General features: G+C 71.8%; 111 protein-coding genes and 1 pseudogene (2 of these 112 only partly in view). 62 read left to right on the top strand and 50 right to left on the bottom strand.

Annotated elements, in window-relative coordinates:
* On the bottom strand, positions 1–336 hold the beginning of the coding sequence (locus ABD978_RS27165) for an SDR family oxidoreductase (RefSeq protein ID WP_345360456.1). It extends 447 nt beyond the left edge of the window; only the first 336 of its 783 coding nucleotides appear in the window; it begins with the start codon at positions 334–336; the stop codon falls past the left edge of the window.
* 82 nt (positions 337–418) lie between these two features.
* Between ABD978_RS27165 and ABD978_RS27160 the strand changes: the two genes are divergently transcribed.
* The 3 genes from ABD978_RS27160 (at position 419) to ABD978_RS27150 (ending at position 2,557) form a co-directional block, all read left to right on the top strand.
* On the top strand, positions 419–1,192 hold the full coding sequence (locus tag ABD978_RS27160; RefSeq protein ID WP_345360453.1) for an SDR family oxidoreductase: 774 nt from the start codon (positions 419–421) through the stop codon (positions 1,190–1,192).
* Between the two features lie 11 nt (positions 1,193–1,203).
* On the top strand, positions 1,204–2,148 hold the full coding sequence (locus tag ABD978_RS27155; protein ID WP_345360450.1) for an LLM class F420-dependent oxidoreductase: 945 nt from the start codon (positions 1,204–1,206) through the stop codon (positions 2,146–2,148).
* A 118-nt stretch (positions 2,149–2,266) separates the two neighbouring features.
* A complete protein-coding gene (locus ABD978_RS27150) occupies positions 2,267–2,557 on the top strand; it encodes an iron-sulfur cluster biosynthesis family protein (RefSeq protein WP_345360447.1) in 291 nt (96 codons plus the stop codon).
* A 243-nt stretch (positions 2,558–2,800) separates the two neighbouring features.
* Here ABD978_RS27150 and ABD978_RS27145 read toward each other — a convergent pair whose 3' ends face one another.
* The 3 genes from ABD978_RS27145 to ABD978_RS27135 form a co-directional block, all read right to left on the bottom strand.
* Positions 2,801–3,670: a YwqG family protein gene (locus ABD978_RS27145; RefSeq protein ID WP_345360444.1), complete on the bottom strand. Its 870-nt coding sequence runs from the start codon at positions 3,668–3,670 to the stop codon at positions 2,801–2,803.
* 81 nt (positions 3,671–3,751) lie between these two features.
* Positions 3,752–4,840, bottom strand: a complete 1,089-nt coding sequence (locus tag ABD978_RS27140; RefSeq protein ID WP_345360441.1) for an Rv3169 family protein — start codon at positions 4,838–4,840, stop codon at positions 3,752–3,754.
* A complete protein-coding gene (locus tag ABD978_RS27135; protein ID WP_345360438.1) occupies positions 4,837–5,934 on the bottom strand; it encodes a phosphotransferase family protein in 1,098 nt (365 codons plus the stop codon). Before ABD978_RS27135 ends, ABD978_RS27140 begins: the two co-directional genes overlap by 4 nt.
* A gap of 131 nt (positions 5,935–6,065) precedes the next feature.
* On the opposite strand from ABD978_RS27135, the gene ABD978_RS27130 reads away from it, so the two are divergent.
* Both ABD978_RS27130 and ABD978_RS27125 read left to right on the top strand, forming a co-directional pair.
* Entirely contained in the window at positions 6,066–6,704 is a 639-nt protein-coding gene (locus ABD978_RS27130; RefSeq protein WP_345360435.1) for an MBL fold metallo-hydrolase, read from the top strand.
* Between the two features lie 109 nt (positions 6,705–6,813).
* Positions 6,814–6,996, top strand: coding sequence for a PspC domain-containing protein (locus tag ABD978_RS27125; RefSeq protein WP_345360432.1), 183 nt, complete (start codon positions 6,814–6,816; stop codon positions 6,994–6,996).
* Between the two features lie 6 nt (positions 6,997–7,002).
* Here ABD978_RS27125 and ABD978_RS27120 read toward each other — a convergent pair whose 3' ends face one another.
* Positions 7,003–7,212, bottom strand: coding sequence for a hypothetical protein (locus tag ABD978_RS27120; protein ID WP_345360429.1), 210 nt, complete (start codon positions 7,210–7,212; stop codon positions 7,003–7,005).
* An 80-nt stretch (positions 7,213–7,292) separates the two neighbouring features.
* Here ABD978_RS27120 and ABD978_RS27115 point away from each other — a divergent pair, with 80 nt between their 5' ends.
* Positions 7,293–7,811, top strand: coding sequence for a hypothetical protein (locus ABD978_RS27115; protein WP_345360427.1), 519 nt, complete (start codon positions 7,293–7,295; stop codon positions 7,809–7,811).
* A gap of 178 nt (positions 7,812–7,989) precedes the next feature.
* Here the strand turns inward: ABD978_RS27115 and ABD978_RS27110 are convergent, their stop codons facing one another.
* Entirely contained in the window at positions 7,990–8,304 is a 315-nt protein-coding gene (locus ABD978_RS27110) for an L-rhamnose mutarotase (RefSeq protein WP_345360553.1), read from the bottom strand.
* 2 nt (positions 8,305–8,306) lie between these two features.
* Entirely contained in the window at positions 8,307–9,014 is a 708-nt protein-coding gene (locus ABD978_RS27105; RefSeq protein ID WP_345360424.1) for a FadR/GntR family transcriptional regulator, read from the bottom strand.
* Between the two features lie 189 nt (positions 9,015–9,203).
* On the opposite strand from ABD978_RS27105, the gene ABD978_RS27100 reads away from it, so the two are divergent.
* From ABD978_RS27100 to ABD978_RS27050, 11 genes are read left to right on the top strand one after another with little or no spacing between them, the layout of a single operon-like run.
* Positions 9,204–10,043, top strand: a complete 840-nt coding sequence (locus ABD978_RS27100) for a fumarylacetoacetate hydrolase family protein (RefSeq protein WP_345360550.1) — start codon at positions 9,204–9,206, stop codon at positions 10,041–10,043.
* A complete protein-coding gene (locus ABD978_RS27095) occupies positions 10,040–11,323 on the top strand; it encodes an enolase C-terminal domain-like protein (RefSeq protein ID WP_345360421.1) in 1,284 nt (427 codons plus the stop codon). The genes ABD978_RS27100 and ABD978_RS27095 overlap by 4 nt, the downstream gene beginning before the upstream one ends.
* 1 nt (position 11,324) lies before the next feature.
* Positions 11,325–12,068, top strand: coding sequence for an SDR family NAD(P)-dependent oxidoreductase (locus ABD978_RS27090; protein ID WP_345360418.1), 744 nt, complete (start codon positions 11,325–11,327; stop codon positions 12,066–12,068).
* A gap of 7 nt (positions 12,069–12,075) precedes the next feature.
* Positions 12,076–13,122 (top strand): sugar ABC transporter substrate-binding protein, encoded by a 1,047-nt coding sequence (locus ABD978_RS27085; RefSeq protein WP_345360415.1) that lies wholly within the window; start codon positions 12,076–12,078, stop codon positions 13,120–13,122.
* Positions 13,119–14,651 (top strand): sugar ABC transporter ATP-binding protein, encoded by a 1,533-nt coding sequence (locus ABD978_RS27080; RefSeq protein ID WP_345360412.1) that lies wholly within the window; start codon positions 13,119–13,121, stop codon positions 14,649–14,651. The genes ABD978_RS27085 and ABD978_RS27080 overlap by 4 nt, the downstream gene beginning before the upstream one ends.
* The gene (locus ABD978_RS27075; RefSeq protein WP_345360409.1) at positions 14,644–15,657 is read left to right on the top strand and encodes an ABC transporter permease; all 1,014 of its coding nucleotides are present in this window, start codon (positions 14,644–14,646) and stop codon (positions 15,655–15,657) included. Before ABD978_RS27080 ends, ABD978_RS27075 begins: the two co-directional genes overlap by 8 nt.
* Positions 15,658–15,659: 2 nt before the next feature.
* Positions 15,660–16,577, top strand: coding sequence for an aldo/keto reductase (locus ABD978_RS27070; protein ID WP_345360406.1), 918 nt, complete (start codon positions 15,660–15,662; stop codon positions 16,575–16,577).
* Entirely contained in the window at positions 16,574–17,443 is an 870-nt protein-coding gene (locus tag ABD978_RS27065; protein WP_345360403.1) for an amidohydrolase family protein, read from the top strand. Before ABD978_RS27070 ends, ABD978_RS27065 begins: the two co-directional genes overlap by 4 nt.
* 5 nt (positions 17,444–17,448) lie before the next feature.
* Positions 17,449–18,153 (top strand): (Fe-S)-binding protein, encoded by a 705-nt coding sequence (locus tag ABD978_RS27060; RefSeq protein WP_345360400.1) that lies wholly within the window; start codon positions 17,449–17,451, stop codon positions 18,151–18,153.
* A 55-nt stretch (positions 18,154–18,208) separates the two neighbouring features.
* Positions 18,209–19,630, top strand: a complete 1,422-nt coding sequence (locus ABD978_RS27055; RefSeq protein ID WP_345360397.1) for a lactate utilization protein B — start codon at positions 18,209–18,211, stop codon at positions 19,628–19,630.
* The gene (locus tag ABD978_RS27050; RefSeq protein WP_345360394.1) at positions 19,627–20,250 is read left to right on the top strand and encodes a LutC/YkgG family protein; all 624 of its coding nucleotides are present in this window, start codon (positions 19,627–19,629) and stop codon (positions 20,248–20,250) included. Before ABD978_RS27055 ends, ABD978_RS27050 begins: the two co-directional genes overlap by 4 nt.
* A gap of 78 nt (positions 20,251–20,328) precedes the next feature.
* Here the strand turns inward: ABD978_RS27050 and ABD978_RS27045 are convergent, their stop codons facing one another.
* Complete coding sequence (locus tag ABD978_RS27045; RefSeq protein ID WP_345360391.1) at positions 20,329–22,392, bottom strand: cellulose binding domain-containing protein; 2,064 nt, start codon at positions 22,390–22,392, stop codon at positions 20,329–20,331.
* A gap of 361 nt (positions 22,393–22,753) precedes the next feature.
* Here ABD978_RS27045 and ABD978_RS27040 point away from each other — a divergent pair, with 361 nt between their 5' ends.
* Positions 22,754–24,061, top strand: a complete 1,308-nt coding sequence (locus tag ABD978_RS27040) for an extracellular catalytic domain type 1 short-chain-length polyhydroxyalkanoate depolymerase (protein ID WP_345360388.1) — start codon at positions 22,754–22,756, stop codon at positions 24,059–24,061.
* Between the two features lie 180 nt (positions 24,062–24,241).
* Here ABD978_RS27040 and ABD978_RS27035 read toward each other — a convergent pair whose 3' ends face one another.
* Positions 24,242–25,036, bottom strand: coding sequence for a DUF4253 domain-containing protein (locus ABD978_RS27035; RefSeq protein WP_345360385.1), 795 nt, complete (start codon positions 25,034–25,036; stop codon positions 24,242–24,244).
* A 77-nt stretch (positions 25,037–25,113) separates the two neighbouring features.
* Entirely contained in the window at positions 25,114–25,473 is a 360-nt protein-coding gene (locus tag ABD978_RS27030; protein WP_345360382.1) for a nucleotide pyrophosphohydrolase, read from the bottom strand.
* A gap of 159 nt (positions 25,474–25,632) precedes the next feature.
* Here ABD978_RS27030 and ABD978_RS27025 point away from each other — a divergent pair, with 159 nt between their 5' ends.
* The gene (locus ABD978_RS27025) at positions 25,633–26,304 is read left to right on the top strand and encodes a GOLPH3/VPS74 family protein (RefSeq protein ID WP_345360379.1); all 672 of its coding nucleotides are present in this window, start codon (positions 25,633–25,635) and stop codon (positions 26,302–26,304) included.
* A 57-nt stretch (positions 26,305–26,361) separates the two neighbouring features.
* Complete coding sequence (locus ABD978_RS27020) at positions 26,362–27,558, top strand: TIGR02679 family protein (protein WP_345360376.1); 1,197 nt, start codon at positions 26,362–26,364, stop codon at positions 27,556–27,558.
* A gap of 140 nt (positions 27,559–27,698) precedes the next feature.
* On the opposite strand, the gene ABD978_RS27015 is transcribed toward ABD978_RS27020, so the two are convergent.
* Together ABD978_RS27015 and lysX are read right to left on the bottom strand one after the other, a co-directional pair.
* The gene (locus tag ABD978_RS27015) at positions 27,699–28,361 is read right to left on the bottom strand and encodes a hypothetical protein (protein ID WP_345360373.1); all 663 of its coding nucleotides are present in this window, start codon (positions 28,359–28,361) and stop codon (positions 27,699–27,701) included.
* A gap of 60 nt (positions 28,362–28,421) precedes the next feature.
* Positions 28,422–31,682: a bifunctional lysylphosphatidylglycerol synthetase/lysine--tRNA ligase LysX gene (gene lysX, locus ABD978_RS27010; RefSeq protein ID WP_345360370.1), complete on the bottom strand. Its 3,261-nt coding sequence runs from the start codon at positions 31,680–31,682 to the stop codon at positions 28,422–28,424.
* Between the two features lie 163 nt (positions 31,683–31,845).
* Between lysX and ABD978_RS27005 the strand changes: the two genes are divergently transcribed.
* From ABD978_RS27005 to ABD978_RS26995, 3 genes are all read left to right on the top strand, one after another.
* Positions 31,846–32,913, top strand: coding sequence for a serine/threonine-protein kinase (locus tag ABD978_RS27005; RefSeq protein ID WP_425550766.1), 1,068 nt, complete (start codon positions 31,846–31,848; stop codon positions 32,911–32,913).
* Positions 32,914–32,965: 52 nt separating this feature from the next.
* Positions 32,966–34,768 (top strand): serine/threonine-protein kinase, encoded by a 1,803-nt coding sequence (locus tag ABD978_RS27000; RefSeq protein ID WP_345360364.1) that lies wholly within the window; start codon positions 32,966–32,968, stop codon positions 34,766–34,768.
* A 126-nt stretch (positions 34,769–34,894) separates the two neighbouring features.
* Positions 34,895–35,326 carry an ATP-binding protein gene (locus ABD978_RS26995; protein ID WP_345360361.1) on the top strand — a complete coding sequence of 144 codons (432 nt, stop codon included), beginning with the start codon at positions 34,895–34,897 and terminating at the stop codon, positions 35,324–35,326.
* A 104-nt stretch (positions 35,327–35,430) separates the two neighbouring features.
* Here ABD978_RS26995 and ABD978_RS26990 read toward each other — a convergent pair whose 3' ends face one another.
* Both ABD978_RS26990 and ABD978_RS26985 read right to left on the bottom strand, forming a co-directional pair.
* Entirely contained in the window at positions 35,431–36,096 is a 666-nt protein-coding gene (locus ABD978_RS26990; protein WP_345360358.1) for a response regulator transcription factor, read from the bottom strand.
* Positions 36,093–37,340: a sensor histidine kinase gene (locus ABD978_RS26985; protein WP_345360355.1), complete on the bottom strand. Its 1,248-nt coding sequence runs from the start codon at positions 37,338–37,340 to the stop codon at positions 36,093–36,095. The genes ABD978_RS26990 and ABD978_RS26985 overlap by 4 nt, the downstream gene beginning before the upstream one ends.
* Positions 37,341–37,648: 308 nt before the next feature.
* Here ABD978_RS26985 and ABD978_RS26980 point away from each other — a divergent pair, with 308 nt between their 5' ends.
* Positions 37,649–38,797, top strand: coding sequence for an alpha/beta hydrolase (locus ABD978_RS26980; protein ID WP_345360352.1), 1,149 nt, complete (start codon positions 37,649–37,651; stop codon positions 38,795–38,797).
* Here the strand turns inward: ABD978_RS26980 and ABD978_RS26975 are convergent, their stop codons facing one another.
* Positions 38,798–40,186 (bottom strand): cytochrome P450, encoded by a 1,389-nt coding sequence (locus ABD978_RS26975; protein WP_345360349.1) that lies wholly within the window; start codon positions 40,184–40,186, stop codon positions 38,798–38,800. It abuts the gene before it with no gap.
* 148 nt (positions 40,187–40,334) lie between these two features.
* On the opposite strand from ABD978_RS26975, the gene ABD978_RS26970 reads away from it, so the two are divergent.
* Positions 40,335–41,135, top strand: coding sequence for a DUF427 domain-containing protein (locus tag ABD978_RS26970; protein ID WP_345360346.1), 801 nt, complete (start codon positions 40,335–40,337; stop codon positions 41,133–41,135).
* 72 nt (positions 41,136–41,207) lie between these two features.
* Here the strand turns inward: ABD978_RS26970 and ABD978_RS26965 are convergent, their stop codons facing one another.
* From ABD978_RS26965 to ABD978_RS26940, 6 genes are all read right to left on the bottom strand, one after another.
* Entirely contained in the window at positions 41,208–41,984 is a 777-nt protein-coding gene (locus ABD978_RS26965) for a DeoR/GlpR family DNA-binding transcription regulator (protein WP_345360343.1), read from the bottom strand.
* A 179-nt stretch (positions 41,985–42,163) separates the two neighbouring features.
* Positions 42,164–42,814 (bottom strand): response regulator, encoded by a 651-nt coding sequence (locus ABD978_RS26960; RefSeq protein WP_345360340.1) that lies wholly within the window; start codon positions 42,812–42,814, stop codon positions 42,164–42,166.
* Entirely contained in the window at positions 42,811–43,515 is a 705-nt protein-coding gene (locus ABD978_RS26955; RefSeq protein WP_345360337.1) for a sensor histidine kinase, read from the bottom strand. The genes ABD978_RS26960 and ABD978_RS26955 overlap by 4 nt, the downstream gene beginning before the upstream one ends.
* Before the next feature lie 165 nt (positions 43,516–43,680).
* Positions 43,681–44,352: a response regulator gene (locus tag ABD978_RS26950; protein WP_345360334.1), complete on the bottom strand. Its 672-nt coding sequence runs from the start codon at positions 44,350–44,352 to the stop codon at positions 43,681–43,683.
* Between the two features lie 308 nt (positions 44,353–44,660).
* Positions 44,661–45,812: a CaiB/BaiF CoA transferase family protein gene (locus ABD978_RS26945; protein ID WP_345360331.1), complete on the bottom strand. Its 1,152-nt coding sequence runs from the start codon at positions 45,810–45,812 to the stop codon at positions 44,661–44,663.
* A gap of 160 nt (positions 45,813–45,972) precedes the next feature.
* On the bottom strand, positions 45,973–46,122 hold the full coding sequence (locus ABD978_RS26940) for a hypothetical protein (RefSeq protein ID WP_345360328.1): 150 nt from the start codon (positions 46,120–46,122) through the stop codon (positions 45,973–45,975).
* Between the two features lie 544 nt (positions 46,123–46,666).
* Here ABD978_RS26940 and ABD978_RS26935 point away from each other — a divergent pair.
* The gene (locus ABD978_RS26935) at positions 46,667–48,007 is read left to right on the top strand and encodes a sensor histidine kinase (RefSeq protein WP_345360325.1); all 1,341 of its coding nucleotides are present in this window, start codon (positions 46,667–46,669) and stop codon (positions 48,005–48,007) included.
* Positions 48,004–48,666, top strand: coding sequence for an HAD family hydrolase (locus tag ABD978_RS26930; protein ID WP_345360322.1), 663 nt, complete (start codon positions 48,004–48,006; stop codon positions 48,664–48,666). Before ABD978_RS26935 ends, ABD978_RS26930 begins: the two co-directional genes overlap by 4 nt.
* 161 nt (positions 48,667–48,827) lie before the next feature.
* On the opposite strand, the gene ABD978_RS26925 is transcribed toward ABD978_RS26930, so the two are convergent.
* A complete protein-coding gene (locus tag ABD978_RS26925; RefSeq protein WP_345360319.1) occupies positions 48,828–50,018 on the bottom strand; it encodes an ROK family protein in 1,191 nt (396 codons plus the stop codon).
* Between the two features lie 64 nt (positions 50,019–50,082).
* Between ABD978_RS26925 and ABD978_RS26920 the strand changes: the two genes are divergently transcribed.
* Positions 50,083–51,309, top strand: coding sequence for an MFS transporter (locus tag ABD978_RS26920; RefSeq protein WP_345360316.1), 1,227 nt, complete (start codon positions 50,083–50,085; stop codon positions 51,307–51,309).
* A gap of 38 nt (positions 51,310–51,347) precedes the next feature.
* Complete coding sequence (locus tag ABD978_RS26915; protein WP_345360313.1) at positions 51,348–51,728, top strand: phage holin family protein; 381 nt, start codon at positions 51,348–51,350, stop codon at positions 51,726–51,728.
* 4 nt (positions 51,729–51,732) lie between these two features.
* On the opposite strand, the gene ABD978_RS26910 is transcribed toward ABD978_RS26915, so the two are convergent.
* Positions 51,733–52,428: a histidine phosphatase family protein gene (locus tag ABD978_RS26910; RefSeq protein WP_345360310.1), complete on the bottom strand. Its 696-nt coding sequence runs from the start codon at positions 52,426–52,428 to the stop codon at positions 51,733–51,735.
* 25 nt (positions 52,429–52,453) lie between these two features.
* Positions 52,454–54,139, bottom strand: a complete 1,686-nt coding sequence (locus ABD978_RS26905; protein ID WP_345360307.1) for a substrate-binding domain-containing protein — start codon at positions 54,137–54,139, stop codon at positions 52,454–52,456.
* A 247-nt stretch (positions 54,140–54,386) separates the two neighbouring features.
* Here ABD978_RS26905 and ABD978_RS26900 point away from each other — a divergent pair, with 247 nt between their 5' ends.
* On the top strand, positions 54,387–54,791 hold the full coding sequence (locus ABD978_RS26900) for a RodZ domain-containing protein (RefSeq protein WP_345360304.1): 405 nt from the start codon (positions 54,387–54,389) through the stop codon (positions 54,789–54,791).
* A 37-nt stretch (positions 54,792–54,828) separates the two neighbouring features.
* Here the strand turns inward: ABD978_RS26900 and ABD978_RS26895 are convergent, their stop codons facing one another.
* Positions 54,829–55,455 (bottom strand): copper resistance CopC family protein, encoded by a 627-nt coding sequence (locus tag ABD978_RS26895; RefSeq protein ID WP_345360301.1) that lies wholly within the window; start codon positions 55,453–55,455, stop codon positions 54,829–54,831.
* An 88-nt stretch (positions 55,456–55,543) separates the two neighbouring features.
* Entirely contained in the window at positions 55,544–56,110 is a 567-nt protein-coding gene (locus ABD978_RS26890; RefSeq protein ID WP_345360298.1) for a hypothetical protein, read from the bottom strand.
* 143 nt (positions 56,111–56,253) lie between these two features.
* Here ABD978_RS26890 and ABD978_RS26885 point away from each other — a divergent pair, with 143 nt between their 5' ends.
* From ABD978_RS26885 to ABD978_RS26875, 3 genes are all read left to right on the top strand, one after another.
* Positions 56,254–57,123, top strand: a complete 870-nt coding sequence (locus ABD978_RS26885; protein ID WP_345360295.1) for an endonuclease/exonuclease/phosphatase family protein — start codon at positions 56,254–56,256, stop codon at positions 57,121–57,123.
* Positions 57,123–58,394: an exo-beta-N-acetylmuramidase NamZ family protein gene (locus ABD978_RS26880; protein ID WP_345360292.1), complete on the top strand. Its 1,272-nt coding sequence runs from the start codon at positions 57,123–57,125 to the stop codon at positions 58,392–58,394. Before ABD978_RS26885 ends, ABD978_RS26880 begins: the two co-directional genes overlap by 1 nt.
* A 64-nt stretch (positions 58,395–58,458) precedes the next feature.
* Positions 58,459–60,237 (top strand): serine hydrolase domain-containing protein, encoded by a 1,779-nt coding sequence (locus ABD978_RS26875; protein WP_345360289.1) that lies wholly within the window; start codon positions 58,459–58,461, stop codon positions 60,235–60,237.
* Between the two features lie 90 nt (positions 60,238–60,327).
* On the opposite strand, the gene ABD978_RS26870 is transcribed toward ABD978_RS26875, so the two are convergent.
* Entirely contained in the window at positions 60,328–60,711 is a 384-nt protein-coding gene (locus tag ABD978_RS26870; protein ID WP_345360286.1) for an ATP-binding protein, read from the bottom strand.
* Between the two features lie 36 nt (positions 60,712–60,747).
* Between ABD978_RS26870 and ABD978_RS26865 the strand changes: the two genes are divergently transcribed.
* The 3 genes from ABD978_RS26865 to ABD978_RS26855 all read left to right on the top strand — a co-directional run bounded on the left by ABD978_RS26865 (position 60,748) and on the right by ABD978_RS26855 (position 62,465).
* Positions 60,748–61,686: a helix-turn-helix domain-containing protein gene (locus ABD978_RS26865; protein ID WP_345360283.1), complete on the top strand. Its 939-nt coding sequence runs from the start codon at positions 60,748–60,750 to the stop codon at positions 61,684–61,686.
* The gene (locus tag ABD978_RS26860; protein WP_345360280.1) at positions 61,641–61,796 is read left to right on the top strand and encodes a DUF397 domain-containing protein; all 156 of its coding nucleotides are present in this window, start codon (positions 61,641–61,643) and stop codon (positions 61,794–61,796) included. The genes ABD978_RS26865 and ABD978_RS26860 overlap by 46 nt, the downstream gene beginning before the upstream one ends.
* Before the next feature lie 282 nt (positions 61,797–62,078).
* A complete protein-coding gene (locus tag ABD978_RS26855) occupies positions 62,079–62,465 on the top strand; it encodes a hypothetical protein (RefSeq protein ID WP_345360277.1) in 387 nt (128 codons plus the stop codon).
* A gap of 119 nt (positions 62,466–62,584) precedes the next feature.
* On the opposite strand, the gene ABD978_RS26850 is transcribed toward ABD978_RS26855, so the two are convergent.
* Complete coding sequence (locus tag ABD978_RS26850; RefSeq protein WP_345360274.1) at positions 62,585–63,220, bottom strand: TetR/AcrR family transcriptional regulator; 636 nt, start codon at positions 63,218–63,220, stop codon at positions 62,585–62,587.
* Positions 63,221–63,302: 82 nt separating this feature from the next.
* On the opposite strand from ABD978_RS26850, the gene ABD978_RS26845 reads away from it, so the two are divergent.
* From ABD978_RS26845 to ABD978_RS26825, 5 genes are all read left to right on the top strand, one after another.
* Positions 63,303–63,599 carry a putative quinol monooxygenase gene (locus tag ABD978_RS26845; RefSeq protein WP_345360271.1) on the top strand — a complete coding sequence of 99 codons (297 nt, stop codon included), beginning with the start codon at positions 63,303–63,305 and terminating at the stop codon, positions 63,597–63,599.
* 98 nt (positions 63,600–63,697) lie between these two features.
* Positions 63,698–64,522, top strand: coding sequence for an alpha/beta fold hydrolase (locus tag ABD978_RS26840; RefSeq protein WP_345360268.1), 825 nt, complete (start codon positions 63,698–63,700; stop codon positions 64,520–64,522).
* A gap of 165 nt (positions 64,523–64,687) precedes the next feature.
* The gene (locus ABD978_RS26835; protein ID WP_345360265.1) at positions 64,688–65,668 is read left to right on the top strand and encodes a TerC/Alx family metal homeostasis membrane protein; all 981 of its coding nucleotides are present in this window, start codon (positions 64,688–64,690) and stop codon (positions 65,666–65,668) included.
* Between the two features lie 50 nt (positions 65,669–65,718).
* Positions 65,719–66,648 carry a diacylglycerol/lipid kinase family protein gene (locus ABD978_RS26830; RefSeq protein ID WP_345360260.1) on the top strand — a complete coding sequence of 310 codons (930 nt, stop codon included), beginning with the start codon at positions 65,719–65,721 and terminating at the stop codon, positions 66,646–66,648.
* 54 nt (positions 66,649–66,702) lie between these two features.
* Entirely contained in the window at positions 66,703–67,068 is a 366-nt protein-coding gene (locus ABD978_RS26825) for a hypothetical protein (RefSeq protein ID WP_345360257.1), read from the top strand.
* Between the two features lie 122 nt (positions 67,069–67,190).
* Here the strand turns inward: ABD978_RS26825 and ABD978_RS26820 are convergent, their stop codons facing one another.
* Positions 67,191–68,606, bottom strand: a complete 1,416-nt coding sequence (locus tag ABD978_RS26820; RefSeq protein ID WP_345360255.1) for an amidase — start codon at positions 68,604–68,606, stop codon at positions 67,191–67,193.
* 90 nt (positions 68,607–68,696) lie between these two features.
* On the opposite strand from ABD978_RS26820, the gene ABD978_RS26815 reads away from it, so the two are divergent.
* From ABD978_RS26815 to ABD978_RS26805, 3 genes are all read left to right on the top strand, one after another.
* Positions 68,697–69,323 (top strand): TetR/AcrR family transcriptional regulator, encoded by a 627-nt coding sequence (locus tag ABD978_RS26815; protein WP_345360252.1) that lies wholly within the window; start codon positions 68,697–68,699, stop codon positions 69,321–69,323.
* Between the two features lie 99 nt (positions 69,324–69,422).
* On the top strand, positions 69,423–70,016 hold the full coding sequence (locus ABD978_RS26810; RefSeq protein WP_345360249.1) for an ArsR/SmtB family transcription factor: 594 nt from the start codon (positions 69,423–69,425) through the stop codon (positions 70,014–70,016).
* 109 nt (positions 70,017–70,125) lie between these two features.
* Positions 70,126–71,616, top strand: a complete 1,491-nt coding sequence (locus tag ABD978_RS26805) for an alpha/beta hydrolase family protein (RefSeq protein ID WP_345360246.1) — start codon at positions 70,126–70,128, stop codon at positions 71,614–71,616.
* Positions 71,617–71,701: 85 nt separating this feature from the next.
* Here ABD978_RS26805 and ABD978_RS26800 read toward each other — a convergent pair whose 3' ends face one another.
* Positions 71,702–74,056 (bottom strand): Tex family protein, encoded by a 2,355-nt coding sequence (locus ABD978_RS26800; RefSeq protein WP_345360243.1) that lies wholly within the window; start codon positions 74,054–74,056, stop codon positions 71,702–71,704.
* Positions 74,057–74,264: 208 nt separating this feature from the next.
* On the opposite strand from ABD978_RS26800, the gene ABD978_RS26795 reads away from it, so the two are divergent.
* Entirely contained in the window at positions 74,265–74,897 is a 633-nt protein-coding gene (locus ABD978_RS26795; RefSeq protein WP_345360240.1) for a pyridoxamine 5'-phosphate oxidase family protein, read from the top strand.
* Positions 74,898–74,915: 18 nt separating this feature from the next.
* On the opposite strand, the gene ABD978_RS26790 is transcribed toward ABD978_RS26795, so the two are convergent.
* From ABD978_RS26790 to ABD978_RS26780, 3 genes are all read right to left on the bottom strand, one after another.
* Entirely contained in the window at positions 74,916–76,145 is a 1,230-nt protein-coding gene (locus ABD978_RS26790) for an MFS transporter (RefSeq protein ID WP_345360237.1), read from the bottom strand.
* A gap of 13 nt (positions 76,146–76,158) precedes the next feature.
* A complete protein-coding gene (locus tag ABD978_RS26785; protein ID WP_345360234.1) occupies positions 76,159–77,388 on the bottom strand; it encodes an ATP-grasp domain-containing protein in 1,230 nt (409 codons plus the stop codon).
* Positions 77,389–77,553: 165 nt separating this feature from the next.
* The gene (locus ABD978_RS26780) at positions 77,554–77,775 is read right to left on the bottom strand and encodes a DUF2277 domain-containing protein (RefSeq protein ID WP_345360231.1); all 222 of its coding nucleotides are present in this window, start codon (positions 77,773–77,775) and stop codon (positions 77,554–77,556) included.
* A 96-nt stretch (positions 77,776–77,871) separates the two neighbouring features.
* Between ABD978_RS26780 and ABD978_RS26775 the strand changes: the two genes are divergently transcribed.
* Positions 77,872–80,535, top strand: coding sequence for an AAA family ATPase (locus ABD978_RS26775; RefSeq protein ID WP_345360228.1), 2,664 nt, complete (start codon positions 77,872–77,874; stop codon positions 80,533–80,535).
* A 27-nt stretch (positions 80,536–80,562) separates the two neighbouring features.
* Here the strand turns inward: ABD978_RS26775 and ABD978_RS26770 are convergent, their stop codons facing one another.
* Positions 80,563–81,297, bottom strand: a complete 735-nt coding sequence (locus tag ABD978_RS26770; protein ID WP_345360225.1) for a dienelactone hydrolase family protein — start codon at positions 81,295–81,297, stop codon at positions 80,563–80,565.
* Positions 81,294–81,914 (bottom strand): ATP-dependent Clp protease proteolytic subunit, encoded by a 621-nt coding sequence (locus tag ABD978_RS26765; protein WP_345360222.1) that lies wholly within the window; start codon positions 81,912–81,914, stop codon positions 81,294–81,296. Before ABD978_RS26765 ends, ABD978_RS26770 begins: the two co-directional genes overlap by 4 nt.
* A gap of 89 nt (positions 81,915–82,003) precedes the next feature.
* Between ABD978_RS26765 and ABD978_RS26760 the strand changes: the two genes are divergently transcribed.
* Positions 82,004–82,945, top strand: a complete 942-nt coding sequence (locus ABD978_RS26760; RefSeq protein ID WP_345360219.1) for a LysR family transcriptional regulator — start codon at positions 82,004–82,006, stop codon at positions 82,943–82,945.
* A gap of 40 nt (positions 82,946–82,985) precedes the next feature.
* Here the strand turns inward: ABD978_RS26760 and ABD978_RS26755 are convergent, their stop codons facing one another.
* Positions 82,986–84,014: a DNA topoisomerase IB gene (locus ABD978_RS26755; protein ID WP_345360547.1), complete on the bottom strand. Its 1,029-nt coding sequence runs from the start codon at positions 84,012–84,014 to the stop codon at positions 82,986–82,988.
* 115 nt (positions 84,015–84,129) lie between these two features.
* Between ABD978_RS26755 and ABD978_RS26750 the strand changes: the two genes are divergently transcribed.
* Together ABD978_RS26750 and ABD978_RS26745 are read left to right on the top strand one after the other, a co-directional pair.
* Positions 84,130–84,582 carry a hypothetical protein gene (locus ABD978_RS26750; protein WP_345360216.1) on the top strand — a complete coding sequence of 151 codons (453 nt, stop codon included), beginning with the start codon at positions 84,130–84,132 and terminating at the stop codon, positions 84,580–84,582.
* A 22-nt stretch (positions 84,583–84,604) separates the two neighbouring features.
* Entirely contained in the window at positions 84,605–84,817 is a 213-nt protein-coding gene (locus ABD978_RS26745; protein WP_345360213.1) for a hypothetical protein, read from the top strand.
* A 28-nt stretch (positions 84,818–84,845) separates the two neighbouring features.
* Here the strand turns inward: ABD978_RS26745 and ABD978_RS26740 are convergent, their stop codons facing one another.
* A complete protein-coding gene (locus ABD978_RS26740) occupies positions 84,846–85,832 on the bottom strand; it encodes a GlxA family transcriptional regulator (protein ID WP_345360210.1) in 987 nt (328 codons plus the stop codon).
* Between the two features lie 104 nt (positions 85,833–85,936).
* Here ABD978_RS26740 and ABD978_RS26735 point away from each other — a divergent pair, with 104 nt between their 5' ends.
* Positions 85,937–87,103 (top strand): MFS transporter, encoded by a 1,167-nt coding sequence (locus ABD978_RS26735; protein WP_345360207.1) that lies wholly within the window; start codon positions 85,937–85,939, stop codon positions 87,101–87,103.
* Entirely contained in the window at positions 87,100–87,861 is a 762-nt protein-coding gene (locus ABD978_RS26730) for a methyltransferase domain-containing protein (RefSeq protein WP_345360204.1), read from the top strand. The genes ABD978_RS26735 and ABD978_RS26730 overlap by 4 nt, the downstream gene beginning before the upstream one ends.
* A gap of 244 nt (positions 87,862–88,105) precedes the next feature.
* On the opposite strand, the gene ABD978_RS26725 is transcribed toward ABD978_RS26730, so the two are convergent.
* Both ABD978_RS26725 and ABD978_RS26720 read right to left on the bottom strand, forming a co-directional pair.
* Positions 88,106–88,468, bottom strand: coding sequence for a hypothetical protein (locus tag ABD978_RS26725; RefSeq protein WP_345360201.1), 363 nt, complete (start codon positions 88,466–88,468; stop codon positions 88,106–88,108).
* A 2-nt stretch (positions 88,469–88,470) separates the two neighbouring features.
* Positions 88,471–88,776: a hypothetical protein gene (locus ABD978_RS26720; RefSeq protein WP_345360198.1), complete on the bottom strand. Its 306-nt coding sequence runs from the start codon at positions 88,774–88,776 to the stop codon at positions 88,471–88,473.
* A 118-nt stretch (positions 88,777–88,894) separates the two neighbouring features.
* Here ABD978_RS26720 and ABD978_RS26715 point away from each other — a divergent pair, with 118 nt between their 5' ends.
* Both ABD978_RS26715 and ABD978_RS43990 read left to right on the top strand, forming a co-directional pair.
* Positions 88,895–89,713 carry a helix-turn-helix domain-containing protein gene (locus tag ABD978_RS26715; RefSeq protein ID WP_345360195.1) on the top strand — a complete coding sequence of 273 codons (819 nt, stop codon included), beginning with the start codon at positions 88,895–88,897 and terminating at the stop codon, positions 89,711–89,713.
* Entirely contained in the window at positions 89,710–89,883 is a 174-nt protein-coding gene (locus tag ABD978_RS43990; RefSeq protein WP_425550765.1) for a DUF397 domain-containing protein, read from the top strand. The genes ABD978_RS26715 and ABD978_RS43990 overlap by 4 nt, the downstream gene beginning before the upstream one ends.
* A 77-nt stretch (positions 89,884–89,960) precedes the next feature.
* On the opposite strand, the gene ABD978_RS26710 is transcribed toward ABD978_RS43990, so the two are convergent.
* On the bottom strand, positions 89,961–90,149 hold the full coding sequence (locus tag ABD978_RS26710) for a DUF2795 domain-containing protein (protein WP_345360191.1): 189 nt from the start codon (positions 90,147–90,149) through the stop codon (positions 89,961–89,963).
* A gap of 54 nt (positions 90,150–90,203) precedes the next feature.
* A complete protein-coding gene (locus ABD978_RS26705; protein ID WP_345360188.1) occupies positions 90,204–90,617 on the bottom strand; it encodes a DUF6098 family protein in 414 nt (137 codons plus the stop codon).
* Between the two features lie 110 nt (positions 90,618–90,727).
* Here ABD978_RS26705 and ABD978_RS26700 point away from each other — a divergent pair, with 110 nt between their 5' ends.
* On the top strand, positions 90,728–91,600 hold the full coding sequence (locus ABD978_RS26700) for an MBL fold metallo-hydrolase (protein WP_345360185.1): 873 nt from the start codon (positions 90,728–90,730) through the stop codon (positions 91,598–91,600).
* 12 nt (positions 91,601–91,612) lie between these two features.
* Here ABD978_RS26700 and ABD978_RS26695 read toward each other — a convergent pair.
* The 3 genes and pseudogenes from ABD978_RS26695 to ABD978_RS26685 all read right to left on the bottom strand — a co-directional run.
* Positions 91,613–91,825 (bottom strand): annotated as a pseudogene (locus tag ABD978_RS26695) (SDR family NAD(P)-dependent oxidoreductase); the annotation flags it as partial.
* A gap of 21 nt (positions 91,826–91,846) precedes the next feature.
* On the bottom strand, positions 91,847–93,439 hold the full coding sequence (locus ABD978_RS26690) for a RecQ family ATP-dependent DNA helicase (RefSeq protein WP_345360182.1): 1,593 nt from the start codon (positions 93,437–93,439) through the stop codon (positions 91,847–91,849).
* Positions 93,440–93,492: 53 nt separating this feature from the next.
* Complete coding sequence (locus ABD978_RS26685) at positions 93,493–94,554, bottom strand: sodium:calcium antiporter (RefSeq protein ID WP_345360179.1); 1,062 nt, start codon at positions 94,552–94,554, stop codon at positions 93,493–93,495.
* Positions 94,555–94,724: 170 nt separating this feature from the next.
* Between ABD978_RS26685 and ABD978_RS26680 the strand changes: the two genes are divergently transcribed.
* Positions 94,725–95,114: an RNA-binding S4 domain-containing protein gene (locus ABD978_RS26680; RefSeq protein WP_345360176.1), complete on the top strand. Its 390-nt coding sequence runs from the start codon at positions 94,725–94,727 to the stop codon at positions 95,112–95,114.
* A gap of 159 nt (positions 95,115–95,273) precedes the next feature.
* Here the strand turns inward: ABD978_RS26680 and ABD978_RS26675 are convergent, their stop codons facing one another.
* From ABD978_RS26675 to ABD978_RS26665, 3 genes are all read right to left on the bottom strand, one after another.
* On the bottom strand, positions 95,274–96,401 hold the full coding sequence (locus ABD978_RS26675; protein ID WP_345360173.1) for a Ppx/GppA phosphatase family protein: 1,128 nt from the start codon (positions 96,399–96,401) through the stop codon (positions 95,274–95,276).
* Positions 96,402–96,514: 113 nt separating this feature from the next.
* Positions 96,515–97,906 carry an outer membrane protein assembly factor BamB family protein gene (locus ABD978_RS26670; protein WP_345360170.1) on the bottom strand — a complete coding sequence of 464 codons (1,392 nt, stop codon included), beginning with the start codon at positions 97,904–97,906 and terminating at the stop codon, positions 96,515–96,517.
* Between the two features lie 46 nt (positions 97,907–97,952).
* Positions 97,953–98,483 carry a phosphatase PAP2 family protein gene (locus ABD978_RS26665; protein ID WP_345360167.1) on the bottom strand — a complete coding sequence of 177 codons (531 nt, stop codon included), beginning with the start codon at positions 98,481–98,483 and terminating at the stop codon, positions 97,953–97,955.
* 212 nt (positions 98,484–98,695) lie between these two features.
* On the opposite strand from ABD978_RS26665, the gene ABD978_RS26660 reads away from it, so the two are divergent.
* The 4 genes from ABD978_RS26660 (at position 98,696) to ABD978_RS26645 (ending at position 102,575) form a co-directional block, all read left to right on the top strand.
* The gene (locus ABD978_RS26660) at positions 98,696–99,127 is read left to right on the top strand and encodes a ChaB family protein (protein ID WP_345360164.1); all 432 of its coding nucleotides are present in this window, start codon (positions 98,696–98,698) and stop codon (positions 99,125–99,127) included.
* Positions 99,128–99,155: 28 nt separating this feature from the next.
* Positions 99,156–99,371, top strand: coding sequence for a hypothetical protein (locus ABD978_RS26655; protein ID WP_345360161.1), 216 nt, complete (start codon positions 99,156–99,158; stop codon positions 99,369–99,371).
* A gap of 255 nt (positions 99,372–99,626) precedes the next feature.
* Entirely contained in the window at positions 99,627–101,321 is a 1,695-nt protein-coding gene (locus ABD978_RS26650) for a hypothetical protein (RefSeq protein ID WP_345360158.1), read from the top strand.
* A gap of 1,080 nt (positions 101,322–102,401) precedes the next feature.
* Positions 102,402–102,575, top strand: coding sequence for a hypothetical protein (locus tag ABD978_RS26645; protein WP_345360155.1), 174 nt, complete (start codon positions 102,402–102,404; stop codon positions 102,573–102,575).
* 102 nt (positions 102,576–102,677) lie between these two features.
* On the opposite strand, the gene ABD978_RS26640 is transcribed toward ABD978_RS26645, so the two are convergent.
* The gene (locus ABD978_RS26640) at positions 102,678–103,679 is read right to left on the bottom strand and encodes a hypothetical protein (protein WP_345360152.1); all 1,002 of its coding nucleotides are present in this window, start codon (positions 103,677–103,679) and stop codon (positions 102,678–102,680) included.
* 701 nt (positions 103,680–104,380) lie between these two features.
* Between ABD978_RS26640 and ABD978_RS26635 the strand changes: the two genes are divergently transcribed.
* Complete coding sequence (locus ABD978_RS26635) at positions 104,381–106,771, top strand: endonuclease/exonuclease/phosphatase family protein (RefSeq protein WP_345360149.1); 2,391 nt, start codon at positions 104,381–104,383, stop codon at positions 106,769–106,771.
* A gap of 118 nt (positions 106,772–106,889) precedes the next feature.
* Here ABD978_RS26635 and ABD978_RS26630 read toward each other — a convergent pair whose 3' ends face one another.
* Complete coding sequence (locus ABD978_RS26630) at positions 106,890–107,447, bottom strand: hemerythrin domain-containing protein (protein ID WP_345360146.1); 558 nt, start codon at positions 107,445–107,447, stop codon at positions 106,890–106,892.
* A 186-nt stretch (positions 107,448–107,633) separates the two neighbouring features.
* On the opposite strand from ABD978_RS26630, the gene ABD978_RS26625 reads away from it, so the two are divergent.
* A complete protein-coding gene (locus ABD978_RS26625) occupies positions 107,634–108,863 on the top strand; it encodes a PP2C family protein-serine/threonine phosphatase (RefSeq protein ID WP_345360143.1) in 1,230 nt (409 codons plus the stop codon).
* Between the two features lie 30 nt (positions 108,864–108,893).
* Here the strand turns inward: ABD978_RS26625 and ABD978_RS26620 are convergent, their stop codons facing one another.
* Complete coding sequence (locus ABD978_RS26620) at positions 108,894–110,306, bottom strand: purine-cytosine permease family protein (protein ID WP_345360140.1); 1,413 nt, start codon at positions 110,304–110,306, stop codon at positions 108,894–108,896.
* A gap of 136 nt (positions 110,307–110,442) precedes the next feature.
* Here ABD978_RS26620 and ABD978_RS26615 point away from each other — a divergent pair, with 136 nt between their 5' ends.
* Positions 110,443–111,759, top strand: the 5' portion of a protein-coding gene (locus ABD978_RS26615; protein WP_345360137.1) for a PucR family transcriptional regulator. The gene runs 258 nt beyond the window's last position; the window shows 1,317 of its 1,575 coding nt (coding positions 1–1,317); its start codon is at positions 110,443–110,445; the stop codon falls past the right edge of the window.

The raw sequence follows: 111,759 nt of genomic DNA, 5'->3' as shown, positions 1-111,759 counted from the left end.
GGCCTGGACGTTGACCGCCCACGCGGCCGCCCACTGCTCCGGGGCGGCCTCCAGCCCCGCGCCGGTGCCGATGCCCGCGTTGGAGCACACCAGGTCGATCGGCCCGAACTCACCGGCCCTGCCGATCATCGCCTTGACCTGCTCCTCGTCGCCGACGTCGACGCGGAGCGCGACCGTACGGCACTCCAGCCCGGCGGCGACCCGCTCCACCGCGTCCCCGTCGAGGTCGGCCAGGCAGAGCGCGGCCGCGCCCTCGGCGGCGAACCGGCGGGCCAGCGCGGCCCCGATCCCGCTCCCGGCTCCGGTGATCACGATGTTCTTACCGGTGATCTGCATGGCAGGAACGTAACATCCGAGACTAGGCTGAACCCGATTCGGTTGTCAGAAAGATCCGGGCGTCAGTACGGAAGGCGGCACCATGGGACTCGAGACCGGCCTGGCGGGCAAGACCGCCCTGATCACCGGCGCGTCGCGCGGCATCGGGCGCGCCACGGCGGAGGCGCTGGCCGCGGAGGGCTGCAACGTCGTCCTGTCCTCGCGCAAGCAGGACGCGCTCGAGGAGGTCGCGAAGGACATCCGGGCCGCGCACCCCGGAGTCGGCGTGCTGCCGAAGGCCGCCCACGTCGGCGACGAGGACGCCGCGCGGGCCTGCGTGGAGGCCGCCGTGGCCGAGTTCGGGGGCGTGGACGTCCTCGTGAACAACGCGGGCACCAGCCCGTACTTCGGCCCGATGGTCGACATCGACGCCGCGCGGGCCGACAAGACCGTGCAGGTCAACCAGTTCGCCGTCGTGCTGTGGACGCAGCTCGCCTGGAAGCTGTCCATGCGGGCGCGCGGCGGGGCGATCGTCAACATCTCCTCCGTCGGCGGCATGGTGACCGAGCACGGCATCGGCTACTACAACGCCACGAAGGCCGCCGTCATCCACCTCACCAAGCAGTTCGCGGTCGAGCTCGCCCCCTCGGTGCGCGTCAACGCCGTCGCCCCCGGACTCGTCAAGACACAGCTCGCCCGGGCGCTGTGGGAGAACAACGAGGAGCAGATCGCCAAGTACATGCCGCTCGGCCGCCTCGGCGAGCCCGAGGACATCGCCAAGGCGGTGGTCTTCCTGGCCGGGGACACGGCGAGCTGGCTGACCGGGCAGACCCTCGTCGTCGACGGCGGCTCGACCGTCCGTCCGTCCATCGCCTGAGGAGGCGCCGTATGTCTCGATGGGGAATGACGATCCCGCTCATGGGCGTGCCCCTGGCCGAGCACCGCAAGACCGTCGAGAGCCTGGCCGGCCTCGGCTACACCGACGCGTGGTCGGCGGAGACCAACGGGGTCGACGCGTTCACGCCGCTGGCGCTCGCCTCGCAGTGGGCCCCCGACCTGCGGCTCGGACCGGCGATCGTGCCGGTCTACACGCGCGGTCCCGGCCTGCTCGCCCAGCAGGCCGCCACACTCGCCGACCTGGCCCCCGGCCGGTTCGTGCTCGGCCTCGGCACCTCCTCGCCCGTCATCGTCGAGCGGTGGAACGGCATCCCCTTCACCGAGCCGTACCAGCGCGTCCGGGACACGCTGCGGTTCCTGCGCCGGGCACTCGTGGGCGAGAAGGTGACGGACGAGGCGCTCGGCGTGTCCGGCTTCCGGCTGGACAACCCCCCGAAGACACCGCCGCCCATCGTCCTGGCCGCCCTGCGACCCGGCATGCTCCGTCTCGCCGCGCGCGAGGCCGACGGCGCGATCACCAACTGGCTGGCGCCGCAGGACGTCCGGACGGTGCGGAGCGCGTTCGGCACGGAGAAGGAGCTGATCGCGCGGATCTTCGTCTGCCCGACGTCGAACGCGGAGGAGGCACGGACGCTCGGCCGCCGGCTGATCGCGGCGTATCTGACCGTGCCCGCCTACGCGGCCTTCCACCAGTGGCTGGGCCGCGGCGAGCAGCTCGCCGCGATGAACGAGGCGTGGGCCGCCGGCGACCGCCGGGCCGCCCTGGACGCGATCCCGGACGACGTGGTCGACGACCTCATCGTGCACGGCTCGCCGGACGCGTGCCGCGAGCGGATCCGCGAGTACGTCGAGGCGGGCCTGGACACTCCGGTCCTCGCCGTCCTGCCGAACGGCGAGCTCTCGATCCCGGACGCCGTGCCCGCTCTCGCCCCCTGATTTCCGTCAAGTCGCTAGATCCCGGATGTTTGCCGACAGGAGGCGTCGGGCATGGCTGGGCGCATGCACGGGGCCGTGCGCCGTGTGACCTGCAATCGAACCGAAGGAGCTGTCGACAGTGCTGACGCTGACCGATTCGGCGGTCCAGGTGATCCGTACCGTCACCAGCCAGCCCGAGCTTTCGCCACAGACCGGCCTGCGGATCGCTACTCAGGGCCAGACCGAAGAGACGGGCACGCTTTCCCTCGCGGTGGCCGAAGGGCCGCAGGCCGGCGATGAGATCGTCGAGGAGCAGGGCGCGCGTGTCTACCTGGAACCGGACGCGGCGACGATCCTGGACGAGATGACGCTGGACGCGAGTGTCGACGAGAACGGCGACGTCACCTTCCGTCTAGCGGAACAGACCTGACCACCTGAACGAACCGGCCCCGGGCGAGCATCCGCGAGCCCGGGGCTTTTTCGTTCCCAACCACCTCGGCGCCCGCTGACGCCGTGACGGCATCCCGCGCTCGCCGTCGGGTCGCTGCCGGGATGTCATGATCCCTGGCATGTGCTGCCTCCTAGCGGCAGCACATGCCAGGGATCATGGTCAGAGTGATCACCGCCAGTGCGCTCCTTGGCGTGGGTGCGGCCGTGCCCCTCTCGGTGACGGTCATTGGCTGTGGAACGTCGCCGGATGTCGGTGATCGGCGGTGCAGACGAAGAAGCCGCCGTGGCTGTAGCGGCCGATCTGCAGCCCGGTCGGCTGTATCGCGGCCAAACGGGCGTCGTCGTGGAGGTCGGTGTCCTCGATCGGCCGCCAGCGGGGCGGCCCGCCGTCACGGTCGGATTCACCGCCCCATTCGGAGCTGTCCAGTTGGAGGATCAGGTGGGAGGGAGCGCCGCACTGCGCACATTCCGGCGATTCCCCCATGTCGGTGACGTTCCAGGCCATGCCGCCGCCCAGCTTGCAACCGGACGCGATCGACAGGCCGTACTGGTACGCGGGGTAACCGGTCTCCCACTCCTTGATCGCATCCTGGATCTGCCGGGGAAGCTCCTCCGCGTACGGGTACTCGGTGATCGGTTCGGGGTCGAGCACGCACGGAGCCGCCACGAGCCACTCCGCCTCGACCATGTGCGGCGCCGGCGGGTCGGCGAGGACGGCGGTCACGTCGGCCGCGCGGCGCCACCGCACCCTGATCGTCTCGTCCGGCCAGTCCCCGTCGTGGTCGGGGCACCAGAGGATCTGCAGCAGGTCGCTCCCCTGCGGGAACGGGTACGCGGGGACGTCGGCCGCGTAGATCTGTGCGATCGGCACCATCGCGACCGGCGCGTCGGCGGACGGCTCCGGTCCGTGCGGATCGTCGCAGAACGGCCAGGGCTCGTCGGCGGGCCACCGCAGCGGCCCGCCGATGCTGCTGTCGTCCGGTCCCGGGTCGCCTTGCCGAGGGTGCAGCCGGATGGCGGTGCGAGCATGAGCGGCCAGCTCGGGAATGGCTTCGGCGATGTCCACGATCGGTGGGCGGGTCGTGTGCGGCATGCGGATCATCTTCCTCCAACGCGCCATCACGCCGGGCCGGCCCGCGAAGCGGTCTGTCGCACCATCTCGCCGAAGAGCCGGTCAGACGTCGTCGGGGAAGGTGGGGTGGGGGCCGAGGGCCCAGTATTCGAAGAGGCCGTGGCCGACTCCGCCGTCGTAGTCGAAGCGGGCTACGGCGTCGACCATGCCCCACATCCTTGCCGCGTCCTCCGTACGCCGCAGGTCGTACGTGACGCCCTGGACCTTCGGCTCCGGGCCCTGGTACATCCCGTGTCGCCAGTCGGGTTCGAGGCCGTAGCCGCTGCCGACCATCATGTGGACGGGCAGGAGCGGGGTGACGCGCACGTCGAACGGCTTACCCGCCGGCGGCGAGAAGGAGATCACCGCCTCGGTGACGTCGCGGGTCCCCGGGGCGTACGCCGGCCGGTAGTCGGGGCGGCCGAGGTACTCCGGCGCGCGGTCGTCCGGCCACACGCGTACGGCCTCCTCCAGGATCCGCCGGCCCTGGGCGTCCTCCTGGAGGATGCACAGGATCGCGTGGTCCTCGAACTGCATCGGCGCGTACAGCCAGTAGAAGCTCGCCGGGTTCTTCGCCTGGATGCCCGGCGGCTCCGCCTCGCCGACCGGGCGGATGCCCCAGGACCGGTCGCGGCTGCCCCACCAGCGGTCCGGGGTCACCGGCAGCGTCGTGTCGTCCACGGTGATCGAGCCGGTCCACCGGCCGGTCTGCGCGAGCCGCCGGGAGTCGAAGACGACCCGTTCCTGGGCGCGGACGAAGTGCGGGGGCTCCAGTTGCGCCGGGATCGCGCCCTCCCAGGTCAGGTCGAACGCCAGCCCGTGGTCGTTCGGGTCGAGGACGACGCGCAGGCGCCTCAGGCCCTCCAGAACCTCGACGCGGAACGGGCCGACCGTCGTGTCCATCCGGTCGGCGCCCAGTTCGCGGGAGGCGCGGACGACGCGGTGCAGCGGGCCGTACCGGACCAGGGCGAACGCGTCGGTGACACCCAGGTTCGGGTACTGGCCGAGCCCGACGATCAGCATCAGCTCGTCCGAGCGGGAGTGGCAGTTGAAGTAGTACCGGTCGTAGAAGTTCCGGTCGGAGGTGCCGACGTGCCGCATGACGTCGGGGACCTGGTGGACCGGGTAGTCGTCGAGCGGGGAGAGCGTCATCGCGGGCCTCCGGGCGGCGGGCCGGTCACGGGACCGGGCGCGGGCAGGTCGAGCAGCGCGGCCAGGAGCCGCGAGGCGGTGTTGTCCACGGGGAAGTCGCTGTCGGGCGGCACCAGGTCGAAGTCGATGAAGGCCTGCCCGATCCGCGCCATGATCACCGCGAACTTGAAGGCGGACAGGACCTCGTAGTACGCCAGGTGCCGCGTCGGCCGGCCGGTCAGTTCCTCGTAGTACGCGACGGTGTCGGCGTAGGACGGGAAGCCGGGCAGGCGGGGCACGCCGATGCCCTCCGAGTGGTGGCGGTCCAGGTACATGTACCAGGCGAGGTCCTCCTCGGGCGCGCCGAGCGTGGCGATCTCCCAGTCCAGCGCGGCGCGCGGCTCGCCGTCGTCGCCGTAGAGGATGTTCCCGACGCGCGAGTCGCCCCACAGCAGCACCGGCGGGTCTGGCTCGGGCGGCCGGTGCTCGCGTAGCCATCGCAGCGCCGCCGCGCAGGTCGGCTGCGGGCGGTGGTAGGCCCAGCTCATGTAGTGGGTGTAGTAGCCGAGACGCTGGTCCAGTCCCACCCGCCCGTACCTGGGCCGGTCGAGGAAGGCGAAGGGCGCCGGGTCCAGCCGGTGAACCTCGGCGAGGATCTCCAGGCCCGCCGTCCACATCCGGTGTCGGCGCTCGGGCGCGGTCTCGGCGACCCAACCCGCCGGGTGGTACGGCGGATTGTCGTCGGGGGCCCGGCCGTCCACTCGGTCGATGACGTAGAACGGCGCGCCCAGCAGCGCCGGGTCCGGCTCGAACCAGCGGACCGGCGGGACCGGGATCGTGGTCCGTTCGTCGAGGAGGCGGAGCAGCCGGTACTGGTCGGCGTACGGCAGCGGGTCCGGGAACACCTGGTAGTGGACCGGCGCCACCTTGGCGACTAACCGTTCGGTACGGCCGCCGTGCTCGGCGTCGAACAGGAGCGTCTCGGCGGAGAACCCGGTGGTCCCGGGGATCTCCAGTTCGGACAGCGTGACGTCGCCGTCGGCGAGCCGCCCGGCCAGCCAGCGGGTCAGCACCGCACGGGTCACCTCGGGATTCCGCTGGTCGGGAACGGGCATGGTCCGGCCTCCTTCTGCACCCCCGCCGATGGTGTCCCCGACCTTGATCAGTACTTACCAAGCTGTCGCTTGGTCCGTCAACGGTGCACGGCTCGCGGAGGCGGCCGGCGGGCGCGTGGCACGATCGGAGGATGAGGTTGACGAAGCTCGGGCACTCCTGTGTCCGCCTCCAGAAGGACGACCGGACCATCGTCATCGACCCGGGCGGCCTGACACCGCAGGGCGACGCGATCGCGGGCGCGGAGGCCGTCCTCATCACCCACGAGCACTTCGACCACTACGCGGCCGACCGGCTGCGCCAGGCCGTCGCGGACGACCCGCGGCTCACCGTCTACACCTGCCGGGCCGTCGCCGACGACCTGAGCGACCTGGGGGACCGGGTCCGTACGGTCGGCGAGGGCGACGCGCTGACGATCGCGGGCTTCGAGGTCGCCGTGGCCGGGCAGCGGCACGAGGTGGTGCATCCCGACGTCCCGCCCGTGGAGAACATCGGATTCCTCATCGACGGGGAGGTCTTCCACCCGGGTGACGCGTTCACCGTCCTCGACGTGCCGACGCTCCTCGTGCCGGGCCAGGCGCCGTGGATGAAGGCCCCGGAGATGATCGAGTATCTGCGGGCTGTGTCGCCCCGCCGTGCGTTCGCGGTCCACGACGGCCTGCTCAACGACGCCGGACTGGGTCTACTGGACGGCCAGCTCGCCGGGGAGGGCGAGCGGCAGAAGCGGGAGTTCCGCCGCCTCCGGCCGGGCGAGTCGGTCGACGTCCCCTAAGGGGTCACCCGTAGGTCTACGGGACGAGCCCGGATCGGCCCCGGGAGCGATGTGAGGGCGGGGCGGGCGGCCTAGCGTCGTTGGTAGACGAACGCGAAGGAGTGCCGAAATGAACGGTCTGTCCCGTCCACGCAAGGGGCGTGTCATCGCCGGCGTCTGCGCCGGGCTCGGCCGCCGGTACGGCATGTCGGCCTGGACGGTCCGGCTGCTGGCTATCCTGTCCTGCCTGCTGCCCGGACCGCAGTTCGTGATCTACCTGATCCTCTGGGTGATGATGCCCAGCGAGTCGTAGCCCGCCTCAGGCGGCGAGGGGCCGCTCGTCCTCAGGGGCGGGGGCCAGCGCGCCGGCGCAGGCGACCTGGTCGGGGACGGTGAGCCGGGCCGCCGCGCCGCGACGGCGGGTCGCTGGGGCCCCACGGGTCGGCGCGCAGGACGCGGCGCAGCAGGTCCGCGAGCGGGCGAAGCGGCCACCCCCACCCGAGAGCCTCGGGTTCGCCCGCGTTGCCATACCACCCTGCTGATGGACCGTCTTCTGTGTCCGGCGGCCAACAGGCGCCGACGCTCGACCGACAGAGAAGAGGGAATGAAATGGCCATCACGTCGCATGGGCCGGTCATCATCGTGTTCGCGGCGAACGGGAGTGACCCGGGCGCGAGGTGGGAGCTGAAGAAGCTGATCGACGAGCTGACCCACCCGGAGTCGGAGTCCTACAACCAGGTGACCTGCTCCCCGTCCATGAAGGTGTTCGCCGGCAGGTACACCCTGCCGGACGTCGGCTACGCCGTTGGCGCGTTCGCGATCGGGCTGCGGAACTTGTCGGAGCACCCCGTGGACAGGGCCGTCGTGGGTGCCTTCGTGCTGCCAGGCTGGAAAGACGAGGCCATCTCCAGCATCGACTCGGCGCCCGAGGAGCACCTGGACTGGTGCGACCTGTCGACCGAGCGCTATAGGAAGTCCTACCGGTCGACGTCGGTGAGCCAGGCCGCGGTCGACTTCGCCAAAGAGGTTCGGGCCCTCGTGCGGGCCCGAACCGAGGACGCGGACCGGCCGGCCGGGGGGGTCCGGAACCTCCTGCGCCGGCTTCGGAAGCTCGTCACACGCAAGTGACTGTCGGCCGGCCAGCCGACAGAACCTGTCCCGGCCGGACGCGGCCGGGATCACGAATCGAGCGCGGATGGGCCCTTGGTGGCCCGCCCGCGCTCTTTCGCTGTCCCGCCGGCGCTCACGTAGGGCCGGCCGGCGACGAGGGCCGAGGCGGCGGCGTCCAGGCGACCCCGCCGGTCCTTCACTCCAGGTGCCAGACGACGGGGAGGCCCTTGGCGGCGCCCTCGCCGGAGTAGTCGTGCACTACGTCGAGGTAGCCGGCCATGCGCGCCTGCCAGGCGACGTTGACCGGCAGGTCCTCCAGCGCGGCCAGCAGGGCGGCGTAGTCGTCGCAGTCGATGACGTGGAACAGGTCGAGGCCGCTGCGCCAGATCGTCCATTCGTGCGCGCCGGCGTCCTTGATCGCCTGGACGAGGTCCGGCGGGACCTCCCGGTGTGCCCGCTCGTACTCCTCCTCACGGCCGGGCTTGAGCCGGGTGTGCAGCGCGACGCGCATCGTCACCCCTCATCGCCTCTCTGCCGGCGGGCCCATTCCTCGACGGCGCCGATGTGCACGGCCGCGGCGACGCGGGCGCCGTCGGGGTCGCGCTCGACCAGCGCCCGGTAGATCGCGTCGTGCTCGTGGTAGGTGCGCGGGAAGACGCCCTCCTCGCGGTAGCCGCGCCAGACGCGGGCGCGGAAGGTGCGGCTGTTGAGCCCGTCCAGGATCGCGCCGAGCACCGGATTCCCCGCCGCCTCGGTGATGACGCGGTGGAACTCCAGGTCGTGCCCGACGATCTCCTCGGCGGTCGTGCCGCGCTCCATCGCGGTCATCTCGGCGCGCAGGCGGGCGAGACCCGCCTCGTCGATGCGGGCCGCCGCGGCCGCCGCGGCCGCGGGCTCGAGGATCTTGCGCACCTGGACGAGGTGCAGCAGCGTGTCGCCGCGGGAGATCTCCGCGACCACGCCGAACGTCTCCAGCAGGTCGCCCGGTTCGAGCCGGGTCACGTAGATGCCGGCCCCGTGGCGCGCCTCCAGGACGCCCATGACGGTCAGGGCGCGGATGGCCTCGCGCATCGAGCTGCGGGACAGACCCAGGTCGGCGGCGAGGTCGCGTTCGGTCGGCAGGCGCTGGCCGGGCGCGAACTCACCCATGGCGATGCGGGTCTTGATCTCATCGATCGCCCGCTGGGTGACGGTGGTCCTGGCACCGGCGTCGTCCGTCACGCGCGCTCCCTCCTCAGCCTGCGGGTCACATCCTGCCGGACGGTAGAGGTCGTACCAATTCGTCGAAAGTAACAACTATGTAGCGGGGTATTGCCAGGACAGTGCCCTCTAGTGATCTCATGTCCGGGTAAGAGGTCCGATGAATGGGTGAGAGGTCGGACCACCCGAACGAGCAGGGGGTACGACTACGTGAAGCTGCTGCGTGTCGGTCCGGAAGGCGCCGAACGCCCCGCGGTCCTGGCCGAGGACGGCTCGCTCCTCGATCTGTCCGGCCTGACCCGCGAGATCGACGGCGACTTCCTCGCCACGGATCTGGAGCGGGCCAAGGCGGCGTACGCGGCGGGCGAGCTGCCGCCCATCCAGAACACCAAGCGGATCGGCGCGCCGGTGGCCCGGCCCGGCAAGGTCGTGTGCGTCGGCCTGAACTACCGCGACCACGCGGAGGAGACGGGCGCGGACGTCCCGGCCGAGCCGATCATCTTCATGAAGGCGTCGAACACGGTCGTCGGCCCGGACGACGACGTGCTCATCCCACGGGGCAGCGAGAAGACCGACTACGAGGTGGAACTGGCCGTCGTGCTGGGCGGCCGTGCCCGCTACCTGGACTCGCCGGCGGACGCGCGCCCGCTCGTCGCCGGGTACGCGATCAGCAACGACGTCTCGGAGCGGGAGTTCCAGCTCGAGCGTGGCGGGCAGTGGGACAAGGGCAAGTCCTGCGAGACGTTCAACCCGCTGGGGCCGCACCTGGTGACCGCCGACGAGATCGACGACCCGCAGAACCTCGGGCTGCGGCTCTGGGTCAACGGCGAGCTCCGGCAGGACGGCGACACCAAGAACATGATCTTCCCGGTGGACCACCTGATCTGGTACCTCAGCCAGTTCATGGTCCTGGACCCCGGCGACGTCATCAACACCGGGACTCCGGCCGGCGTCGCGCTGGGCAGCCCGGGTATCTCCTTCCTGCGCCAGGGGGACATCGTGGAGCTCGAGATCGACGGCCTCGGGCGGCAACGGCAGAGGCTCACATGAAGGTCATCGCACTCGAAGCCCACGACATCCGGTTCCCGACCTCGCGGCACCTCGACGGTTCGGACGCGATGAACCCGGATCCGGACTACTCCGCGGCGTACGTCGTGCTGCGCACGGACGAGGGCGCCGAGGGCCACGGGTTCACCTTCACGATCGGCCGCGGTACGGAGGTCTGCGTCGCCGCCGTCCAGGCGTACGCGCCGCTGGTCGTCGGCCTCGACATCGACCTGTCCGACCTGGGCGGCTTCTCGCGGCGGCTGATCCACGACTCGCAGCTGCGCTGGCTCGGCCCGGAGAAGGGCGCGGTCCACATGGCCGCCGCCGCGATCATCAACGCCGCGTTCGACCTGGCCGGCCGCGTCGCCGGCAAGCCGGTCTGGCGGCTGCTGGCGGACCTGCCGCCCGAGCAGGTCGTCGACCTGGCCGACTGGAGGTACCTCACCGACGCCCTCCGCCCGGAGGAGGCCGTCGGCCTGCTGACGGCGGCCCGGGCGGGACGCGAGGAGCGGGAGGCCGCCCTGCTGGCCACCGGCTACCCCGCGTACACGACCACGCCCGGCTGGCTCGGGTACACCGACGACAGGCTCGCCGCCCTCGCCCGGGAGGCCGTCGCGGAGGGCTTCACCCAGATCAAGCTGAAGGTCGGCGGCGACCTGGCCGACGACGTACGGCGGATGGAGCTGGCCCGCCAGACGGTCGGGCCCGACATCCGCATCGCGATCGACGCCAACCAGCGGTGGGACGTCGACCAGGCGATCGAGTGGGTCCACGCCCTCGAACCGTACGACCCGTGGTGGATCGAGGAGCCGACCAGCCCCGACGACATCCTGGGCCACGCGGCCGTGCGCCGGGCGGTCCGGCCCGTGCGGGTGGCGACCGGCGAGCACGTGGCGAACCGCGTCATCTTCAAGCAGCTGCTGCAGGCCGACGCGATCGACGTGCTGCAGATCGACGCCTGCCGCGTCGCGGGGGTTCCGGAGAACGTCGCGATCCTCCTGCTCGCGGCGAAGTACGGCGTCCCGGTGTGCCCGCACGCCGGCGGCGTCGGGCTGTGCGAGGTCGTGCAGCACCTGTCGATGTTCGACTACCTCGCCGTCAGCGGCAGCACGGAGAACCGCGTCATCGAGTACGTCGACCACCTGCACGAGCACTTCACCGACCCGGTGCGCATCCGCGACGGCCACTACCTCGCGCCGACGGCTCCGGGCATGTCGGCGCGGATCAGACCCGAGAGCCTGCGCGAATACGCCTACCCCGACGGCGCCGCCTGGAGGTTTTGACGTGGAGTTCGACGGCATCAGGGCGATCGTGACCGGAGGGGCCTCCGGCATCGGGCTGGCCGCCGCCCGCCTGCTCACCGAGCGCGGCGCGACCGTGAGCTGCCTCGACCTGACCGACCCGCCCGCCCCGCTGCACGGGGTACGGGCCGACGTACGGGACGACGCGTCGGTCCGCGCGGCGGTCGCGGCCGCGGTCGACCACCTCGGCGGCCTGGACGTGCTGGTCAACAACGCCGGGGTCGGCGCGCAGGGCACGGTCGAGGACAACGGCGACGACGAGTGGCGCGACGTCTTCGACGTCAACGTGTTCGGCATGGTGCGGGTGACCCGCGCCGCCCTGCCGCACCTGCGCCGATCCGAGCACGCGGCGATCGTCAACACCTGCTCGATCGCGGCCACCGCCGGGCTGCCGCGGCGCGCGCTGTACTCGGCGACCAAAGGCGCCGTTCAGTCGCTCACCCTGGCGATGGCGGCGGATCACCTGCGCGACGGTATCCGGGTGACCTGCGTCAACCCGGGCACCGCCGACACCCCCTGGGTCGGCCGGCTGCTCGCCGCGACCGACGATCCGGAGGCGGAGCGGGTCGCCCTGGTGGCCCGCCAGCCGAACGGCCGGCTGGTCAGCCCGGAGGAGGTCGCCGCGGCGATCGCCTACCTGGCGAGCCCGCTGGCGTCGGCGACGACAGGAACGGCGCTGGCGGTCGACGGGGGCATGGCCGGCCTGCGACTTCGCCCAGAGAAATGAGGACGCGATGAAGCGAGAGGTGCTCGCGGCGGGTGCCGCGGTCGCGGCGGCCGCGGCGCTGGTCACCGGGTGCAAGAGCGGCAGCGGCGGCTCGTCCGGCGGCAGCGTCGTCGGAGTCGACTACCCCCGGTCGGACTCCGACTTCTGGAATTCCTACATCAAGTACGTCCCGCAGTTCGGCAGGCAGGACGGCCTGGACCTCAAGACCACCAACTCCGAGAACGACATCGCCAAGCTGACCGCGAACGTGCAGGCCCTCATCGGGCAGGGCGTGAAGGGCGTCGCGCTCGCCCCGCAGGACACCGCGGCGGTGGCGCCGACGCTGGACCAGCTGAAGCAGAAGAAGATCCCGGTGGTCACCGTCGACACGCGCCCCGACAAGGGCGACGTCTACATGGTGGTCCGCGCCGACAACCGCGCGTACGGCGAGAAGGCCTGCAAGTTCCTCGGCGACACGCTCAAGGGCAAGGGCAAGCTCGCCATGCTGGAGGGCGACCTGGCCTCCATCAACGGCCGGGACCGCACCGAGGCGTTCAACCAGTGCATGTCCCAGAACTACCCGGGGATCAAGGTCATCGGCCTGCCCACCGAGTGGAAGGGCGACGTCGCGGCCAACAAGCTGCAGACCACGATCGCCGCGAACCCGGACCTGAACGGGATCTACATGCAGGCCGGCGGCGTCTTCCTCGCCCCGACCCTGAACGTCCTGAAGCAGAAGGGCATGCTCGTCCCGCCGGGGAGCCCGAAGCACGTCACGATCGTGTCCAACGACGGCATCCCCGAGGAGCTGAAGGCGATCGCGGCGGGGCAGATCGACGCCACCGTCTCCCAGCCGGCCGACCTGTACGCCAAGTACGCGCTGTACTACGTCAAGGCCGCCATCGACGGCAAGAAGTTCGCCCCGGGTAGGACCGACCACGACTCGACGATCATCGCGCCGCGGCCCGGCCTGCTCGAGGACCAGCTCCCCGCGCCGCTGGTCACCAAGGACGGCACCTACGCGGGCTCGCTCAAGGCGTCGGACCCGCAGCTATGGGGCAACCAGGTCAAATGAGCCTCTCCGCCAGCGCCGCGGCCGGCGTCCGGCCGGTCGCGGCGGCCCACAGGATCAGCAAGCGGTTCGGTGTGACCGTCGCGCTCGACGACGTGTCCCTCGCCGTGGGCGACGGTGAGATCCACGCCCTCGTCGGCCGCAACGGCGCCGGGAAGTCCACGCTCGTGTCGGTGCTCACCGGTCTCGTCCCCCCGGACTCCGGAACGGTCGAGTTCGGCGGCGAACCGGCCCCATCCCTCGCGGACCGCGAGGCGTGGCGGCGGCGGGTCGCCTGCGTCTACCAGAAGCTCACGATCATCCCGTCCCTGTCCGTGGCCGAGAACCTCTTCTTGAACAGGCAGGGCTTGAACAGGCAGGGCCGTGGCCTGATCTCCTGGGGCTCGCTGCGCCGCCGCGCCCGCGAGCTGCTGGACACCTGGGAGGTCGACGTCGACGTGCGGGCGCCGGCCGAACGCCTCACCGTCGAGCAGCGGCAGCTCGTGGAGATCGCGCGGGCGCTGTCGCACGGGTCGCGGTTCATCATCCTCGACGAGCCGACCGCCCAGCTCGACGGCCAGGCGATCGAGCGGCTGTTCGCCCGGATGCGCTCCCTGCGGGAGTCCGGGGTGACGTTCCTGTTCATCAGCCACCACCTCGACGAGGTGTACGAGGTCTGCGACACCGTCAGCGTGATGCGCGACGCCCGGCACATCGTGACCTCCCCGGTGGCGGAGCTGGGCAAGGAGGCGCTGGTCACCGCGATGACCGGCGAGGCCACCGGGCTCATCGACCTCGGCGCCGGCCGGCCCGCGCCGGCGCGCGACGCCGCGCCCGCGCTGACCGTCACCGGTCTCGGCACGCCGGGCGTCTTCGAGGACGTGTCGCTGACCGTGGCGCCCGGCGAGATCGTCGGGCTGGCCGGGGCCGGCGGCTCCGGCAAGATGGCCGTCGGCGAGTCGATCGTCGGCCTGCGCCGGGCGGCCCGCGGAACGGTCGCGATCGGCGGTACGACGCCCCGCCCCGGCAGCGTACCGGCCGCGCTGCGGGCCGGCCTCGGCTTCGTTCCGCAGGACCGGCACAAGGAGGGCCTGGTCCCCGGCCTGTCCATCGCCGAGAACGCCACGCTGACCGTCCCCGAGCGGCTGGGCCGGTTCGGGATCGTCGGGCCGCGGCGGCGCGACGAACTCGGCGCCAAGGCCATCGCCGACCTGGACATCAAGGCGGCCGGGCCGGAGCAGCCGGTGTCCGCGCTGTCCGGCGGCAACCAGCAGAAGGTCGTCATGGCCCGCGCGCTCGCGGGCGACCCCGGCGTGCTGGTGCTCCTGCAGCCCACCGCGGGGGTCGACGTCAAGGCCAAGGAGACGCTGCTCGGCACGGCCGTCGCGGCGGCCGCCGACGGCACGGGCGTGCTGGTCATCTCCGACGACCTCGACGACCTCCGCCCCTGCGACCGGGTGATCGTCCTGTTCAAGGGCGCCGTCGTCGCCGAGCTGCCGAGTGGCTGGGACGACCACGAACTGATCGCCGCGATGGAGGGCATCCGTGACTGAGACACACACGGCCATGGCCGCGCCGGCCCGCGGCCGGACCACCGCGCCACGGCTGGCACGCCTGCGCGACCTCACGCTGGTACCGGCGATCGTCGTGATCGTCATCGTCGGTTACCTGGTCAACCCGGTGTTCCTGCACTGGGACAACCTGGTCAACGTGCTGCAGCAGCAGTCGGAGATCTCGCTGCTCGTGCTGGCCGAGGCGCTCGTCCTCATCTGCGGGCGGATGGACCTGTCACTGGAGTCGACGTTCGGCCTCGCCCCGGGGGTCGCGGCCTGGCTCGTGCTCGCGCCCGGCATCACGCACGGCACCGGCTGGCTGCCGGGCGCCTGGTCGATCCCGGTCACGCTCGCCGCCGGCGCCGTCATCGGCTGGATCAACGGCCTGCTGATCGTGCGGTTCCGCCTGAACGGCTTCATCGTCACGCTGGGCATGCTGATCGTGCTGCGCGGCCTGCTGAAGGGCATCAGCGGCGGCAAGACGTTCTTCAACCTGCCGTCGTCCATGGTCTACCTGGGCAACGCCGTCTGGCTCGGCCTGCCCGCGTCGATCTGGATCTGCCTGATCCTGTACGCCCTGGCCATCGCGGTGACCGGCTACACCCGCTTCGGCCGGTCGCTGTACGCCATCGGCGGCAACGCCGACGCGGCCCGCGCCGCGGGCATCCGCGTCGACCGGGTGCTGTGGGGCACGCTCGTGCTGGCGAGCCTCCTCGCGGCTCTCGGCGGCCTGCTGCTCACCGGCCGGCTCGCCTCCGTGGCGGCCAGCCAGGGCAACGGCGCGATCTTCACGGTGTTCGCGGCGGCGGTCATCGGGGGCGTCTCGCTCAACGGAGGCAAGGGCACGATCTTCGGCGCCTTCACCGGCATCCTGCTGCTGTACCTGATCCAGAACGTGCTCACGCTGGCCGGCGTTCCGGGGCAGTGGCTCGACGCGCTCAACGGTGCGATCATCCTCATCGCGCTGATCATCAGCCGGATCACGTCGGGTCAGGCACAGGAGTAGCCGTGGAACGCCGCAGACTCGGAAGGTCGCCCGTCGAGGTGACGACGCTGTCGTTCGGCGGCGCGGCGATCGGCGGGCTCTACGCCCCGGTGTCCGCCGCCGACGCCACCGCGGCCGTACGCCGCGCGCAGGAGCGCGGCATCGGGTACTTCGACACCGCGCCGCACTACGGCGCCGGGCGTGGCGAACGCCGCATGGGCGCCGCCCTGACCGGTGAGTACGTCCTGTCGACCAAGGTCGGGCGGCTCCTCGTCCCCCTCGGACCAGGGGAGCCGTCCGAGTCGGAGGGGTTCGCCGACCCGCCGCCGTACAAGCGGGTCTGGGACTGGAGCGCCGACGGCGTCCGCCGGTCCCTGGAGGAGTCGCTGAAACGCCTCGGCGTCGACCGGGTGGACGTCGTCTACCTGCACGACCCGGACGACCACGAGGAGGAGGTGTACACGACGGCGTACCCGGCGCTGGCCGCGCTCCGAGACGAGGGAGTGGTCGGCGCGATCGGCGCCGGGATGAACCAGACCCCCATGCTCACCCGGTTCGTCGAACGCCTCGACCTGGACGTCGTGCTGTGCGCCGGCCGGTACACCCTCCTCGACCGGTCGGCCGAGGAGGACCTGCTGCCCGCCTGCGCCCGGCGCGGCACCTCGGTCGTCGCCGGCGGCGTCTACAACTCCGGGCTGCTGGCCGGCGGCACCACCTACGACTACGCGCCGGCCCCGCCCGAGCTGCGGGAGCGCGCCGCCCGGCTGGAGCGGATCTGCGCCGAACACGGCGTGCCGCTGCGCGCGGCGGCGCTGCGGTTCCCGCTCCGGCACCCGGCGGTGGCGAGCGTCCTCGTCGGCTGCCGCAGCGCGGCCGAGGTCGACGACAACGGCGACCTGTTCGAGCGGGAGATCCCCGAGGCGCTCTGGGAGGCACTTTGACCGAGCCGGCGCTGGTCGACGCGCACCACCACCTGTGGGACACCGGCGTCCGCGACTACCCCTGGATGGACGGCCCGTGGGCCGACCCCCTCCGCGGCCGGTTCGACGCGGCCCGCTACACCGGGCCGGCCAGGGCGTACGGCGTGCGGGACTCGATCGTCGTGCAGGCGCTGCACGACGTCGGCGAGACGTACGACCTGCTCGCGGCGGCGGCCGACCCGGTCGAGCTCGACCACGGGGACGAGCCGGGCCCGGTCGCGGGCGTCGTCGGCTGGGTGGACCTCGCCGCGCCGGACGTGGCGGACCGGATCGCCGAGGTGCGGCGGAGCCCGTCCGGCGGGCTGCTCGTCGGCGTCCGCCACCAGGTCCAGGACGAGCCGGACCCCGAGTGGCTGCTGCGGCCCGACGTCGTACGCGGTGTCGAGGCGGTCGGGGCCGCCGGGCTGGTGTACGACGTGCTGGTCCGGCCACCGCAGGCCATGGCCGCCCTGGAGATCATGCGCCGGCTGCCGGAGGTGTCGTTCGTCCTCGACCACGCCGGCAAGCCCGACATCGCCGGCGGCGCCTGGGAACCGTGGGCGGGCTGGATCACGTCCCTTTCCGCGCTGCCCAACGTGGCGGTCAAGCTGTCCGGCCTCGTCACCGAGGCGGCTCCCGGCTGGAAGCCCGCCGACATCCTGCCGTACGCCCGCCACGTACTGGACTCCTTCGGCGCCGACCGCGTCATGTACGGCTCCGACTGGCCGGTCTGCACGCTCGCCGCGTCGTACGAGCAGGTCCTCGACCTCGCCCGGGAGGCGGTGCCGGCCGGCGACCGGGACGCCGTGTTCGGCGCAACGGCCCGCCGCGTGTACGGACTAAGTTGAGTGTCATGCGGGTCGCACTGTTCGTCACCTGCGTTAACGACACGCTCTTCCCCGGCACCGGGAAGGCGACCGTCCGGCTGCTGGAACGGCTCGGCTGCACGGTCGACTTCCCGATCGAGCAGACCTGTTGCGGGCAGATGCACTTCAACACCGGCTACCGCGACGACGCCCGGCCGCTGGCCCGCCGCTTCACCGCGACGTTCGACGGCTACGACGCGGTCGTGGTGCCGTCCGGATCGTGCGCCGCGATGGTCCGCGAGTGGTACCCCTCGCTCGGCGTCACGCCGCCCGAGGGCGTGTACGAGCTGTCGGAGTTCCTGGTCGACGTGCTCAAGGTCACCGACGTCGGCGCGTACTTCCCGCACACGGTGACCTACCACCCGACCTGCCACTCGCTCCGGTCGCTCAAGGTGGGCTCACGGCCTTTCGACCTGCTGTCCCACGTGCGCGGGCTCACCCTCGTACCGCTGGGCGGCGCCGAGGAGTGCTGCGGGTTCGGCGGCACCTTCGCACTCAAGAACCCCGCCGTGTCCGCCGCCATGTGCGCCGACAAGGTCCGCAACGTCCTGGACACCGGCGCCGAGGTGCTCTGCGCCGCCGACAACTCCTGCCTCATGCACATCGGCGGCTCGCTGACCCGCCAGCGCACGGGCGTCCGCGTCCTCCACCTCGCCCAGATCCTCGCCTCGACCGAAGGAGATCCGGCATGAGCGAGCGGATCATCAACACGGCGTCTCTGGTCACTCCTCCGACGAAGGAGGACACATGACGGCCACGTTCGTGGGGATGCCGGCCTTCCCCGAAGCGGCGGCGCGGGCGGTCGGCGACGCGCAGCTGCGCCACAACCTGCGCAAGGCCACCCACACGATCCGCGCCAGGCGCGCGGCCGTCGTCGGGGAGCTGCCCGACTGGGCCGAGCTGCGCGCCGCGGGCGCGGCGATCAAGGACCGTACGCTCCGGCACCTCGACGTCTACCTGGAACGGCTGGAGTCCGCGGTCACGGCCGCCGGCGGCCACGTGCACTGGGCCGAGGACGCCGACGAGGCCGACCGGATCGTCGTCGACCTGGTCCGGGCGACCGGCGAGACCGAGGTCGTCAAGGTCAAGTCGATGGCCACCCAGGAGCTCGAGCTGAACTCCGCGCTGGCCGCCGCCGGCATCCGCGCGTACGAGACCGACCTCGCCGAGCTGATCGTGCAGCTCGGCGACGACCTGCCCTCGCACATCCTGGTCCCGGCGATCCACCGCAACCGCGCGGAGATCCGGAAGATCTTCAGCGACCGGATGGCCTCCTGGGGCCGCCCCGCCCCCGAGGGCCTGAAGGACGATCCCCGTGCCCTCGCCGAGGCCGCCCGGCTGCACCTGCGCGAGCGGTTCCTCGGCGCGAAGGTCGGCATCTCCGGCGCCAACTTCGCGGTCGCCGAGACCGGCACCCTCGTCGTCCTCGAGTCCGAGGGGAACGGCCGGATGTGCGTGACGCTGCCCGAGACGCTGATCTCGGTGGTCGGCATCGAGAAGATCGTGCCGACCTGGCGGGACCTCGAGGTGTTCATGCAGCTGCTGCCCCGCTCGTCGACCGGGGAGCGGATGAACCCGTACACCTCGATGTGGACCGGCGCGACGGAGGGCCAGGAGTTCCACCTGGTCCTCGTCGACAACGGCCGTACGTCGGTGCTGGCCGACCGGGTCGGCCGCCAGGCGCTGCGCTGCATCCGCTGCTCGGCCTGCCTGAACGTCTGTCCCGTGTACGAGCGGACGGGCGGCCACGCGTACGGCTCGGTGTACCCCGGGCCGATCGGCGCGATCCTCACTCCCCAGCTGCGCGGTCTCACCGGGCCGCTGGAGGAGTCGCTGCCGTACGCCTCGACGCTGTGCGGCGCGTGCTACGAGGTCTGCCCGGTCGCGATCAACATCCCCGAGGTCCTGCTCGACCTGCGCGCCAAGGTGGTGACGAAGGGCCACCACCGCGTGGAGCGCCTCGTGATGGGCGCCGCCCGTCGCGTCCTGGCCGACCCGAGGTGGCTGGCCGTGGCCCAGCGTTCGGCCGGCCGGCTGCGCCGCTGGACCCCGCGCCGCCTGCCCGGACCGCTGGCGGCGTGGTCGGACACCCGCGAGGTGCCCGTACCGCCCCGCGAGTCGTTCCGGGAGTGGTGGGCGCGGCGGGCGAGCGAGGAGGGGGATCGATGAGCTCCCGGGACCGGATCCTGGCCCGCGTCCGGGCGGCGCTCGCCGACGTCCCCCGTACGGAGGCGCCGGAGGACGTCGAGGTGCCGCGCGCGTACGACCGTGATCGGTCCGGCCCGGACGTCGTCGAGCTGCTGGTCGACCGCCTCGTCGACTACAGGGCGGTCGTGCACGAGGTCGCCGACGTGGCGGCGGCGGTCGCGGACGCGCTGCGGAGGCACGGCGCCCGCCGGGTCGTCGCGCCCGCCGGCGTCCCCGCCGAGTGGTTCGGCGACGCGGAGACGGTCCGGGACGACCCGGCCCTGTCCGCGGCCGACCTCGACGCCCTGGACGGCGTGGTCACCGGCTGCGCGGTCGCCATCGCCGAGACCGGCACGATCGTCCTGGACGGCGCCGCGGACCAGGGCCGCCGCGCGCTCACCCTGATCCCCGACTACCACCTGTGCGTCGTCCGGCGAGAGCAGATCGTCCGCACCGTCCCCGAGGCGCTCGAACGCCTCGACCCGTCCCGCCCGCAGACCTGGATCAGCGGCCCGTCCGCGACGAGCGACATCGAGTTGAACCGCGTGGAAGGCGTCCACGGCCCCCGCACCCTGGAGGTCCTCATCGCTCCGGCGCGGTAGGCGGTGGCAGGAACGATGATCACCGGCGTCTGCTGCGCCTCCTTGCTCAGCGGGCGCCAGTGATCAGCGGTTCCACGGTCACTCGGTCGCCGTGCAGACCGTCCCGTTCAGGCGGAATACCCCCGGGAGGATGTTCGGGCCGGTGTACGCGCCGACGAAGCCGATGTTCACGGTGGCGCCGGCGGCCAGCCTCCCGTTCGAGTCGAGGCTGGTGGCCTTGACGTCCCGGCCGTCCTGGGTCCAGGTGGCGTTCCAGCCGCTGCTCAGCTGCTGCCAGCCGGTCGGCCAGGTGAACGTCAGGGTCCAGCCGTCGATCGGGTCGGGACCGTTGTTCGTGACGTCCACGCCGGCGACGTAGCCACTGGCCCAGTCGTTCTGGTCGGTGAAGCGGACGGTGCAGGCGCTGCTCGCCGGGCTGCCGGTGGTGAACGTGAGCGGCGGCGAGGCCCAGGACACCTTCCCTGCGGTGTCGCGGGCGAGGACGTTCACCGTGTACCGGGTGCCGGGGTCGAGGTTGCGGACCGTGAGCGAGGTGCCGGCGGTCTCACCGAGCTCCTCGCTGATCGCGCCGTTCTGCCGGTACACCTCGTACTTGGCGACCGGGTGGGCGCCCGCGGCGGCCGCCGGCCAGGAGATCGTCGCGGACCGGTCGGTGACCGCCGAGGCGGTCGGCCGCGCGGGCGTCGCGGGCGCTCCCGCGGGCGTGCTCGCCGGGTGCAGCACGAGCGTGGTCAGCGAGTACGGCGGCAGGGTCTGGCTCGTCGCGCTGCCGGTCTGCGCCGAGTGGACGGCGGTGTCGCCGTTCCCGAACGAGTACACGGTCGGCGCCGCGTCGGCGGGGGTGTAGCCGGCGTAGTCGATGCTCACCGGGTGCGCGTTGTCCGGGTCCTTGTTCACCAGCAGCACCGCGAGGTCCCCGTTCGGGCGGCGCGCGGCGTGCGCGGTGACCAGGGCCTGGTCGGTGCCGGCCCGGACGAACTGGTCGCCGGGGCGGGCGAAGTCGTTCATCATGGACAGGCCGTGGTACGGGGCGAACGGCGTGTTGAGCGGCGGCTCGCAGGAGGCCCCGTCGGACGTGCAGCCCCCGCTGGAGAGCATGCCGAAGTCGCCGTAGTCGGTCTGGCCGGCCACCGTGGAGACCGTGCCGATCCCGTTGTGGACGTTCCACCAGTCGACCGTGAAGACGCCGTTCGCGAGCAGCCCGCTGTACGCGTCGGCCAGGAAGAGCGCGGCCGGCTGGGTGTCCTCGCCCACGCCCACATTGGTCTCGGTGAGGCTGATGCCGATGCGGCCGGCGCCGTCCCCGGCGTACCGGGCGATCTGCCGCCGCAGCAGGTACATGGCGTCGTCGATCTGCCCCGGCTTGGCCAGGGACTCGCCGGCCGTGGTGCCGCCCGGGTACCAGTGCACGTCCACGAAGTCGATCTTCGATCCGGCGATCGAGAGCACGGTCTGGTTCCAGTTCGCCGAGTCACCGCCGCCGACCACCGCGTCCGGCCAGTTCGCCGGCATGGTGAGCACGGCACCGACCTTGATCGTGGGGTCGACCGCCTTCATCGCGTCGGCGTACGCGACGACGCCGCCGGCGTACGCGGACGGGCTCTTGTCGGCGTGGTCGTCGGCCTCCCAGCCGGATCCGTAGTGGCCGTTCCCGTAGTTCTCGTTGCCGATCGTCCAGTACTTCGCGCCGTACCCCTTGGTCACGTTGGCGTACCGGACCCAGTCGGCCGCCTCCTCGGGCGTCCCGGTGCCGTAGTTGGCGATGACCATCGGCTGCGCGCCGACCCGCCGTACGGAGGCCATGAAGGTGTCGAAGTCGGTGTTCGGGGCGACGTAGCCGCCTGGCGCGGTGTTGGTCTTCCAGTGGTAGATGTCCCCGTACGAACCGCCCGGATACCGGATCATCCGCACGCCGGCCGCCTGCAACCGGTCCGACACCGCGGTCGTGCCGAGTTCGGCGTCCCAGACCGCGTCATTGACGCCCAGCCCGGTCGCGGGCATGGTCGCCAGTCCCGCTCGCGCGTTCACGGTGACGTTCACGGGTGGGTCGGCGGCGCGGGCGCCCGCCGAGGCGGGCCCGGCGGATGAGACGGCCGCGACGAACGCGGTCAGCGCCGCGGCGACGGCGGGACGGAGGCGCATCAGTGATCCAATCGCCGGTGATCAAAGTCGCCTCATGCTGAGATTCCGCCCCAGACGTGTCAACGGACCTCGACGGCGTCGCGGACCGGTCCGCCGGGGCGCCGTCGCGGAACCGGGGAATCCGGCCTGGTACGGGGCCGAGAGCTCCCGCGGCCGCCGCGTCCGGCAGGCCGGGTCCGGCCCGCGAGGCATGAAACTTTCGCGCGGGCGGCCAGGTCGGGGCCGCCTCTCCGCCCGTGGCGTTGACCGGTACGGCGGACGGTTCCTAGCGTTCGGCCCGTCCGGGACACCGGGCGGATTCCATTCAGTTCAGGGCCGTCCCACCCGGCCCGCCGCATCGTGAGGAGGACCGATCGCGGTCATGAAGCTGAGAAAGAAGGCTCTGGCGCCACTGCTCGCGACACTGATCGCGGCACTGCTGGCCACGGTGGGCGGCCTCACGTCGATGCGCCGGGCGTCGGCCGCGTCGCTCACCGAGGTGACCGGCTTCGGCACCAACCCGACCGGCCTGCGCATGTACGAGTACGTGCCGGCCAACGTGACGGCCCACCCGGCGATCCTCGTCGCCGTGCACTACTGCACCGGTTCAGGACCGGCGATGTACTCCGGGACGGAGTTCGCCTCACTGGCGGACCGTTACGGCTTCATCGTGGTGTACCCCTCGGCCACCCGGAGCGGTTCGTGCTTCGACGTGTCGACGCCGGGCGCGTTGACCCACAACGGCAACAGTGACCCGGTGGGCATCGTGTCGATGGTCCAGTGGGAGGAGCAGCACCGGAACGGCGACGCGGGCCGCGTGTACGTCACCGGCATCTCCTCCGGGGCGATGATGACGAACGTGCTGCTCGGCGACTACCCCGACGTGTTCAAGGCCGGCGCGGCGTTCGCCGGGGTGCCGTTCGGCTGTTTCGCCACCACCGACGGGTCGATGTGGAACAGCGCGTGCGCGAACGGGCAGATCAGCAAGACGCCGCAGCAGTGGGGCGACCTCGTCCGCGCCGCCTATCCGGGTTACACGGGGGCACGCCCTCGCATGGAGGTCTGGCACGGCACGGCCGACGGCACGCTGAACTACAACAACTTCGGCGAGGAGATCAAGGAGTGGACCAACGTGCTCGGCGTCAGCCAGACACCGAGTTACACCGACCACCCGCAGTCGTCGTGGACCCGCACGCGTTACGGAGGAACGGGCACCACCGCGCCGGTCGAGGGCATCAGCGTTCAGGGCGCCGGCCACGGTGTCTACCAGACCGGGATGGGGGAGCTGGCCCTGCGGTTCATGGGTCTGATCGGCGACGGCTCGACGCCGACCCCCACGCCGACCCCGACCCCGACTCCGCCGGGCGGGTCGGGTCCCTGCGCGGTCAGTGACACGGTGAGCGCCTGGAACACCGGCCTGACCGAGAGCATCACCATCAAGAACACCGGCGGCTCGACGATCAACGGCTGGTCCCTGGCCTTCACCCTGCCCGGCGGCCAGACGATCACCTCCGGCTGGAACGCCGCCTTCACCGGTTCGAGCGGCCAGGTGACCGCGACGAACGTCTCCTACAACGGCTCCCTGGCACCGGGCGCGTCGACGAGCTTCGGCTTCCAGGCCACCCACACCGGCGACACCGCCAAGCCGCCGGCCTTCACCCTCAACGGATCCGCCTGCACGGTCTCCTGACCGGAGGCCCCGAGAACGGCTGATCCCTGGCGCTCGCCGAGCGGAGACACAGGGCGACCGCCAGGGATCGGCACTGTCCGCCGACACGAACTGGCCGGAACCTGATCGCTGGTGTTCGCTGCGCCAAGAGAGCAGCAGGTGCCAGGGATCAGCGGCCGGACTTCGCCCCGGCGACGCCGTTCAGTCCCACCAGAAGGACCAAGAGGTCTCGTCGATGAGATCCTCGGCGTACGCATCGAGGTCACCACAGCCCTGCCAGATGTTGTCGGGGCAGAAGGCGAGGTGCTCGGCGGCCACCTGGCGGGCGTGCTCCGGCGTCTTCGGGGGCGCCGCCACGGACACATGGAGCGTGTCGAAGCCGACGGACACGACCTGGACACCGAACCGCTCCTCCCAGGAACGAAGGACGGCCGAGATCTCCTGGGTGTGATTCGTATGGTTCATCGGTCCCTGCCAGCCGCACATGGTGATCGTGTCCGCGCCACGTGCCGCAGGGACCAGGCCGAGCAGCCAGGAGCGCTGGGACGCGCCCAGGGATTCCGCGAACTCGGTCGCCGTGTCCGGGTCCGGATCCGCGCCCGGAGGCGCCAGCCCGGGCCAGGGGCCCGACGGCTTCGGATCCTCGGTGTCCTCGGCGGGCTCCGCGACCACCGAGTCCCAGAATCGGCGGAGCACACCCTCCGCGGCCAGCATGTCGATGGCGCCGACGGGCAACGGCGGATCGAGCTCCCCGTCGTGCCACGGCCGGCCGGGGTCACGCCGAAAGGTGGCGAGGAGCAGCGGGTAGAGGCCGGTCCGCTCGTGCAGCGCGAACAGCCTGGCCCAGTGCGCCCCGGCGTCGGCCAGCGGCTCGTCCGACACCCAGAGGACGGGACCGGTCGGCCCGCTCGGCGGTCTGAAGCTCTGCTGTGGTGTCACCAGGCGACCGGCGGGCAGCCCGTCGGGGAGGTCGTTGAACGGCGATTCGCGGCGCATGCCCCGAAGTTAGCGGCGGGCTCCGACGTTCCTCGGCGATCAGGAGACGGGGCGCACGGCCGACGCGATCTTCGGTCTCATTGGAGGGGCGGGGCCTTGCGGGCGGAGCCGCGGTAGGTGTCGGCGTCGTAGCGGCGTTCGCCCTCGTCGAGTTTGGCGTGCGCGGCCTCGATCAGGTCGACGCCGAGCACGTCGGCCAGCCGGACCAGGTAGACCGCCACGTCGGCCAGCTCCGAGCGCATCCGCCCCGCCGCCTCCGGATCCCGCATCACCCGAGCCGACTCCTCGGGGGTCAGCCACTGCAGCTCGGCCAGCAGCTCGCCGACCTCACCGGCCAGCGCCATGGCGAGGTTCTTCGGAGTGTGGAACTGCTCCCAGTCGCGTGCGGCGGCGAAGTCCCGCAGCCGATCCGCCAGGTCTTCCAGTGCCGTCGTCACCAGCCCACCGTACGAGGTCCGCGACGGCCCGGGTTCGCCACGAGGCGTACGGCACGGAACTCGATCCGGCCCTGTCTCGTCCTACCGACATGGCGGTGATCTTTCGCCGGGTGGGTAGGGGACCGGCCGGATCGCCCTCGAGACGGTGAGGTGGACGACGTGCGACTGACACTGGCCGATGAGCTTCTGCTGCTGGCGCTGCGCGAGGAGGACGGCAGCGCCCTGATCGGGTCCGCCGAGCTGGACTGCGGTGTGGCCGGCGCGTTGCTGGCGGAGCTGGCGCTCGCCGAGCGCGTGCAGCTCGTTGACGGGCGCGTCGTCGCGGCCGACCAGTCCCCGCTCGGCGACCCGGACCTCGACGGTCTCTTGGCGAGCATCACGGCGGACGGCAAACCCCGTAAGGCCGAGCAGTGGGTGAGCAGGACGCGCCGGGATGAGATCCGGAAGCGGCGCCTGGGCCGCCTCGCGGCGATCGGGATCCTGGAGGAACGGGAGCACAAGTTCCTCTTCTTCAAGCACACCAGCTACCCGGAGCGCGATCCGGGGCCCGAACAGGAGCTCCGCGCCCGGCTCCGCGCGGTGTTGGACGGCGCTCCGGCAGACGAACGGTCCGGCGCCCTGCTCGCGATCGTCCATGCCTGCCGTCTCGACCGGAAGGCGTTCCCGGACGTCGACGGGAAGGTCCTGCGCGGGCGCGTCAGGGAGATCACCGAGGAGCAGTGGGCGGGGCGGGCCGTGGCGAAGGTCATCGCGTCGATCCACGCGGCGGTGATGGCCGCGACGTCCGCCGCGGTCATCGCGAGCAACGCGGCCACCATGTCCAGCGGCTGAGCGGCTCGGAGGAGCGGCGCCGGTCCGGAGGGCGAGACACGGGGCAGACTCACCCTCATGAAGGAGCTCGCCGAGCTGCGGGTCGCGGAGTGGCAGCGGTTGCTCGCCGCGGCGCGACGCAGGCTGGAACGGACCGGCGGGGAGCCGGTGGGCTCCATCGGGCTGACCGACCCCTCTGACGCCGAGCGCCGGATCGTCGACCTGATCACCGACCGGTACCACGACGGGTCCAGGGCCCGCCGTGTCACCGTCTCCCTGGGCGAACTCGACCGCATGCTGCGCCGGGCGTACGGCACCGGCCTGCTGGCCGCGCTGGCCCGGATCGACGCGCCGGAACGAACGGCGGGGATGGTCGCCGCGCTGCAGGCCGCGTTGCGGGGCCGGCACGCGGGCGAGGGGTGGTACTCGGCGTGGCTCGGCCAGGTCTCGCGGGACGGAACCGCCGCCCGGCTCGTACGGCAGGGGCAGGGCGACCTCCTGGCGCGGGCCGCGGCCGTACTGGACCGGCTGCCCGCCAGGGACGTGCCGCTCCCCGTGCTCGCGGAATGGGCGACCGGTGACGCGACGGCGCTGTACGCCACTCCGCTGGCCGACCTGGTGCTGTGGGCGCTGCGGCTCTGGCAGGGGGCGTCGCCGCCGTCCGACCGCGCGGCCGAGCGCAGGATCTGGAACGACGCGGGCGTCCTCGTCGACGACCTGACCAGTCAGGTCCTGGTCCTCAACCTGCGCGTGGCCGAAGAGCACACGGTCGCCCGGTGGCTGGATGAGGCGGCGGCCGCGGGGATGCCGTTCCGGGCCACGCTGCAGCAGCTGATGAGCGGTCCGCTGACGCCGCAGGCGCGGGAGATCTTCGTGTGCCAGAGCCCGGCGGTGGTCCGCGCGGCGGCCGCCCGGATGGGCGCGCGGTGTGCCGCGCTCGTGTGCACGGAGGGCCGGGCGTCCGTGGCCTGCCGCCGCCTCCTCACCGCGGCGGCGGTCGCCGGGGCGCGGATCCGGTGGCACGGCGACTTCGACTGGGCGGCCCTGCGCATGACGGCCGCGGCCGTTCACCGGTACGCCGCCCTGCCGTGGCGCATGGGCGCCGAGGACTACCTGGAGGCCGTGCGGACCGCCCGCGATCCGCTGCGCGGCGCCCGTGCCGCCACCCCCTGGGACGAACGTCTCTCGGTGGAGATGGCCAGGGCGGGATACGCGGTCCGCGAGGACCGCCTCGTCTCCGTGCTCCTCGAAGACCTCGAGCCGGGCACCCTCTAGGTCCGGAGTCCCGGTTCGGATGGGGACCGCAGACTCTAGTCGGGACGGCCCGAAAAACCCATTCTTGGTACAGGGTCTTCGGCCACGGTTCGAAGACAGAGGGCCGCGTCGGTCCGGCGACGCGGCCCTCTTCTCATGCCTCAGCCCTCATCGAGGGAGCCCTCCCAGGCCCACGCCAGGGCGCGGGGGAGACCCCAGTGCCCGAGCGGGGTGAGGCGCCGGTGCTCGTCCAGCGCGCCGACGGCCTCCCAGACGGGCACGATCAGCTCGAAGCCCTGCTCGACCGGTTCGCGGTCGTCCGGGTCGTAGGAGCCCTCGATCTCCGGGCAGCGGTCCGCGTACGAGAACAGGTCCTCCGGCCAGGCCCGGGCGCCGACGCCGGCTCTTGCCAGGCCGATCACCGCCCCCGCCCAGTCGGCGTGCTGCAGGGTCATCAGCGCGCTCTCCTCGTGGGTGCCGAGCCCGGACTCGCCGTTCATGGCGATCAGCGCCCCGGCGGCCTGCGTCCACAGGATCTCGTCGTCGGCGGGCGGCTGCCCGCGCCAGCCGGCGGCCGCGGCCAGATGGCGATAGGGCCACTCCTTGAGCCCGCCACGGATGTTTTCGGCGGCCGGGCGCAGGTGCTCGGCGGGAACTGCGGTGGCCACCACCTCGGGCAGTGCGTCCCGGAGGATCTCCACCGCCGCACGGTCGGCCTCCTGCCACTCACGCAGGAACTCGTCCGCATCGAATTCGAGGAGGTCGTCGTACCCCTCCACCTCGCTCGTCGGGAGCCGTGTGACGTTGTCGTCCTTGTCGCTCACGACACGACTGTATAGGCGTTCGCGAGCACTGATCGCAGGTTGCGGAACCCGTCCGGTGTCCTACGAGCCCGGTCGCAGCAGCGGGAAGGTGATCGTTTCGCGGATGTTGCGGCCGGTGAGCGTGATGAGGAGCCGGTCGACGCCCATGCCGAGACCGCCGGAGGGCGGCATGCCGTACTCGAGGGCGCGCAGGAAGTCCTCGTCCAGGTCCATCGCCTCCGGGTCGCCGCCGGCGGCCAGCAGCGACTGCTCGGTGAGGTTGCGGCGCTGGATGATCGGGTCGATGAGCTCGGAGTACGCCGTGCCGAGCTCGAGACCGAAGACGATGAGGTCCCACTTCTCGGCGAGCCGCGGGTCGTCGCGGTGCGGACGGGTGAGCGGCGAGGTGGCGGCCGGGTAGTCGCGGACGAAGGTCGGCGCCTGCAGGGTGTGCTCCACCAGCGACTCGAACAGTTCCTGGACGAGCTTCCCCTGCTCCCACGCCGGGTCGTACGCGAGGCCGACCCGGTCGGCGTGCTTCTGCACCGTGCGCAGCGAGGTGCCCGGCGTGACCTGCTCGCCGAGCGCGTCGGACACCGAGCCGTACACCGTGATCTCGCGCCACGGCTCGCCGAAGTCGTACTCCACGCCGTCGCGGACGACCACGGTCGTGCCGGTCGCCGCGCGGGCCGCGTCGGTGACGAGCTCGCGGGTCAGCGCGGCCATCGTGTCGTAGTCGCCGTACGGTTCGTACGCCTCCAGCATCGTGAACTCGGGGTTGTGCCGCGGCGACACGCCCTCGTTGCGGAAGTTGCGGTTCAGCTCGAACACCTTGCCCGCGCCGCCGACGAGCAGCCGCTTGAGGTACAGCTCGGGCGCGATCCGCAGGAAGAGGTCCATGTTGTAGGCGTTCATCCTGGTGGTGAACGGCCTGGCCGCCGCGCCGCCGTGCACCGGCTGCAGCATGGGCGTCTCGACCTCGAGGAAGTCCTCCCGGCGCAGGCGGTCGCGCAGGGCCGTGATGACGTCGCCGCGCATCCGCAGCATGCGCCGGCTCTCGTCGCCCACGATCAGGTCGACGTACCGCTGCCGGACCCGGGTCTCGTCGGACAGGGCCTTGCCGGGTGCGCTGAAGCCGCCGGGGAGGGGGCGCAGGCACTTGGCGGTGAGGGTCCAGGAGGAGGCCAGCACCGACAGCTCGCCGGTACGGGAGGTGACGACCTCGCCGCGCACCCCGACCTGGTCGCCCAGGTCGATCAGCTGCTTCCAGGCCCGCAGGGCCTCGGCGTCGACGACGTCCGCGGCGAGCATCACCTGCAGGTCGCCGGTCTCGTCGCGCAACCGCGCGAAGATCAGCTTCCCGTGCTCGCGGGCGAGCATGACCCGCCCGGCGATCGCCACCTGCTCGCCCGTGTGCGTGTCGGGGGCCAGATCCCCGAACCGCTCGCGGACCTCGGCCGCGGTCGCGGTGCGCTCGAAGCCGAGCGGGTAGGGCTCGATGCCGGCCTCGCGCAGCCGGTCGAGCTTGGCGTGGCGCACCCGCTCCTGCTCGGACAGGCGTCGCGTCGGAATCCGGGCGGCGTCCGCGGACTCCTCGATCTCCCTGATCCGCTCGACGAGCGCCGGGGAGGGCGTGGGCGTGTGGAGGCGGGGACCGAACGGCGTCGGCAGGAAGCCCTCGGCCCGGGCCATGGCCAGGCCGATCCGGATCAGCTCGCGGTTCTGCTCGAAGCACACGAAGCGCGGCGTCCACACCGGGTTGTACTTGGCGTTCGCCAGGAAGAGCGACTCGAGCTGCCAGAACTTCGAGGCGAAGGACAGCAGCCGGTAGGCGAGCCGGCTGACGGGCCCGGCGCCGATCGCCGAGCCGCGTTCGAACACCGAGCGCAGCATGGCGAAGTTCAGCGAGACCCGGGTGACGCCGACCACGGCGGCGTTCTCGGCCAGCTTGGCGACCATGAACTCGTTGAGGCCGTTCTCGGCGTCGCGGTCGCGGCGCATCAGGTCCAGGGACAGGCCGGGCCGGCCCCAGGGGACGAAGCTGAGCAGCCCGCGCCGCCGCCCGACGCCGTCGAACGCCTCGACCATCACGCAGCGCTCGTCGGTCGGGTCGCCCAGGCGGCCCAGCGCCATGGAGAAGCCGCGCTCGGTGTGGCCGTCGCGCCACCGGTCGGCGTCGGCGATCAGCTCGGCCATCTCCTCGGCGTCGATCGCGCCGTGCCGGCGGACCCGGACGGTGTAGCCGGCCCGCTCCACGCGGCGGACGGCCTGCCGTACCTGGCGCATGTCGCGGCCCTCGAGGTTGAACTCGCGCAGGTCGAGGATGGCCTCGTCGCCGAGCTCCAGGGCGTCGAGCCCGCACCGGCCGTACGCGGCGGCGGCGCGCTCGCTGGCGCCGATCACGCCGGGGATCCAGGCGTGCGCGCGGCACTCGGCGAGCCACTCCTTGATGGCGGCGTCCCAGGCCTCCGGGTCGCCGAGCGGGTCGCCGGCGGCCAGGGAGACCGAGCCCTCGACCCGGTAGGAGATGCCGGCCCGGCCGTTGGGGGAGAAGATGATGTCCTTGTCGCGGCGGAGCGCGAAGTAGCCCAGGGAGTCCTGCTCGCCCCACTCGGCGAGCAGGGCGCGTGCCGGCAGCTCCTCGTCGGGCGTCAGGACGGCGAGCCGCTGACCGGGCCGGAACAGCGCCCACACCGTGATCACAAGCAGGCCGCTGCCGAGCACACCGAGGATGCCGTCGACCCAGCCGGGCACGTTGACGTGCAGCTCCTCACCACTGACGCCCGCGCCGAGGAGCGTCTGCAGTCCGGCGTAGACCAGGTGCGTCCACTCGGCGCCGCGCGCGTCGCGGTCGGTCAGGAAGACCAGGCTGGTGCCGATGACGCCGCCGACGATGAGCAGCCCGGTGAACACCAGGAGGGCGAGCCGCCGGTTGGCGCGGTCCGGCAGGGCGGAGAACTGCCCGCGCGCGGCGACGAGCAGCACCACGACGAAGCCGAAGGCGATGGCCGTGGCCAGCTCGCCCCCGCCCCCGGCGAGGCCGGCGAGGGCCCAGACTCCGAAGAACAGCAGGAAGAAGACGACGCTGATGCGCCAGGCGGCCTTCTTGCGCCGGCGGACGCCGACCGACAGCAGGATGAGCAGCAGCCCGTACGGGAGGCTGGAGTACCAGCCGAAGTAGTTGATCGAGCGCAGCACCCAGATGCCGGACAGCCACTGGATGAGCCCGGACGACAACCACGCCAAAACGGACAAAACGCCTGAAACTCGGAGGTACCAGAACAAGGCGGTGGGTACGGCCTCGACGACCCGCTGCCATGTCTGGGTCACCGTCGTCCTCATCGCGCCCCCGTCGTCATGCCGTACATTCTTTCTTTGTACCGGGGATTAGGTGAGCGTCAGGCCAAATGAACGCTCCTCCTGTCGGTATCGTGCATGGACTATGCCGGAAAAACCCCTTCTTGCCCAGCGTTACCGCCTGCTCACTGAAGTAGGTCGTGGTGGCATGGGGACGGTCTGGCACGCCCGAGATGAAGCGCTCGGCCGCGACGTCGCCGTCAAAGAGGTGATCCTCCCGCACGGGTTCTCCGACGAGGAGCGGGAGATCCAGCACAAGCGGACCTTCCGCGAGGCGCGTACCGCCGCCCGGCTCAGCCATCCCGGCGTCGTGGCCGTCTACGACGTCGTCGAAGAGGACGGACGTCCCTGGATCGTGATGGAGCTGATCCGGGCGCGCTCCCTCGAGCAGATGATCAAGCAGGACGGCCCGCTCTCGCCCAGGCGCGCCGCCGAGATCGGGCGGCAGATGCTGAGCGCCCTGATGACCGCCCACGAGGCGGGCATCCTGCACCGTGACGTCAAGCCGAGCAACGTGCTGGTCATCGACGGGCGGTCGATTCGCGCCGTGCTGACCGACTTCGGCATCGCGCGGGCGCAGAGCGACGCGACGCTCACCCAGACCGGCATGTTGATCGGCTCGCCGGCCTACATCGCCCCCGAGCGGGCCAAGGGCCGCCAGGCGGTGCCCGCCTCCGACCTGTGGTCGCTCGGCGCCACGCTGTACGCCGCCGTGGAGGGCAAGTCCCCGTTCGAGCGGACCGAGGCGATGGCGAGCCTGGTGGCCGTGCTCACCGAGGAGCCTCCGTCCGCCCCGCACGCCGGGCCGCTGGCCCCCGTGATCGCCGGTCTGCTCCGGAAGGAGCAGGAGACGCGGCTGACCGCCGCCGAGGCCGCCGTCATGCTCGACCGGATCATCATGAACGACGGCTCGGGCTCGACCCGGGTGCTGGAGACGGCCGGCGCCCAGGCCGCCGCGGCGACCCGGATGGACTCGGACGACTCCTCGGACATGCCGGTCACCGGTCAGGTCCTGACCCCGTCGAACCCCGGCGAGACGCTGACCGATGACCCTGCGGCCGAGGACACGCCGGTCGACGAGCCCGGGCGCGGGCACGGGTCGGCGATCGAGGACATCCGGCCGGTCTGGCTCTCGGGCCGGCACGGCAACCTGGCGATCGCGGCCGTGCTCGGGGTCATCGTCATCGGTCTGATCGTCCTTACCTTGGTGCGGTGACTCGCCGCAAACGATGCTGATCCGTCATCACTGATCGGTATCGTCCTCAGCTATGCCACTGGGGGAGGGTTTCGTACTCGGCCATCGCTACCGGCTGCTCTCGCACATCGGGCGAGGCGGCATGGGCACCGTCTGGCATGCCCATGACGACCTCCTCGCGCGCGACGTCGCCGTCAAGGAGGTCCTCTTCCCACCCGGGCTGAGCGAGGACGAGCACAAGGTGATGTACGAGCGCACGCTCCGTGAGGCGCGCTCGGCGGCCCGGCTCAACCATCCGGGGATCGTCACGGTGCACGACGTCGTCGAGGAGGACGGCCGGCCCTGCATCGTCATGGAGTTCGTCCGGGCGCGCTCCCTGCAGGAGGTCATCGACGAGGACGGCCCACTCCCGCCCGCCCAGGTGGCCGAGATCGGCGCGCAGGTGCTGGCCGCCCTGCGCACCGCGCACGCCGCGGGCATCACCCACAGGGACGTCAAGCCGGCCAACGTGCTGCTCGCCGGGGCGGGGGACGAGCCGGTCTCCCGCTCGACGCGCGTCGTCATCACCGACTTCGGCATCGCGACGATGGAGGGCGACTCGACGCTGACCCAGACCGGCCTGATCATGGGTTCGCCCGCCTACATCGCCCCCGAGCGGGCGCGCGGCGACAAGGCCTCACCGGCCTCCGACCTGTGGGCGCTCGGCGCGACGCTCTACGCCGCGGTCGAGGGGCAGTCGCCGCACCACCGGCCCGAGGCGATGGCGGCGCTCACCTCGGTGATCTCGGAGGAGGCGCCGCCGCCCCGTAACGCCGGGGCGCTCGCGCCGGTGCTCATGGGCCTGCTCGACAAGGACCCCGCGCGCCGCCTGACGGCGGACGAGGCGGCGGCGGGCCTGACCCGTGCCGCGCAGGGCACCCGGCCGCTGCCCGCCCCCGGCCCGGCGACGGGCGGCAACGGCGCGGATCCCGGACACGAGCGGCCGCCGGCCCCCTGGCGTCTCGCCGCCGAGGCTCCGCCGCCGCCGAGCCATCCCTCCGCCGCCATGGCGGACCCTGGAGGCGGCGGGCGAGCCCACGGCCCGGCCACGGTGAAGGACCCAGCTCCGTCCGGCGCCGCCCGCCCGGATTCGAGCGGGCCGCCGCCCGGCGTGACCGGTCCGATGAACTCCGCCGGCGCCGCGCAGGACGAGACGTGGATGCGGTCCTACGACCGGCCCGGACAGGCGCCGACCGCGGCCGGGCGCGGTCGCGGCCGGACGGTCGTCGGCGCCGTGGGGGCCGTCTTCGTCGTCGCCGCGCTCGCCGTGGGGCTGCTGATCTACTTCTCCCGCGACGGGCACCCGTCCGCGAACGGGCAGCCGCCCACCACCTCCTCGCCGTCCACGAAGCCGACTCAGTCGCCGACCAAGGGCACGCCCTCGCCCCGCAAGACGATCCCGGCGGGCTACCACCAGGTCACCACCCAGGACGGATCGACGCTCATGGTGCCCAAGGGGTGGCAGCACCAGATCAACAGTGCCCAGTCCGAGAAATGGCAGGACCCCCGGACGGGGAACCACATCCAGCTGGACACCATCCCCTGGGGGACGGACGATCCGGTGAAGCACTGGGAGATGTTCGGGAGGGACGCGCCGCGGAACCTCTCCGGGTTCCAGTGGGTCGTCCAGCCGCATCCCGAGACGGTGCACGGTGCGGAGGGGGCCAACGCGGAGTACTCCTGGAACTACGGCAAGTACGGGAAGGTCTACGCCTTCGACTCCGGGTTCACTCTGAACGGTCGGCAGTACTCCCTCATGTCCGCCGGCGGGAATCCGGGTGCCGCCGGGGTCCGGTTCGACAAGGCGCTCGCGTCCTTCCAGCCCGGCGCCCGGTGACGCCCGCCCCCCGCGACGCGGCCGTGAGAGTCCGCCGCCATTTTTCTCACATTGAGTAATCGATCAACACTCTCTGTCACGATGTAAGGCGCAGGTGAGGCGAGACACTTCGTGAAGGGAGCTCCCGTGCATACGACTGTGCGGACGGCCTATCCGGCGGACCGCACCGCCGTGGCGCAGGCGCGCCGGTTCGTCCGGGACACGCTCATCGCGTGGGGCGCCGAGGACGCGCTCGACGACGCGGTGCTGCTGACGAGCGAACTGGCGACCAACGCCATCACGCACGCAGGCACCCCGTTCGAGGTGGTCTGCCGCGTGGACGACTCCTCCGTGCAGGTGGAGGTGGTGGACCGCGACCCCGCGCGGCTGCTCCCGGCACCCCGTGAGGCCGACGACCTCAGCGTCAGCGGCCGCGGGCTGCTGATGCCGATGCTGCTCGCCGCCGCCTGGGGCGTGTCGTACGCGGCCGGGTCCAAGACGGTCTGGTTCCGCCTGGCCACCCGGTCGGCGTCGGCCTGGGCGCCGGCGCCCTGCGGATGCGTCACGCCGGTGCGGTGACCGTACGCCCGTCCCCGCCGCGCCGCATCCCGCGGTCGCGGCACGCCGGTGCGGTGACCGGGCGGGCACACGCGCTCGTACGGCCGTACGCCGGTCGTCGCGTCCTACTGCAGCCATCCCGGCTTTACCAGGCCCGTCTCGTACGCCATCACGACGAGCTGGGCGCGGTCGCGGGCGTGCAGCTTCACCATCGTGCGGCTCACGTGGGTCTTGGCGGTCGCGGGGCTGACGACCAGGCGTCCGGCGATCTCCTCGTTCGACAGCCCCTCCGCCACCAGCGCCATGACCTCGCGCTCCCGGTCGGTCAGGCCGCGCAGCTCCGCCGCGGAGCGGGGCTTCCTCGCCTTCGCGGCGAACTCCGCGATGAGACGCCGGGTCACGCTCGGCGACAGCAGCGCGTCGCCGGAGGCGACCTCCCGTACGCCCCGGATCAGGTCGGTCGGCTCGGTGTCCTTGACCAGGAAGCCGCTCGCCCCACCGCGGATCGCCTCGAAGACGTACTCGTCCAGCTCGAACGTCGTGAGGATGACGACCCTGGTGTCCGTCAGCCGTCCGTCACCGACGATCTCGCGCGTCGCGGCCAGACCGTCGAGCACCGGCATCCGGATGTCCATCAGCACGACGTCGGGGCGCTCGCGCCGGGCCAGGCGTACGGCTTCGGCGCCGTCCCCGGCCTCGCCGACGACCTCGACGTCGGGCTGCGCGTCGAGCAGCGCCCGGAACCCCGCCCGGACGAGGGCCTGGTCGTCGGCGAGCAGTACGCGGATCAATCGTGCTCCTTGTCCAGGGCGGGTGTCCCCGCGTGCTGATCGTCGGGTGTCCTCGCGTCGTCCCGGGCGCCCGTCCCCACCGGCGTGCCGTCCACGGGCATCGGGAGGGTCGCGCGGACGCGGAACCCGACGGCGCCCGGCCGCGGCCCCGCCGTCATCTCCCCGCCGAGGGCGGTGACGCGTTCGCGCATCCCGGGGATGCCGTCACCGCCGCCGGGCAGGTCCCCGGGGGCGCCGCGCCCGTCGTCCTCGACCTCCAGCAGGAGCTCGCCCGCGCCGTACGCGACGCGCACCGTCGCGGTCACGCCCGGCCCGGCGTGCCGCGTCACGTTCGTCAGCCCCTCCTGGAGGATGCGGAACGCCGCCAGGTCGATCCCGGCGGGCAGCGGGTACGGCCGCCCGGTCACGCGGGTCCGTACGGTGATGCCCGCCGCCCGCGCGCGGGAGACCAGATCGTCGAGGCGGCCCAGGCCCGCGGTCGGCGTCCGGGGCGCGTCCTCGTCCACCTGGCGCAGGACGCCGAGCACGGAGCGGACCTCGGTCAGCGCCTCCTTGCTGGCCTCCTTGATCGCGGCCAGGGCCGTTCGCGCCTGCTCGGGCCGTTCGTCCATGAGGTGCAGCGCCACTCCGGCCTGCACGTTGATCATCGAGATGTTGTGCGCGAGGACGTCGTGCAACTCGCGCGCGATGCGGAGGCGTTCCTCGCTGGCCCGCCGGCGTTCCTCCTCCGCGCGGGTACGGCGCGCCTCGGCCGCCCGTTCGCTGCGGATGCGCACGAGCTCGGCGCCGGTCAGTACCAGCAGCAGCCAGATCAGCATGACCAGGGCGTGCGTGGCCGGCCAGGCGCGCAGCCGGAACGGCCCGAACGGTGTGAGCGCGCCCACACCGTTGAGCACGGCGAACCCCGTGCCCGTGACGATCCAGGCGGCGACGCGACGCCCGGCGCCGATCGCCGCCACGATGGCGACCACCATGCTCAGGAAGACCGGTCCGAGGACGTGACCGAGAAGGATGTAGCAGTCGGTCACGGCGAACACGACCGCGAGCGCGGCGACCGGCAGACGCCGCCGGGCGAGCAGGGCGACCGGCCCGGCGACGAGCAGCGCGTACGCGAGCGCGTCCAGGTGCCGGGCCTGGTAGCGCATGTTCGCGTCGGCGCCCGTGGAGCCCATCACCTGGATGAAGCCGACGACCAGCGGGATCACCCAGACCGCCAGCGCACCGGGCCGCCATCGCGTACTCACGCCTGCACTCTAGGATGCGGCTGCGCGGGCGGGCATCCGGTCGAAGTCGGCATTCCGCGTACGCCCCGGGGAGTAGTCGCGCCGCCCCCTATGATTTACCGGCCGATAGCCCTCCAGTGCGGATACTGGTTGATCTCGGCCGATTTGCGGCTTCTGGGCAACTTTTTCGGTGCCTCAGGCATCTTGTGATGGAGAGCGTGTGATCGCGGATACCGTAGTCGGCTGAGCGCGGCGTTGGGCCATGCTGAGAGTTCGATGAGTTTCAGGCGCGTGCCCTCGGGGGGCGAGCCGGATCTGAGAGGGCACTGGTGGGACTGACGAGCGGGGGCTTCTTCGCTTTTCTCATCGTGGTGGCCGTGGCCGCCACGGCCGCGACCATCTGGTGGTGGCCGAAGTTCGCCGGCTCCGGCATCGGCCCGTTCCTCGCCCGGATCGGGCTGTTCCTGGTCGCCCAGGTCACCCTGATCTTCGTGCTGCTCGCCGGGGTGAACAACTACTTCCTGTTCTACGCCTCCTGGTCGGACCTGTTCGGGACCAACAACCAGGGCGTCAACGTGACGTTGAACAACAACAGCAGCGGCCCGAGCAAGCCGCAGGGCACCGGACGGCCGCTGGCCCGCCAGATGACGACCATCGGCCAGAAGAAGAAGGCGAACCCCGCCAAGGACGGCCAGGTCGAGCAGGTGGAGATCCGGGGCGAGCGCACCGGGCTGACCACGCAGGCGTACGTCTATCTACCTCCGCAGTACTTCCAGAAGAAGTTCGGCAAGCGCCACTTCCCGGTGATGTACGACTTCACGGGCTTCCCGGGTGTCCCCGAGCAGCTCATCACCCGCTTGGGCGTGCCGGAGACCGCCACCAAGGAGATGACCGCGGGGCGGGTCCAGCCGATGGTCATCGTGATGATGCGCCCGACGCCGACGTCGGTGATGCCGAGGGACACCGAGTGCACGGACGTGCCCGGCGGCCCGCAGGTGCTGAGCTTCTACGCCCAGGACGTGCCCGAGAGCCTGGCGTCCACCTACCGGTTGGCGACCGGCTCCCGGAGCTGGGGCGTGATGGGCGACTCGACCGGCGGGTACTGCGCGGTCAAGCTGGCGATGACGCACTCCGACCGGTTCACCGCGGCGGTCTCGATGGCCGGCTACTTCTACCCGCGGCAGGACTGGCAGACCGGTGACCTCTACGCCGGCAGCAAGCAGGTGAAGTCGGACAACAGCCTGATCTGGCGGCTGCAGCACCTGCCGCCGCCCCCCATCTCCGTGCTCGTCACCACCAGCCCGGACGGCGAGAAGGACTTCGGCGAGGCGCGGAAGTTCCTTCAGCTGGCCGCGGCGCCCATGGCCACGGACAAGATCCTGGTTCCGGGCGGCGGCCACAACCCGCACACGTGGAAGCGGGTCACGCCGAGCGCCCTGCAGTGGATGAGCGCGCACCTGGCCCACGAGGGCCCCTGATTAGGGCGTGCGCGCTCCGCACGCCTCAGACGGGCGGCTGCGGAGGTTCCAGCGGATCGGCAGGTGCGTGATGCCGTTGTGGACGTTCGACCGCAGCCGCCGTGCCTCGCCGGCCGGCTCGATCGCGTCGAAGCGGCCGAGGACGGCCGCGAACATGGCGCGCATCTGCATCCGGACCAGGTGCGTCCCCAGGCACGCGCGCGGCCCGTGGCCGAGCGCGAGGTGCTCGTTCGGAGCGCGTCCGACGTCGAACCGCGCGGGATCCGGGAAGACCGGCTCGTCGCGGTTGGCCGAGGCGAGCCAGACGACGAGCCGCTCGCCCTTGCGGACCGGCACGTTGCCCACGACGGTGTCGGTCGCGGCCGTACGATCGACGCAGATGACCGGGGACCACCACCGCAGCATCTCCTCGACCGCGGCGTCGAGCAGGCCCGGGTCGGCGCGCAGGCGCTCGACCTCGGCCGGATTCTTCAGCAGGGCGAGCATCCCGCCGGACAGCGCGCCGCGGACGGTGTCGGTCGCCGCCGCCGCGAACAGCCGGAAGAGGTTCTCGAACTCCTCCACCGGAACCGGGCCGTTCTTGCCGCCGGACTGGTGCACGAGGACGGTCATGAGGTCCTCGCCGGGATGCCGGCGCTTGTACTCGGCGAGTTCGCCGGCGTAGAGGCGCAGGTCGGGCAGTTCCCTGCGCTCCTGTGGGGCGGCGGCGCCGGGCTCCGCGGAATCGGCCGTCGCGGGATCGAGCGGCCCCTGGGGCCGCGCGGTGACCGCCCGGCGGGCCATCTCGGTGCAGGTGGCGGTGTCGGCCGCGACCTCGGGGGAGTATCCGACCGGGTACCCGGCGACGGGGCGGCCGGTTACCCGGTCGGACCAGTCGGACAGCAGCCACCGGTCGGTCTCCGGGATTCCGAGCAGGTCGGCGAAGCTGAGCAGCGGCAGTTCCGCCGCGATCTCCGTGGCGAAGTCGGCCTCGCCCTTCTCGGCCACCGCGTCCACGAGGGCGCACGCCCGGCGCTCGATGCGGGCGGCCAGGCCGTCGATGGTGCGCGCGCCGAACGCCCGGGGCAGCCGCCTGCGGAGCCGGGAGCGTGCGGGCGGGTCCGCGGCGGGTGCGCTGCCGCGACCGTGGCCCAGGCCCTTGTCCGCGGTCCCGCGCGCGGCGAAGAGCTTAGGGTTCTGCAGGACGTGGCACGCGTCCGCGTGCCGGAGCACCGCCCAGAAGCCGGGGCCGGCGGATCCGTGGTCGACCGGGCGCTCCTCGATCCAGACGACCGGCGTGGAGCCGCGCAACCGTGCCAGCGCGTCGTAGGGCACCCCCCGCACGTAGGTGTCGGCGCTGTAGATCATGTCGGTATCGGAGACCGGCGTGGCGACTCGTCGTTGAGTCATGAGTTCCCCTCCCGCGTCTAAGGACCGTATCCCGCACGCCGCTTCCAGACCAAGGGCCGGTTCCGGCCGTCACCGGAATACCCCTGCGGACCGAGGCCCGTTGACGCGGTCGCGGAATTCCTCCTCGGAGGCCGAGGTTCTCCCGGACATGAGCCTCACGCTGCCTGGAGCCCCGCTGTCCGGAAGGCCCGCCGGAGTGTTCAACGGGGACGTCACGGCCCCACCTCACCTGCTCTACTTCGAACCGACCCCGAAGCGGATCCGCGTGAAGTTCGGCGGCGAGACGATCGCCGACAGCACCGGCGCGCACCTGCTGTTCGAGACCGGGCTGCTGCCGGTCTACTACCTCCCGGTCGCCGACGTGCGCATGGACCTGCTGCGGCCGACCGACCACGCGACCCACTGCCCGGTGAAGGGTCGGGCCTCGTACTGGACGGTGTCCGCCGGCGGCCGCACCGCCGAGAACGCCGTGTGGGGGTACCCCGACCCGATCGCTCCCTGGCTGAAGGGCTTCGTGGCCTTCTCCTGGGACGCCATGGACGCCTGGTACGAAGAGGACGAACAGGTCTTCGGCCACCCGCACGACCCGTACAGCCGGATCGACGTGCTGCGCGGCTCCCGGCGCGTACGGGTGAGCGTGGGCGGCACCGTGCTCGCCGAGTCCGAGCGGCCCATGGTGCTGTTCGAGACCGGCCTGCCGGTCCGCTACTACCTGCCGCGCGAGGACGTGCGTCTCGACCTGCTCCAGCCGTCCGAGACCGTCACCTGGTGCGCGTACAAGGGACGGGCGCGCTACTGGGCGTACGGCGGCGAGGACGTCGCGTGGACGTACGAGGAGCCGCTGCACGACGCCGAGCGGGTGCGCGACCTGGTGTGCTTCTTCAACGAGCGGGTCGACCTGGAGATCGACGGCGAGCCCCAGCGACGCCCGGCCTCCCGCTGGTCCTGAACCTCGGCCGGACGCCCCGCGTCGCACCCGTCCCGGCCCCGGTCGGCGGCGGGCGTCGCGCCTGTCCCGGCCTCAGGCGGGGACGACCTTGACGCCGGCCTCCTCGTAGGCGCGGGTGTCGGCGCTCGCGTCGGTGACGAGGATGTCGATCTCGCCGATGCCGCAGATCTTGGCGAAGGCGCGCTCGCCCAGCTTGGAACTGTCCGCCGCGACGACGACCCGCTCGGCGCGGAGCGCCATCTGCCGGTTGATGTTCGCCTCGTCCTCGTTGTGGCAGGTGGCGCCGCGCTCGACGTCGATGCCGCTGACGCCCAGGAACGCCATGTCGAGGGTCACCTGGTCGAACACCCCGTTGGCGAGCGGCCCGACCAGCTCGTACGACTGCGGCAGCGCCACCCCGCCGGTCAGCACGATCTTCACGTGCGGTCGTACGACCAGCTCGTTGGCGATGTTCAGGGCGTTCGTCACGATCGTGATGGCGGGTGCGCCGTTCTCCGCGTGCAGGTCGGCGCGGGTCGCCAGGGCCCGCGCGATCTCGGTGGTGGTGGTGCCGCCGTTGACACCGATGACCGCGCCCGGCTGCACGAGCTCGGCGGCGGCCGCCGCGATCCGCTGCTTCTCCGAGGCCTGCCGGGCGCTCTTGTAGCGCAGCGGCAGGTCGTAGGTGACCGTGTGGGCGACCGCGCCGCCGCGGGTGCGCGTGAGCATCTGCTGCTGCGCGAGCTGGTCGAAGTCACGGCGGATGGTCGCCGTCGAGACGGCCAGCTCGGCGGCGGCCTCCTCGACGCTGAGCCGTCCCCGACCCGCCAGTAGCGACAGCAGGTCGTTCCAGCGTTCGTACCTGCTCACCCGCGCCTCCTCCACCGGTTGCTCAGAGCGGGGGGCAGGGCGCAGGTCAACGATTAGACCACTTGCCACGTCTGAGCTTTGCTGATCGTACATCGCCCGGACCGCGCACGAATGGGCATGGGGCGGGAGTGATCGCAGTGACTCCGGCAATGGACCGCGGAACGGGACACGCCGGGTGATCAGGGCAGCAGCCACTCACCGGTGCTGACGCTGACCAGCCCGTGCCGTGCGGCGATGATGACGGCCTCCCGCTGGGAGTGCACGCCGAGCTTGGTGAGCACGCTCTGCACGTGACTGCGGGCGGTGCTGTGGGTGATCCGCATGCTGCGGGCGAGAGCCGCGGTGTTCTCGCCCCGGACCAGGCGGGTGAGGACCTCGCGCTCGCGGGGGGTGAGGTAGTTCGCGAGCCGCTGGGCCTCGCTGCGGGGACGCGCCGGAAGCCGGCCGGCCGCCTCCGGGTCGACGACGACCTCGCCGGCGTGGACCCGGGCCAGCAGGTCGACGATCTCGCCGGCCTGCTGGCCCTTGTGGGCGAAGCCCCGCACCCCGGCGGCCAGCCCCGTCTCGACCGTCCCGGGATCCGCCGAGCCCGTCAGCACGACGAACCGGGTGTCGGGAGCCGCCGCGACGAGCTCCGGCAGGCTGCCCAGCACCGACCCGGTCGGGAACCGCAGATCGATGAGGCACACGTCGGCGCGTACGCCCGGCAGCAGCCGCAGCGCGGCCTCGGGGGAGTAGACGACGCCGACCACGTCGTGTCCCTTCTCGCGCAGCACGACGGCGAGCGAGTCGGCGAACACGGCGTGGTCGTCGCAGACGAGCACCCTCATGGGCCCTCCGAGGAGGGCAGCAGGATCCGCACCCGCGCCCCGCCGAGCTCGCACCCCCGTATCTCGATCAGACCGTCGTACTCGGCGACCAGGTCGCTGACGATCCCCAGGCCCAGGGAGGCCAGGCCGCTCGGCCCCGCCCCGAACCCGGGGCCGTCGTCGTCGATCTGGACGACCGTCCAGTCCGCCTCCACACCGACGCGCACCTCGACGTGGTCGCGGGCGATGCGGTGGGCGTTGTCCAGGACGTTGCGAACCGCGCGCCAGAGCGCGAGCGGATCGATGTGCGCCCAGGCCGCGTCGGCCGCGTAGGAGATGCGGCGGGGCGAGGACAGCCGCAGCCCGGCCACGATCTCGCCGACGAGCCGATCCACGGGTACCCGTTCCGGGCCGGCCGGCACGGGGCCCTCCTCCTCCGCCTCGAGCTGCCGGAGCAGGTGGTCGAGCCAGCGCGTCTCGCCGATCAGCGCCTCGACGCGCTCCCGGCTGACCGGGCCGATGTCGTCGGAGACCGCGACGGCGGACGCGAGCATGATGATCGTGCCGAGTTCGTGGCGGATGTCGTGCCGGACCCGCCGGCGCCACAACCGGGCGTCGTCGGTGTCGAGCAGCGACGCCTGCGGCGTGCCGGTGGGATCCGCGACGCGGCCTGCGCGTGCGGACGCCTGTGGTGGCGAGGACCGTGCCGTTGCACTGATCATCGAAGACCCCCGTCTTTGAAGTGACTGACCGTATCGACGGTCACCCTGTACGACGCGGGTGTCCAGGCGAGTGGCCGCAACCAGACCGGACCTGGCCACAGGTGGTCACTCCGTCACTGTGAGTGAACCGTGCTTGAAATCCGGGCGTCTTAATGGAAACGCGTGTCAGAGTGGGGGGCCCTCGCCCGGATCGGTCGGTGCCACCCCGGCGCGCATGGCGATGGTGATGGCCTCCACCGCCGAATGCGCGCCGAGCTTCGCCAGGAGGTTCTGGGTGTGAGTGCGGACCGTGTTCGCGGACAGGCCGAGGCGCTCGGCGATCCTCGTACGGCTCAGCCCGTCCACCATGCCCTGCAGCACCTCGCCTTCGCGGGGCGTGAGCTCGGCCAGCGCACCTCCGCCCTGCTCGCCCGAGGCCACCAGGCGGCGCAGCACGTCGCCGAGGACGTCGGGGGGTACCCACCCGCCCCGGCCCGCCGCGCCGCGGATCACCCGCGCGACCAGGTCGGCGCTCTCCGTCTTGGGCACCCAGGCGACCGCGCCGTGCCGCAGGGCGGTCACCATCGGGGCGACGTCGGTGATCGCGCTGAGGATCACGACGCGCACCTCCGGGCGCCGGCGCCGCAGGAGATCGAGCGCCTCGAGCCCGCTCTCCTCACCGAGGACGAAGTCGAGCACCACGACGTCGGGCGACTCGGTGGCCACGAGCGCCGCGGCGCGGCGGACGTCGCCCGCGACGGGGAGCACCTCAAGGTCGGGTTCCGCGGCCAGCCGGGCCGCGAGCGCCTCGGCGAAGAGCGCGTGATCATCGACGATGAGGACGCGGATGGACCTCATGAGGTGAGCATGACGGACGCGACGCCCGCGCAGATCCTGCATTTGACGGAGACGGCCCGGTGTAATCTGCCCATTTCCCCGAAGACCGCCCCACCGCGTCGGCCGAGGATCACGTCGAGTGCCTTGGGGCGCTCGAACTCTCGCCCCCTTGCGCGGCGCGGGAGGCGCTCCACGGGCCGTTCGCCTCGGCCCGGTGGGCTACGTCTGGAAGTCCGCCTGACGAACGCCTCACCGCGGGCCGTGCCCGCGAAGGCCGTACCGGACGACGCCGTCCCCGGCGGCGTCGTCCGGTACGGCCGGGTGAGTGATCAGGCGATGGCGCCGCTCGTGCGGAGGGCGGCGATCTCGTCCTCGGTGAGGCCGATCTCGGCGAGGGCGGCGTCCGTGTGCTCGCCCGGCCGAGCCGGCGGGCGGGGCGTCTCGGCCCCGGTACGGCCGAAGCGCGGCGCGGGGGCGGGCTGGGCCATTCCGCCGATCTCCACGAAGCCGTCGCGCGCCCGGTTGTGCGGGTGGGCGGGAGCCTCGCCGAGGCCGAGCACCGGCGCCACGCACGCGTCGGTGCCGTCGAAGATCGCGGTCCACTCGTCGCGGGTGCGCTGCTTGAAGACCTCGGTGAAGCGCGCCCGCAGCTCGGGCCAGCGCTCCTGGTCGAGCTGGGCGGGCAGGTCCTCGTCCGCCAGGCCGAGGCCGCGCAGCAGGGCGGCGTAGAACTGCGGCTCGAGGGCGCCGACGCTGACGAACCGGCCGTCGGCGGTCTCGTAGGTGTCGTAGAACGGCGCGCCCCCGTCGAGGAGGTTGGTGCCGCGCTCGTCGCGCCAGAGCCCCTGGCCGCGCATGCCGTGGATGAACGAGGTCAGCAGGGCGGCGCCGTCGACCATGGCCGCGTCGACGACCTGCCCCCGGCCGGACCGCGAACGCTCGTACAGCGCGGCGAGGATGCCGAGCGCGAGGAGCATGCCGCCGCCGCCGAAGTCGCCGATGAGGTTGAGCGGCGGGACGGGCCGCTCCCCGGCGTGGCCGATCGGGTCGAGCGCGCCCGCGATCGCGATGTAGTTGATGTCATGGCCGGCCATGGTCGCCATGGGGCCCTCCTGGCCCCACCCCGTCATCCGGCCGTACACCAGGCGCGGGTTGCGTTCGAGGCAGACGTCGGGGCCGAAGCCGAGGCGTTCGGTGACGCCCGGGCGGAAGCCCTCGACGAGCACGTCGGCCGACTCGATGAGCCGCAGGAGCACGTCGACGCCGGCCGGGTCCTTCAGGTTCAGCCCGATGGACCGGCGACCGCGGCTCAACGGATCCGCGGTCGCCGCGCCGCCGACGAGAGTCGCCGCGCCCGCCACCGTGGACGGGCGGTCGACGCGGAGTACGTCGGCACCAAGATCGGAGAGCACCATGCAGCCGAACGGCGCAGGCGCGAGGCTCGCGATCTCGATGACGCGAACACCGTGCAGTGGTCCCATGCTCACCCCTCAGGTCGGCCTTGCGGCACACTCTAGAACTTCGTTCTAGAGTGCCGCGCGGCGACCTGCGGAGCCGAGCAGGGTAAGACGCCCGGGTCGCGACGTCGGGACCAACGGGAACGTAGGGCTTGGCGCGAGACGGCGTCGCGCCGACAGGGGGTCACAGTGCGTTGACGAAAGCCTTCAGAGAGTTGCCCGCCGACGTCAGCCCACCGAGTGCGTTGTGCACGATGTGGGCCGCGCCACTGGGGGATGTCAGCAGGTAGAAGATGACAAAGGCTATAAGTGCCCAGGTCAGGTACTTCTTCATTGGCGCTCCCGCCTCCCATCGAACGCCGCTATTGTCGCCCATCTGTGGCGCGGACGGCAGTCATTCGTTGTCCTGATGTTCCACGGCCGGGCCGCCTCGGCAGGCGACCGCCCTCGCGACCGTACGTCTCCTCCAGTTGAGTATCACCGCTTCTCTGTGTTCTGTCGCGTGTCAACTCTGACACAAGTGCGTGTGTCAGGACGACCTCAAGTCGGCGACCTTTGCCACGTTCCATTGAAGGAATCGGACGTACCGGGCATGCCATCGGTCATGTCCGTATGCAGCCGCGTCGTCACCGCGCGCGTCCGAAAAGGAACCCGTCCGGATCTACCGGCGGCGGTAGACGATTCTCTCGCCGCGCGGGGGCCCGCACCGATCCTCGATCACGCCCACCGGCAGGGGCCGCGCGGTGGCCGACAGCGGCCGATCGCTTCGCGGCCGGTGTACACCGTGGGGTGACGGAATGCATAGGGAGTCCCCCGCTGGGTAGTTGTCCGGTGCTGTGGCATGGCTCAGGGGGCGCCGTGGCCGCGGGGGACAGCCAGTGCGACACAGGGACCAGACGATCCGGCAGCGCGCCACCGTCGTCGCGATGACGGTGACGGGGGTCGTCGCCGTGTTGCTCTACATCGGGGTGCTCGCCCTGATCCAGTACCAGGTGACGAGCCGGCTCTCCACGGATCTGACGTACACCACCCGGCAGATGGCCGCGCTGGCCCGCGCCGGGCGGCTGACCAATCCCGTGATCACCGGCGGTCATCAGCTCGTCCAGGTGCAGAACGACCGGGGGCAGGTCGTGGCGGCCACCCGGAGCGTGTCCGGGCTGCCCGCCCTGCACGCCCGGCGGCCCGCCGACGGGCAGCGCATCGAGCAGCGGGTGTGCGTCGATCCGCGCCACTGCCTCACGCTGGTCTCCCAGCGGGTCACCGGCCCGGGACAGGCGCTCACGATCCACTCGATCGCGCCGGAACCGGGACTGTTCCCGCGTCCGGGCCTGGCCGTCCTGCTGGCGCTGGGCATCCCCGTCAGCATCGGCGCGGCCGGCGTCTGGCGATGGTGGGCCGCCGGGCGAAGGCTGCGGCCGATCGAGGCGCTGCGCGACGAACTCGACGCGATCAACGCGGCGGATCTGCGCCGGAGGGTCTCGATGCCGCAGCGGCGCGACGAGTTCTACTGGCTGGCGATGGCCGTGAACGCGACCCTCGACCGGCTGGAGGCGGCCGTGGAGCAGCAGCGCCGCCTCGTCTCCGACGTCTCCCACGACCTGCGCAGCCCGATCGCCGGGCTGCGCGCCGAGCTGGAGATCGCGCTGATCGACCCGGAGGGCACCGACCTGCGCGAGGCGCTGGGCCGGACCCTGACGAACATCGACCGGCTGCAGAACATCGTCACCGAACTGCTCGCGCTCGCGCGCCGCGACGCGGGCCTGCCCAGCCGCAACGGCCCCGTCGACGTCGGCGACCTGGCCGAGCGCGAGGTACGCCGCGTGCCCCGGCGGATCACCGCCAAAGTGATCGCCGAGCCGGGGGCGGTGGTCCGGGCGAACCGGCTGGACATCAGCCGGGTGCTCACCAACCTCCTCGACAACGCCGCGCGGCACGCCGACTCCGAGGTCACCGTCACCGTACGGCGGCAGGAGAGCGAGGCGGTGGTCGAAATCTTCAACGACGGCAAACAGATACCTCCCGCCGACCGGGAACGGATCTTCGAACGGTTCATCCGGCTGCCGGACGCGCGGCAGCGCGACCCGGGCGGCAGCGGCCTCGGCCTGGCGATCTCCCGCGAGATCGCCCACGCGCACGGCGGCACGCTCACGCTGACCGACAGCGACAAGGGTGCCTGCTTCGTGCTCACTCTTCCCCTGCTGGCAGAGTTATCGGCGTGAATGCTGTGGTCTTCGACCTCGATGGCGTGCTCGTCGACTCCGAACCGGTCTGGGAGGAAGTGCGGCGCGCGTTCGTCGCCGACCACGGCGGGCGGTGGCAGCCCGACACCCAGCAGCGCCTGATGGGCATGAGCACCTCCGAGTGGGCCGCCTACCTGAGCGGCGAACTCGGCGTCCGGATGTCGGCCGACGAGGTCGCCCGCGGCGTCGTCGAGCAGATGGCCCGCCGCTACGAGGACGGCGTCCCGTTGATGCCGGGCGCGGTCGAGGCCGTACGGCGGCTGGCGTCCCGCTGGCCCCTCGGACTGGCCAGTTCCTCGCCGCGCGTGCTCATCGACGTCGTCCTCGACCGTACGGGGCTCGCGGCGTCGTTCCGGGCGACCGTCTCGACCGAGGAGGTCGCCCGGGGCAAGCCCGCCCCCGACGGGTACCTCCTCGCCGCCCGCAGGCTCGGTGTCGACCCGGTCGGCTGCGCCGCCGTGGAGGACTCCAGCAACGGCCTGCGGTCCGCGCACGCCGCCGGGATGCGCGTGATCGCCGTACCGCACCCGCGTTACCCGCCGGCCCCGGACGCCCTCGCCCTGGCCGCGTACGTCGCCGAGGACCTCGGAGACCTCACCCCGGACCGCGTCGCCGCCGCGATGAACGCCGCTCCCTGACGTTCCGGCGTACGGAGGGCTCGGCGAAGATCCTGGCCGGCGCGCGGTTCGTGGTGATGCGCGGCCCACGCGGAGGGTCTTCTCCGAGACTTCACGCTGCCGCTGCCGCTGCCGCTGCCGCTGCCGCTGCCGCTGCCGCTGCCGCCGCCGCTGGCCGGGGCTCAGCGGGCGGCCTGCCAGGCGGTCAGGCCCTCGGGCGTGAGGAAGGCGTCGAAGGCCAGCTCCGACGCTCCGACGAGGGTCGCGTCCCCGCCCAGCGCGGCGGGGACGACCTGGGGCGGCTCCTCGCGGCGGAAGGCCATGAGGCCGTTCTCGTAGGCGGCCGTGAACGCGCCCGTCGCCTGCTCGTGGAGCCGGACGCCCAGGCCGGACAGCGTGACCCGCTGCGGGTCGAGCGCGTTGACGAGGGCCGCGGTGCCGGTCCCGAACGCGCGGGCGACCTCCTCGAGCGCGGCGGCGCAGCGGGGATCGCCCTCGGCGGCGCCGGCGAGGATCCGCAGGGCGTCCGCCCGTCCGCGCGCCGGCTCGACGGGGACCCCCCTCGCGCGCAGCAGCGCGTTCGCGCCGACCTGGAGCGACCAGCAGCCGACGGCGCCGCAGTCGCACGGCAGGTCCGAGCCGCCCAGCGGCATGTGCCCGAACTCCCCGGTCGTCCCCCGCGCGCCGTGCAGCGGACTACCGTCGACGAGCAGCGTGCCGCCCAGGTCGAAGTCGACGTGGAAGTGCAGGCCGACGCCGACGCCGCGGAGCGCGCCGCGCCGCGCCTCCGCCAGGCCGGCGAGCGTCGCGTCGTTGCCCAGCGCGACCGGCGTCGCGCCGGCGCGCAGGATCTCCGCCGCCGGAACGTCGTGCCAGGACAGGTGCGGGATGTCCACGACGCGGCCGTCGCGGATGGGGCCGGGCAGCGCGACACCGACGCTGACGACCCGGGGACCGAGCTCGGTGAGCCACCGGTCGATCGCCGTGGCCAGGTCGCCCAGGACGGCCTCCGGCGGGTTCCCGGGGTGCGGCCGCTCCTCGCGCACCGTCAGGCCGCCGCCGATCTCGGCGGTGGCGGTCGTCCAGGCGTCCTCCCGCAGGTCGACGGCCAGGGCGAGGGGGCCTTCGGGGTGCGGGCCGACGATCGCGGTGGGGCGGCCGCGCGCCCGCTGCGGCGCGGGCCGTTCCTCGGCCAGCCGGGCCTCGGCCAGGTCGGCGACCAGGACGGCGGCCGTTCCGCGAGCCAGCCCGAGATCACGGGTGAGCTCCGAGCGGGTGGCCCGGCCCGCGCCGTCATGCGCGGCCCGCAGCAGGCGGACGAGGTTGTGCGGGCGCAGCTCGCCGCTGGTCGTCGCTCCGGTCACCGTACGCACCCGTCGATTGTGTCAGCCCTCCCTCTTCGATTATGTTCTCGGCAAGAGCAAATTAGGAGGGGCTGTGTTCGATTCCGTGGCCAGGCGCGCGCGCGTCGGCGTCTTCGGCTACTTCGGGCTGTGCGGCATGACCATCGGCATCTGGGCCGCGAGCCTGCCGGCCCTCGCGGACCGGCTCGACCTGACCGCCGGGAGGACTGGCACCGCGCTGCTCCTGATCTCCCTCTCCGCGCTCGTCTCGATGCAGGCCGCGGGCCGAATGGCGGACCGCTGGTCGAGCCGCCGGCTCACCTGGGTCGCCGGGCCCCTGCACGCCCTGCTCCTGCTCGGACCGGCGTTCGCGGGGTCCTACTCCGCGCTCCTCGTCGGCGCGGTCGTCTTCGGCCTCGGCTTCGGGCTGCTCGAGGTCGGCATGAACGCCCACGCCGTCGAGGTCGAGGTCCGCTACGACCGGCCGATCATGTCGGCGTTCCACGGCCTGTGGAGTCTCGGCGGCGCGGTCGCCGGCCTCGTCACGGCCGCCGCGATGCGCGGCGGCCTCGGCGTCCAGGCCCTCCTCGTCGGCACGGCGCTCGTCATGGCGGTGCTCTTCCTCCTCCCGGCTCGCCTCCTCCTCCCCGGCCCCGCGGCGCGGGAGACGTCGGAGGCGTCGCCGGAGGCGGCGCGCTCGGGCCGCGGCCGGATCCCGAAGGTGATCGTGCTGCTCGGCGTGGTGATGCTCGCCGGCGCGATCTGCGAGGGCGGCGCGATGGACTGGGCGGCGATGCACGCCCGCCGCGTGCTGCACGTCTCGGCCGACCTGGCGCCGCTGTCCTACACGGTCTACTCGGTGGCGATGACCACCATGCGGTTCCTCGGCGACCGGCTGCGGGGCCGCCTCGGCGGCGGCCGTACCCTGCGCCTGGCGGGCACCGTGGCCGCCACCGGCTACGCGCTCGTGCTGCTCGCCCCCTCCGCCGGCGGCGCCGCCCTGGGGTGCGCCTGGGCGGGATGGGTCCTCGTCGGAATCGGCCTGGCGACGGTCGTGCCGGTGGGGTTCAGCTCCGCAGGGGCGGACTCGGCCTCGGCCGGGCGGACGATCGCCCTGCTGACCAGCTTCGGCTACGGCGGGCTGTTGGCCGGCCCGGCCGTCATCGGCCACCTCGCCGAGGCGACCTCACTGCGGACGGCGCTGGTCCTCCCGGGCGTCCTCGCCGTCTTCGTCGCGCTGGCGGGGCCGCCGGCGATCAGGGTCCTCGCCGCCCGCCGCGCCCCCGCTCCCGAGACCGCAACCCTTGAGAAGGCGTCCTGACCGTCGAATCGAGGCCCGCCGCGTGCGACGATCGTGTCGTGAAGATCCTGATTCGAGTGGTCATCACCGCTGTCGCCCTTTGGGTGGCGACTCTGGTGGTCCACGGCATCGACCTCACGGCCGCGACCACACCGCGCAAGATCGGCACGCTCGTCGCCGTAGCGGTGGTCTTCGGCCTCATCAACCAGTTCATCAAGCCGATCGTCAAGACCCTGGGCTGCCTGTTCTACGTCCTGACGCTGGGGCTGTTCGCGCTCGTCGTCAACGGGCTGCTGCTGTGGCTGGCGAGCTGGGCGGCGGACAAGCTGAATCTGCCGTTCCACGTGTCGGGGTTCTGGGCGGCGTTCTGGGGCGCGATCGTCGTCGGCCTGGTCAGCTGGCTGCTCAACCTCTTCGTGCACGACGACAAGGAGGACTGAGCCCTCAGAGGAGGCCGGCGTCCTTGAGGTGGCTCGTGTCGTTGAACGTGACGAGCCGCAGTTCGTCGTCCTCACGGGCCCAGACGGTGAGCGAGGCGTTCGCGACGACCGTGCGCTCGACGTCGAGCAGCTCCTCCTCGGAGAGGCGTTCGACGATGTACCGCGTCAGGACGACGATCGCGTCGTGCGCGACGACCAGGACCCGGCCGCCGGGATGTTCCCGGTCCAGGTCGCCGAGGACGCTCCGCAGCCGCAGCGCCACGTCGGCCCAGGACTCGCCGGCGGGCGGCCGGTAGTAGAACTTCCCGAGCCTGCGCTTGCGCTCGGCCTCCTCCGGGTGACGCGCCTGGACGCCGCGCTGCGTGAGCAGGTAGAAGTCGCCGAGCTCGCGGTCACGGAACCGCTCGTCGAGGACGATCGGCGGCGGATCGGCCAGCTGCTCCAGGGCGAGGCGCGCGGTGTCCCTCGCCCGCAGGTACGGCGAGCACACCACCGCCGTCGGACGCTCGTCCGGGGCGAGCTCGGCCAGCCGGCGACCGAGCGCGATCGCCTGCTCCCGCCCGAGCTGCGACAGGGGGACGTCGGCGTCGCGCAGGGTCATGTCGACCGCGTCCAGCCCGCGGGCCGCCGCGTCGTGCGCGGCGACGTTCCCCGTGCTCTCGCCATGCCTGGCCATGCCCAGCCACTCGAGTGACCTCACAGCACCGTGACCTTACCTGGACAACTTACGACGTGGGGCAGGTCTCCCCGCATGTGAGGCGGATCAACATCTGCAGGAACACCTGCTGCACCTGCCGCGGGTCGAGGGTCACGAAGGCCTGCCCGCCCGTCGCCGCGGCGATCCGCTGCAGCGGCCCCGGATCGATGTCGGGCCCGAACGCGATGGGCACGACCGCGACGGGGCGCATCGGATCACCGGCCCGGGCGAGCTCCTTCAGGAGGGTCTGCAGGGAGATCGTGCGGCCCGGGTCGTAGTTCATCCCGTCGGTCAGCACGACCACGACGTTGTTGTGGTCGGGCTGGTAGGTCCGGACCGCCTCCTGGTAGGCGGCGAGCACCGAGTCGTACAGACCGGTGCGGCTGCCCGGCACCGGCGCCGCCGCGGCGAAGGACCGTTCGACCAGGTCGCGCTGCGTACTCGCGCCGATCTTGTCGCTGAGCGTACGGAACGGCACGATCTGGCGGTAGTCGCGGGCGCCGTCCAGCGCGGTGGAGAACTCCCAGAGCGCCACCTGCGAGTTGTCGCTGAGGATCTTCATCCCGCCGACGGCGACCTTCGCGGTGGCCTGCATGCGCGTGTCCTGGGTCCGGGGGACCGGGTCGCCCATGGACGGTGAGACGTCGAGGAGGATCAGCATGCGCGCGCCGAGCACCGTACGCTGCCACATCTGCAGGACCCGGCCGGTGTTCACCGGGTCGGGGGCCGGGAGCCGGTCCGGGGCGCGGGTCGTGACGCCGTACCGCTCGTCGAAGTCCGTCCCGGCCACGCCGTCGGGAGTGCGCAGCCCGAGCCCCTGCAGCGCGACGCGGGTCTGGGACTGGGCGAGCGTGGCCTGGAAGTCCTCGACCGTCCCGGAGCGGCCGCGGTCGGTCGTGGTGGACACGTACGGGAAGTCGAGCGCGAGGGTGGGGCCCTTCGGGTACAGGGCGGTGACGGTCGGGGCGTCGCCGGCGTGCGCGTGCCGCCAGACCGACTGTTCGGACAGGACCACCGCGGTCGGCGGCCGGGCGGCCTGATCCTTGGCGATCTGGGCGTACGCGGCCCGCTCGTCGGGGAGCGCGCCGCCGAGGTCGGAGTAGAGCGTGACGGCGAAGGAGGACAGCCCGCTCCGGCCGGGGCCGGCGACGTGCTGGGCGAGCAGCAGCGCGCCCAGGCCGGCGGCGTCGCCGGCGGGGTCGAGGAATCGGATCCGGAGGGCGGGCGACGGGCCGCCGGTCCCGGGCAGCCGGGTGGACAGCAGGAGCCGCCAGGTCGCGGTGCCCGGCCCGTGCCCGCGCGGGACCGCGAGGACCAGGGGTGACATCGCGACCGACGCGCCGGACGCCCGTACGGCGGCGGCGCCCGCGTCGGTGCGGCGGGCGATCGGCAGCCAGAGGGACGAGTCGGGGATCCACGCGTCGGGGCGGGCCACGCCCGGGTTGGAACCCTGCCCGGACAGGGCCGCCGCGACGTCGGAGGGCCGCTGGCGGCTCACGGTGACGCGGCACCCGCCCGCGGACTCGTACCGGCGCGCGGCCTGCTCGATCGCCGGGGCGATCGACGGCGCGACCGCGACGGTGATCGCCCGGCCGGCGCATCGGCTCGGGCCGGAGCCGAGCGCGCACGCGGCGAGGGCCGGCAGCAGGACCAGCAGCGTGCCCAGGGCGTGTCCCAGTGCCTTCGTCCCGGTGGCGCGGCGAGAATAAGGCATCGGCGGTGTCCGTCCGCTCATTTGACGGCTTCCCGTCACCCGTCGGGAGAATTATCCAGTTAGCACCGGCGAATAACGCCTACTTCCGGACATTCCGACTGGGTGTGGCCGACGGGGCGCATCCCTTACGCCACAGGCGTTCCGGACGTCGCACGATGGCTCGCCAAACCCGTGGCTGCGACCGTTTCCGGACATAAACAAATAGGGTGACTGTCGCGCGTTTTAACGGCTGACTAGACTCTTCACCGTGGGACGTCATGTCTCGCCGCAGCACAGGCGGTCGCTCCGCCGGGTGACGATCGTCGCCCTCATCGGGATCGTCGTGCTGGCCGGCGTGCTGGCCTTCGCCGGCTACTCCATCTGGGCACGGGTCCGTGAGCCGGCGCCGACGCGGCGGCCGATCGCGGCCGCCCCCGCCGCGACCCTGACGCTGACCGTCACCGGCCCGCGGTGCCAGGTCTTCGTCGGCGTCCCCGGCGGCGACATCCTGGTCAACCGCACCCTCGTGCGCGGGCAGACCCTTCGGTTCGGCGACGCTCGTCTCAACGTCGTGCTGAGCGACGCCGGGGCGGTCCAGGTGTACGTGAACGGCGTCCGGCGTCCGGCGGGCGAACCGGGCCGGCGCGCCGCGTTCACCGCCGTACGCCGCTGACGGCCGCGCCCCCCGCCTCGACGAGGGGCGCGGGCGGTCAGGTCCGCGACGAGCGGCGCCTGCGGGTGAGTTCGGCGCCGCCGACCGCCGCGACGACGAGGAGGGCGCCCAGACCGACCCACAACCAGCTCGCGCTGGAGGTGCTCGCGGACTTCTGCGCGGTCGGGGTGCTCGACGGCGTGGCCGCCGCCGGGGCCGCGCTGCCGTCCGCCGACCCGGCGGGGGCGGGCGTCGACCCGGCCGAAGCGGGTGCCGACGACGACCCGCCCACGACCGTGAACTTGTAGTCGCCCGTCACCGGGTGTCCGTCCTCGGAGACGACCCGCCAGCCGACCGTGTACACGCCGGGGGGCAGGACGCCTGCCACATGCTCGGTCACCGTGGCGCCCGCCGCGTGCGCCTTGCCGGACTCGTGGTGGCCGCCCTTGGCGTCGAGCACGACGACCCCGGGGAACCGCACCGCCTCGGCGAAGGTCAGCTTGATCTGGGCGGGCGACGACACCTTGGCGCCCTTGGCCGGCTGGGCGGCGACGAGCGTGGTGTGCGCGGACGCGGGGGGCGCCGTGAGGAGGCAGCCGACGGCCGTGGCGGCGATCGCCGCCGCGAGTCGGGTGAAGGGCCGCCGGACGGCCCGGGGCGGCCGGGGGAGTCGCGGGGTGTACATGGGGTTTCTCCGATCGTGAGGCTCGCTGAGCGTGCGGGTGACCGGATCCGCCGGATCCGGTGCGGCAAGGTGTGTGCGAACGAGGCGTTCAGCGGAACGCCGGGAACGGAGCGGGCGGCCCGCGCCGGGTGAGGACGTGCCGCAGGGTCCGTTCCGGCGGGCGGCCGGCCGGGCCGGCGAACCCGTGCCGCCGGTACGGCACCGGCGGGGGAGCGGACGTCGACAGGAGCGCCCGCAGCGGTCGGACGGCCGCGGCCGCGGCCCGCCTGGCGAGCCGCCAGACGGCGCGTTCGCCGCGCCGGAGCCACCAGGCCGAGACGACGGCCGCGGTCACGTGCGCGAGCGTCATCGCACCGTGGCCGTGAGAGCCCACGGCCGTGGGGTGGTGGGCCAGGTGCTGGCCGTGCTGCGCCGCGGCGAACAGCACGTGCAGCATGAACTGCCCGCCGAGCAGCCCGGCCAGGATCGTGCCCAGGGACCGCTCGACGCCCGTGAGGAAGACGCCGACGACGGCCAGCCCGACGAGCCCCGCGCCGACCGCGGCGGGCGGTACGGGCTCGTGTGAGCTCACCGAATGTCCGGCCACGGCAAGAGCCGTGCACACGGCCGCGAAGATCAGCGCGCGGGGCAGGCGGAACACCGGATCGCTGGGCATGACCCCTCCATCCTCGCATCGCCGTGCTCCCGGAGACGCTTCGGCGAGGCTATTGACGTTGGGGATCATCCGTATCTAATTTTCATACGTCCGATTCCGCCCGTTGATTCTTTACAAACCTTCGAAACGCGGCAGGAGAGTCCATGTCCTCGCTCGTCCGCCGGTCCGTCCGTACGCGTCCCCGGGCCGTCACCGGGCTCGCCCTCTTCCTCGCCGCGCTCGTCGTCGGCCCGCCGGCGCACGCGGCCGGTGCCAAAGGCGCGTCACTTCGGGTGATGACCTACAACCTGCAGGCCGGTGCGGGCGTCGACCACGTCTTCGACCTCGAGCGCCAGGCCCGCACGATCGAGGCCCAGCATCCCGACGTCGTCGGGCTGGAGGAGGTCGACGTCAACTGGGGCACGCGCAGCGACTACGTCGACGAGGCGTCGTGGCTGGCGCGGCGGCTGCACATGCGGGTGTTCTTCGCCCCGATCTACACGCTTCCGCCGGACCGGGCCGGCGCGCCCGACCGGGAGTTCGGCGTCGCGGTGCTGTCCCGGTTCCCGATCCTCCAGGCGGAGAACCACGAGATCACGCGGCTGTCCACGCAGGTGCCGAACCCCGTACCGGCCCCGGCCCCCGGCTTCCCCGAGGTGCTGATCAAGGCGCGGGGCACGCGGATCTGGGTGTACGACACCCACCTCGACTACCGCTCCGACCCCTCCGTACGCCGGGCGCAGGTCGCCGACATGGCGGCCATCATGGACCGACGACACGGTCCTAAGCTGCTGCTTGGGGACTTCAACGCCGAGCCGGACGCGCCCGAGCTCGCGCCGCTCTGGACGCGGCTGAGCGACGCGCTGACGGTCGCCGGGCAGCGTACGACGCCCACGTTCCCGGCCGACGTGCCGGTGACGCGCATCGACTACATCACCTTCACGCCGGGCCCGCGCGTCACCCGCGCGTTCGTGCCGGACACGCTCGCCTCCGACCACCGGCCCGTCGTGGCCGACCTGAAGGGGATCCGCTGATGACGACACGACGTGGAGTGCTCCGTGGCATCGCCGCCGGCGGCGCGGCCGTCCCGATCGCCGCGCTCGGCACGCCGGCCGCCCAGGCCGACCAGGCCGCGTCCCGGAACGGCGGGGTCCGTACGGGCTTCGAGGTGCTGCGCGCCGGGGGCTACCGGGAACTGCGCGGCCAGAAGATCGGGATGGTGGCCAACCCGACCGCGGTGATCCGTGACCTGAGCCACGAGGTGGACGTCATGCACGCGGCCTCCGGCGTGGACCTGGCCGCGGTGTTCGGCCCGGAGCACGGGTTCCGGGGCTCGGCACAGGCCGGCGGCTCGGAGGGGTCCTACAAGGACCCGCGCACCGGGATCGCCGTCTACGACGCCTACGCCAAGACCCCGCAGCAGATCGCCGACTACTTCACCAAGTCCGGCATCGACACCGTGGTCTTCGACATCCAGGACGTCGGCGCGCGCTTCTACACCTACGTCTGGACGATGTTCGACTGCATGCGGGCGGCGATCCAGGCGGGCAAGCGCTTCGTCGTCCTCGACCGGCCGAACCCGCTCGGCGGCGTGGAGGCGACCGGGCCCGTGCTCCACCCGGAGTACGCCTCGGGCGTGGGCCGCGAGCCGATCGCCCAGCAGCACGCCATGACCGTCGGCGAGCTCGCCCGCCTGTTCGACGGGGAGTTCCTGGAGGGCAAGGCGAAGCCACAGGTCGTCCAGATGCGCGGCTGGCGGCGCGGCATGACCTGGGAGGAGACGGGCCTGCCCTGGGTGCTGCCCTCGCCGAACATGCCGACGATCAATACGGCGGTGGCCTATCCGGGCATGGGGCTGTTCGAGGCGGTGAACCTCTCGGAGGGGCGCGGCACGACCGTGCCGTTCGAGATGGTCGGCGCGCCGTACGTCGACTGGCACTGGGCCGACGACCTGAACGGCCTGGGCCTGCCCGGAGTGCGGTTCCGCGAGGCGTACTTCGCGCCCACGTTCAACAAGTGGGTGAACCAGAACTGCGGGGGCGTGCAGCTGTTCGTCACCGACCGCCGGCGCTTCGACCCGATCCGCACCGCGCTCGCCATGATCATCAGTGCCCGCCGGCTCTACCCGAAGGACTTCGCCTGGCGGGAGAGCAAGTCGCCGTACTGGATCGACCTCCTCACCGGATCCGACCAGGTCCGCACCGCCATCGACGGCGGCGCGAACGTCGACCAGGTCGTCGCCGGCTGGCAGGCCGACCTGGCACGCTTCCGCGCGCAGCGGAAGCGCTACCTGCTGTACCGCTGAGTCCGCCCCACCCTCCGCCGTACCGCTGAATCCTCCCCATCCTCCGCATCCCCCAGGAGAGACGATGCGCCGTGCCCTGCCGATCCTCCTCGCCGTCGCGGGCCTGTGCGCGCCGGCCGCGGTCGCCCAGGCCGCCTCGCCACCGGCCCCACCGGTGAAGGGGCTGTCGGCCCCCGTGCGTACGACCACCGCCGGGCCGCCGACCGTCACCGCCGCCGACCTGCGGTTCACCCCCGGCCGCGTGCTCCGGGACGGCACCCCGCAGCAGGCGGGCCTGTCGCCCGACGCGGTCGCGGCGATCGGCAATGACGCCGCGAGCTACATGAGTTCCGCGCCGACGCCGTACTACCCGGGCGCCGTCGTGCTCGCCGCCCGGAACGGCGTGGTCGCGGCGCAGGACGCGATGGGCTACGCGCTGCGGTACGCCGACGACAAGCCCACCGAGCTGCCGCGGGACCAGTGGATCCCGATGCGCAAGGACACGATCTTCGACCTGGCGTCCATGTCGAAGCTGTTCACGACCGTCGCGGCGATCCAGCAGATCGAGCGGGGCCGCGTCGACCTGAACGCCACCGTCGCGTCGTACCTGCCCGGCTTCGGGCAGAACGGCAAGGACACGATCACCATCCGGGAGCTGCTCACCCACACGAGCGGCCTGCGGCCGGACCTGCCCTTCTACAACTATCCGGACCGCGCCTCGCAGGAGGCGGCGCTGTTCGCGGACACCCCGCAGGCCAAGCCCGGCACCGCGTACATCTACTCCGACCTGAACATGATCACGATGCAGTTCGTGCTGGAGAAGGTGACCGGCAAGACCCTCGACGTGCTCGTACGGGACGGCATCACCCGGCCGCTCGGCATGCGCGACACCGGCTACAACCCGCCGGCGTCGGAGAAGCCGCGGATCGCCGCGACGGAGTACGAGCACAAGCCGTACGCCGCCCTGGACCGCGGACTCGTCTGGGGCCAGGTCCACGACGAGAACTCCTACGCCCTCGGCGGCGTCGCCGGCCACGCCGGGGTGTTCTCCACCGCCCACGACATCGGGATCTTCGCCCAGATGATCCTGGACGGCGGGCGGTACGGTCACGCGCGGGTCCTGGACGAGGACTCCGTCCGGCTGCTGTTCACCGACTTCAACACTGCGTTCCCCGGCAACGCGCACGGCCTCGGCTTCGAGATCGGACTGCGCTGGTACGAGGACGCGATGACCTCGCCGGTCACGATCGGGCACACCGGCTACACCGGCACCAGCATCGTGATCGACCCGATCTCCCGGTCGTTCGTGATCCTGCTCACCAACCGGGTCCACCCGACCCGCAACGGGCCCAGCATCAACCCGGCGCGCCGCGCCGTGGCGCGCGACCTGGGCCGCGCCGTCCCCGTACGGCCCGCCGAGGGGCGGGACGCGTGGTTCTCCCAGATGGCGGACGGCAAGACCGCGACGCTGACCGCGCCGATGCCGACGGGGGCCACCAAGCTCTCCTTCGACCTCTGGTACGACACCGAGGAGACCGACCTCGGCGTGCTGGAGACCTCCTCGGACGGTAAGACCTGGACGCCCGCCCCGCTGTCCCTGCGGTCCGGGCGCAACGCGTGGACGGTGAACGGGGCGTTCTCCGGCTTCGCCGGGCGGCGCTGGGCCAAGGCCACCGCGACGCTCCCGGCCGGTACCACCTCGGTCCGCTGGCGCTACACCTCCGACCCGGCGTACCAGGGCCGCGGCGTCTACGTCGACGGCGTACGGGCCTCGGACGCCGACGGCAACGTCGTGTTCAACGGCGAGCGCCCCGCCGACGCCGCCCGCTTCACCACTTCGGGCTGGATCCGCAGCTCCAACTGATCATCCCCCACGCCGCCCGCGCCGGAGCCCCAGCCGGCGCGGGCGGCGCTTTCCGGCCGTTCTCGACGTCGTCCGTCTCGCCGAGAGACCTCACGACTCCAGTACCGCGAAGACGACCTTGCCGGCACCACCGGCGAGGCGGCGTACGCCCCAGTGCCGGCTGAGCTGTTCAACGATGAGAAGGCCCCTGCCCGACTCGTCGGCCGGCTCCACCTCTCGAATCTGTGGCGTAAGGCTGGTGGCGTCCTCCACCTCCAGCCACAGTGCGCCGTCGTCGGTGTGGCTGAGACGTACGGCCACGTCGTCCCCCGAGGCGTGCCGGATGGTGTTGGTGACGAGTTCGCTCGCCACCAGACATGCCACGTAGTCGTCCAAGCCCCAGTCGCCCAGTGTGAGGCGTACGAACCTGCGAACCTCCGCTACGGCTTCTGGGCACCGCTTTACGACGATCTCGACTTGCGCCGCCTCCACCATGCGACCCTCCACAACCTTGTGTGATGTGTCAGTCACATGAAGTCACATTCCGGCCTAGGATGTTCTTGCCGCTCAGAGGCGGCAGGTAGTGGCAAGTCGCTGGCTGAAGTCGGAAGGTTCCACCGAGAGGCAGGTGCAATGCCGCCCCGTCGTCAGCGTTACCGCGAGTCGCCCGCACTCGTCGCCTTCGGTCGTCAGATGCGCCGGATGCGGGAGGCGAAAGGCCTTACGCAGGAGGCAATCGCTCGCCTGACAAAGGTGAGTGCTCCGCAAGTGAGCAAGATCGAGGCAGGGAAGAAGCGCGCCACTCGATCGTTCGTTGAGAACGTCGACGGATTCCTCGAAGCGGGCGGGGCACTCATCAGCCTGTGGGAGGACCTGAACGAGGACGGCCATCCGGTGCCGATCTGGTTCGACTGGCCGCAGATAGAGGCGGACGCCATCGAGTTGACGTGTTATCAGCTATCGGTGATAGCCGGGCTGGCGCAGTCGGCGTCCTACGCGACGGCGATCCTCGGCGGTAACAAGGATGCTGTGGACGCGCGTTTGGAACGCCAGAAGCTCTTCGACAAGGAGAACGCTCCTACGGTGGCGCTGTTGGTCGATGAGCAGGCCCTATACCGACCGGTCGGCACGGCCGAGACCATGCGTGACCAACTGCACCACCTGCTCTCGCTGAGTGAGCGCCCGAACGTGACGGTGCAGGTCGTAAGCAGCAGCGGCGAACACTCTGGAAACGGCAGCAGCTTCGTCCTCGCGACGATGGCCGATATGAGCCGAGTAGCCTACGTGGAGACGGTTATGCGAGGGCTCGCGACGGACGATCCTGCGGACCTCGCAACGCTCTCGCGCGTTCTGGTCGATCTTCGAAACAGAACGCTCCCAGGGCACATGTCACGGGACCTCATCAGGAAGGTGGCCGAAGAGCGATGGACCTCAGCGGTGTCGAGTGGCGTAAGGCAACACGGAGTTTGAACAACGGCGGCGAGTGCGTCGAAGTCGCCGCTCTTCTGGGTCAGGCGGAGGTCCGTGGCAGAGTGGTTGCCGACGGCTCTATGCCTGCGGAGACCCCTGCGGCAAGCTGAGCCGATCGCAATCGGCTCGGTCTTTCAGCGTCGTCCCCATACCGGCGGCACGGAGCCTTGCCGTCGGCCTTGACGGGACAAAACGCGTGATCGGGACGAAGCCTGGCCACGGCGACGGCGAAGTGACCACAGCGACGGCGAAGCAGGCATCACGGTGATGGGCTTCACACCATCGGCGCTGTCGCTCACCCGGCGAGCGTCCGTGGTCACCGCACGAGGCATTGTGCGGCGGATCATGCGCGCGGACTCGTCTTGGGACACAGTCGTCGGTGGGCTCGCCGGGTGCAGGAGGCGATCTATTCTGACGGCCAGGGTGGTCACGTGGAGCGAGATGTTCAGTTGGTGAAGGACTTCGTGGCCGCTGTGCCCGGCTTCGAGGATCTGTATGACGCACACGTCTTCAACGAAGGCGGCGTCTTGTCCATCGTGTTCTTCTGGGAAGTGGTCCGGGAGACTGTCTCGTCGTTCCTCGGAGGGGACGAGACGGACTGGCGGGTCACCCTGCGATTCCTGGAGGAGCAGCTTCGACTCGATGTCCGCGAGGTGAACCAGGTAGTCGCCTCGTTCCTCTTCTACCTGCCCTGGCCGCACCAGCCCGGATATGGGCTGGTTGACCATCTCGGCCCGTCCATGCGCGCGAAATTCGCCACGATTCGGCCGGCTGGTTAGATCTGGCTGGATCCGCAGCTCCAACTGACCCCCACGCCGCCCGCACCGAAGCTTCAGCCGGCGCGGGCGGCGCTGTTTCCGGCCGTTTCCCTGTGCACCGGATGAAGGCGGGCGGGCCTTCATTTCGGTGCCGCGAGGCCACTGTCGCCGGTCCTCTGGTCGGCGGCCGACGGCCAGGCGCGGAGGGCCGTCTCGGCGACCTGCTCCAGGTCGCTCGTCGTGGCGCCGTCACGCGCCTGGGCGGACATGCCCTGGAGGACGGCCGAGTAGAAGGTCGCCAGCACATGAGCGTCGGTGTGGGCGGGGAGTCTTCCCGAGCGCGTGGCAGCGTCGATCTTGGCTTCGAGTGCGCGGACGCCCATGGCGCGGAGGCCGCGCAGCCGGGCCACGATGTCGGCGGACTGGGGTGCACAGTTGGTCGCCGCGGTGATCAGGAGGCAGCCGCGTGGGCGGTCGGGCCTGGTGTAGGCGGCCGCCGCCTCGCGTAGCAGGCGTTCGACGGCGTCGTAGGCGTTCGGCTCCTCGGCCAGCGCGCGTTCGGTGAAGGCGCCGTAGGTGCGGATGTAGCGGTCGAGCGCCTCGAGGAACAGGGCCCGCTTATCGCCGAAGGCCGCGTAGAGGCTGGGCGCGCCGATGCCGAGCGCCTTGGTGAGCATGGCGATCGAGGTCGCGTCGTAGCCGTGCTCCCAGAACACGGCGATGGCGCCCTCGAGGGCTCTGTCGCGGTCGAACGACCGGGGCCGTCCCGTTTTCACGCCTCCCATTCTATAGCGATCGCTAGAGATGTGCGTTACGGTACTTCTCGAACGATCGCTACAAAAGTAGGAGGAGCCACAGATGGTCACTACAGGACTGCTCATCCGCGTCGAGGCCAAGCCGGACAAGGTGCCGGAGGTCGAGGCTCTGCTGAAGTCGGCCGTGGAGCACGTGCGGCAGGAGGGGCTGGCTGTCATCTGGTCCGCGCTGCGCCTCGGGCCCACGACGTTCGCCGTCTTCGACGCCTTCGTCGACGAGGCCGACCGTCAGGCTCACCTGGAGGCCCACGGCGATGCGCTGCGCAAGGCGGAGCTGTTCGCCGGGTCGCCCTCCATCGAGCACGTCGACGTCATCGCCGCCAAGCTCCCCGGCGAGTGATCGGACACGGCGACCGATGACCGCCTGCCGCGCGCCGCGCCCTGAGCCGGCGCGCGGCAGGAGACCGCACGAGATCGAACCCGCCCTGGGGAGACATCATGCAGACAGCACCTGTCAACGACATCGAGATCGAGTACGAGCTGATCGGCCACGGTGAGCCGCTGCTGCTCATCCACGGTTCCAACCTCGCCACGGGGCTCGCGCCGCTGGCGGCCGCGCTGGCCGCCCAGGCCCCGCACCTGCAACTCGTGCGATACCACCGGCGTGGGATGGCGGGCAGCGGCGGACGAGCCCTGCCCATCAGCGTCGGGCAGCAGGCCGCCGACGCCCTCGGCCTGCTCGACGCCCTCGGCCTGCCGTCCGCGCACCTGCTGGGCTACTCCTACGGTGGCGTGATCGCGATTGAGGCCGCGCTGTCGGCGCCCGCTCGCGTGCGAAGCCTGGCACTGCTCGAACCGATCCTGACCGAGGTGCCATCGTGGACCACGTTCAGGGCGGGCATGGAACCCGTCATGAGCCTCTACGCCGCCGGTGACATGGCCGGCGCCGCGAGTGCGACATTCGCCGGCCTCGGGGGCCCGGACTGGCGGGAACTGGTCTCGACCGCCGGGCCGGACGCCCTTGACCTGGCGGTGCGCGACACCGAGCTCTTCTACCGGGCCGAGGCGCCGTCCCTCACCGCCTGGACGCTGGACGAGACACGCGCCGCCGCCGTGCAGGGCCCGGTGCTGTCGGTGCTGGGCACCCGGAGCGGGCCCTTCTTCGAGGAAGGCCGGCAGTTCCTGCATCAGCGCTTCACCCAGTGCGCCGACGCCGACATCCCCGGCGCGAACCACCTGCTGAACCTTCAGGCGCCCCAGCCGATCGCCGCCGTGGTCGCCGGCTTCCTCCAGCGGCACTCACCACTGACGCGACGGGCCTGACCGTTCGCCTCCGGGCGGTCCGACTGGCTATGGTGGGTTTTGAGGGGAGTACTTCCCAGCGCCCACCCGGTCAGGACGGACCTCCCATGGGGTCCCCGGGCGGCGGTCCGCCGCGTGACGGCGGGTGAAGGAGACCTCGGCCGATTCAACGTGCCGGGAGTTTCCATGTCCGGATCCGTCGCATCACCGCTGTTGTGGGCGATCACCATCGCCGGGGTCATCGCGTTGTTCGCGGTCGACCTGATCATGACCCGCCGCCCGCACACTCCCTCGCTGCGTGAGTCGCTGGCGTGGTCGTGCTTCTACATCGCGCTGCCCTTCCTGTTCGGTGTCTTCGCCTGGAAGTGGTTCGGGGCGTCGACCGGGACGGAGTACTTCACCGGCTACCTGGTCGAGAAGTCGCTGTCCGTGGACAACCTGTTCATCTTCATGCTGCTCCTCGCCGCCTTCGCGGTGCCGACGGCGCTGACCCAGCGCGTCCTGCTCTACGGCATCGCGGGCGCCCTCGTGCTGCGTGCGATCTTCATCGCGATCGGGGCGGCGGCGCTGCAGGCGGTCGACTGGGCGTTCCTGCTGTTCGGCGCCGTGCTGCTGGTCACCGCCGGGAAGATCCTCAAGGACGCGGTCAAGGGCGCGGACCACGGCGTCGAGGTGTCCTCGCTGCGCTCGGTCCGCCTCCTGCGCCGCCTGATGCCGGTGACCGACGACTACCAGGGGCCGCGGATGTTCGCCCGGCAGGGCGGCCGGCGGGCGCTGACCCCGTTCGCTCTCGTCGTCGTGGCCGTGTTCGCCGCCGACGTGGTGTTCGCCGTCGACTCCATCCCCGCCGTCTACGGCATCACCCAGGACCCGTACCTCGTCTTCACGGCGAACGCCTTCTCCCTCTTCGGGCTGCGGGCGTTGTACTTCGTCCTGCAGAGCACGCTGAGCAAGCTCGTCCACCTGGGCTACGGGCTAGCCGTCATCCTGGCGTTCATCGGCGTCAAGCTCGTGCTGCACTGGGCACATGGCCCCTGGCCGCAGGTCCCGGAGGTCCCCACGCCGTTGTCCCTCGCCGTCATCGTCGGAACGCTGCTGACGGTGACCGCTACGAGCCTGTACGCCCGGCGGCGCGCCCCGGCCCGGCTGCGGGCCGCCGAAGACTGACGAGCGTAAAGGAACGTTAAAAACGACCAGCGATTGGTATCACGAGGAGCATGCGCAGCAAAGCCGACCTGACCGCCGCCATCAGGAGCGGCGGCCCGGCCGTCCTCGTCATCAACGCCCGGGCCCGTACCGGTGCGGCCCTGCTCGAGCACGCCCCACGGCGGCTGGCCGAGCAGGGCATCGCGGTGGCCCGGGTGATCAACGTACGGCGGCCGGAGCGCCTGGCGCGGGCCCTGGACGAGGCGATCGCCGAAGGGCCGGACCTGCTCATCGCCGCCGGCGGCGACGGCACGCTGAGCACCGCCGGCAAGCGCGTGGCAGGTCTCGACCTGGCGCTCGGCGTGCTGCCCGTCGGCACCACCAACAACTTCGCCCGCAGCGTCGGCTGGTCCGGCGACCTCGACGGCGCGCTCGCGACGCTCGGATCGGGCAAGGTCGCCGACGTCGACCTCGGCCAGGCCGGCCCGGACGCCTTCACGAACATGGTCAGCCTGGGCGTGTCCGTGCAGGTCGCGGGCCGGGTGCCGCACCGCCTCAAGCGGCACCTCGGCCGCAGCGCGTACCCGCTGACCGCGCTGGCCGCGCTCCGCGGCCACCGGCCCTTCCAGGCCCGCATCATCGCCGGCGACACGAAGCTGGAGTTCGAGACCCACCAGCTCAACATCGCGAACGGCGCGTTCCACGGCGGCCGCCGCATCGCCCGTGACGCCGACATCGACGACCGGCTGCTGCTGGCCTACCGCTTCGGCGCGGGCAGCCGCCTGCACCTGGTCGGCTCCGCGGTCCGGCACGCCCTCGCCGGGTCCTACCTCAGCGTGGACGACGAGCCGTTCCTCACCACCGGCGACCTGCATCTGGAGACCGACCCCGCCCTGCCGCTCGACGTGGACGGCGAGATCCGCGGCCGCACCCCGCTCCGCATCCACATCCGCCCCAACGCCCTGCGCGTCATGGTCCCCCAGGACTTCACCGACCGCTGACCCACAGCGGCCACGGGGGCTCACCGGCGATCGATCGTCGGCATGATCACGGATATGAGGGAATCCAGGTGCTTCTCGGTGGCGGGGCTGGGGCTGCTCGTCGCCGTGGTGGCGGCCGGTTGTGGCAGTGGTCACGAGGGGCGGGACGACCGGCCGGGGCAGGTCAAGGCCGCGTGCGAGCGGGCCGTCCAGGACCGGCTGAAGGAGTTCCGGGCGGAGTTCTCCGGGGAACGGGTGAACGTCGACGCCGGTCACGGCCGTGCGACGGTCCAGGGTTCGGTGGCCGCCGTCTTCCGGTCCCCGGGTCCGCCGGGGGCGCCGACCGCGCTGGGGGGCTACGCGTTCCAGTGCTCGGCCGAGCAGCGGAAGGGCGGATGGCAGGTCGTGGGGCTCACCGGCGTGCCGAGGCTTCCCGCCTGAGGAGCGCAGTGATCACTGGCGATCGCTGCGGATAGAACGCAGTGGCCGCCAGGGATCTTGGCTTGGCGGCGCGCCTCAGCCGCTCCCGGGGCCGCGCGGCGCGAAGCGGTGCGCGCACGGGCTCATGGTCGCGGGTCGATCGGCGTGAGCACTCCGAGGCGGTCCTCGATCTCCTGGGCGGCGGCCAGGCACAGGTCCTCACGGAACGCCCGGCCGACGATCTGCACGCCCGACGGGAGCCCGTCGGTCACTCCGGTCGGTACGGCCACCCCGGGTACGCCCACGAAGCTGGTCACCGTGCACAGGCGCATGCCCGCCCCGACCCGATCGCGTCCCGCCCGGTCGCGTGACTCCAGCCCCGGCTCGACGGGCGGCTCGGTGAACACCGGTCCGACCAGCAGCGGGTACTCGTGGAGGAACTCGGACCAGGACCGGCGGATGTTCAGCCAGGAACCCATCAGTTTCACCAACTCCGCGGCACTCGCGGGCGGAGTCCGCTCCATCGCCATCTCGATGTAGCGGTCTCCTCCTTCGCCGAGCAGTGTCCGCACCACCGGCCAGGTGGGGGCGAACTCGGTCACGGTGATCCGGCCGTACGCCTCGAGCGTCTCATCCAGTCGCGGTACGTCCGCCACCTCCCGCACGTCGTATCCGGCGTCCCGCAGCGCGTCGGCGGCGGCTGTGATGGCCCCGCGAACCGTGGGGTGCACGCCGTGCCCGCCGGGATCGGCGACGGCCGCGACCTTGATCGGCGTCCGAAGGGGCGCACCGTAAAGAGGTGCGGGCACGGCTCGGGGGTCCTGCGGATCGGTCCCGGCCAGGACCTCGTACGCGAGCCGCAGGTCGATGATCCTTCGGGCCAGGGGCCCGTCGGTGACCAGCATCTGGGAGGCCGGCCCGGGGTCGTCCGGGCCGATGACGCGATGGTCGGCCGGAAATCGCCCGGTGGTCGGCTTCAGCGCTGCCACGCCGCAGAAGGAGGCCGGAATCCGCACCGATCCACCGGAGTCGTTGCCGAGGCCGAGGGCGGCCATCCCGGTGGCGACGGCCACCCCGTCGCCGCCGCTCGAACCTCCCGGGGTGCGGCCGGCGTCCCACGGGTTGACGGTGTCGCCGAACAGTTCGCTGCGGGTGTGCATGCCCGCGAGGATCATGGTGGGTACGTTGCTGTGCCCGATCGGTATGGCTCCGGCCGCGCGCAGCCGTGCCACGGGAGGCGCGTCGGCCGGTGCGATCAGATCCCGGAAACGCGGCGTTCCGAACGTGGTCGGCACGCCCTCGATGGCGGTGGTCTCCTTCACCGTGAACGGCACGCCCGCCAGGGGGCCCAGTTCTTCGCCCGCGGCGCGCCGCCGGTCGATCCTCGCCGCGGCCTCCCGGGCACGCTCGGCCAGGAGCTGCGTCACCGCGTTGACGCGCGGGTTGATCTCGGCGATGCGCGCCAGGTGACCGTCGATCAGTTCGATCGCCGACACGTCCCCGTCGCGAACCGCCGCCGCCTGTTCGGCGGCCGTCATCTTCCATACGGCGTCCTGCACGGCTCTTCCGTTCCTCTCCACGTTCCGATGCGCTCGCATCGGAACTGTAGCCTGGAACCGATACAAGCGCATCGGAAAGGGGCGGCCGGGGTGCCCAGGCAGGTGGATCACGAGAGCCGGCGACGTCGCATCGCCGAGGCCGTCTGCGGTCTCGCGGATGAACGCGGACTGGAGGGCGTGACCCTGCGGGACGTCGCCGACCGTGCGCAGGTCTCCATGGGTGCCGTTCAGCGCTGCTTCGGCAGCAAGGAGGAAATGCTCCTGTTCGCGGTCGGCCACATCGGCGAGCGGATCACCGAACGCGTGCGGACGCGACTGAAAGGCAGCCCGTCGCAGTCGGCCGCGACCGCCCTGGGGTACGCGGCGACTGAGATCGCGCTCCTGCGCCGGGACCACCGCGCCGAGGCGCGGGTGTGGCTGGCGTTCGTCGCCCAGGCCGCCGTGAGCGCACCGCTCGCGACCACTCTGAGGATCAGTTACGCGGCCCTCCAGGACCTGTTCGCCCACCTCATCGCGGAGGCCGCCGAGAGCGACCCGCCCGGCGACGGCGGCAGTGCGCCAGTCGACCCCCAGCAAGAGGCCCGCGCCCTGCTCGCCCTCGCGGACGGCCTCACCACCCACGTGCTGATCGGTCACCTCACCGCCGAGAACGCCGCCGACGTCCTGGACGCGCACGTGGCCGGCCTGTGGAAACGCCTCAGCGGAACGGCCACATGATCACTGGCGGTCGCTGTGGTCAGAACGCAGCGACCGCCAGTGATCCCGAGTTGCAAAGAGGCTTTGCAAAGGAGCTTTGCAACTGTTTATGATCTGAGGGTGGCAGATCGTCCTCCGGCTCAGGAGATCAGCGACGTGGCGGCGCTCCGGCTGCTCGCGCACCCGCTGCGGCGAAAGATCGAGCAGTGCCTGCGTGACGGGCCGGTGAACTCCACGACCCTCGCCCAGGCGCTAGGCGAGAGCACCGGGGCGACCAGTTACCACCTCAGGCAGCTCGCCAAGCACGGGTTCATCGAGGAGGTTCCCGAGCTGTCCAAGGGACGGGAACGCTGGTGGCGTGCCGTGCCCGGCGACCGCCGGTTCCCGCCCTACAGCCGCCAGACGCCGGAGATGCGCGAGGCGCTCTCGGAGATGGCGCGGCACAACGTCGCGGAGTTCGTCGAGCTGTTCTCGCGCTTCGCGGACGACCATGAGGCGCTGGGCGAGTGGGCGGACGCGTTCCTGTTCTCCCGCGCCACCGTTCGTCTCACGCTCGATGAGGTGAAGGAGTTCTTCGAGGAGTACATCGCGCTGGTCTACCGCTTCTCCCGGTCGGCGGAGGAGACGCCCCCCGGCGCACGCGCGGTGCATTTCCGGCTGCTCGGCATCCCCGAGGCGGCCGCCACCGAACCCGAGGCGGGCTCCGCGGAATGACCCGGGCCGCCGAGCGGCAACTCGGCGACCCGGTGTGCGGACTCCGTGTCACCACGCCCATGTGGGCGTGTCTTCGCGTACCCGAATCCCAGAGAAAGGAGAGCACGTCATGCTGCTCTCGTTCAAATCCCGCCGCGTCCGCGCGGTCGGGTGGGCGATCGGCCTGCTGGTGCCGTCGTTCGCGCTCGCGCTCGCGCCGTCGCCGGTGACGCCGACCCACGCCGCGTACGCCGCCGCACCGGGCGCCGCCCGCGACGGTCTGACCCGCACCGACGTCTCCTTCCGCGGCGGCGGCGGCCTGGTCCTGCACGGGACGGTCGTCGCGCCGAGCAGGACCACGGGTCGCGTTCCGGGCATCGTCCTGGTGGGCGGCTCGGGTCCAGGGCCCCGGCAGGAGTACGCGCAGGAGGCCGAGGCGTTCGCCCGTGGCGGGGTCGCCACGCTCGTCTACGACAAGCGGACCATCGGCTATTCCAAGATGCACCGCGACTTCTCCCTCCTGGCCGCCGACGCGCTCGCCGGCGTACGGACGCTCCAGGCCAGTCCCGGCGTCGACCCGGCGAAGGTCGGGTTGTGGGGGTTCAGTGAGGGCGGCTGGGTATTGCCGCTGGCCGCGTCACGGTCCTCGGACGTCGCGTTCCTGATCACGATCGGCGGCCCCGGCTACACGCCGCTTCGCACGCAGACCTGGTACCTCGCCGTGCATCTGCGGCATGACCACGTCTCCGGATCACTCCTCGACACGATCACGGGGCCGGCGGCGCACCTCGTCGACGGCGCGGGCCTGTTCCCGGCGGGCGGGTACGACCCGGTGCCCGTGCTCCAGCGCCTGCGGCAGCCGGTGCTCGCGCTGTGGGGCGAGCATGACACCCAGGTGCCGCCACGGGAGAGCGCGCAGATCTTCCAACGCGTCCTCGCCCGCGCGGGGAACGACCACGTGACCATCCGGTTCGTCGCCGGCGCCGGCCACAACGGCCACCGTACGAGTGACGGATTCGAGAATCTCGGCGGCCCGCTGCTGGGTGGTCACCCGCTGGGCGCCCTCGCGCCCGGCTACGCGGACACGATGACGGCGTGGATCCACCAGGTCGCCGCCGGTCACCCGCCGCTGTCCAGCGCCGCCGCGCCCCCACGGCAGGCGCTCACCAGCCGTGCCCCGTCGAACGGCGCCTGGTACGAGGCCAACGGCCTTCAGTGGGCCGCGATCGCGTTCTTTCTGCTGGCGTTCGCCGGATACCCGGTCACCGGGATCGTGCGCCGGATCCTCGGGCGCACCGCGGCGGTCCCGGCCCGCCGACCGGCCCGCCTGCTCGCGGCGACGGGTCTGGTGACCGTCGCCGGAACCCTCCTGTTCACGCTCGCGGTCTTCGCGACCAGCGGGCGGCTGGGCGACCCGGTCCTCGCCGGTCGCCCGCTCTCCTGGCTGGTCCTCCAGCTCCTCGCCGTCATCGTCGCCGTCGCCACGGTCGTCACCGCCGTCTCCGCCTGGCGGAACCGGCGTACGCCGGCGGCCGGCGGCCGGGTTCGCATCGCCATGGTGGTGACGGCAGGAGCGATCTTCATCCCGTGGGCGGTGTACTGGGGCCTTCTCGCCTGGTGACGAACGCCCCGCACCGCCCGCCCGCCCGGTCTGATCACTGGCGGTCGCCGCGTCACGACAGGCGGCGACCGCCAGTGATCTCGGCTCAGCGGCCGCCGAGGCCCTTGTCGAGGCCCGCGCGGCGCAAAGCGTCGGCCATCGCGCCTCCGCCGCCTCCGCCGCCGGAGCCGCCGCGGTCGCGGCGCTGCCGGCCGCCCGTGCGGTCGCCGCCGTCGCGGCGGCCGCCCTGCCGGTTTCCGCCCTCGCGGTTTCCGCCCTCCCGACGACCGCCGCCCTGCGGGCGGCGCTCGGCGTCGTCCTCGAGGCGGAGGGTGAGCGAGATCCGGTTGCGCGGGATGTCGATGTCGAGGACCTTCACGCGTACGACGTCGCCGGACTTGACCACGTCGCGCGGGTCCTTGACGAACGTCCGGGACATCGCGGACACGTGGACGAGACCGTCCTGGTGGACGCCGATGTCGACGAACGCACCGAAGGCCGCGACGTTCGTGACGACGCCCTCGAGGATCATGCCGGGCTGGAGGTCGGCGACCTTGTCGACGCCCTCCTTGAACGTCGCGGTCTTGAACGCCGGGCGCGGGTCGCGGCCCGGTTTGTCCAGCTCCTTGAGGATGTCGGTGACCGTCGGCAGGCCGAACGTGTCGTCGACGAAGTCCTGCGGCCTCAGCGATCGCAGGGCGGTGCTGTTGCCGATCAGCGACTTGAGGTCGCCGCCGCTCGTGCTCAGGATGCGCCGCACGACCGGGTACGCCTCCGGGTGCACGGCGGAGCTGTCCAGCGGGTCGTCGCCGTCCTGGATGCGCAGGAAGCCCGCGCACTGCTCGAACGCCTTCGGGCCGAGCCGGGGGACGCTCTTGAGCGCGTCACGGGTGCGGAATGGGCCGTTGGCGTCGCGGTGGGTCACGATGTTCTCGGCGAGCCCGGAGCCGATGCCCGACACGCGGGTCAGCAGGGGGACCGACGCGGTGTTGACGTCGACGCCGACGGCGTTCACACAGTCCTCGACGACCGCGTCGAGCGACCGGGACAGCTTCACCTCGGAGACGTCGTGCTGGTACTGCCCCACGCCGATCGACTTGGGGTCGATCTTGACGAGCTCGGCGAGCGGGTCCTGGAGCCGGCGGGCGATCGAGACCGCGCCGCGCAGCGAGACGTCCAGGTCGGGCAGCTCGCGCGAGGCGTACGGCGAGGCCGAGTAGACCGACGCGCCCGCCTCGGAGACCACGATCTTGGTGACCTTGGGATGCTGCTTGATCAGGTCGGCCGCGAGCTGGTCGGTCTCGCGGGAGGCGGTGCCGTTGCCGATCGCGACCAGGTCGACGTTGTGCTTTGCGACGAGGCGTCCCAGGCTGTCGAGGGCGTCCTTCCAGCGGCCGTGCGGCTTGTGCGGGTAGATGGTGTCGGTCGCGACCACCTTGCCGGTGTTGTCGACGACCGCGACCTTCACGCCGGTGCGGAACCCCGGGTCCAGGCCCATCGTCGTACGGCTGCCGGCGGGCGCGGCCAGCAGCAGGTCGCGCAGGTTCGTGGCGAACACCCGGACCGCCTCGTCCTCGGCCTCCTGGCGCAGCCGCAGCCGCAGATCCAGGTCGAGGTGGACGAGGACGCGGGTCCGCCAGGCCCAGCGGACGGTGTCCATCAGCCACCGTGCGCTCGTCGGAACCTCGAAACGGTGCGCGATGGCCAGCTCGTACGGGTTCGGCCGCGCGGGGTCGGGCTCCTCGGCGTCGGGCTCCATCGTGAGGTCGAGGACGTCCTCCTTCTCCCCACGGAGCAGCGCCAGGACCCGGTGCGAGGGCAGCTCCGACAGCGGCTCGGCGAAGTCGAAGTAGTCGGAGAACTTCGCGCCGGCCTCCTCCTTGCCCTGGCGTACCTTCGCGACCATGCGGCCGCGCGACCAGACGCGCTCGCGCAGGTCGCCGATGAGGTCGGCGTCCTCGGCGAACCGCTCGACGAGGATCGCGCGGGCGCCGTCCAGCGCCGCGGCGACGTCGAGGTCCGCGTTGGTGTACGACGCCGCCTCCGCCTGCGGGTCGAGGCTCGGATCGGCGAGCAGCGCGTCGGCGAGCGGCTCGAGCCCCGCCTCACGGGCGATCTGCGCCTTCGTCCGCCGCTTCGGCTTGTAGGGGAGGTAGATGTCCTCGAGCCGGGCCTTGGTCTCGGCGGCCATGATCTGCGCGCGGAGGGCGTCGTCGAGCTTGCCCTGCGACTCGATCGACTCCAGGATCGCCGCGCGCCGCTCGTCCAGCTCCCGCAGGTAGCGCAGCCGCTCTTCGAGCGTGCGCAACTGTTCGTCGTCGAGCGTGCCGGTCGCCTCCTTCCGGTACCGAGCGATGAACGGCACGGTGGCACCGCCGTCGAGCAGCTCGACGGCGACCTGAACCTGCCGCTCGCGCACGCCGAGCTCTTCGGCGATCTTCTGGTGAATCGTCGTCGACACGATCTCTGACCCGACCTCTCACTGAGCTTCGGGAAGCATTGTGCAGGCATCCGCCGTCGTTGTCGCGCCGCCCGCCGGACACGGCAGCGGTTCACCCCCGACCAACCAACCCCGACCGACCTCCCGGCAGACCGGCGAATAAGCGCATGGATCGGGCGAGTGGCCGGGTCTAGGCTGAGAGTCCTCTTGATCGTCCAGGGGAGGCGGTATGGCGGATCTGATGGCGTTCACGGAGGTCACCTCCGAGGAGGAACTGCGGGAGCTGCTCGGCGAGCCGATGCCGCGCGCGGCGTCCAAGGAACGGGTCCGGCTGCACCAGCGGGACCGGGAGTGGCTGGCGGCCTCGCCCTTCTGCCTCATCGCGACCGCCGACGCGACCGGAGCCTGCGACGTCTCCCCGAAGGGCGACCCGCCCGGCTTCACCCACGTCATCGACGATGTGACGATCGCCATCCCGGACCGGCCCGGGAACCGGCGCGCGGACGGGTTCCGCAACGTCCTGGCCAACCCGCACGCCGGCCTCGTCTACATCATCCCCGGTCGGCGCGAGACGCTGCGCATCAACGGCCGCGCCCGGGTGGTGCGCGAGGCGCCCTTCTTCGACGAGATGGTCGTCAAGGGCCACCGGCCCCAGCTGGCTCTCGTCGTGGAGATCGAGCAGATCTTCTTCCACTGTCCCAAGGCGCTCCTCCGCTCGGCGCTGTGGAAGCCCGAGACCTGGGACCCGGACGTCCTCCCCTCGCACGCGCGGCTCATCAAGGACGTCCAGCACACCGAGGAGACGTTCGAGGAGCTCGAGCGCTACTACGGCCCGGACTACGCCAAGCGCCTCTACGGCTGAGCCGAGCGGCCGTCCGCCTCACAGAGAGTGGCGGCGCAGCCGGGAGAAGCTGAGGACGGTGACCGCGAGGCAGACGACGGCGCAGAGAGCGAGGACCTCGGGCGCGTTCCGCAACGGGGTCACCGCGACGAGGACGCCCGCGAGGGGATAGGGGATCAGGATGAGGAGGACGACCGCCGAGACGGTGACGCCGAACTCCTCCACCGGAATGACCCGGGCCCGGGCTATCCGCAGGAAACAGGCGAACGCTCCTTCGGCCGCCAGGAACAGGCACGCCCACGTGAGGTAGGCGGCGTAGCCGGACGCCGACCCGGCGCCCGCGGCCGCCGCGCACGCGATCAGGCCGCTGACGAGCCCGATCTTCAGGATCCCCGTCCGGGAGGCGACCCTGGTCATGATCACGATCACGACCAGGGACGCCGCGGCCCCCAGCGTCCAGACGGCGCCGGCGTACGAGGCCGGCCGGCCGAAGCGGTCCTCCACGATCGCCGGTGTCATCCCGAGGATCGTCGCGGCGAGGAGGTTGAAGGCCGCGGTGGCGGCGACGATGGGGATCAGCGCCCGGTGGCGCGCCACCCCGCGCAGGCCGGCCGTCAGCTCGGCCCACGCCGAACGCCGGACCCGCTCGCCCGGCGGCCGCTCGGGAAGCCCACGGCACAGCGCCATGCTGATCAACACCAGCGCCAGCACGCCCGTCAGCACCCAGACGTCGCCGAGACCCACGAGGGCTCCGGCGACGAACGGGCCCGCGATGAGCGCCGTCTGGTCGATCCCGGCCTGCGCGGACTGCGTCCACGCCAGCGACTTCGAGCCGTTGATCTCCACGCCGAGCTTCTCGACGGCGATGTAGGAGGCCTGGCCGAAGGTACCGGCGGCGAAGGCGACGACGACGAGAAGGGCCCAGGCGGTCGAACCGGCGAGGAGGCCGACGAGCGCGCAGGTCAGCAGGGCGGTCCGGGCGGCCTCCGCGGTGAGGAGGCAGGCGCGCGATCCGAAGCGGTCCACCAGCGGGCCCGCGATCGGAATGCCGATCAGGCGCGGCGTCCATTCGAGGGCCAGCACCAGCCCGGACCAGGCCATGCTGTGGGTGGCGTCGAAGATCAGCAAGGGGATCGCGTAGGAGAGCGTCTCCGTGGCGAGGCGGTTCGCGGCGCGCACGATGATGGATCCGTACAGCGCCCGTGGCGACGCCCCGGCCCCCTCGGTCCCGTCGGCCGGCGCCGGGACGTGCACGTCCGAGGCCGTCATCGTTCCGCCGGGCTCAGCCGACAACGCTGATCCGATCGGCGAGCGTCCGCCGCAGTCGTACGGCGTCGTCGTAGGTGGCGGCGGTGAACATCAGGTGGCCGATCCGCGACCGCATGTCCTGGCGATCGGGGATGGGCCGCCCGGCGGGGATGGCGATCCGCGCGTCGTGCACCCCCGGCAGGCGCAGCGCCTCCTCCCAGCCGCGAAGCCCGGTGTGGCTACGTCCGGCGAGGCGCGGTTCGGTGACGAAGTGGATGCCGGCGACCGCCGCCGCGGGGGTCGCCGGAGCGGGGCACGGCACACCGGCCGCCGCGGCGAGCGACGCCTGCGCGAGGGACAGGCCGGTGACGGTCTCCACCATCTCGGCGATGTGGTCCCCGGCCATGCGAGCCCCGATCTCGATGAGGGTCGGCCCCTCGTCGGTGACCCGGTACTCGGCGTGGAACGCGCCCGTCGTGAGGCCGAGGGCCTTGGTGACCTGCTCCAGGTGGTCGGCCACGGCCTCGTGGCCCGGCACGTCCTGCGCGGGACGGACGATGTGGCCCTGCTGCTGGAAGTACGGCTCCGGCCCGAGGCACTTCTCGGTGATGGCCAGGATGGTGGCCTGCCCCTGCCGGACGTATCCCTCCGCGGAGAACTCCTGGCCGCGGAGGTACTGCTCGACGACGACGGTCGAGTCGGGGAGCCGCCCGGCCACCGGCAGCGTCTCGTCCGCGATCCGCCGGTAGCCGTCGATCAGATCCTCCCGGCTGTCGGCCCGCCGGACGCCGATGGTGCCCACCATCCCGGACGGCTTGATGACACAGGGGAATCCGACCGTCTCGCCCGCGTCGGCGGCCTCCGCAGGGGAGGAGGCGACGACGAAGGCCGGTGCCCGCACCCCGGCCGCGTGCAGTCGCGCCCGCATGGCCGACTTGTCGCGGACCACCTGGGCGTCGGCCGGGTCGATGCCGTCGACTCCGAGATCCGCCGCGATCGTGGCCGTGGCCGGGACGGTGAACTCGTCCCCGGCCACCACGGCGTGGACCGGGCGCTCCCGGTGGACCTGCCGGGACGTGGCCCGGAGCTCGGCCGCGGACAGCGTGCCGACGAACCGGATGTCGTCGATGAACTCCCGGACGTCGTCCGGCAGCGCGTAGACGTCGCGACCGGTCGTGATGACGGTGACGCGCATCCCCAGCCGCCGCGCGGCCTGGGGATACAGCTGTCCGGAGGAAGCGGGACCCACGAGCAGTACGTGCACGTTTGATACCTGATTTCTGGTCAGTCCATAACCCTCCGAAATATAGCCAGTTCTCCGTTTCCGGCGGTTTGCGGTCAGGTAACGTGATCATGACCGAGCGGCGGCTGCGTATCGCCCGACCGCACGAGTCCTGACAGAATTCCCTGGGGACCGCGAAGGGCCAGGTCAGGTGCCCGACCGGCTGCCCCGGACCTCGAGGTCGGCCAGCAGGACGGCGGTCGCCCGGGTCACCTCTTCGACCGCCCGGTCGAAGACGGCCTGGTTGTGCGCTGCCGGGCGCCGGAAACCCGACACCTTACGGACGTACTGCAGCGCCGCCGCCCGGATGTCGTCGTCGGTGACCTCTTCGATGGCGGGTGGCCGCAGCGTCTTGATGCTTCTGCACATGGGGCCATCCTGCACCCGGGATCCGACATCGACCCCACCGGTGATCCACTCGCCGTAGGCTGATGTCCGATTCGTACGGGTGATGGGGGGAACGCGGTGGGGCTGCCGGAGCATCTGGAACTGCTGCTCACGGACGAGCCGGTCCTCGACGTCTACGCCTACGGCCCGTGGCGGGTGCCCGACGGGCTCTTCGCGGAGATCGCCGATCGGATCGACGCGCTGCTGGCCGATCCACGCTGCGCGGACCTGACGACCGATGATCACAAGCTGCTGACACTGCCCGCCTCGTTGGTCGCCGCGGACCTGTATCAGATCATCGGCTTCCTGCCCGGCGTGAGCGCGATCCGCGGGGGCTCCCAGTGCCAGTTGACCGACCGCCTGCTCCGCCGGCACCTCAGCGACCCGGCCCAGCTCACCACCTCGAACACCTGGTGGAACACCTCGACCAACCTCTGGCGGCCGCCGATCGACTGGCTGATCGAGGTGCCGGACCGGGAACTCGCGCTCCGGCTCGCCCGTGACTGCCTGGCCGTGCTGGAGGGGATCGAGCCGCTCGAGGGCAGGCGGCGCGCGTTGCTGCGGCTGTACGACGCTCCGCCCGACTGCGACGCGAACCTGACGAAGAGCGAACTCCGCGCGCGGTGGGCCGCGCACGCCGACGACGAGATCCTCGCGGAGGTCCCCGAGCTGGCCGGGCCGGTCGGCTACCTGGAGTGGGTGTGGTCCGGGTTCCGCGCGGCGACCGACCACCTGGCCGGGGTGGTGCCGCGCAGCCGTCTCATCGGAACCCACCTGAGCCGGCTGCTGTTGCAGTGCGGTCTGGAGCGGGTGCCCGTCGAGCTGGCCGCCGTACTCGACGACGACCTGTACAAGGAGGTGTCCGCGCGGTTCCGGCGGGAGCGGAGCGGGTTCCGGGCCACCGTGTGGCAGGAGGAGATCCGGCTCTGGCTGGCCGAGGCGCTGGTCGCGGGCGCCGCCGACGCCTGCCGGGCCTGGCTCGACATGGCGACCCGGATGGTGGCGTGCGCGCAGGGCCTGCCCGGCGAGCCGCAGCGCAGCGGAAGCCGGGACCACACGCCGATCGACGATTTCCAGCGTGACCTGCGTCGCCTCTACGCCCCGCGCCGCCGCGTCGTCAACCCGCTCGCGGCCAAGCTCGCGACCGGCCGGGAGGACCGGCCCGCGGCCCGGGCGGAGAGCGCCGCGTCCGCCGATGTGGCCACCGGGCTCGTGGGCCAGCCCGAGGTCGTCGAACTGCTCCAGGAGGTCACCGAGGACAGCGAGACCGTGCGTGTGCTCCTGGCCGGGCCGGAGGGCACCGGCCGGCGCCTCGCCGTCGACGAACTGGCCACGGCGCTGCGGCTGCCCCGCGAACCGCTCTGGCTGACCCACACCGTGTTCGCGGGCCGGCCCCTGTACGAGGCGGCCGCCAGACTGCACGCCGAGGTCCGCGACGCCGCCGGGGAACGGCTGCTGGTGATCGACGGCCTGGACGAGTTCGCCGGCGAGGTCGGCAACGGCCAGGAGATGATCAGCGAGCTGCACCGCCTCCTGACCGTCCACCCGGACCTCCACCTGGTCGCGCTGTGCGGCGAGGCCGGGATCGAGCGGATCCGCGACGCCGATCCGGCCCTGCTGGGCCGGTTCCGGGTCGCCCGCACCCGGCCGTTCACGGTCGAGGAGTACGCCGAGCTGTTCGACCGCGAGGTGCGCCGGCGGGGCGTGCGAACGTACAAACGCGCCCGCGACGCCGCCGGTGAGCTGCTCGCGGCGACGCCGCCGACGCGGACCCTCCGCAACGCCCGCCTCGTCTCCCAGCTGGCGGACCGTGCGCTGGCCGCCGCGCGGAGCCGTACGGAGCCGGACGCCGAGCTCATCGTCAAACGCGCCGACGTGCCCCGCGCGTTCGGCTCCGCCGGTGTCGAGGACGACCCCCTCGCCGAGCTGGAGGCCCTGACCGGGCTGGAGACGATCAAGCGGGAGACCGGCCTCCTCATCGCGATGACGCGCGCGGAGGGGTTGCGCCGGGAGCAGGGACTGCCGGGCACCACCCCGGCGCGGCACATGGTGTTCACCGGCAACCCCGGCACCGGCAAGACCATGGTGGCCCGGCTGCTGGCCCGGATCTACAAGCAGCTCGGGACGCTGTCCTCGGGCCACCTTGTCGAGGCGTCCCGGGCGCACCTCGTGGGGGAGTACATCGGCCAGACCGCCCCGCGGACCCGCCGGCTGGTCGAGCGGGCGCTGGGCGGGGTGCTCTTCATCGACGAGGCGTACACGCTCACGCAGCCGTCGTTCAAGAGCGACTTCGGTCTCGAGGCCGTCGCGGAGCTGGTGAAACTCATGGAGGATCACCGGGACGACCTCGTCGTCATCGTCGCCGGCTACGAACAGGAGATGGCGGACTTCCTGCTCGCTAATCCGGGCCTCGACTCGCGGTTCGCCAAGCAGTTGCACTTCGACGACTACACCGACGACGAGCTGTGCGCGGTGTTCGAGCGGCTGGCCGCGGACGACGGTTTCGTCCTCGCGCCCGAGGTCGGCGACGCGCTGCGGGCGATGCTCCGTCGTACGGCGCGCGGTCCGTCGTTCGGCAACGGACGGTTCATGCGCAACCTGCTCGACAGCGCCATCGCACGCCAGGCGCAGCGCGTCACCGGTCTCGACCGGCCCGCGCGAACGGACCTGGTCACCCTGCGCGCCGAGGACCTGCCGTCCCGCCCGGCGGCCGAGCCCGAGGAGTTCGGCCTCTACCTGTGACGGAGCCGTACCTCCACGCGGACGCGTTCAGGAGAGACACTCGGCGAGGAAGCCCTCCAGCGCCGACCAGGCGCGCCGGGCGGTACGGGCGTCGTACTGGATCCCACGCTCGGGCATGTTCACGACCGGGGCCATGAAGGCGTGCTTCGCGTGGCCGAACGCCTCGATCCGCCAGTCGGCGCCGGCCTCGGTCAGCTCGCCGGCGAGCGCCACGACGTCCTCCGGCGGCGCGAAGGGGTCGTCCCAGCCGTGGTATACGGCGACCGCGCAGTCGATCGGCCGTACGGGCCGGTCGGGCGGAGGCGTCAGCACGCCGTGGAAGGCGGCGACCCCGCTGACGGGCAGGCCGGCCCGGGCCATGTCGAGCACGCACAGCCCCCCGAAGCAGAACCCGATGGCGGCCAGGCGCGAGGCGTCGACCTCGGGCAGCCCGGCGACGACGGAGATCACGGTGGCCAGCCGGTCCGCGAGCATCGCGCGGTCCGCCAGGAACGGTCCCATGCGCGCGTCGAACTCCTCCGGCGTGGAGGCGCTCACGCCCTTGCCGAACAGGTCCACGGCGAACGCCTGGTAGCCCTGCGGCAGGACGCGCTCCCTGCCGATCTCGATCAGGGCGTCGCTGAAGCCCTCCGCGCCGTGGAGGATCAGGACCGTGGGCGCCGGGGCCGGGATCGCCTCACTGGTCATCAGCACGCCTTCGAGCGTGTCGGAGCCGTGCCGGTACCCGACCGGCCTCGTCACCACCGGCGGCGCGCCGCTCATCGGGGGAGCACCTGGTCGGCGGAGTGCACCACGTGGTCGACGAAACCGCACGCGCGGGCCTCCTCGGCGGTGAAGTAGCGGTCGCGGTCGGCGTCGGCCTCGATCCGCTCGACGGGCTGTCCGGTGTGCAGGGCGATGCGCTGGAACATGAGGTGTTTCACCATGCGCATGTGCTCGGCCTGAATCGCGATGTCGGTGGCCACACCGCGGATCCCGCCGAGCGGCTGGTGCATGAGGATGCTGGTGTGCGGGAGGGCGTACCGCTTGCCCGGAGCCCCGGCGCACAGCAGGAACTGTCCCATCGAGGCGGTGAAGCCCATGGACAGGGTGGCCACGTCGTTGGGGATGAACTGCATGATGTCGTAGATCGCCATACCGGCCGTCACCGAGCCGCCGGGCGAGTTGATGTACAGGTGGATGTCGCGGTTCCGGTCCTCGGCCGACAGCAGCAGCATCTCGGCGCAGATCCGGTTCGCGATCTCGTCGTCCACCTCCTGGCCGAGCACGATGATGCGCTCGCGCAGCAGCCGCTGGAACACCTGCTCGGTCGCGGGCGGGGCGGGAGCCTCGGCGGTACGAAGGGTCGGTTCGAGGATTGTCTCCGGGGAAACGGTCATGGCGTCAGGAAACCGGCGGCTCAGAAACCGTGTCCAACAATTTCTGTGGCCGTTTGACAGCCGGGGGTTGTCAATCGAGAGTTTCTTGGGTGGAACCCGATCTCCAGGGCATGCGGGCGTTCGTCCTCCTCGCCGACGAACTGCACTTCGGCCGGGCCGCCGCTCGGCTCTTCCTCACCCAGCAGGCGCTGTCCAAGCGCATCCGCCGACTGGAGAACGCCCTGGCAGTGCCGTTGTTCGACCGCACCACGCGCCGGGTGGAGCTCACCCCGGCCGGCCGGCGGTTCCTGCCGCTCGCCCGGGACGCCGTCGCCGCGTACGACACCGCGGTCGCCGCCGTCCGCGAGACGGCGGCCCCGCTGCGCGTCGAGGTGTTCGCTGAGCGCTTCACGCCGCTGCGGGTCCTGCGGGAGGCCGCCGGGCGTACGCCGGGCCTCCGGGTGGAGCCGACGATGCGCCAGGGCCTGGCGACCGCGCTGCCGGCGGTGCGGACCGGCGAACTGGACGCGGCGTTCGGCCGTGTGCACGACGTCGGCGGCTTTTGGCCCGCCGACCTCGACCACCGACCCGTGCACCTCGAGCCCCTGCACGCCTTCGTCGACGAGGCACACCCCCTCGCCGACCGGCCGGTGCTGCGGCTGCCCGACCTCCGGACGGCGGGGATCGCGATGCCGGACCCCGGCGGCGCCGAGGAATGGCGCGGCTACCTGAGCCGCCTCCGCGACGAACTCGGCGTTCCGGTCCGGTTCACCGAGCCCGCGATCGGCGTCCGCGACTACGGGAAGCAGATGCGGCGCGAGCGGCGCGCCGTCATGCTCAGCGAGGCCGGTACGGACCTGGAGGACCCGCGGATGCGGCGGATCCCGATCATCGAGCCGGTGGTGATGCACCTGTGGTCCGTCACCTGGCGCCGCGAGAACCGGGATCCCCGCTTGCGCAGGCTGCTCGCCGCGCTGCCCGTCCCGTCCATCCCCGACCCGGGTGACCACCGCGTGTGGATCCCCGAGGTCGACCGCGCCGCCCTCGCCTGAACGGTTCCTTCGGAAATCGCCGGCGGGCCCCGCCGTCCGGTCAGCCGTGCTCGGTCAGCAGCTTGAGGACGGCGCGTTCGGCGGGGCCGCGCGTGGCGAGGTCGCCGAAGTCGCCGTTCTCGCCGAGCCGGCCGAGGATGGGGGCGATCGTGACGCCGCGCTCGTACAGCTCGATCACCCGGGGGTCGATGTACGACGCGCGGGCGACGGCGGGGGTGTTGCCGAGATAGTCGGCGACCTCCCGGACGACACGGGCGACGGCCCGCTTGCGGGTTCCGTTCGCCGCGGCGGCCCGCTCGGACACCGCGAGGCCGACGGCGGCCAGGACGGTGGCGTGCCACGTACGGAAGTCCTTGGCGGAGAACTCCCCGCCGGACAGCTCCCGCAGATGGTCGTTGATGTCGGTCGACGTGACGTCGTGCCAGCGGGGTCCGCTGCGGTAGGCGAGGAGTTCCTCCCCGCCGCTCCGGCGCCGTTTGAGGCTGCGGACGACCGCGCAGACCTCGTCGTCGGCGACGGCCTGTTCGCGCTGTTTCGAACCCTTGGCGACGTAGTCGAAGATGATCTGGTCTCCGCTCAGGCTGACGTGCTCCTTGCGGATCGTCGCGAGACCGTAGGTGCCGTTCTCCGCCGCGTACTCCTCACCGCCGGGGCGAAAGAACCCCAGGTCGATGAGGCGGACGGCGGCGGCGAGCACTCGCTGCCGGGTCAGTCCCTTCTCCCTCAGGTCGCGCTCGACCCTTTCGCGGAGGCGGGGCAGCACCCGGCCGAACTCCAGCACCCGGTCGTGTTTCTCCCGGTCCCGCTGCTCGCGCCACAGGTCGTGGTAGCGGTACTGGCGGCGGCCCGCCGTGTCGGTACCGACCGCCTGGATGTGCCCCTCGGAGTAGGGACAGATCCAGACGTTCTCCCAGGCCGGCGGGATCACCAGGGCCTTGACCCGGGCGAGCGTCTCCGGATCGCGCACCGGCTCGCCGTCCGCGTCGACGTAGCGGAAGCCCCGGCCGCAGCGGATCCGCCGGATGCCCGCGCACCCGAGATCGCTGCGCGAGAGTTCCACGTCGGTCATCGTCACGACCCCCGTCTACCCTCCCGGCGAGCAGGCATTCCGGCAGACCGGCATATCTCTCCCGTCCCGGGAAAGGGGCTCTTCACGACGGGAAGAGCGACGAGGGGGGCTCATCGTGAACGGTCCGCTCTCCGGAGCGTTGGCGGGCGCGGCGGGTACGGCCGCGCTGAACGCGGTCACGTACGCCGACATGGCCCTGCGAGGACGTTCGGGCAGCCAGGTCCCGGAACAGATGGTCGAGAAGACGACCGAGCGCGCCGGCGTGTCGCTCGGCGAGGACGAGACCGCCGACAACCGCCGTCAGGCCCTCGGCGCCCTGCTGGGATTCGGCGTGGGCATCGGGGTCGGCGTCGCGTACGGCCTGATCCGCTCGCGCGGGAGGACCCTGCCCGACGCGCTGGCCCTCGGGGCGGCGGCGTCCGTGGCGAGCGAGGGACCGGCCGTCGCGCTGGGCCTCACCGACCCGCGCACCTGGGGAGCCGCCGGGTGGGTCTCGGACGTCGTGCCGCACCTGGCGTACGGAGTCGTCACGGCCGCCACCTACCGAGGCCTCCGCGCGAACCGCTGACCGACCGGAAGGGAGCAGGGAAATGGGTGCGAAGAAGCCGGAGCGGGACGTGCCACTCGACGAGGGCGTGGCGAACAGCCGCGACGTCGGCGGCGAGCCAGACCCGGAAAAGCCGGACCAGGGCACCACCACCGGGACCACACCGAACGAGACGTTCGTCGGCCGCGTGCAGGGCCAGGACGTCGGCTACGCCGAGGAGACCGGCGCCGAACGCCGCGCCGAACAGGACGACTGACCGTACCCGGCGGGTGGCCGCGTGTCGTTCAGACCTGCGGGCCGGAGGCGCCGGTGTGATCAGTGATGGTGCCGAAGGCCCGGCGGTAGTCGCGGGGTGGCAGGCCGACGTGGCGGGTGAAGTGGTGGCGCATGGTGAGGGGTGTGCCGAAACCGCAGCGGCCGGCTATGGCGGTGATGGGCAGGTCGCTGACCTCGAGGAGGTGCTGGGCGGCCAGGACGCGCTGGGTCAGGAGCCATTGCAGAGGGGTGTCGCCGGTCGTCTGGACGAAGCGGCGGGCGAAGCTGCGCTCGGACATGCGGGCCAGGCTCGCCATCTCCGTGACGGTCCATGGGTGGGCCAGGTCGTTCAGGATTCGTTCGCGTAGCTCGGACAGGTCGTCGGCCTGGCCGGCACCGGTGGGGACGGGACGGGTGATGAACTGCGCCTGCCCGCCGGGCCGGAACGGTGCGGTGACCATGGTGCGGGCGATCTCGGCCGCGGCGGCGGCGCCGTGATCGCGGCGGACCAGGTGCAGGCACAGATCGATGCCCGCCGCCACGCCCGCAGAGGTCCACACGGCGCCGTCCCCGACGAACAGGACATTGGGGTCCACGGTCACATCGGGGTAGCGGCAGGCGAGTTCCTCGGCGTCGAGCCAGTGCGCGGTTGCCCGGCGGCCCTTCAGCAGACCGGCCGCCGCCAGCAGGAATGCGCCCGAGCACAGGGACGCGACGGTGGCGCCGCGTGCGTGGGCGGCGCGGAGAGCGGCGAGCACGTGCGGGTGGACGGGCTCTGTGGGGTACTGAACGCCGGGTACGACGACCAGGTCGCACGCTTCCAAGCCGTCCAGACCGAGATCGGGAACGCAGGTCACGCCCGGCTGCATGGGCACCGTGGCGCCGTGCGGGCCGCAGGTGCGCAGTTCGAAAGGGGGGACGCCGCGGGCGGTCCGGTCGAGTCCCCAGACCTCGGTGGCCACGGCGTAGTCGAATACGCGGGTGTGCTCGGTGACCAGTACTCCCACACGCAGCATGGCGGAAATCTATCCCACGTTGCCGTTTCTGCCGCTCACGGTTCGGGTGGGCTGCCGACCAGGCTGGAGAGCGATCTTTTCCGCGACGTGAGGAGTGCGGCGTCATGCCGTTGGCTTTGTTCGCTTTGGCCGTCATGGCGTTCGGCGTGGGGACTTCGGAGTTCGCCATCATGGGACTGTTGCCGCAGGTCGCCCGCGGGGTCGGAGTGTCGATTCCGGCCGCGGGGGGACTGATCACCGGATACGCCGCCGGGGTGATCGTCGGTGCGCCGCTCCTCACCGCGGCCTCGGCCCGCCTGACTCGCCGCGCGACCCTGCTGGTCGTCGCGGCGCTGCTGGTGGCGGGCAGCGTCTTGTCGGCGATCGCCTCCGGCTATGGCCTGCTGCTGGTGGCCAGGGTGGTCGCAGGCGTGCCGCAGGGGGCGCTGTTCGGGGTCGGGTCAGTGGTCGCGGTGCGGATCGTGCCGCCGGAACGACGTGGAAGCGCCATGTCGATCATGTTCGGCGGGTTCACCATGGCGAACGTGGCCGGGGTGCCGCTGGTGACATGGCTGGGGCAGGCCGCAGGCTGGCGGGCCACGTTCTGGGCGATCGCGGCGTTGGGCGCGCTGTCGGGAGTCGGTATCGCCGCGCTGGTCCCACGTCGGCTGCGGCCCGAGGGCGAGGCCGGGCTGCGTTCGGAACTGGCGACGCTACGGCGGCCGCAGGTCTGGCTCGCGATGGCGGTGACGACGGCGGGTTTCGGTGGTGTCTTCGCCTCTTTCACCTACGTGGCGCCGATGATGACCGACGTCGCGGGGTTCAGCGCTTCCAGCATGACGGTGCTGCTCGTCATCTTCGGTCTGGGCATGGCCACCGGCAACCTGCTGTCGGGCCGCTACGCCGGACGCCGGCTCATGCCCAGCCTGTACGTGTTCCTGGCCGGACTGACCGTCGTGCTGAGCGTGTTCGTGGTGACGGCGCACAGCAAGGCCCTCGCGGCCTGCACCCTGTTCATGCTCGGACTGTTCGGCTTCGCGACCGTCCCGGCGCTGCAGATGCGCATCCTGGACACGGCCGCAGGCGCCCCCACCCTCGCCTCCGCGCTGAACCTGTCGGCATTCAACATCGCCAACGCGCTCGGCGCGTTCCTCGGCGGCACGGTGATCAGCGCCGGGTTCGGCTACACCAGCCCCAACGCCATCGGCGCGGTATTGGCCGCCGCCGGGCTCGCACTGGCCATCTGCTCAGGGAAGATCGACGCGCGTGCCAAGGCGGCGATCGCACGATGACCGGCACGCCCGAAACCGAACGCTACACACCCGGCCATGACGCCTCCGCCATCGACTTCATGGCCGCCAGAACAGCCGCGACGCACGCGCGTTTCTTCCTGCCGCACCTGGCCTCGGGAATGACACTCCTGGACCTGGGGTGCGGGCCCGGCACCATCACCACCGACCTCGCCGCCGCCGTCGCACCGGGACACGTGCTCGGCCTCGACCGGCAAGCGGCCCAACTCCTCAGCGCACGCGCCCTCGCCCGAGGAAAAGGCCTCACCAACATCGAGTTCCAGGAAGGCTCCTGTTACGACATTCCCCTGGACAATCGATCCGTCGACCGCGTCTTCTCCCACGCCCTGATGGAACACCTCGCCCACCCGGCCCGTGCACTGGCCGAAATCCGAAGAGTGCTGCGCCCCGGCGGGAGAGTCGGCCTCTGCAGTCCCGACTGGGGCGGATTCCTGTTGAGCCCGCCGTCGGACGACGCCATCAGCGCCTACACACGCCTGCAGCAGGCCAACGGCGGAGACCCCTTCGTCGGCCGCAAACTCGGCCAGTACCTGCTCGACGCGGGATTCGAGCAATGCCACCTGAACGCGCACTACGAGCGCTACGCCGACCCCTCCCGCATCGCCGACTACCTCGCGGTCCAACTCGACGCGGCGGGACAGACCGCCCAGGCCCGCCGACTCCGCGATTGGGCCACCAGGCCGAGCGCGATGTTCGCCCAGGCATGGGTCACCGCCACCGCCACCCGACCCCATCACTGAGCAGGTCACCGGAGGTGACGACGTACATGCGGTTCAGGGAGGGCGGACATCGGCGACCGGCAACGGCGGGCCCGCGCGGCCGAGTTGAGAGCGGCCCGCGACTGACCACAGCGGTTGCGCGGAGGCGTGCCGAAACGCTCGGGAAAGCGGTCCTTGCTGGTGCTGATATGTGGGCTCTGGTCGCTCTCCAGCGAACTGTCGCCGAGCGTTCGGTCCGGCGCGGTCGCGGTCGCGCCTGACCCGGTCAGCCGCGCAGGTAGGCGTGGAGTTCTTCGGGGGTCATCTCGTCGAAGCGTCGCAGGGCCACGGCGAGGTAGCGGAGTTGGTCGGTGTCGGTGGTGGCCACGCAGACCTGGCCGCCGGCCCAGCGCCACAGTGGCAGTCCGCCGGTGTCCAGCACCGGCGACCAGCCCTGTGGCGGTGTCGGCGGGTCGGTGTCGGCCCGTTGCCGGCGTTGCAGGCTCATGCGGGCGGCGGCCGGGTACTTGCGGATGAGGAAGTCCAGGTGCAGTAACGCCCTGGCCTCGGACGGCGGGTGCGCCGCGAGCGAGTCGACCAGGGCGCGCAGCCCCGGTAGTGAGCGTATGAGCCGTTCCTCGGGCGTCATCGTCACTGTCCCCGCCGCAGTGGGACGCAGACGACCTTGCTGATCACCCGGATCAGTTCCTCGATGTCGTCGACGGCCAGGAGCCGGGACGAGTCGGTCAGGTGGCCGATGGGGACTCCCCAGGACCAGTGCCAGCGGAGGTGGTTCTGTTCATCGGGTCTACAGATGATCCTCTCGCTGAGGTGATTGCTCGCCCCGTGGATGAGAATTTCCGCCCCGTACTGCTCCGCGTTGAGTCCCGCCGCCTGGCATTCCTGGGTCAGCCACTTCGCGTACGCGTAAATGTCTTCCGCTGTGTACGGTTTCACGACTTATTCCCTTTTAATCGCCTGCCGTTTTCCAGTGACCAGGCTCACACGCTGAGTTACTTTGAGCTACAGACCGGCATCACCCCACGTCACACGTGGCCCCCCGAAAGGACTCACCATGACCAACGGCGCGCTGACCCGAGACCCCCTCGTCCGAGCCTTCGGCGCGGTGCTACGCGGCCACCGCGAAGCGGCGAAACTCTCCCGCGCGGCGCTCGCCCAGGCGCTGGGCTGCACGCCCCAGTGGATCGAAAAGCTCGAGACCGCCCTGCGCGCACCGTCAGAGGCGACGTCGGAGGACCTCGACACCTACTTCAAGACCCCGGAGACCTTCCACCGCATGTGGCTGGAGATCCGCCGCGCCGGCAAACACGCCGCACTACCCCCAGGCTTCTCCGGCTTCGTCGAGCTGGAAGCCAAGGCCACGATGATGTGCATCTTCGAGAACATGGTCGTCACGGGCCTCTTCCAGACCCCGCAGTACGCCCACGAGGTGCTCAAGACCGGCCGGAGACCCGAGGTGGTCGAGAGCCTGGTCGCCACACGGATGGAACGTCAGGTGATCCTCACCCGCGATGACCCACCCGAAATCGTCCTCGTCCTCGACGAAGGCGTCCTCCACCGCCCGATCGGCGACGAGGAGACCCGCAAAGAGCAGATCAACCACCTGATCGAGCTCGCCGAAGAACCCAACATCACAGTGCAGATCGTGCCAAGCCGGACTGGCACCTATGCCGGCCTACCAGGAGCGTTTACTCTGCTGAGTTTCGACGATGGTCCAGATCTCGTGTATGTCGAAGGTCACGCGGAAGGCCAGGTGACCGACCAGCCCGATAAAATTCGCGTTCATGTATTAAGCTTCAGTTTGATCAGGGGTGCTGCTATGTCCGCAGATGACTCCCTGAAGTTGCTTCGCACGGTTTGGGAGGACCTGTGAAGACTCTCGACGCGTCTGCCATCTTTTGGCGTAAGGCCAGCTTTAGCACGAACACAGGTGGCCAGTGTGTCGAAATCGCTGCGATGTGGCGCAGCCACAGCACCGACCTCGGTGGCCGGCGCGTTGAGGTCGCTGCCGTACCTCAGATGGCCGCCGGTCGCGAGGACTAGGGGCGCCGCCTGGTCGCCTTGGTGTTCACGGCCGCCGTACGTGATCGTGCGGCGGCCGGAACCGGGTGGTCGGCCGGTCAGGTCCCGGCGACCGCCTTGCTGACGCGGTTGGGTCCGTCGTACTCCTCCTCCGGGATCTCCTTCAGGTCGTCCATGACCTCCTTCGGCGCGCCCTTCTTCCTGGCGTGTTCGAGGAGGTGCTCCTTGGACGCCGGGTAGTCCACGCCGGACAGATACTTCTGCACTTCGATGAAGTCCTGAGCCATCGTCAAACCCTCTTCCCCGATGGGTACGCCGTACCCGGTCCGGGGTCGGGCGACTCACTGGAGCGAGTCGCGACCCACCTCGAAGCGGTCGTGGTAGCGCTCCTCCGCCTCCCTCAACAGGTCGTCGCTCAGGGCGGCGACGGGCCGGAAGTCGGCGACGAGGGGCTCGTGGTCCGGGCCGAAGTCGCAGACCTCACCGGCCAGGATCCAGGCGTGCCGGTCGTCCCCCTTCTCCGCCAAGTGGGCATATTTCCGGATCTGGCGAGCGATCCAGTCCTCCAACGGGCGGCTCCACCACTGCGGCGACCTCAGCGGGACGACCGAGAGGCCGGGCAGTTCCAGTCCGCTCTCGTAGTCACGGCTCGTCCCGTCGGCGTCCGACTCGGGCCCGCCCGAGTGCCGCAGGTACAGCTCCTCCCGCCCGCTCACCAGCTCCGTCAGCTCGCTCAGCTTCTCGATGCTTCTCATGGCGCCTCCCCTCAGTGCGGGAGAGCACTACCCGGCGCGAATGCGTCCTCACGGCTCGCGAGCACGTTTTACCCGCGTGCCGCGGTAGGCGGGCGGCTTCCGGAGCGTCGATGACCTCAGCGCCGCTCGATCATGGGCCCGAGGGGTACGACATCGACTGGGGGATCGTGATGACCGAAGAGGACCTGATTCCGAAGTCCGATGGGCTGTTCTTCATCGGGAACGCCACCACCGTGATCCGGTACGGCGGGTTCACGCTGCTGACCGATCCGAACTTCATCCGCCGGGGCCAGAAGGTCCACCTGGGTTGGGGCGTCATGACCACCCGGCTCCTGGATCCGGCGGTTCCCGTGGACCGGCTGCCGCCGCTGGACGGCATCGTCCTGTCCCACCTGCACGGGGATCACTGGGACCGGGTGGCGCGGCGGAACCTCGACAAGGAGCTGCCGATCGTCACCACGCCCCACGCGGCACGGCGGCTCAAGCCGCAGGGCTTCGGGAACTCCCACGGCCTGCGCACCTGGGAGGACCACGAGTTCGTCAGCGGCGACCGGGTCCTGCGGGTCATCTCGGCCCCCGGACGGCACGCGCCGGGGGCGTTCCAGATGCTGCTGCCGCCGGTGATGGGCAGCATCCTGGAGTTCGGCTCCCGGGGCGGGCGGGTCGACCTTCGGATGTACATCAGCGGCGACACCCTGATGTACGACGACCTGGCCGAGATCCCGCGCCGTTACCCGGACATCGACGTCGGCGTCGTCCACCTCGGCGGCACCAAGATCCTCAATGCCCTGCTCGTCACCATGGACGGCAGGCAGGGCGCGGACTGGGTGGAGCTGGTGAACGCCTCCCGCGTCCTCCCGATCCACCACAACGACTACACGGTGATGAAGTCCCCGCTGTCCGACTTCGACGCCGAGGTGCGCCGGCGCGGCCTCCAGGACAAGGTGCAGGTCGTGCAGCGCGGAACGCTCATCGAGCTGTGAGCCCGTGGCGGCCGTGTTGACGGTGATCCCGTACGCCGACAGCTCCAGCGCGAGGACGCGGGTCAGCATCTTCAGCCCGCCCTTGGCGGCGCAGTACGGGCCGGACCCCACGCGCGGGTACTCCTCGTGGACGCTCGTGACGTTGACGATCCGGCCGCCGCCCTGGTCGATCATCCGGCGGGCGGCGCGCCCATGCGCCGCCCCTCCCAGCGGCCCGGCCGCCATTCCGACCGGTCGCCGGCGTGCTCACCGGTCGCTCGGGGCGAGCAGGCCCTCCTCCAGCACCGTCTCGGCGAGCAGCTCCTTGTAGCCGACCTCGTCGAAGACCACCGTGAGACGGCCCTCCTTGGCGCCGAGGACGGTGCCGCCGCCCCAGTCCTGGTGCTCGACCCGGGCGCCGGACGCGAACACCGGGCGCTCGGAGTCGGCGGGGGTGGCGGTGCCCGCCCGGCAGTTGTCGCAGTTCCCGCAGGGGTCCTCGACCACCTCGCCGAAGTACCGCAGCAGGAAGCGGCGGCGGCAGTCGGTCAGCTCGGCGTACCGGCGCGTCATCTCGACGCGGGAGCGCTCCACCGAGCGGTGCTTCTCGGCGATCTCCCGGGCGATCGCGGCGACCTCCTGCGGGGGCGGCGCGTCCGGGAGCGGCTCGACGCGGCGGCGCAGGCGCAGCGCGCCGGCCGTCTCGAGCAGGTTGAGCAGCGCGGTGACGCGCCGGTCCGACACGTCCACGCGGCGGGCCAGGTCGCGGCGGGAGATCGGCCCGTCGACCGCCGCGGCGACGCGGGCGAGCAGTTCCTCCTCGGGCAGGCCCCCGGCGAAGAAGCGGCGCAGCCCCAGGTCCTCCGGGCGGTAGTGGCAGATCGCCTCCGCCGGTTCGCCGTCCCGCCCGGCCCGGCCGATCTCCTGGTAGTACTCGTCGAGGGACCCCGGGACGGAGGCGTGGACGACGAAGCGCACGTCGGGCCGGTCGATCCCCATCCCGAAGGCGCTCGTCGCGACGATGGTCTCTCCGTCCATGAACGCCCGCTGAGTCGCGGTCCGCTCGGTCTTGCGCAGCCCGGCGTGGTAGGCCCGGACCCCGAGCCGCTCGGCGTACTCCTCGGTCTCCCGGCGGGTCGCGGCGTACACGATGCCGGAGCCGGGCAGCCGCCGCGCCGCGTCCACGACGGCCGCCTCCTTCTCGTCCGCGTCGTGGAACATCGCGACCGACAGGCGGATCTCGGGCCGGTCGAAGCCGCGGATGACCCGCGCCGGGTCGCGGAGCCGCAGCCGTTCGACGATCTCCTCCCGCACCGGTGGAGCCGCCGTCGCGGTGAGCGCGGCGACCACCGGCCGGCGCGGCAGGCCCTCGACGACGCCGCCGAGGCGGAGGTAGTCCGGGCGGAAGTCATGGCCCCAGGCGGACACGCAGTGCGCCTCGTCGATGGCGATCAGCGCGGGCGGCGCCTCGGCCAGCACCGCCCGGACGTCGGGCCGGGCGAGCTGCTCCGGCGCCAGGAAGACGAAGCCCGTCGCTCCCGCGCGGAGCAGGGCGTACGCCTGGTCCCGGCGTTTCTCGCCGACGGCCGCGTTGACGCTGATGGCGGTGAGGCCCCGCTCCCGCAGCCCCTGGGTCTGGTCCCGCTGCAGGGACAGCAGGGGCGACACGACGACCGCCGGTCCGCCGAGGGCGACGGCCGCGAGCTCGTAGATCGCCGACTTCCCCGCCCCGCTGGGCATGACCACGAGGCAGTCACGGCCCTTCACCAGCTCGGCCGCGGCCTCCTCCTGCGCGGGCCGCAGCCCGGCGAGGCCGAGCCGCGCGCCGGCGATCTCTCGCAGACTCTGGTTCCCCGTCATGCGGCCAGGGCTACCCCGGAACGACCTGGTGGAACGCGCCGGGGCCGGCCGGTTCAACCGCCGACGGCGAGCAGTCCGGCGATCCCCAGCGCGTACAGCGCGAGCACCGCGCGGCTGTCCACTCCCATCCGAAGCCGCAGGAGCCGGGGCCGGAAGATCAGGCCTGCCATGTAGACCAGCGTGAGGAGGGAGCCGAGCGCGGTGAGGTAGATGTCCGACCGGTGCGCGTCGGGCAGCACCGGCCGGCCCGAGATCAGCGACGCGGCGAGGAACAGCACCGGCAGGAAGGCGTTCCCGCCGAAGATGTCGCTGATCGCGAGCTGGTGGTCGCCCATCCGGACGGAGGTCAGCCCGGTGCTGATCTCCGGGAGCGCGGTGGCCGCCGCGAGCACGGTGGCGCCGAAGGCCACACCGCTCATGCCGAGCCGGCCGAAGAGCTCCTCGCCGCTGCGCTCGATGACCACGCCGGCGACGAGTGTGGCGACCGCCGCGACGCCGAACACCACCGCCGCGCGGCGGGTGCCGATCCCCGACGAGGTCGCCCGCGCCTCCTTCTTCGTCCTGGAATGACCCTTCGGTTCGGGCTGGGTGTCGGGGGCGTCGCCGCCCTCGTGCCAGGGCAGGCCCCGGCCCGCCCGCCTGAGCAGCAGCAGGCCGGCCGCCCAGACGACCACGATCAGGAGGGATGCGGGGTCGAGCCGGGCGAACTCCAGGTCGCCGGGCAGCTGGGTGCCCATGACGACCACCGCCAGCACCGCGACCACCAGCGCGCCCTCGAGGACGAGGCTGAGGCTCGCCGCGACGTACGTCAACGGCGCGCCGCCGGTCCCGGCGACGTCCAGGATGACCAGGACGACCGTCTGCGCGGCGATGCCACCGAGGATGTTGCCGACCGCGACGTCGAGGTGGTGGGACATCGCGGCGCTCACGGTGATCGCCGCCTCCGGGAGGTTGGTCGCGACCGCGAGCAGGATCACCCCGCCGAGCGCGCTGCCCAGGTGCAGGCGTTCGGACAGGACGTCGGTCGTGTCGGACAGCCGTATCCCGGCGTACCAGATGATCCCGGCACTGAGCAGGAACAAGACGAGCAACACCAACGATGGCAGATCACCCATGGCGCCCACTTTGCCCGCACATGGGCCGTTCTATGTACCCCTGTCGTCTGAGACAGGTCGCCGGAGCAGGGGATTCCTTCGGCTGGTGGGCTTTGGCGCACCTTCGACGGAGATGGGCCGTGCGACTCCCGAGCGACGGTCTCGGCTTCGGCCTGGATAAGGTCTGTCCCATGGCGGCGGATCAGGAGACCGTACGAGTCGATGTGTGGATCTGGTCGGTGCGGCTCGTCAAGACCCGCTCGCTGGCCACGGCCGCCTGCCGGGCCGGCCATGTCCGGGTGAACGACGAGCGCGTCAAGCCCGCCGCCGCCGTGAGACCCGGAGACCAGGTGCGGGTGCGCCTGGCCGGACGTGAGCGCGTCGTCGTGGTCCGCCGCGTCGTGCGCAAACGGGTCGGCGCGCCGGTCGCCGTCGAGTGCTACACCGACCACAGCCCGCCGCCGCCCCCGCGGGAGGCGCTGCTCCCGATCGCACGCCGGCAACGCGGTGCCGGGCGGCCCACCAAGCGGGACCGCCGGGAGATCGAGCGGTTGCTCGGCCGCCGGTCCGGCCCCGGCTGAGCGGCGCGCGACCACCCGCGGCGGCCACCGGTCTCATGGTGGGCATGCCGGGTCGAGCACCGATCCGCCGTGCGGAAAGTTCATGGCGCGGGCGGGAACAACCCGTCCCCCGGCTTCTGTTACACCTGGCGTGGCCGGTGTGCCTGGTGTCCCCGGGCCTCACCTATCGCCTTCGCGGAATACCGTTCGGCTGGAGCCGCGTTGTGCCTTTCGCCGAGAGGCGACCCGCACACCGGTACACACATCGAGGGCCCCACCGGGCGACGTCCCGGAGGGGCCCTCGTCCTTGTCCCGCCCAGGGCCCGCTCTCAGCCGGTCTCCGGGCAGCGGCCGTACGAGGTGCTCGATGTCGCTCGCCTGGTCGGCCTCCGCCTCGAGCCATCGCATCCTGCGCAGCGCGATTCCCTCCCGCAGCGCCCAGGGGCAGATCTCCAGGCGGCGTACCCCGAGGGCGGTCATGATCTCGTCGGCGACGACGGCGCCGGCCAGGATGTGGCGGGCGCGAGCGCGGGAGACGCCTCTGAGCCGCGCGCGCTCCTCGGCCGTCAGCGCCGCCAGGCCGGCGATCCGCCGCCGCAGGGCCGTACGCTCCAGGACCCGGCGGCCGTCCGCGCTCCGGCCTCCGGAGAGCTTGGCGAGCTGGGTGAAGATCTTCGAGGTGGCCACCGCGTGGTGGCCGGAGGACCCGTCGGTCAGCCGGTCGACGCCGTACGCGGCCAGCCGGTCCGCGACGTGCGCGCGGAGCCGTTCGAGCTGCCGCCGGTCCGGTGGGTCGCCGGTCAGGTGCTCACGGGTCAGCCGGCCGGCGCCGAGCGGCATCGACAGCGCCGCGTCGGCCTCCGCGCCGTCGCCCGTGGCGATCTCCATGGAGCCGCCGCCGATGTCGGCCAGCACGACCGGTCCGACGGACCAGCCGTACCACGCGCGCACGGCCAGGAAGGTCAGGCGGGCCTCGTCGGAGCCGGCCAGGAAGCCCAGTTCCACGCCCGTCTCCGCGGCGACCCGGTCGAGGACCTCCTCCCGGTTGGGCGCGTCGCGGATCGCGGACGTCACGAAGGGGATCAACTCGGCCGCGCCCATCCGCGCGGCTTCATCGGCGGTCGCCGCCACCGACGCCACCACCCGGTCGGTCTCCGCCCGCCCGAGCCGGCCGTCGGCCAGGACCGCCCTGGCCAGTCGCGTCGGCTCCTTGACGGAGACGACCGTACGTATGGGCCCGCCGGGGACGAGGTCGACGACCTTGAGATGGGCGGCATTGGACCCGACGTCCAAGATGGCGGTGCGCATGATCGCTTGATTACCCGGCTTGTCGCTGAGTGAAGCGTTTCGTCTGATTCATGCGGTGCCGAAATGACGGTTACGGCACCGGTCTGGACCAAGGTTTGATCCGTGACGGCGGATCAGCGGACGCTGATGGCGGTGACGCCCCGCATCGTGGGGACGAGGACCAGCGACCCGGCGAGGGTCGGCGAGGCGAACCGGCTGACCTCCCCGATCCGCCGCGCCGCGAGCGAACGCCCGTCGGACTCGGACAGGGCGTGCAGCACACCGGCGCCGGTGTCGAGGGTCCACACCGCGCCGCCGCCGACCACCGGTGAGCCTTTGACATTGCCCGGCGCACGCCAGACGCGGCGCAGCCCGCTGCCCCCGGTGACGTCCACGCGCTGCAGGCCCTCCTCGCAGGGCAGGTAGACCGAGGATCCGTTCCGGGCCATGCCGCCGAAGGCGACGCACCCGTGCAGGGAGGCGCGCTGGCCGCCGACGCCGCCGAGGTCACGACCGTCGAGCAGATAGATGTCGCCCGTCTTCCCCGCGATCAGCACCCGGTCGCCGGGCAGCGGCAGCGGGCCGGTCGAGCCGAGATCCTGGTCCTCGCTGTTCTCCGAGCCCCAGTTCTTCGGCGCGAAGTACGACAGGCGGCGGGACAGGTCGGCGGAGAGCCGCAGCACCGAGTCGCTGCCGTCGTAGGCTCCGCTCAGGCTCGCGCCGTTCCCGACGGCGACGTAGACGTCGCCGGACGGGACGACGGCCGGGCCGGAGGGCGCCCACATGCCCCCCATCCGGCGGGTCGGAACCACGTAGGACGCGACCTCCTTCCCGCCGTCGGTGCGCGCGGCGGCGACGTAGCCGACGTAGTTCCCGCAGTCGCCGGCGAGCCCGCCGAACGGGACGTACACCCGGCCGCCCGCGACCGCGAGCGCGCCGCGCTGCTGCTCCGCCGTGGGGTCCCGGCCGGCCACGACGTCGAGGCCCCGCGTGAACCGCACGCGTCCGTCCGCGGCGTTCAGCGCGACGAGGGTGTGCCGCCCACCGGTCGTCTCGGTGGCGACGAACACCGTGCGGGTGCCCGGGTCGTACGCCGGGGTCCCCGTTATTCCGAGCGGGTCGATGTTCCCGCACGGGAGCGCCGACCGGGGTACGGGTGTGCCGAGGCGCCGCTGCCAGACCTGCCGCCCCGTCGCGAGGTCCAGCGCGTAGACGGTGTCGTTCTCCGTGCCGACGTACGCCGTGCCGTTCACGACGATCGGCTGTCCGTACACCGCCCCGTCGAGCCTCGCCGTCCACGCGTCGCCGAGCGCGCTCGGCGCGGGGAAGCCGGCGGCGAACCCCGCCCGGTCGTTCGCGCCGTGGTATGTCGGCCACGACCCGGCCGTGCGTACGGGGGCGGAGGAGGTCGCGGCGGATCCGCCGGGAGGGGGTGAAGCGCTGTCCGCCCGGGACTCGCCACCGGAACCGCACGCCGTCGCGGCGGTGAGGACGACCAGTGCGATGCCGTACGCGACCCTGCCCATGCGCTCATTCTCACCCCATCGGCGGCCGTCACGCGGGAGGCGGCCATCACGAGTCGCCGGCGATGGGGAGGCCGCGCAGGGCCAGGGCGACCGCGACCCCCGTGGCGGCCCCGGCCGCCACGTCCCCGGGATAGTGCGCGCCGATGTAGACACGCGAGTAGGCGACCAGGGAGGCCAGCGCCGCGACCGGAACACTCACGCGCCACGGCGCCTCGCACACCAGCGCCGTGGCGAAGGCCGCCGCGCCCGCGCTGTGCCCCGACGGGAACCCCGGCGAGTCGGGGACCCGCCCCGGCCGCCGGCCGCCCAGCGTCTTCGGAGGGCGCTCCCGGTCGAAGACGAAGATCCGCACCCCGTTGGCGAGCGTCCCCGCCACGGACATCGCCAGCGCCGCGCGTACGGCGGCGCGCCGTGACCGCGGGTCGCCGCCGACCCGCAGCGCGGCGGCGATCAGCCACCACACGAGCAGTTGGTCGGCGGCGCGTGAGGCCCGCGGCATGACCTCGTCCAGTGCCCTGCAGCCCAGGGACGTCATCGCCCGCATCACGCGCTCGTCGACCCGGCGCAGCCTCCGCACCCGTCACTCCTCCGTTCGGTGATCCCTCGATGTCCAGGTGAGGGGCCTACCCAGAGCGGCTGTCGCCTACCGGGTTCCGTTTCATCTGCCTTTGAGGGGAAAGCAGGCTGACGCGGCCCGGGCGGAGCTGCTTCAGCCGGGCCGGCAGGTGTGACGGCGTACCTCGGGGTATGGCCGAAGGCGTTCGACCTTCGTACCGGGAGGAGCGAGAGATGCCCAAGACGACCAAGAAGGGAACGGCCAAGAAGAGCGAGCTGCCCGACACCATCAAGCGTTCGGACGCCAAGGCGCAGCGGACCTTCGCCAAGGCCCACGACTCGGCGGTCGAGGAGTACGGCGAGGGAGAGCGCGCGCACCGGGTCGCGTACGGCGCGCTGAAGCACACCCACGAGAAGGTGGGCGACCATTGGGAGCCGAAGAACAAGGGCGCCAAGGGGCCCTCCGACCCGCAGTCCAAGGGCGGCCGCGACACGTCGCGCAAGAGCGCGGGCGGCGTCGACATGAACGCGTCCAAGGAGCACTTGTACGACCTCGCCAAGAGGATGGACATCTTCGGCCGCTCGAACATGAGCAAGAGGGAGCTCGTCGACGCGCTGGAGAAGGCCAACGACCGCAAGACGGCGAAGGCCCGCTCGAAGAGCTGACACGGGAGACGGCTGAGAGGAGACGACGATGTCCGAGCGCACCGAGGGGGCCGAACCGCGCCGCCGCACCGAGGGGCCGGAACGGCGCCGCCCCGACCTGCGGACGGGCTCCGAGACGCCGGTGGACCCCGAGGACCTGGCGATGGCCGAGGGCCGGGACCCCACGCCGGAGAACATCGAGCGCGCGCGGCGGCGCATCGAGCGGCTGGGTGCACGGGAGGCGGTGGACCGGGCCACCCCCTGACGACCGCGCCGAACCACCGGCCCGCAGCGCCCCGCGCTGCGGGCCGGTGACGTGCGCGGGCGGAGACTTCTTTGCTTCGTGCGGGCACGCGTTTTTCTCGTCTCGCCGGTGAGGGTGCGACGAGGCTCGGTTAGCTTTTGTCGTTGATCTATTACCGCAGGCTCGCCGGCCGGGGTCGGAATATGCGACAGGTCGGTTTTCGGGGGAGACGACATGGGCTTGCTCGGGAGGACGGAACCGCAAGAATCGGTGCACGTGCCGACGATCCGAATCAAGAGCCGAATGCGCTGGTGGCCGGCCGCGGTATGCGGCGGGTGGCTGGCGCAGGTGGCGATCCGGATGATTTTGGCCGCTTTCCACGACTTTCCGATCGTGATCCCGGATGAGTCGGGGTATCTGCTGGCGGCGCGACTTTTGGCCGGCGGCGCGTCGAGTGACCTGTCCGGGCGGACGTTTTATCAAGCCGGCTATCCGCTGCTGATCAGCCCGGCGTACTGGTTGAGCGACGACTCGCTGACCATCTACCGGATCGTCCTGGTGATCAATGCGCTGATCGGCGCGACTCTGCTGGCACCCGCCCACGTGGCGCTGCGCCGGCTCGGGCTCCCTCGGGGACGGGCCTACCTGCTGGCGATGGTGACCGCGTCCCTGCCGTCGGTGGTCTATTACGGGCAGTACGCGATGAGTGATGCGGTACTCCCGTTGGCGATGCTCACCTGGCTGCTGTGCGTCCACTCGTGGATCGCCCGGAGGGGCCCGGGATGGGGGGTGGCCGCGAGCGCGCTCGCCGCCTACTGCTACAGCGCGCACACCCGCGGCCTCATCGTGGTCATCGCGCACGCGGGGCTGCTGGCCGTCATGCTCGCGCGCCGCCGGCTCCCCGGGCGCGATGTGGGGGTGGCCGCGGTGACGCTGGTCGCCGGCGTGGTGGCCGGCTGGGTGCTGAACTCCTGGGTGCGTGCGGAGATCTACCCCGGCGGCGCCCTGCCACTGGGCTCGTTGCTGGTCGAGCGGCTGACCACCTCGAGTGGACTGGGCTGGACGTTCGGGCTGGCGGCGGGGAAGATCTGGTACCTCATCGCCTCGACCTGGGGCCTGGCCGGCGTCGGCCTGGTGGCCGCGGCGCTGGCCGCGCTCCGCCAGAGCACGCCGCTCGCGACGCGGGCGACGGCGGTGCTGACCCTGGTGACGGTGGCCGGCATCGCGCTGGCGACCTCGGCCGCGACGCCGGACGAGGGGACCGTCGCGAACCTGGCGTACGGCCGGTACCTCGGCTGTCTGGCTCCCGCGTTGTTCCTGGCCGGGGCCGCCCTCGTCGTACGCGCCACCCGGATCGGCGTCGTGAAGGCGGTGCTGGTCACGGCCGGTCTGACGCTGGCCAGTGCCCTGGTGGTGTTGCTGCACGCGGGGGGCCGCCTCACGCATGCCTTCTTTCTGTCCCTGGACTTCCCGGAGATGAGCGCGCTGACGTGGAGCTGGGATCGCCTGAGGTTCTGGTGGGTCACGGCGGTCGTACTGCTGTCGCTGCTGATCGTGGTCCTCGCCAAGGGGCGCAAGGTCGTGCGCGCCCTGGTCGCCCTCGGCGTCGCCGCGGACCTGGCGGTCGTGACCGTGGCCGTCGACCGGGACGCACGCCACTGGGCCGACACCCTCTACAACGCGAGCAGCCTGGCCGGCGCCGCGCTCCGTCCCGATGACCGCGTCGGGATCGACTACCGGGACATGAGCTGGCGTGTCTGGGTCTCTCAGGCGTTCCAGGTCCAAAGCCACCTGCAACCGATCGACCGCCTCAATCCGCGGACACTGCCGCAGGGCCTGACGCTGGTCATCGTGCCCTGGGACCCGCACCAGGCACCGCAGACCAGCTGGCCCGCCGCTCCACCGGGCTTCGCGCCCGTCTCGGTGCATTGGACCGATTCCGGAAACTGGGTCGCCTGGCGCCGCCTATGACGATGGAGCGGAACCGCATTATTCAGGGTATTGACGGCGAACATTTCCGGTTTGTCGTTGACGTGCTCCCCGTGCTGAAGTCGGGGTGAACGGGAGTGACCTGGCTTAGGCCGGTGTCATCCGTTACGCGCCGCCTAAGCCGTAATTCGTGCGGCCCTGAGTCAAAGGCCGCGATCGCCGTTCTGTGCAGAATGAGCCTTGCTCGATCATTAACTACCAAGCGCGTCAGGCGATGAGCTGCGGGGTATTCACATCGCGCAATCTTCGGTCAATCCGAAATCCAGCCTTCTCGACTTGTTATAGGTGTCCAAATTGACTCGTTACGGGAAACACGGCGCGGCTCGCGGCAGGACGCGGTCGCGTGTCGTACCTCTGGCGGCCGCCGCGGCAGTCGGTGGCCTGGGCGTCGCGGTGGCGTTGCCCGCGTCGGCCGATGCCGAGCGCATCATGCCGGGATCGTCCTCCATGCGGTCGGCGAACCTCTCGGCCTTCGACTTCTGCGGGGACTCAGACATCAGCTGCTGGGAGAACTTCGGCGACGCTCTCGGCGGAGGTTCGGGGAGAGGGGGGCCAAAGGCGATAGTCAAGGGCGGCGAGAACCAGCCCGGCCTCCGAGGCGAGGAAGGTCCCGAAGGTCCGCGTGGACTCCGGGGCCACAAGGGTCGTAAGGGCAATCGCGGCGCCACGGGCCCGACTGGTCCTCGCGGCGAAAACGGTAGAACCGGTCCGACGGGTCCCACGGGCCCAACCGGTCCGCGCGGTGAAAACGGCGAAAACGGTAGAACCGGTCCGACGGGTCCCACGGGCCCGACCGGTCCGCGCGGTGAAAACGGCGAAAACGGTAGAACCGGTCCGACGGGTCCCACAGGCCCGACCGGTCCCGCGGGCGCCTCTGGTCCCTGCATCGACTCGACGGTCCAGGGCAACACGAAGACCGTCGCGCAGACCCAGAACGGGCAGCTCTTCATTCAGCAGGTCGACCTGACGCCGACACCCACGCCCGGCGCCTGGGCGAACTTCACCAGCGTGTTCACCACCGGGCATCCGGGCTTCGTGCCGAGTTGCGTGACGGTGACGACCATGGGTAACAACGTGCACGTCACCGTCCGCGGCACCAACGGTGACGTCCTCCAGTCCTCCTGCAGGAACAACCCGGCGTTCACCTGCGGAGCGCCGATCGACCTCGGCACGGCCGCCTTCCGCATGGGGCTCATGCCCTCGCGGCAGCACAGGATCGCGATCCTGGACCGATAGGTCGCGAGCCGACCGCGGTCATGGCCCATCGCCGTGATCACGAGTCCCGGGCATCATGAGGCTTCCGATGCCCGGGACTCTTCGCGTCCGTGGGACGGTCGGTCAGAGGCGGTTCCACGCGTAGGCGGGCAGGCCGTGGGCGGAGGCGATGGGCTTCCACAGGGCGACCACCCTGCGCTTGGCGGGGCCGGCCTTGTCGTTGGCGGTCAGGGCGTCATGGTACGGCGCCACCAGTGGGGCGATCCTGCCGCCGCAGTTCCGTGCCCGGACCTTCCGCGCCCACCCGAGGTACGCCTGATCGGCCTCGAGCGAGCTCTGGTAGGCCGCGAGCATCGACTGGCGGAGACGGGAGCCGTTCGGCAGCCGGTCGAGCTTGAGCGCCTTCGTCTGGGTGACCTCCTGCTGCCGGTCCTGTACGACCTGCTGGAATCCGGCGACGCCCGCGGAGACGTCGTCGCACGTCCGCAGGCGGGACGGCAGGTGCCCGCGGGCCGCCTGACCGGACCCCAGGATCTTGTCGACGGCGGCGGCCTGCTGCGCGGCCGTGTCGGTGTTCGCCGTCGACCGGGAGGTCGGCGTTCCGCCTCCCGAGGATCCCTGGGTCAGGACGTAGACGAGACCGCCGACGACCACGACCGCCGCGGCGATCCCGCCGGCCAGCAGTATCGTCCGCTTCTTCTTCCGGTCGGCGTCGGTCGATGCCCCCGTGGTCTCCCCGGCGGCCGGTGGAATGCCCTGGTCCCAGCCGTTCGGCTGGTATCCGGGCGGCGCGAGGCCTGGCGCCGGACCGCCGAAGGGCTGTCCGGCGGCCTGTCCGGCGGCCTGTCCGACGGGCGACTTGTGCGGCGTCGGACCGGTCCCCGCAGGGCCGGGGCTCCAGGGGGCCGGGGGAGCCTCGAACGGCATCGGGCCCGCTCCCGGCGGGCCGGGGTCCCAGCCGGTCGAAGGCGGCTCGGGCGGTATGGGGTCCGCCGCCGGAGCGCCGAGGTTCCAGGGCGCGGGGGGCGGCATGGGGTCCGCCGCCGGGGCGCCGGGGTTCCAGGGGGCGGCGGGCGGTACGGGGTCCGCCGGAGCACCGGGGCTCCAGCCGCTCGAGGGCGGCATGGGGTCCGCCGCCGGAGCGCCGAGGTTCCAGGGGGCGGGGGGAGGCTCGGGCGGCATCGGGTCCGCGCCCGGAGGGCCCAAAATCTGCGTGGCGTTGCCGGAGTCGGGCGGCGTCTCACCCGCGCCGGCGGCCGGCGGGAGGTCCGGCGGCGCGCTCCAGGGCCGCTCCTCGTCCGCGTCCCATGCCGGGACGGGGAGTGGCTCGGTCCGCGGGTTGGACGACCCGGCCTGGGGACCCTTCGGTGCTCCATCGGCGGAGTACGGGCCCGGGCCGAGGCGTTCTCCCGCCGACGGGAGTGGCGTTCCGCACCGCGGGCAGGCGGACCGGCCTGAGGGCACATCGCTCCCGCACGCCGGGCATTCCATGCGCGATCCCTTCCTGTCGACCGTTCCTCGAAGAGAACATTGTGCCGTCCTTCGGGGAGTGGCCCGCCTCGGGCCCGGCGGGGGCGAGGCCCGCCACGGAGACGCGGTGGCCGGGGAGCGCGGCGACGGCCGTCGGCGGCACCTCAAGAGGGGCTCCGTGAAGACCCTGCGCTCCCCGAGAAGGGCAAAGCGCACATCATTACGCAATCCAGACGTGACCAAGTCGCCTGCCTGTCTTAATTGACCACCGCGAGGATGCCTGCGTCCGACCTTTCTTCTCCGAGAGGACCGAGGTGTCTTCTGTCCCTCTTCGCCACGTGGGTGTGCTCGGCGCAGTGGCCGCCACGCTGGCGTTCGGCGCCCTGGTCATCCCACGGGTCGCCGGTGCCGCCCCCTCGTCCGACGCGCTGATCGCCGAGGTGTACGGGGGCGGCGGTAACTCCGGCGCGACCCTCACCCAGGACTTCGTCGAGTTGGCCAACCGCGGCTCCCAGCCGGTGTCCGTGGACGGCTGGAGCGTGCAGTACCTGTCCGCCTCGCCCGGGCCGACCTCCAAGTGGCAGGTGACGAAGCTGGCCGGCGGCATCGCCGCCGGTTCGCGTTACCTGGTCGCCGAGGCGAAGGGCAGCGGCGGCACGGTCGCCCTTCCCACGCCGGACGCCACGGGCACGATCAGCATGTCCGCGACGGCGGGCACCGTCGCCCTGGTCACCGGCTCCGACGCTCTCACCTGCCTGACCGCCGCCGACTGCGCGGCCGACTCGCGGGTCCGCGACCTGGTCGGCTTCGGCGGCGCCGTGGTCCGCGAGGGCACCTCCGCCCCGGCCGCGACCAACTCGACCTCGGTGAACCGCGGGGCCGGCCTCGCGGACACCGACGACAACGGGGCCGACTTCACCGCGGCCACGCCGACGCCCACCGGCAGTGGCGGAGGGTCCGGCGATCCGACGCCGACCCCGACGCCCACCCCCACCGAGACGCCGACGCCGGGCAGCGTACGGATCCACGACATCCAGGGCACGACGCGGATCTCCCCGGACGGCGCGAAGTCCGTCACGAACGTCCCCGGGATCGTCACCGGTGTCCGGGCGACCGGCTCGTCGCGCGGGTTCTGGTTCCAGGACCCGCAGCCGGACGACGACCCCCGTACGAGCGAGGGCCTGTTCGTCTTCACCGGATCCAGCACGCCGGCCGTGCAGCCGGGTGACTCGGTGCTGGTCTCCGGCACGGTCAGCGAGTACTACCCGGGCGGTGCCGCGAGCGGCAACCAGTCCGTCACCGAGCTGACCAAGCCGAAGTGGACCGTGCTCTCTTCGGGGAACGCGCTGCCGGCCCCGTTCGCGCTCGGTCCGGACACCGTTCCGTCCGCCTACGCGCCGGACGCCGCCGGCGGCAGCATCGAATCGTCGGCGCTGCAGCCGTCCACGTACGCGCTGGACCTGTTCGAGTCGCTGGAGGGCATGCGCGTACGGGTCGACGACGCGCCGGTGATCGCCCCGGCCAACGAGTACGACGAGCTGTGGGTCACCACCAGGCCGGCGGACCACCGCAGCGCGCACGGCGGGGTGATCTACTCCTCCTACGCCGACCCGAACAGCGGCCGTCTCGAGGTCACCACGCTGCTCCCCGACTCGGCGCACCCCTTCCCGCAGGCGAACGTCGGTGACGTGCTGACCGGCACGACCGAGGGCCCGCTGGACTACGTCAGCTACGGCGGGTACGAACTGCAGGCCACGAGCCTGGGCACGCTGCACGACGGCGGCCTCACGCCCGAGGTGACGCGCAAGCAGAAGAACAAGGAACTCGCGGTCGCCACGTACAACGTGGAGAACCTCGCGCCGAGCGACGCCCAGTCCAAGTTCGACCGGCTGGCCAACGGAGTGGTGCACAACCTGGCGACGCCCGACATCGTCGCGCTGGAGGAGATCCAGGACAACAGCGGCGCGGTCGACGACGGCACGGTCGCGGCGGACGTCACGCTGCGCAAGTTCGTCGACGCGGTCGTCGCCGCGGGCGGTCCCCGTTACCGGTGGCGGGAGATCGACCCGGTCAACGACGCCGACGGCGGCCAGCCGGGCGGCAACATCCGGGTGGCGTTCCTGTTCAACCCGGACCGGGTGTCCTTCATCGACCGGCCCGGCGGGAACTCGACCACCGCGGTCCAGGTCGTCAAGGACCACGGCAAGGCCGGGCTGTCGGTGTCGCCCGGGCGCGTCGACCCGGGGAACGCGGCCTGGACCGACAGCCGCAAGCCCCTGGCCGGCATGTTCGAGTTCCACGGGCACCGGGTGATCGTGGTCGCCGACCACTTCAACTCCAAGGGCGGGGACCAGAGCCTGCACAGCCGGTTCCAGCCGCCCGCCCGGTCGTCCGAGGTCCAGCGGGGGCAGCAGGCCACGGTGGTGCACGGCTTCCTCGAGAACCTGCTGAAGACCGACCGCAAGGCGAACGTGGTGGTCGTGGGCGATTTCAACGACTACCAGTTCTCCCCGGCGCTGCGGACGCTGACCGCCGGCGGCGTGCTGCACGACCTGATCGCCGACCTGCCGCTCGCCGAGCGGTACAGCTACGTCTACGACGGCAACTCGCAGGTGCTGGACCACATCCTGACCAGCCCGCGCGTGAGCGGCGGCGCCGACTACGACGTGGTGCACATCAACGCGGAGTTCGCCGGCCAGACCAGCGACCACGATCCGCAGGTCGTCCGGCTCCGGCCGAAGGGCTGACCCTCGACCCGAGCCGTACCGCGATCCACGGCCGTGACCGACGCCTCCGCGCGTGGGTCACGGCCGTGCGCCGTCGGCGGCCCGGGCCGTTGACGGCGGCCACCGGGCGGCGAACCGGTCAGCGCGGATACGCCCGGCCGCGCAGATGGCCACGGACCCGTTCGATCAGTCCCGCACCGGTGGCGATGATCGCTTTCAAGACGGGATGGTCCGGCAGGCGTTGCCGCATCGACGCCTCCTTCTTCGCCGCCGCGGCCTTCCGCCCGAGGGCGGCGCGCTCCTCCGCGCCGAGGTGCTCGATCAGCATCGGGAACAGCTCTTCCTCTTCGGCCCGCATGTGAGCGCGCACCTCGGTGTCCAACCGTGCCACGAGGCGGGAGAGCTCCGGGCCGGGGAGATCGTGCCTCTCCAGGATCTTCACCATCCGCTCGAGCTTCTCGTGCTCGGCGAGGTACTCATCGACGAGCCGACGCCCCTCGGGCACGCGGTCACGGACCACCGGATACAGGTAGGACTCCTCGGCGACCGAGTGCCGGGTCATCTCGGCGATCAGCAGGTCGGCCAACGATCGCCACAAAGGTTCGGACGCGGTCAGGTGGTTCAGCTCGACGAGGAGCTGCCGCAGCTCGTGATGGTCCTCCGTCAGGACATGGCACAGATCGTCGGATCGGTTCATCCCGGTACCTCGGAAGTCGCTCGCCTACCCCACTGCCCCGGCTACGGACGGTGAAACGCGCGGGACGGCGAATCCGTCGTCGCAGGTCGGGCCGCACGGCGAGTACGGAACCGAAGGCCGATCCCGGCAGCCGGACCCCGACCTGCCCGGTGCGTTCCGGGCGGTGACCGCGACTACCCTGGCGGCATGGCCCCCCGCCCTGAAGCCCCGTCGGCCGCCGCCGAGGTCGAGCTCGCCCATTTCCGGGCGATCACCGACGCGGCGCTCGCGCACATGAGCGTCGACGACGTTCTGGACGAGCTGCTGGCTCGGGTACGGGAGATCCTCAGGGCCGACACCGCGGTCGTCCTGCTACTCGATCATTCCGGCCGGCACCTCGTCGCGACCGCCGCCCAGGGCATCGAGGAGGAGGTCTACCAGGCCGTCAGGGTGCCGGTGGGGAAAGGCTTCGCCGGACGCGTCGCCGCGAACCTGGAGCCGTCGATCATCGACGACGTCCGTACGGCGGACATCGTCAACCCGCTCCTCGCGGACAGGGGACTGCAGTCGCTGCTCGGCGTTCCGCTGGTGAGCGACGGCACGCCGCTGGGCGTCCTGCACGTGGGGACCATGCGTCCCCACCGGTTCACCGACGAGGAGGTCACGTTCCTACGGATGGCGGCCGACCGCATCGCGCTGGCGGCGCGTTCCCTGCTGTCCGAGACCGAGCGGACGGCAGCCCGTGAGCTGCAGCGCAGCCTGGTCCCGACCGCCCTGCCGGACCTCGAAGGGGTCGAGATGGCCGCGCGGTACAGTCCGGGCCTGGCGAGCGTGGGCGGTGACTGGTACGACGTCTTCGAGCTGCCGTCCGGTGAGCTGGGCGTGGTGATGGGAGACGTCGCCGGCCATGGGCTGAAGGCGGCGGTCATCATGGGCCGGATGCGCAGCGCCCTCCGCTCCTACGCCCTCGAGACGGACGACCCGGCCGAAGTGCTGCGCAAGCTGGACTACAAGATGCAGCACTTCGAGCCGGGCGCCATGGCGACCGTCCTGTACGCGGTCTGCGACCCGGACCTGGCGCGGGTGCGGGTGTCCTCGGCCGGTCACCTGCCCCCGGTCCTCGCCCGTCCGGGAGAGCCGACCGTCTCCCTGGAACCGCAGCTCAGCCACGACCTGGTGATCGGCGCCGATGTCGCGACCAAGCGTCACACCTCCACGGTGGAGATCCCGCCCGGCGGTCTGTTCTGCGCTTATACCGACGGGCTCGTCGAGCGTCGGCGCGCCTCCCTCGACATCGGCATCGGCAAACTGTGCGACGCCGTGCGCCCCGACGATCCCGAGAAGGTCTGCGCGGCGGTGATGGCGGCGCTCATCGGCCGGGAACCGATGCAGGACGACGTCGCGCTCCTCGTCCTGCGGCGTACCCCCTCCGACTGATAGGGAAGGCACGCCGCAGCGGCCGCCGCGTCATCGTGCGGGCCGGGGAGCGAGATCGCGGCGGCCGAGCGCGTAGTACAGACCGCCCGCCACCACGATCCCGGCCAGCCACGAGAAGTCGGTGTGCGCCAGCAGGCGGGCGAGCGGCCCGCGCATCACCGGGACCAGGCCGTACTGCCAGCTCCACGCCGCCACGATGCCCAGCGCGAGGCTCACCAGCGCCGGCCGGTTGAACGCCGGCTCGCCGGGATCGCCGTGGTACAGCGCGGCGACGTCCGGCCGGCCCCGGTGCCGGACGAAGAAGTCGACGACGACCACCGCCGCCCAGGGGCTGATCCACACCAGGATCGAGCTCATCCAGTTGTCGAAGGCGCCGGCGAAGCTGTCGGAGCGGATGAACACGACGAGCACCGCCGAAGCGATCACGCCGGCGAACAGCGTGACCTTCCAGCGGGCGGCGCGGACGCCGACGGTCAGCGCCGCGAGGGAACAGGAGTACAGGTTGAGGATGTTCGTCGCGATCGGGCCGTGCATGATCAGCAGCAGCACCGGGACGGCCATCACGCCGAACGTCCGGGCGACCAGGTCGGCCGGGTCGCCGCCGCCGCCGGACCCGGCGAGCACCGCGCCCAGCGCCGCGAGCCACACACTGGGCAGGTAGACCCCGGCGGCGGTGGCCAGGACGGTCGCGCGCTCGCCGGCGTCCCGGCGGACGAATCGGCTGTAGTCGCCGGAGTAGGGCAGCCAGGAGATACCCCACCCGACGCCGATCGCGGTCAGCAGCTGGGTGACGGCCGTCGCCTTCCCGCCGTCGCCGAGGGGATGCACCGGGGTGGACCAGTGCGGATGCGCGCGGGCGACGGCCAGCACCGTCATCACCGCCATCACCACCACGGTCAGCGGGACGGTGTACTTCTCGAACGTGCGGATCGCGTAGAAGCCCAGCAGCGCCAGGCCCAGCTGCGCCGCCATGATCAGGCCGCCGATCAGGTACTTCGTGCCGGAGCCGCCGTGCACACCGAGGCGGGCGAGGATGCCCAGCACCAGGTCGAGGACCACCCAGGTGTTCACCCCGACCCAGCCCATCGCGAGCAGTCCCTGGATCAGGCCGGGAACGGCGGCACCGTGGCGGCCGAACGTCGCGCGGCCGAGCAGCATCTGGTTGACGCCGGTGCGCTGCCCCATCAGGTTGAACAACCCGAACGCCGCGCAGCCGACGAGGTTGCCGACCGCGACGACGACCAGGGTCTCCACCACGGTCAGCCCCAGCGTGACGCCGAGCGCGCCGAGCACCCAGTTGATCGGCGCGATGTTCGCGCCCGCCCAGATCCAGAACTGTTCCAGCGGTGTCGAGTCCCGGCCGTGCTCGGGGATCGGCTCGATGCCGTGCGCGTCGAAACGCGCCGTCTCTGCGTGCCCGGAGGCGATGGTTTCGGCGGACATGGGAACCTCCTCGGGCCGCGCCTCGATGATGCCGCGCGGCGTGCTCTCGTGGGGTTACAAAAGCACGCAGGTCAGCCCGCTGAAGAGTGGATGAACATCCACTCTCGTCCGCCGGACACTGTGTTAACTTCCAGGGATGGTCACGATCCGGCGGCTGGTCACCGACCCCACCCTGGAACTGCGGGTGCTGGAGCCCGGTTCCGCCGGCGCGCTGGACGCCGAGATGCGCTGGGTGCACACCACCGAGCTGCCTGATCCGTCGCCCTACCTGCGGGAACGGGAGCTCGTCCTGACGAACGGCCTGTGGTGCGCCGGCCCCGATGACGCCGAGGCGTTCGTGGCGCGCGTCGCGGGCGCGGGTGCGGGCGGGGTCGTGTTCGGCCTGCGGGAGAGCGTCCGCCGGGTCCCGGCGGAGCTGGTCGCCGCCTGCCGTCGGGCGGGCCTCCCGCTCATCGAGTTGTCGAAGGACGTTCCGTTCACCGCCCTCTCCCACGCCATGGCCACCGCGTACGCCGAGGAGCGCCAGCGGGAGCTGCTAGGGCGGATCCGGCGGAGCGACGCGCTCACCGACGTGATGGCACGGGGAGCCGGTGCGTCCGGCATCCTGCGGGTGCTGCGCCGCGATCACGACCTGCCGCTGGCCGTGATCGACCGTACGGCGAGGGTCGTCGCGGCGGCCGGCGCCGACCTGGACTCCGGGCAGGCGCGTCTCGTCGCCGAGGCCCTGGCCCGGCGCCCGCCGCCGCTGGAACTCGATCTCGGCTCGGGCGGGCGCGCGTCGATCTTCCTGATCGCGGCGCTCGGTGAGGTGGACGCGGGCCTGGTGTGCCTGCGCCCGATGGCCGAGCTGAGCCCGGCCGAGCAGGACGCCATGAGGCAGGCGGCGTCGTTCCTCAGCCTCGAGGTCGCCAAGCGGCAGGCCGTGCACGCGATCGAGCTGCGGTTCGCGGGCGAGCTGCTCGACATGGTGCTGTCCGGACCGGGGCGGCAGGCGGAGCTGCCAGGCCGCCTGCGGGCGTTCGGGATCGACGCGAACCACCCGCTCGCGGTGTGCGCACTGGCGTTCGCCGACGACGACGGCCCCGGCACGACCGGCCTGGGCGACGCGGTGACCGGGTTCTTCCTGACCCAGGGCGTTCCCGTGGTGACCGCGGCCGCCAGCCAGGACGTCGTCGTCATCGTGTCCTGGCGCGGCGCGGAGGCGGAGTTCGCCGCTCTCGCCCGGCGGCTGGTGACCGACCTGGCGCCGCGGTTCGGCGACCGCCGCCTGGTCGCCGGGCTCGGTGGGACCGTTCCGGACGCGGCCGGACTGCGCCGTCCGGTGCTGGAGGCGCGGGAGGCCTGCCGCGTACTCCGCCGCCGGAGCGGCGGCGGCCCGGCGGTGATGGCGTACGCCGACCTCAACACCCACCTGCTGCTGCTCGGCCGGCACGACCCTGAGACGCTGCGGCGT

Source organism: Actinoallomurus liliacearum, from assembly GCF_039542035.1.
GTDB lineage: Bacteria > Actinomycetota > Actinomycetes > Streptosporangiales > Streptosporangiaceae > Actinoallomurus > Actinoallomurus liliacearum.
This window is presented reverse-complemented; position numbering and strand designations above follow the sequence as displayed.

Bases quoted from the DNA above. Each gene is read 5' to 3' on its own strand.
- ABD978_RS26960 (WP_345360340.1), bottom strand. From the start codon at position 42,814: ATGAGGGTGCTCGTCTGCGACGACCACGCCGTGTTCGCCGACTCGCTC.
- ABD978_RS26975 (WP_345360349.1), bottom strand. From the start codon at position 40,186: ATGACTCAACGACGAGTCGCCACGCCGGTCTCCGATACCGACATGATC.
- ABD978_RS26630 (WP_345360146.1), bottom strand. From the start codon at position 107,447: ATGAACCGATCCGACGATCTGTGCCATGTCCTGACGGAGGACCATCAC.
- ABD978_RS27095 (WP_345360421.1), top strand. From the start codon at position 10,040: ATGAAGGTCATCGCACTCGAAGCCCACGACATCCGGTTCCCGACCTCG.
- ABD978_RS26670 (WP_345360170.1), bottom strand. From the start codon at position 97,906: ATGGGCAGGGTCGCGTACGGCATCGCACTGGTCGTCCTCACCGCCGCG.
- ABD978_RS27160 (WP_345360453.1), top strand. From the start codon at position 419: ATGGGACTCGAGACCGGCCTGGCGGGCAAGACCGCCCTGATCACCGGC.
- ABD978_RS26795 (WP_345360240.1), top strand. From the start codon at position 74,265: ATGGCGGATCTGATGGCGTTCACGGAGGTCACCTCCGAGGAGGAACTG.
- ABD978_RS26860 (WP_345360280.1), top strand. From the start codon at position 61,641: ATGGACCTCAGCGGTGTCGAGTGGCGTAAGGCAACACGGAGTTTGAAC.
- ABD978_RS26700 (WP_345360185.1), top strand. From the start codon at position 90,728: ATGACCTCAGCGCCGCTCGATCATGGGCCCGAGGGGTACGACATCGAC.
- ABD978_RS26885 (WP_345360295.1), top strand. From the start codon at position 56,254: ATGTCCTCGCTCGTCCGCCGGTCCGTCCGTACGCGTCCCCGGGCCGTC.
- ABD978_RS27130 (WP_345360435.1), top strand. From the start codon at position 6,066: ATGAGGTTGACGAAGCTCGGGCACTCCTGTGTCCGCCTCCAGAAGGAC.
- ABD978_RS26755 (WP_345360547.1), bottom strand. From the start codon at position 84,014: ATGACCGACGTGGAACTCTCGCGCAGCGATCTCGGGTGCGCGGGCATC.
- ABD978_RS26970 (WP_345360346.1), top strand. From the start codon at position 40,335: ATGAGCCTCACGCTGCCTGGAGCCCCGCTGTCCGGAAGGCCCGCCGGA.
- ABD978_RS26655 (WP_345360161.1), top strand. From the start codon at position 99,156: ATGTCCGAGCGCACCGAGGGGGCCGAACCGCGCCGCCGCACCGAGGGG.
- ABD978_RS26730 (WP_345360204.1), top strand. From the start codon at position 87,100: ATGACCGGCACGCCCGAAACCGAACGCTACACACCCGGCCATGACGCC.
- ABD978_RS27115 (WP_345360427.1), top strand. From the start codon at position 7,293: ATGGCCATCACGTCGCATGGGCCGGTCATCATCGTGTTCGCGGCGAAC.
- ABD978_RS26830 (WP_345360260.1), top strand. From the start codon at position 65,719: ATGCGCAGCAAAGCCGACCTGACCGCCGCCATCAGGAGCGGCGGCCCG.
- ABD978_RS26725 (WP_345360201.1), bottom strand. From the start codon at position 88,468: ATGACGCCCGAGGAACGGCTCATACGCTCACTACCGGGGCTGCGCGCC.
- ABD978_RS27125 (WP_345360432.1), top strand. From the start codon at position 6,814: ATGAACGGTCTGTCCCGTCCACGCAAGGGGCGTGTCATCGCCGGCGTC.
- ABD978_RS26675 (WP_345360173.1), bottom strand. From the start codon at position 96,401: ATGCGCACCGCCATCTTGGACGTCGGGTCCAATGCCGCCCATCTCAAG.
- ABD978_RS27050 (WP_345360394.1), top strand. From the start codon at position 19,627: ATGAGCTCCCGGGACCGGATCCTGGCCCGCGTCCGGGCGGCGCTCGCC.
- ABD978_RS26705 (WP_345360188.1), bottom strand. From the start codon at position 90,617: ATGAGAAGCATCGAGAAGCTGAGCGAGCTGACGGAGCTGGTGAGCGGG.
- ABD978_RS26620 (WP_345360140.1), bottom strand. From the start codon at position 110,306: ATGTCCGCCGAAACCATCGCCTCCGGGCACGCAGAGACGGCGCGTTTC.
- ABD978_RS26840 (WP_345360268.1), top strand. From the start codon at position 63,698: ATGCAGACAGCACCTGTCAACGACATCGAGATCGAGTACGAGCTGATC.
- ABD978_RS27155 (WP_345360450.1), top strand. From the start codon at position 1,204: ATGTCTCGATGGGGAATGACGATCCCGCTCATGGGCGTGCCCCTGGCC.
- ABD978_RS27145 (WP_345360444.1), bottom strand. From the start codon at position 3,670: ATGCCGCACACGACCCGCCCACCGATCGTGGACATCGCCGAAGCCATT.
- ABD978_RS26890 (WP_345360298.1), bottom strand. From the start codon at position 56,110: ATGCCCAGCGATCCGGTGTTCCGCCTGCCCCGCGCGCTGATCTTCGCG.
- ABD978_RS26945 (WP_345360331.1), bottom strand. From the start codon at position 45,812: ATGGGACCACTGCACGGTGTTCGCGTCATCGAGATCGCGAGCCTCGCG.
- ABD978_RS26685 (WP_345360179.1), bottom strand. From the start codon at position 94,554: ATGGGTGATCTGCCATCGTTGGTGTTGCTCGTCTTGTTCCTGCTCAGT.
- ABD978_RS27140 (WP_345360441.1), bottom strand. From the start codon at position 4,840: ATGACGCTCTCCCCGCTCGACGACTACCCGGTCCACCAGGTCCCCGAC.
- ABD978_RS26805 (WP_345360246.1), top strand. From the start codon at position 70,126: ATGCTGCTCTCGTTCAAATCCCGCCGCGTCCGCGCGGTCGGGTGGGCG.
- ABD978_RS27040 (WP_345360388.1), top strand. From the start codon at position 22,754: ATGAAGCTGAGAAAGAAGGCTCTGGCGCCACTGCTCGCGACACTGATC.
- ABD978_RS26790 (WP_345360237.1), bottom strand. From the start codon at position 76,145: ATGACGGCCTCGGACGTGCACGTCCCGGCGCCGGCCGACGGGACCGAG.
- ABD978_RS26715 (WP_345360195.1), top strand. From the start codon at position 88,895: ATGACCAACGGCGCGCTGACCCGAGACCCCCTCGTCCGAGCCTTCGGC.
- ABD978_RS26950 (WP_345360334.1), bottom strand. From the start codon at position 44,352: ATGAGGTCCATCCGCGTCCTCATCGTCGATGATCACGCGCTCTTCGCC.
- ABD978_RS26690 (WP_345360182.1), bottom strand. From the start codon at position 93,439: ATGACGGGGAACCAGAGTCTGCGAGAGATCGCCGGCGCGCGGCTCGGC.
- ABD978_RS26905 (WP_345360307.1), bottom strand. From the start codon at position 54,139: ATGCCTTATTCTCGCCGCGCCACCGGGACGAAGGCACTGGGACACGCC.
- ABD978_RS26875 (WP_345360289.1), top strand. From the start codon at position 58,459: ATGCGCCGTGCCCTGCCGATCCTCCTCGCCGTCGCGGGCCTGTGCGCG.
- ABD978_RS27060 (WP_345360400.1), top strand. From the start codon at position 17,449: ATGCGGGTCGCACTGTTCGTCACCTGCGTTAACGACACGCTCTTCCCC.
- ABD978_RS27005 (WP_425550766.1), top strand. From the start codon at position 31,846: ATGGGGACGGTCTGGCACGCCCGAGATGAAGCGCTCGGCCGCGACGTC.
- ABD978_RS26710 (WP_345360191.1), bottom strand. From the start codon at position 90,149: ATGGCTCAGGACTTCATCGAAGTGCAGAAGTATCTGTCCGGCGTGGAC.
- ABD978_RS27080 (WP_345360412.1), top strand. From the start codon at position 13,119: ATGAGCCTCTCCGCCAGCGCCGCGGCCGGCGTCCGGCCGGTCGCGGCG.
- ABD978_RS26735 (WP_345360207.1), top strand. From the start codon at position 85,937: ATGCCGTTGGCTTTGTTCGCTTTGGCCGTCATGGCGTTCGGCGTGGGG.
- ABD978_RS26880 (WP_345360292.1), top strand. From the start codon at position 57,123: ATGACGACACGACGTGGAGTGCTCCGTGGCATCGCCGCCGGCGGCGCG.
- ABD978_RS26625 (WP_345360143.1), top strand. From the start codon at position 107,634: ATGGCCCCCCGCCCTGAAGCCCCGTCGGCCGCCGCCGAGGTCGAGCTC.
- ABD978_RS26865 (WP_345360283.1), top strand. From the start codon at position 60,748: ATGAAGTCACATTCCGGCCTAGGATGTTCTTGCCGCTCAGAGGCGGCA.
- ABD978_RS26845 (WP_345360271.1), top strand. From the start codon at position 63,303: ATGGTCACTACAGGACTGCTCATCCGCGTCGAGGCCAAGCCGGACAAG.
- ABD978_RS27055 (WP_345360397.1), top strand. From the start codon at position 18,209: ATGACGGCCACGTTCGTGGGGATGCCGGCCTTCCCCGAAGCGGCGGCG.
- ABD978_RS26645 (WP_345360155.1), top strand. From the start codon at position 102,402: ATGGGTAACAACGTGCACGTCACCGTCCGCGGCACCAACGGTGACGTC.
- ABD978_RS26895 (WP_345360301.1), bottom strand. From the start codon at position 55,455: ATGTACACCCCGCGACTCCCCCGGCCGCCCCGGGCCGTCCGGCGGCCC.
- ABD978_RS27045 (WP_345360391.1), bottom strand. From the start codon at position 22,392: ATGCGCCTCCGTCCCGCCGTCGCCGCGGCGCTGACCGCGTTCGTCGCG.
- ABD978_RS26765 (WP_345360222.1), bottom strand. From the start codon at position 81,914: ATGACCGTTTCCCCGGAGACAATCCTCGAACCGACCCTTCGTACCGCC.
- lysX (WP_345360370.1), bottom strand. From the start codon at position 31,682: ATGAGGACGACGGTGACCCAGACATGGCAGCGGGTCGTCGAGGCCGTA.
- ABD978_RS27020 (WP_345360376.1), top strand. From the start codon at position 26,362: ATGAAGGAGCTCGCCGAGCTGCGGGTCGCGGAGTGGCAGCGGTTGCTC.
- ABD978_RS26745 (WP_345360213.1), top strand. From the start codon at position 84,605: ATGGGTGCGAAGAAGCCGGAGCGGGACGTGCCACTCGACGAGGGCGTG.
- ABD978_RS26770 (WP_345360225.1), bottom strand. From the start codon at position 81,297: ATGAGCGGCGCGCCGCCGGTGGTGACGAGGCCGGTCGGGTACCGGCAC.
- ABD978_RS27035 (WP_345360385.1), bottom strand. From the start codon at position 25,036: ATGCGCCGCGAATCGCCGTTCAACGACCTCCCCGACGGGCTGCCCGCC.
- ABD978_RS26660 (WP_345360164.1), top strand. From the start codon at position 98,696: ATGCCCAAGACGACCAAGAAGGGAACGGCCAAGAAGAGCGAGCTGCCC.
- ABD978_RS26680 (WP_345360176.1), top strand. From the start codon at position 94,725: ATGGCGGCGGATCAGGAGACCGTACGAGTCGATGTGTGGATCTGGTCG.
- ABD978_RS27120 (WP_345360429.1), bottom strand. From the start codon at position 7,212: ATGGCAACGCGGGCGAACCCGAGGCTCTCGGGTGGGGGTGGCCGCTTC.
- ABD978_RS27110 (WP_345360553.1), bottom strand. From the start codon at position 8,304: ATGCGCGTCGCGCTGCACACCCGGCTCAAGCCCGGCCGTGAGGAGGAG.
- ABD978_RS26780 (WP_345360231.1), bottom strand. From the start codon at position 77,775: ATGTGCAGAAGCATCAAGACGCTGCGGCCACCCGCCATCGAAGAGGTC.
- ABD978_RS27085 (WP_345360415.1), top strand. From the start codon at position 12,076: ATGAAGCGAGAGGTGCTCGCGGCGGGTGCCGCGGTCGCGGCGGCCGCG.
- ABD978_RS27000 (WP_345360364.1), top strand. From the start codon at position 32,966: ATGCCACTGGGGGAGGGTTTCGTACTCGGCCATCGCTACCGGCTGCTC.
- ABD978_RS26640 (WP_345360152.1), bottom strand. From the start codon at position 103,679: ATGCCGCCCTCGAGCGGCTGGAGCCCCGGTGCTCCGGCGGACCCCGTA.
- ABD978_RS26740 (WP_345360210.1), bottom strand. From the start codon at position 85,832: ATGCTGCGTGTGGGAGTACTGGTCACCGAGCACACCCGCGTATTCGAC.
- ABD978_RS26955 (WP_345360337.1), bottom strand. From the start codon at position 43,515: ATGATCAGTGCAACGGCACGGTCCTCGCCACCACAGGCGTCCGCACGC.
- ABD978_RS26835 (WP_345360265.1), top strand. From the start codon at position 64,688: ATGTCCGGATCCGTCGCATCACCGCTGTTGTGGGCGATCACCATCGCC.
- ABD978_RS27135 (WP_345360438.1), bottom strand. From the start codon at position 5,934: ATGCCCGTTCCCGACCAGCGGAATCCCGAGGTGACCCGTGCGGTGCTG.
- ABD978_RS26825 (WP_345360257.1), top strand. From the start codon at position 66,703: ATGAGGGAATCCAGGTGCTTCTCGGTGGCGGGGCTGGGGCTGCTCGTC.
- ABD978_RS26940 (WP_345360328.1), bottom strand. From the start codon at position 46,122: ATGAAGAAGTACCTGACCTGGGCACTTATAGCCTTTGTCATCTTCTAC.
- ABD978_RS26870 (WP_345360286.1), bottom strand. From the start codon at position 60,711: ATGGTGGAGGCGGCGCAAGTCGAGATCGTCGTAAAGCGGTGCCCAGAA.